Consider the following 114,821-nt stretch of genomic DNA (forward strand, 5'->3'; position numbering starts at 1 on the left):
AGGCCCTTGACCGTGTTCAGGTGTTCCTTGGCGATGCGGTAGCGCACGGCATGGGGTGGGTGCTCGGCCTTGCCGAAGTTGTCGGCGGTGCCGCTGAGCCACGAGGTCACCACGTTCCAGCCGGCGCGACCGCCGCTGATATGGTCCAGGGACGCGAACTGGCGCGCCACCTGGTAGGGCTCGGTGTAGCTGACGGTCACGGTGGCCACCAGGCCGATATGCGTGGTCAACGCGGCCAGGGCCGAGAGGATGGTCAGCGGCTCGAAGCGGTTGAGGTAATGCGGGCTGGACTTGGCGTGAATGTGCAGGCTGTCGGCGATGAACACGAAGTCGAACTTGGCCGCTTCGGCGAGTTCGGTCTGCTGCTTGTAGAAGCCGAAATTCGTACTGGCATTCGGTTGCGCCTGGGGATGGCGCCATTCGCCCCAACCGTGGCCGACACCGTGGACCATGGCGCCCAGTTTCAAATGGCGGGGTTTCAATGGATGTGGCGTGCTCATGTTCTGCTCCTTCAGCGTGATGCTTGGTTGTTGGGGGCGCGCTTGGCGTTAAAGCTCGTGTCGAAGCCCTGGGACACGTCGATGTGCCGGGGCAGCAGGCCTTCTTGCTGGTAGGTGTCGGCGGTGGCCTGCAGGCCACTGATCACGCTGTCGTCAATCAGCACCGGGCTCAGGCGGGTTTCCTTGGCCACGGCCAGATGCACGGCCAGCGGCAGCCCGGTGATTTTGGCCTGGGCGGCGGCGTACTCGTCGGGGTGGGTATTGGCCCAGGCGTAGGCGCGGTCGACGCGGGCGACAAAGTCGTCCAGCTGCGTGCGCTTGTCGGCGATGGCCTGGCCGGTGGCGGCGAGGTACAGGTGGTTGCTCAACAGCGTGTTGCCGCTGGCCAGGATCCGCGCCTGGCTTTGTGAGGTGACCACGGTGGTGTAGGGGTCCCAGGTCGACCAGGCGTCGACGGTGCCGTTATCCAGCACCAGGCGCGACTCGCTGGGCAGCAGGAAAATGAACTGCACATCCTTAGTGGTCAGGCCGGCCGTGGCCAGGGCCTTGATCGCCAGGTAGTGGCCGATGGAGCCGCGGCCGGTGACGATTTTCTTGCCCTTGAGGTCGGCCACCGTCTTGATCGGCGAATCCTTGGCCACCAGCAGGGCGGTGGTGTTACGCCCTTCGGCGTGAATGATGCTGACCACCTTGAGCGAAGCGCCGGCGCCAAGGGCAAACACGTAGGGCGCATCGCCCAGGGCACCGATATCCACGGCACCGGCATTCAAGGCTTCGCCCAGGGGCGAGGCGGACGGGAATTCCGACCACTGGATTTCATAGGGCACGTTTTTCGTTTCGCCGGAGACTTCCAGCAGCGTCTTGATTGTCGATTTCTGATTGGCCACCCGCAGCGGTTGCAGGTCGGCGGCGTGGGCGCCGGTGGCCAGGCCAAGGGCCAGGGCGGTGCCCAGGAGCAGGCGTTTGAACGGAGTGAAAAAGACCATGGGATGCAGGCTCCAGGCAGATCGAAAAAGGGTTCGGCTACCTCCGCCTGGAGAAGGGGTCGGTGAGGAGTTCACGTTATGCCCATAAAAACCTGCTGTGAAAGTCTTTTTGGTTATATGTTAATTATGAAAAATATTAAGATAATTTGTTGTCTAATATGCGTTTTATGTATTTTTAAGGTGCGTAATTGCGGCTGGGGTGCCTGGGTTTCCAAAGGGACGGTGCCAATCGCTCTCAGCGCAGGTTTGCATAGTGCGAAGTTGTCTAGGCCACTGTCATTCTTCACAGGTGTCCAGGCGTTGCGCCGGGCAGAAAATGACAGTACGCAGCCAAGTCAGCTGTGAGTAAACGATGGGGGTATTTTTACCCTCTCAGCGAACCAGTGAGGATTCGTCATGTTCAAATTATTGGCAACCACATGCGTCATGTTCAGCCTGTTGCTCGGCGCCCAGTTCAGCGTGGCCTCGCAAATGGAGGCGGGTGTCCACGCCATGCAGTCTCAGTTGAGCGGTAGCTCGGGGACGGTTTCTTGCACCGACACAGAAGAAAGAAAGTAACGCAGTACCCCCGCCCCATCAGCCTGGGGTAGCGCCTGCTCCCGCAATGGGGGCAGGCGTGCCTGGGGTCAAATGACGTAAAACCCATGGGTCCCATCGCGGGCCAGTTGCTCCACCAGACCGAACTCCCAATCCAGATAAGCCTGCATGGCTTCCCTGGGGTTGTCGGTGCCTTCGTACGGCCGGCGGTAGCGGTCGATACGCGGCGAGGCCAAGTGGGTTTCGCCTTCTTCCAGTGGCAGTTGCGCGTTGATCCAGGCGGCGGTGCCGTCTTGCAGCAGGAACACTTGTTTGCCGGTGATCGCTTCGACTTCGGCCACCGCCAGGCGCGCCAGTTGGCTGCTGCCGCAGGTCAGCACATAACGCTGGGCGGCGGGTACCTTGGCCAGGGCCTCGGGCAGTTGCGCACGCAACGCCCACCAGGCGCCGGGGATATGGCGCTTGACGTAGTTGGCGCTGGCGGTGAAGTCCAGCACCACGGTGTCGCCATGGGCGAGCCATTCGGCGAGGGTATGCGGGCTGATCAGTTCGGCCTGGGGCGGCGCGGGCACCGGGGCGACCCAGGCGCCTTTCGCGCTGAAATGCGCTGCCTGCAGGTCATCCAGCACATGCACCTCCCAGCCCAGTTGGGCCAGCCAGGACGCGGACATATTCGCCCGCACGCCATCGTCGTCCGCCAGTACCAGGCGTGCCCCGCGCACGCTGGCGACATGGTCGGTTTCCTGTACCAGCTGGCCGCCCGGTGTGGAGCGTGCGCCGGGCAGGTGGCCGGCTTCGAATTCTTCCGGGGTGCGCACATCGAACAGGTAGGTGGTGCGCGCAGCGTCTTGCTGCCAGGCTTGCAGGTCGGCCAGGGTGGCACGACCGACCCGGGCCTTGTCGGCGACGCGGCGGGCATCGACGGCGGCGATCTGGCGATGTTCTTCCGAGGTCGGGGCAAAGCGCCGCGACTGGCCGTGGGCGAGTGTCTGCCCGGCGAGGGTCCAGCCGATGGTGCCGTTGCGCAGCGCAGACACCGGGTTGGCCACGCCGGCATTGATCAGCGACTGGGTACCGATAATGCTGCGGGTACGCCCGGCGCAGTTGACGATGATGCGGGTGGCCGGGTCGGGCGCCAGTTCGCGCGCGCGCAACACCAACTCGGCACCGGGCACGCTGATGCCGGTGGGGATGCTCATGGTTTGGTATTCGTCGAAACGGCGGGCGTCGAGCACCACCACATCGGCCTGGCTGTCGAGCAGCGCCTGCACTTCTTCAGCGGCGAGGGACGGCGTGTGGCGCTCGCTTTCCACCAGCTCGCCAAAGGCCTTGCTCGGCACGTTCACATCGATAAACAGCTCGCCACCGGCCCGGCGCCAACCGTCCAGGCCACCTTCCAGCAGGCTGACCTGGGTGTAGCCCAGCGCAACCAGGCGTTCGGCGGCACGGGCGGCCAGGCCTTCACCGTTGTCGTAGACGGTGACCTGGGTATCGCGGCGTGGAATGCGCGAATACACCTCCAGTTCCAGCTTGGACAGCGGGATATTCGCCGCGAACAGCGGGTGGGATTCGGCAAACGGCGCTTCTTCGCGCACGTCCACCAGGGCGACTTCTTCACGGTCCAACAGTGCCTGGCGAATCCGGGCAAAGCTACGGGTCGATACGGTGGTCATAGGGCAGGGCTCTTTTCTTTGGACAAATCCCAGATATTCGGGAGGAAGGCGTTGGAATAACCGGAGATAAACAGTTTCTCGCTGCCGTCGGGCTGGTACACCGCACGGCGCACCGCGCCGATATTGGCGCCGTACACATGAATGCTGATCGACACCTGGTCGCTGTGGGCATTGCTCACCTGGTGGATGTCGCCGACCTTGGGAGACACCGCTTCGACCTGGCCCGGCACCAGTTGAATCGGCTGGCCTTCGGCGACCAGGCTGCCGTCGGGTGCGCGTTGGAAGCCTTGGGAGAACTCTGCGCCGCGCAGCATGCCGATCAGCCCCCACACCCGATGGTCGTGGATCGGCGTGCTTTGCCCCGGCCCCCAGACAAAGCTGACGATGCTGAAACGCTGGCGCGAATCGGCATGCAGCAGGAACTGCTGGTAGCGCTCGGGGTCGGGTTGGGCAAATTCATCGGGGAGCCAGTCGTCATGGCTGACCAATTGCGCCAGCAGCTTGCCGCCACGGTGTAACAGGTCGCCTTCCCGTGGATTGCCGTCGATCAATTCCGCCAGGGCGCCTATGAAGGCTCTGAGTCTCTCGGGGTGTCGGGCCTGGGTCATGGCACTTCCATCGTGTGGTCGCAGGGATGGGGTTATCTAAGCATAATGTTTATAGTTAATATGCTATTTTTTAATGATTAGCTTATAGCTGAAGGTAATTTAGAACCGGTCTGAATAGCGTTAGACGTTATCGATTGCAGCACGGGCTATTCACGCCACGTTCCTGCAACTATGCTTCACACACATCTTAATGACTGTTCTCTATGTGCGGCCCAAATGAAAATTGACGATATCGATGCCTTTGTCGAAGTGATTCGTTGCCAGTCCATCAGCCATGCCGCCGAGTCGTTGCAATTGACCCAGCCGGCCATTACCCGCCGCGTGCAGAACTTCGAGCAGGCGCTGGGCGTGGAGCTGTTCGACCGCAACACCAAGCCCCTCAAGCCGACATTGATCGGCACCCGCGTCTATGAGCAGTGCCGGTTGATCCTGCGCGAGATGGATGCCCTGCGCGAGCTGGTGGCCACCGACGCACCGCCCACCGGCCTGCTGCGCCTGGGGGTGCCGCAGACCATCGGCGACGTGGTGCTGCTGGACGCGCTCAAGCACCTGCGCAGCGAATACCCCGACTTGCGTGCCCAGGTCGCCACCGGCTGGGGCAGCCAGTTGGTGGGCAAGATCGAACGCGGCGAACTGGACGCGGCGGCGGCGCTGTTCCCGGCAGGCAAGATCTTCCCGGACAACATCGTCGGCGAGTCCATCGGCAAGATGGAACTGGTGGTGGTCTGCGCCAAGGCCCAACTGCCGAAGAAACCCTGCAAGCTGGCCGATGTGTACCAGAACGGCTGGGTCCTCAACCCGGACGGCTGCGGTTTCCGCGCCGGCTTGCAGCGCACCTTGTCCGATCAGGGCCTGGCCCTGCGGGTCAACCTGGAGACCTTCGGCACCGAACTGCAACTGGGCCTGGTGGCCGACGGCCTGGGCTTGGGCCTGGTGCCACGGCCGTTGCTGGAACGCAGTGCGCACCGTGAGCAGCTGGCGGTGATGCCGCTCAAGGATTTCAAGCCGGTGATGGACCTGTGGCTGATCTACCCGCACTTCCTGGGCAACCTGCAGGGGCCGGTGGATGCGTTTGGCAAGCGGGTGGCGGCGTCGTTGCACAAAGTCCGCGACGCCGCGTAACCCTGTGGGAGGGGGCTTGCCCCCGATGACGGCCTCTGGGCCGACCATTTTTTTGGATTGGACCGGGTACATATCCGTTGCTGCGGTAACGGCGGCTTAGGGTTCCGCCCTGACGGCGGCTCACTTTGGAAAAGCCCCAAAGTAAGCAAAGGGCTCTTGCCCCACCACTCGGCACCTCGCCTAGGCTCGGTGTGCCCGGAATCCGACAGTGGTTTGGGGGGCCTGAGATCAAGATCAAGATCAAGATCAAAAGCAAGATCAAAAGCAAGATCAAGGGCGGCTCGCTTCGCATCGGTGTTAGCGTTGCGGGAGATACTCATGGCCATCGGGGGCAAGCCCCTCTTATCAAACTTAAAATAACTGAATGATTTTAGAGGGTTAGAATTTCACCCTGAAGTCTTGAGTCTTGCCTGAACAATTTCAGGCGACCGCATTCTTGTGGCAAGCCCGCTCGCCACAGTTTGCTGCGCGACAGCGCTGCGTCGAAGAGGTCGTGGGATCTACCACATTTGCCCTGAATTATTGGTAAGGGTTATATGAAAAAAAATAATAATTAGCTTAGATTAAAATGTGCTTTTTATTATTTTTGGCCATCCCCTAGGCTTGCCTGGAAGTCCTTAAGGCCATCCAGGAAGTTTTGCCATGAGCAGCGTCACCTCGATCACCAACCTCACCAGCAATGTTCGCCAGCGCGTTACCCCGCAAGAGTGGGAGGTGCGCGTCAAACTGGCCGCCGCTTATCGCCTGGCCGCTTTGTACAAGTGGACCGACCACATCTATACCCATTTCTCCGCCCGCGTACCGGGGCCGGAGGAGCATTTCCTGATCAACGCCTTCGGGTTGTTGTTTGATGAAATCAGCGCGTCCAACCTGGTCAAGGTCGACCTCGACGGCACTATCGTCGATGACCCTACCGGCCTGGGCATCAACTACGCCGGTTATGTGATCCACAGCGCGATCCACGGCGCACGCCATGACCTGCAGGCGGTGCTGCACACCCACACCCGCGACGGCATTGCGGTGTCGGCGCAGAAGGACGGCCTGCTGCCAATCTCCCAGCACTCCATTGGTTTTTCCGGGCGCGTGGCGTACCACGGGTATGAAGGCGTGGCCCTCGACCTGGACGAACGCGAGCGGCTGGTGGCGGACCTGGGCGACAAAAGCGTGATGATCCTGCGCAACCATGGCTTGTTGACCGCCGGCGTCAGTGTTGAACATGCGTTTGCGCAGCTGCAACAGTTGGAGCGCGCGTGCAATATCCAGGTGGCGGCGCAGGCGGCGGGGAATGCGGAGTTGATCTTCCCGCCGGCCGAAGTGGTGGCGAAAGTCGAACAACAGGCCAAGGTGTTTGCCAGTGGCGAAGGACCGGGGGTGGCGCGGCATTGGAATGCGCTGATTCGGCAGTTGGAGCGCAACGATACCGACTACAAGAACTGATGCCGGGCCAGATGAAGATCAAAATGTGGGAGGGGGCTTACACCCCCTCCCACATGGGTTTTGTGGTGTTCTTGCTTACGCGACCTGTTTGGCCTGCTCGCGTTCAGCAATCAACTGCCGGGTGAGGGGGATCAACCGCTTGCCATAGTCGATCGCATCATTGAGCGGATCAAACCCACGGATCAGGAAGGTGGTGATGCCGAGGTCGTAATAATCGACCAATGCCTCTGCCACCTGTTCGGCGGTCCCCACCAACGAGGTGGAATTCCCCTGCGCCCCCAGCAACCCGGCAATCCCCGTCCACAAACGCTTGTCCAGCCGCGAGCCCTGCGCCGCCGCCGCCAGCAACCGGCGCGAGCCTTCATTCGGCGGTTCACGCCGCACAAAGCCATTCTTTTCGGCCAGCTCGGTGGCCTGTTGCAGGATGCTGTCGGCACGGGCCCACGCCTGTTCTTCGGTCGCGGCGAGGATCGGCCGCAGCGACAGGCTGAAGCGAATCGTGCGCCCATGCCTGGCCGCTTCGGCGCGCACCTGGGTCACGATCTCGCGTACCTGCTCATAGGTTTCGCCCCACAGCGCGTACACATCGGCATGCTTGCCCGCCACTTCAATCGCGGCCTTGGACGATCCGCCAAAGTACAACGGGATATGCGGCTGCTGCGGCGACTTCACCGCGGAGTGGGCGCCTTCGACCTGGTAGTAGGTGCCGGCAAAGTCGAAGGGCTGATCGCTGGTCCATTCCTGGCGGACCACGCTCAGGTATTCATCGGTGCGCGCGTAGCGTTCGTCCTTGCCGATATGGCTGCCATCGGCGCGCAGTTCGCGGTCGTCGCCGCCGGTGATGATATGCACGGCGGTGCGCCCGCCATTGAACACATCGAGGGTGGCGAACTGGCGGGCGGCCAGGGTGGGTTGGGCGAAGCCCGGACGGTGGGCGATCAGGAACTGCAGTTTTTTCGTCACGCTGGCGGCATGGGCGGCGATCAGCGTGCTGTCCGGGCTGTTGGAATGGAACGCCACCAGCGCGCGGTCGAAACCGGCTTCTTCGTGGGCGCGGGCCACGGTTTCCACGTAGTCCGGTTGCAGGGTAGGGCCGCTGCGCGGGTGGATCTCGGAAGCGTGGTGACCGCCGATATAGCCGATGAATTCAATGCTCATGGTCTGTCCTTGTCGAGTAGGGAGTGAGTACCTCCGCCGGGCAGGGGGTCGGTCATGCTCGTCCACGGTAGGGGCCGCGACAGCCGCTGTAAAATGCCGTTTGGTTCTAACCTAATTATTAAAATATAGAATCATATTTAGGTGTTATGATCAGTAAATTGCATTTTTAGCGCGTTGCTGACCCTAGATAACGTTGTGTTTTTGCCGGGCCTGAGGTCTGATGAGCGCCGAAAATGGCACGTCGAAGGTTAAGCAGTGATGCGGGCAGAACTTGCGCAATATGGCGGCATTACCGTCATGATTCCGGCCGCACTGGTGATTGCTGTCTGGTTAAGGTATTCCACGCCGTGGGCATTGCGGGCCTGGATAATAACGCTGGGTATTACTTATTCGATCGTGGCGGCCAGCAAGTTGCTGTTTAAAGGTTGGGGCTTATCCTTCCAGCACTTGGATATTGCTGTAATAAGTGGCCATGCCATGAACACCTGTTTGATGGTCACGGTGGCAACGAGTTTGTTGGCCCGCCAGTTCAACCAGGCCTGGCGTTGGCCGGCGGCGCTGGCGGGGTTAGTGATAAGTATCGGGTTCAGTGCTTATTGTGTCGCGCCTTATATACATCCGCTGAATGAAGCCCTGGCCGGTGCCGCACTGGGTGCGACAGCGGCCAGTGTGTTCCTGTGGCGTATTGATGCCGCGCCCATCAAGGTATCCCCCGTGTTCATCGGCGGCGGGCTGGTGTTTTTGCTGGTCTGTGGGCTGGTGCCCAAGTACAACGCGGAGTGGCTGCTCAACCGCGTCGCAGTGACCCTCTCAGGTGCCGACCAGGCCCATCAGGAGCCTGCCTGGCGCCTGGAAACCGCGCACCGGAAGGCCGAGTAGGTCGCCAGGTCCAGCGCCAGGTTGCTTTCCACCATCAGCGCCAGCAAGGTCGTCTGCGCGTTGAAGCGCCGCGCATTGCCACGGCGCTGCGCGCGTTTCATCTGCTGGAACAGTGCATGGGTGATCTGCTGCGGGGAGCTGCCGCGCAACAGGTCCAGCCAATGGCCGATGACCCGGGTGTTGCGCTGGTACTGCGCGCCCTGCACCGGTTCGGCAAACCCCTCGAACATCCCCGTCAGCCTGCGCAACGCATAGCCGCGTCTCAAGCCCGCCCACAGGCTCATGGCCGCTCCTCGGTGCCGCAGATATTGGCCAGCAGTTCGGCCGTCTTGACCTGCATGAACTGGCTGTCGCCGCGACTTTCCACGCACAGGCACACCGACAACGGGTCACTGACCTGCAACTTGAAGCGCCAATCGGCGAACACCATGGAAAACCCGGCACCGGACGCGTCGCTGTCCAGTGAGTTATCGGCATACAACACCTGCAGGCGTTCGACGACATGGGATGAATCATGCACTTCCACTTGAATATTTCCCGAAGAAGGAAATAGGCCAATACGCTCTACCAATAACTTTGACGTGTTCATGGCCGTCCCCTGTCTGGTGCATTCAAATCGCACTTTATTATGGGACGGTACAAAAATACCGGAATGTTAGTTTTAGTCGGTTAATGCCGGGATTGTTATTTTTTGTCTTGCGCGATAGATGGTCTCGGTTTGTAGGCTGTGGTCATAATTACTCGGTCGTTAGTTGCAACTCATTAAATAAGGTCGTCCCTTTTGCCGAAGAATAAGTGTGCGGTGCGTGGGAGGTTGCCTTGTTCAAAAAGATATTGATTGTGTGCATCGGCAACATCTGCCGCAGCCCCACGGCGGAACACTTGCTGGGGGCCGCACTGACGTCCTCCGGAATCACGGTGAGTTCGGCGGGCTTGGCGGCGTTGCGTGACCATCCGCTGGAACCGACGGCCGGGCAAGTGCTGCAGGAGCATGGACATGTTCCCCGGGCACACAAGGCGCGGCAACTCAGCGTTGAAGCCGTGAGTGAGGCCGACCTGATCCTGGTGATGGAGCAACGGCACATCGACGGCGTGCTCGACCTCGCCCCCGAGGCGCGGGGCAAGGTCTTCCTGTTGGGCAAGTGGCAGCACGATCGCGAGATCACCGACCCCTATCGCCAGGGCAAGCCCGCCTTTGTGCAGGCCTATGCCTTGATCGAACAGGCCGCACAGGCCTGGGCCCAGCGCCTGGCGCGCTGACGCCCCCTCTTTAAACGATTGCAAGGACGAAGACGCGATTTATGTATTCACCCCAGAACGCTTCCCCTGAAAGCCCTCACCGTGACGAGATCGATGTGCTCGGCATGCTCGGCAACCTGATCGATCACAAATGGCTGATCGCCGGGATCACCGGCACCTGCATGCTGATCGGTGCCGCCTACGCGATTCTGGCGGCGCCGGTGTTCCAGGCGAATGCGTTGATCCAGGTGGAGCCGAAGAAGAACGACATGCTCGGTTTCTCCGACGTCAGTAGCCTGCTGGGCAAGGAATCGCCGGCGGTGACCGAGATCGAGCTGATCAAGTCGCGCACCATCATTGGCAAGACCGTCGATACCCTGGCGTTGGACATCACTGTCACGCCGCAGCATTTTCCGTTGATCGGTGGCTTCCTCGCGCGGCGTTATGCGCCTGAACACAAGGGCGATATTGCGCCGCCGCTGTTCGGTTTCAGCCGCTGGTCGGCAGGGGGCGAGGCCCTGGCGCTGAGCCGCTTGAACCTGCCGACGGCGTTGCTCGGGACCACCCTGGTACTGGTGGCCGGCGAGGCCCAGGCCTACACGTTATTTGATGAGGACGGCGTCGAGATCGCCGCAGGAAGCGTCGGCGTGCCGTTTGCCGCCGACGGCGTCGAGGTGCTGGTCAAGGAGCTGCGGGCCAATCCGGGCGCGCATTTCAAGATCGTGCGCAAGCCGCGCCTGGACACGGTGGCCGACTACCAGGACCTGCTCACCGTGATCGAACGCGGCAAGGAGTCGGGCATCATCAGCCTGTCCCTGGAGAGTACGCGCCCGGCCCTGGCGGTGCGGACGCTGAATGAAATCTCCAACCTGTATGTGAAGCAGAACGTCGACCGCACCTCGGCCGAGGCGGCGCAGAGCCTGTCGTTCCTCAATGACCAGTTGCCCCAGGTGCGTCGCGACCTGGAGAAGGCCGAGAACGCCTTGAACCGCTTCCAGACCCGCAGCAAATCCATCGACATCAGCCTCGAGGCCAAGGCCGTGCTCGACCAGGTGGTGGCCCTGGACACCGGCATCTCCGAACTCAAGCTGCAACAGGCCGAGATGGACCGCAAGTTCACCCCCCAGCACCCGGCTTATCGCGCCTTGATCGCCAAGCTGGCGGAACTCAATGCCAAGCAGGCGCAGATGACCAAGCGCGTCGAAGGCTTGCCCACGACCCAGCAGGAATTGCTCAGCCTGACCCGCGACGTGCAAGTGGGCACCGAGATCTACACCCAGTTGCTCAACCGCTCCCAGGAGCTCGACGTAATGCGCGCCGGCACCGTGGGCAACGTGCGTTTGATCGACAGTGCCGACGTCAACCTGGCCAAGCCTGTGGCGCCGCGCAAGGTCATCGTGGTGCTGCTGGCGATGCTGCTCGGCGGCATGCTCTCGGTGGGCATCGTGCTGGTGCGCAGCCTGCTCAACCGTGGCCTGGAAAGCCCGGATGAGATCGAGAAACTCGGCCTGCCGGTGTACGCCTCGATCCCCTTCAGCCTGTTGCAAAAGGCCGAGGAAACCAACGCCGCCAAGGGCCGCTCCGGCGCACCGTCGCTGCTGGCGGTCAATCACCCCCATGACCTGGTGATGGAAGCCATGCGCAGCCTGCGCACCAGCCTGCACTTCGCCATGCTCGAGGCCAGGAACAACCGCCTGATGATCACCGGCCCGAGCCCCGAGGTGGGCAAGACGTTTGTCTCGGCCAACCTGGCGGCGATTGTCGCGCAGTCGGGCCAGCGCGTGCTGTTGATCGATGCCGACATGCGCAAGGGCTACTTGCACAAGATGCTCGGCAAGGCGGTGGAGGCGGGGTTGTCCGACCTGCTCGCCAAGCGCTGTGATCTGCAGGAAGCGATTCACCCGACCGCCGTGGAGCGCTTCGATTTCATCGGCCGTGGGCAGATCCCGCCCAACCCATCGGAACTGCTGATGCACCCCAACTTCGCCGCGTTGCTGGCCGAAGTCAGCGAGCGCTATGACCTGGTGATCATCGACACGCCGCCCTTGCTGGCGGTGACCGATGCCGCGATTGTCGGGCGCCAGGCCGGCACCAGCCTGATGGTCACCCGTTTTGGCGTGAACTCGGCGAAGGAGATCGAGTTGACCCTGCGCCGCTTCCATCAGAACGGCATCGAGCTCAAGGGTGCGATCTTCAATGGTGTGGAAAAACGCCGGTCCGCCAGCTACGGCTATGGCGACTACGGCTACTACAGCTACGCCTATCAGTCCGACAAGGCCTGACGACCATGAGCAAAGTGCTTGAAATGCCGCGCTCGTTGTCGCGACGGTTTCGCCTCAACGTGCTGAGCTACGGCTACACCCAACTGGTGACGCTGGCGGCGCAACTGGTGCTGGTGCCGTTCTTCCTGCACGCCTGGGGCACCGGGCGCTATGCCGATTGGCTGGTGCTCACCGGTATTCCGTCGATGCTCAGCCTGCTGGACCTGGGTGTGGCCCAGGCGTCGGCCACCAGCGCCACGCTGCGTGCGAGCCAGGGCGATGTGCCGGGGGCGCGGCGCAGTGTGCAGACCGCGCTGGCCTTTACCCTGGCGGTGGTCGCGCTGGTGCTGGTATTCGCCCTGACCTTGGGCCAGTGGCTCGACTGGGTGTCACTGCTCGGGCTCAAGACCTTGACCGCCGAGCAGGCCGGCCTGGTGGTGCTGTTCATGTCCGGCTACCTGTGCACGCGCTTGCTGGGTGGGCCGATCGACGCCTGGTTTCGCACCATCGACAGAACCGTCGGCGGCGTCTTCATCATGGCCAACCGCAGGACCCTGGACATTGTGCTGTCCATCGTCGTGCTGCTGCTGGGTGGCTCCGAACTGCAATTGGCCCAGGGCATGTTTTTCAGCCAGGTGCTGTTCCTGGTGCTGGTGACCCTGTTTGTGCGGCGGATTTCACCCTGGCCGCTGCTGGGGCTGGGGTCGGCGTCCTGGGCCGAGTTCCGTGGTATCTGGAAACCGGCGCTGGGCAGCGCGGCGATCCCGCTGGCGCAGGCGATCACCCTGCAAGGCGGCCTGCAAGTGCTCAACCAGATCGCCGGCCCGGCGGTGGTGGTGGGTTACACCATGGCGCGCACCCTGATGCGCCTGATCATCCAGTTGGGCATCACCTGCAGCAACGCCCTGACCCCGGAGATCTCACGGCTGGCCGGGCGCGGCGAGTTCGAACAGGCACGACGCTTTACCCAGCGCGCCAGCTCCCTGGTACTGGGCCTGTGCCTGCTGGTGTATGCCGCGGGGATCTGGGCCGGGCCGCAGGTCATCCTGCTGTGGAGCCATGGCCTGGTGCAGGTCGATCGCCTGTCCTTGGCGCTGATCGGCTCCCATACGATTTTGAATGTGGCCTGGTTCATCCTCGCGGCGATGCTGATTTCCACCAATCGCCACACCCTCACCTCAGTGATCTATGCGCTGAGCAGCGTGGCAGCCTTGCTGCTGTGGCTGGCATGCAAGGAGCGCATCGATCCGCTGCTGGGCGCGTCGCTGTTGCTGTCGCTGCCGGAACTGGTGGTGTTGGTGTACCTGCGGGTGATTCGCGTGGGGGAGGTCGGCCCATGATGCTGTCCCAGGCGCGCCTGACCCTCTACCTGCCGCTGACGTTCTTCGCCTTGCCCCTGGCGCTGAGCAACAACCTCTCGCAACCGGTGGCGTTGCTGCTGTTGCTGCCGTTCGTGGTGTACGCGGCGCGTGGCTTTACCCGCGCGCTGCCATTGCTGGCGCTGGTGGTTGCGTCCAGTGTGTTGCAGGTATTGGTGAGCAGTGGGGCGAACATCTCGCTGTACCAGTTCCTGCGCTCCGGCATTCCGTTTTTCTATTTTGTGCTGCTGCTGGCCGGGTACCGCCATGTGCTGGCCCATGTGGAAACAATCGCCCGGGCCCATAGTGTCAACTACCGGCGCATCCTCGAACGCATCATCTACATCTTCGCCCTTGGCCAGTTGCTGCAGGTCAGCCTGTATGGCGTGGGCATCGACCTGACCAACGCCGCGTCCAAGTCCAGCGACGAAGTCGGGCGGATCATGTTGTTCCCCACCAGCTCGGCGGTGCTGCTGTTTTTCTATGCCTGTTGCCAGCGCAGGATCGGCCTGATGCTGATTCTCGCGGTCACGCTGCTGGCGGCCGGGTCCAAGACCATCCTCGCGGCGATGGCGGTGATGATCCTGTTGTCGGCGATTACCCAGCGCAAGCTCAAGTCGTTGGCGGTGCTGGTGGTGGCCATCGGCGCGCTGGGCACGCTGACGTTCTATGCCAGCCCCTTGGCGGTGTCGCGCTTTGCCACTTACCTGTTCGAGGAGAAGGGCGAGGACGTGACCCGTGCGTTCGAGATCGCCCATGCCAAGGAATCGTTTCTCGACAACCCGGCCACGGTGTTCCTGGGCAATGGCCTGGCCAAGCAATTGACCCCCGGCGTGCCCACCAATGACGAGCGCTGGTTCGAGAACTCCAAGTTCGATATCGAGAACGGCTACTGGGGCGTGACCGCCAAGCTGGGGGTGCTCGGCGTGGCGCTGTTCTGCCTGCTGTTCAGCGGTTTGCCGCGCAGCCCGGTATCCCTGGCCGTGGTGGCGATCCTGCTGATTTTCTCGTTCAAGACCAGCTACCAGTTCTTCACCACCTTCGATGGCAGCTACCTGCTGGTGTGGTCGATGTTCATCGGCCTGCTCAACAAGGCTGCGCCTGCCCGCCAGGCGGTTTACCCCAATTACTTACTGAAACAGGCTGGATCATGAACGCACCTGCTAGCCCCATCAGGGCCGGGATACTGACGTACCACTTCAGCGAAAACTTCGGCGCGGTGCTGCAAGCCTATGCCTTGCAGCGCTGGTTGCAGCAACAGGGCTTGCAGGTAAGCCTGATCAACTACCACCCGGCCTACGTGGAGGATGGCAGCGAGATCCGCCAGCTGTTCAACCCGCGCCAGCTCAAGGCCAACCTCAAGGCCCTGTACCTCAAGGCCCTGGCGTTGAAAACCCGGGTGCTGGGGCCGAATGCCCAGTCGCGCCAGTTCGAGGCGTTCAAAACGCGCTTCCTGAATATCCAGGTGCCGCGTTACGCCCACGCCCACCAGCTCCACCAGGCGGTGGCCGGCCAGCAGTTGCTGGTGGCCGGCAGCGACCAGATCTGGAACCCCTCGGGCCAGACCGGCCTCGACCCGGCGTACTTCCTGGCCTTCGACTGCGACAAGGCGATCCGGCGCATCTCCTACGCCGCGAGTTTCGGCAAGGAATACCTGGAGCCGCAGTACCATGCCGAAGCCGAGGGTCTGCTCAAGCAACTGTCGGCGATCAGTGTGCGCGAGGAGAGCGGGGTGAGCATCGTGCAGCAGGTCTCGGGGCTGGCTGCCCAGTGCGTGCCGGACCCGACGCTGCTGCACCGCGACTATTCGGCGCTGCTCGCCACGTCCACCCAGACCCGCACCGGCCACGTGTTCTGCTATGCGCTGCGCACCGGCGTGGGCGTGCGCGAAGTGGCCCAGGCGCTGTCGCGGCAGGTGGCCGGGCCGATTGTCTCGCCGTACAACGCGCACCGGCGCTGGCGGCAGATCGGCGAGACCGTACAGGTGGGCCCGCAGGATTGGCTCAAGTTGCTCAAGGAGAGCGCCTACGTGGTGACCAACTCCTTCCACGCCACGGTGTTCGCGATCATTTTCGAGAAGCCGTTTATCGCCGTGGGGTTGCCGGGCAACAAGGCCTCGCTGAACGCCCGTGTGCGCAACCTGCTGGAGAAGCTGGAGCTGTCGCAACGCTTCCTGCCGGCAGACGATGCCGACCAGGTGCACGCCTTGATCGCGGCGCCCATCGACTGGGTGGCGGTGCGGGCCCGGCGCCAGGCCCTGCAACAGGTGGGCGAGCGCTACCTGTTGGAACAACTGGCGGCGCTGCGGTCATGAGCGACTTCGCGCAACTCAAGTACGTCGACACCCTGCCGCGCAGCAACAAGGCGCGCCGGCTGTTGTGGGGCATCGTCTACCAGCTGCTGTTTCGTCCCACGCCGCGCTGGATGCTGCACAACTGGCGGCGTTGGTTGCTGCGCTGCTTTGGCGCCAAGGTCGGCGTGGGCTGCCGCATCGCGCCCACGTGCAGCATCTGGGCACCGTGGAACCTGGAGATCGGCGACTACACCGCCATCGGCGATGGGGTCGATGTGTACGCCATGGCCAAAATCACCCTGGGCTCCAAAGTCACCATCAGCCAGCGCAGCTTCCTGTGCACCGGCAGCCACGACACCCGCAGCCTGCTGCGGCCCTTGGTGACTCGCGAGATCGTGATCAAGGACCACGTGTGGGTCGCCGCCGAGGCCTTTATCCACCCCGGTTGCGTGCTGGAGGAGGGCTGCGTGGTCGGCGCGCGCTCGGTGGTCACGGCCAGCCAGCCGGCCTGGATGATTTGCGTCGGTGCGCCGTGCCGCCCCCTCAAAACGAGAGACATCGCACTATGAAACAGGTGAAACCCATGATGGATAAGGCATGGAAGTTGATGTATTTCGTCAGCGAGTTCTTTCGCGACATGCTCACGTTTATTCGCCACAACGGTTATTCGCCGTTGGAAAGCCGCAACAAGAAGCTGTTCTACAAAATCCTCATCGAAACCCACACCGTGGAAAAGGGCCTGTCCCTCAAGGAACCCAAGCCGCTGTTCGGCAAGGACAAGATCAACGGCATCATCCATATGCTCAACGAATACGACCGCACGTATTCGGCGCTGCCGGTGGAGATGGCCCTCGGCGCGTTCCAGGGTTACCTCGAGCTGCACCGCACCCTCGGCATCAGCGATGACTTCGTGTTTTACCTGGATGCCTATGTGGAGCACCTCAAGCGCGACGGCACCGCCGGCAGCGGCGGTATCAAGCGTGCAGCGCCGTGGCTGGGCAATGGCGGGCTGGATGCCAAGGCGTTCCTGCAATCGCGCTCCAGTTGCCGCATGTTCCAGGCCGGCAAGATCGACAGTGGCCTGCTGACGTCCCTGGTGGAATTGGCGCAGTCGTCACCCTCGCAATGCAACCGGCAGTCGTCGCGGGTGCATGTGTATCAGGACCGTGCGGTGATCGCGCAGCTGCTGGAGCTGCAAGGCGGCTCGCGCGGGTTTGCGCAGTCGGTGGACAACCTGTTTGTGGTCACGTCCGAAGTCACCGCCTGGGGCGGCGCGGGGCAGCGCAACCAGCTTTACATCGACGGTGCGTTGTTTTCCATGGGCCTGCTGCTGGCCTGCCACGCCAATGGCCTGGGTGCGTGCCCGCTGAACCTGGCGATCCTCAATTCGGTGGAAAAGAAGATCCGTGGCATCGGCGCCATCCCGGCCAGCGAGCGGTTGATCATGATGATCGCCGTGGGGCTGCCCCTGGAAAGCCACTTCCGGGCCGCGCGTTCACCGCGCCGGCTCACCACCGAAGTCCTGCAGATGCACGGTGGCTGATATGAAGCGCGAAACCGTCAGTGTGATCATCCTCACCTACAACGAAAGCCTGCATATCGCCCGGGCCATCGAGTCGGTACGGGCCTTCAGCGACGAAGTGCTGGTGGTCGATTCGTTTTCCACCGACGACACCTGCGACATCGCCCGGCGCCATGGCGCGCTGGTGGTGCAGCACGCCTTCGTCAACCAGGCCAAGCAGTTCCAGTGGGCGCTGGATCACCTGCCGATTACCGGCAACTGGACGATGCGCCTGGACGCCGACGAAGTCATCGAGGCCGACCTTGCCGCCGCGATCAATACCCGGCTGCCGACCCTGGCCCGGGACATCACCGGCATCAACTTCAAGCGCAAACATATCTTCATGGGGCGCTGGGTGCGCCATGGCGGCCGCTACCCGTTGAAGATGCTGCGGCTGTGGCGCACCGGCCAGGGGCGCATGGAGGACCGTTGGATGGACGAGCACATCTCGGTCGCCGAGGGCCGCACCATCACCCTCGACGGCGGGTTTGCCGACCATAACCTGCATGACTTGACCTTCTTCACCCACAAGCACAACCAGTACGCCACCCGCGAAGCGATTGAAGTGCTTAACGCGCGGCTGGGGCTGTTTGCGATACGCGATGAACTGCATGCCGGGCAGAGTTCGTTCCAGGCCAAGGCCAAGCGCCTGGTCAAGAACCGCGTGTACAACCGCGTGCCGTTCACCCTCAGTTCCACCGCGTATTTCCTGTGGCGCTACATCATCCAGCTGGGGTTTCTCGATGGCCGCAGCGGCCTGGTCTATCACCTGCTCCAGGGCTATTGGTACCGCTTTCTGGTGGGCGCCAAAGTGCTCGAACTGGAAACCGCGATTGCGCACTTAAACGATAAGGAAGCCATTGTCCGGGAACTCTCAAAGTTGACCGGCCATAACTTGAACCTGCCCACACCGAAGTAACTGAGCGTTTTTAACAAACACCCAAGTCTGGGTGTCGGCCTTCGCTCGCCTATCAATTGGGAGACAGACATGAATAAAGTCGCGCTTATTACCGGGATCACCGGTCAGGATGGCTCGTACCTGGCCGAGCTGCTGCTGGAAAAAGGCTATACCGTGCACGGCCTCAAGCGCCGTTCTTCGTCGTTCAATACCCAGCGCATCGATCATATTTACCAGGACCCCCAGGCCCTGCGTAAAAACCTGATCCTGCACTATGGCGACCTGGCGGATTCGTCGAACCTGACGCGTATCATCCAGCAGATCCAGCCCGATGAAATCTACAACCTCGGCGCCCAATCCCATGTGGCGGTGAGCTTCGATTCGCCGGAATACACCGCCGATGTGGATGCCCTCGGCACCTTGCGCATCCTCGAGGCGATCCGCCTGCTGGGCCTGGAAAAGAAGACCCGTTTCTACCAGGCCTCGACCTCCGAGCTGTACGGGCTGGTGCAGGAAACCCCGCAGAAGGAAACCACGCCGTTCTACCCGCGTTCGCCCTATGCGGTGGCCAAGCTGTACGCCTACTGGATCACCGTGAACTTCCGCGAAGCCTATGGGCTGTATGCGTGCAACGGCATCCTGTTCAACCACGAGTCGCCGCGTCGCGGTGAAACCTTCGTGACGCGCAAGATCACCCGCGCCCTGAGCAACATCGCCCTGGGCCTGGAACAGTGCCTGTACATGGGCAACATGGATGCACTGCGCGACTGGGGCCATGCCAAGGACTACGTGCGCATGCAGTGGATGATGCTGCAACAGGAACACCCCGAGGACTTTGTCATCGCCACCGGTGTGCAGTATTCGGTGCGCGACTTTATTCGCTGGTCGGCGGCGGAGCTGGGGCTGCATCTGCGCTTTGTCGGCGAGGGCGTGGAAGAGGTGGCGGTGGTCGAGCGGATCGACGGCGACCTGGCGCCGGGCATCCTGGTGGGCGATGTGATTGTGCGCGTCGATCCGCGTTACTTCCGCCCGGCGGAAGTCGAGACGCTGTTGGGCGACCCGTCCAAGGCCAAGCGCCTGCTCGGCTGGGTGCCGGAAATCAGCGCCCAGGAAATGTGCGCGGAGATGGTCCGCGAAGACCTCAAGGTCGCCCAGCGCCACGCCTTGTTGCGCCTGCACGGGCATGACGCACCGATTGCCGTGGAGAACTGAGCATGGCACGTGACTTTGATGCGCGGATCTTCGTGGCCGGCCATCGCGGCATGGTCGGCTCGGCCATCGTGCGGCGCCTGTGGGCCTTGGGCTACACACAGTTGCTCACGGCCGGTCGTGACGAACTGGACCTGCTCGACCCGGCCGCGGTGCAGGCGTACTTCGCCCGGCACCGTGTGGACCAGGTGTACCTGGCGGCCGCCAAGGTCGGCGGGATTCACGCCAACGCAACGTACCCGGCCGATTTCATCTACCAGAACCTGATGATCCAGGCCAACGTGATCCACGCCGCCCACAGCCATGGCGTGGAGAAGCTGTTGTTCCTGGGCTCGTCCTGCATCTACCCGGTGCATGCCCCGCAACCGATGATCGAAGCGGTGTTGCTCGACGGCGCGCTGGAACCCACCAACGAACCCTACGCGGTGGCCAAGATCGCCGGGATCAAGCTGTGCGAAAGCTACAACCGCCAGCATGGCCGCGATTACCGCAGCGTGATGCCCACCAACCTGTACGGGCCGGGCGACAACTACCACCCGCAGAACAGCCATGTGATCGCCGCCTTGCTGCGGCGCTTCCATGAGGCGACCCAGCGCGGCGATGAGGAAGTGGTTATCTGGGGCAGTGGCAAGCCACGGCGCGAGTTCCTGCATGTGGATGACATGGCGGCGGCCAGCGTGCATGTGATGGAGCTCAGCCAGGAACGCTACCGCGAGCAGACCCAGCCGATGCGTTCGCATTTGAACGTCGGTACCGGGGTGGATTGCACCATCGCCGAACTGGCCCAGGCGCTGGTGCGGGTCACCGGCTTCAAGGGGCAGTTGCGCTTTGACGCGAGCAAGCCCGACGGAGCACCGCGCAAGCTGCTGGATGTGAGCCGGATCAATGCCCTCGGCTGGGAAGCCTATGTGCCGCTGGAAGAGGGCCTGCGCGACGCCTACAACGCTTACCTCGCGGCCCTCGAACAGCCTCGGGGCCACTGATGAAGATCCTCCTGTACGGCATCAACTACAGCCCGGAGCTCACCGGCATCGGCAAGTACAGCGGTGAACAGGCGCGCTGGCTGGCAGGCCAGGGCCATGAGGTGCGAGTGGTGACGGCGCCGCCGTATTACCCGCAGTGGCAGGTGGGCGAGGGCTATTCGCCGTGGCGCTTTCGCACCGAGCAGGACGACGGCGTGACGGTGATTCGCTGCCCGCTGTATGTGCCACGCCAGCCCACGGCGTTGACGCGCCTGCTGCACCTGATGAGCTTTTCCGCCAGTTCGTTTTTGGCGGTCATGGGGCACTGGCGCTGGAAACCGGACCTGGTGATCCTGGTGGTGCCCACGCTGTTTTGTGCGCCCCAGGCACTGTTGTTGGCCAAGCTGAGTGGCGCGCGCTCGGTGCTGCATATCCAGGATTACGAAGTGGACGCGATGTTCGGCCTCGGCATCGGTGGCGGCTCCCTTGTGCGGCGCCTGGCGTTTGGGCTTGAACGCTGGCTGTTGCGGCGCTTTGACCGGGTCTCGACGATTTCCAGCGGCATGCTCGACAAGGCCCGGGGAAAAGGCGTGAACGGCAAGCGCCTGCTGTTCTTTCCCAATTGGTCGGAGACCGCCCGCTTTCGCCAGGTGCCCCGCAGCCCCGGGCTGCTGCAGCGCCTGGGTGTGGCGCCGGGCCAAAGGGTGTTGTTGTACTCCGGCAATATCGGCGAGAAGCAGGGCCTGGAACTGATCCTCGACGCTGCCCAGGCCTATGCCGATCGCCCGGAGCTGGTGTTCCTGATCGTCGGCCAGGGCACCGGCAAGGCCCGCTTGCTCGAGCGTGTACAGCGCGATGGCCTGCGCAACGTGCTGTTTGCGCCGTTGCAGCCCTACGAGGATCTGCCGGTGCTGCTGGCCTCGGCCGACGTGCACCTGGTGATCCAGAAGCGCGGGGTGGCGGACGCGGTGCTGCCTTCCAAGCTGACCAATATCCTCGCGGTGGGCGGCCACGCCATCATCACCGCCGACCCCGGCACCACCCTCGGCCGCCTGTGCGAGGAACACCCGGGCATTGCGGTGCTGGCTGAACCGGAGTCCGTCGCCGCGCTGAACACCGGGATCGAGCGGGCACTGGCATTGCCTGCGCGCAATGAGGTGGCGCTGAACTACGCCAAGGAGTTCCTCGACAAGGAACGTATTCTGCAACGCTTTATGGCACAGGTCTGATGGGTATGTGGCTTGATTTACCGACCTTCAATACGGTCGTGGCATCGACGCCGCTGGTGGCGATCGACCTGGTGGTGAGAAACGCCCGTGGCGAGGTCCTGCTGGGCCTGCGCGTCAATCGGCCGGCCTATGGTTTCTGGTTCGTGCCCGGCGGGCGTATCCAGAAAAACGAACACCTCGACAACGCCTTCCGGCGCATCACCCGCGACGAACTGGGACACCCGTTCGAGCGCGGCGAGGCGCGGCTGATGGGGGTGTACGAGCACTTCTACGACGACAGCGTGTTCGCCAACGCCGGGGCCGGGCCGGACACCCATTACGTGGTGCTCGGCTATTGCCTGGACCTGGGCGAAGGCCAGACCCTGCAACCGCCCACGGAGCAACACCAGCATTACCGCTGGTGGTCCGAGGACGAACTGCGCATCAGCCCGCGGGTGCATGAACACACTCGCGCCTATTTCTGACTCTCTCTCCCGAGGACGCTCTCATGTTGTTACCGGTGATCATGGCAGGCGGTTCGGGGTCGCGCCTGTGGCCGCTTTCGCGGCAGCTGAACCCCAAGCAGTTCCTGCGCCTGACCGACGCGCACCTGTCGATGCTGCAGCAGACCATCACGCGGCTGGAAGGCGCCAACGTCGCGCTGCCGCAGTTGATCTGCAATGAGCAGCATCGCTTCCTGGTGGCCGAGCAATTGCGCCAGTTGGGCATGGAACAGGCCAGCATCCTGTTGGAACCGGTGGGGCGCAACACGGCGCCGGCCATCGCGCTGGCGGCGTGCAAGGCGCTGGCCGAGCACCAGGACCCGATCCTGCTGGTGCTGGCGGCGGACCATTTGATCGAAGACATCCCGGCGTTTCATGCCAGCCTGGAAGTGGCGCTGCCGCTGGCCCGCGACGGCAAGCTGGTGACCTTCGGGATCACGCCCACCTGCGCCCATACCGGCTACGGCTATATCGAACAAGGCGCGGCGGCGGGCGAGGGCGGTTATCGGGTCAAGCGCTTTGTGGAGAAGCCGGACGCCGCCACCGCTGCGGCGTACCTGGCCAGCGGCGGGTATTACTGGAACAGCGGCATGTTCATGTTCCGCGCCAGCCGGTACCTGGAGGAGCTGGAGCGCTTCCAGCCGGCGATCCTCGAGGCCTGTCGCGTGGCGCTGGAGGGCGGCAGCCAGGATCAACCCTTCACCCGCGTGCATGCCGCGACCTTTGCCGCGTGCCCGGACGATTCCATCGATTACGCGGTGATGGAAAACACCCATGACGCGGTGATGGTGCCGTTGCAGGCCGGCTGGAGTGATATCGGCTCGTGGTCGGCGTTGTGGGAGGCCAGCGAAAAAGATGCCAGCGGCAATGTGATACGCGGCGACGGGCTGAGCCTGGACACCCGTGACACCTACGTCCACGCCGACAGTCGGCTGGTGGCCACGGTGGGGGTGCAGGACCTGATCATTGTCGAGACCAAGGACGCGGTGCTGGTGGCCCACAAGGACCAGGTGCAGCAGGTCAAGGGCATCGTCGACCTGCTCAAGCAGGCCGGGCGCCATGAGCATCTCAACCACCGCGAGGTGTATCGGCCATGGGGCATGTACGACTCGGTGGACAACGGCCAGCGCTATCAGGTCAAGCGCATCACGGTGAAGCCGGGGGCCAAGTTGTCGGTGCAGATGCACCACCATCGCGCCGAGCACTGGATCGTGGTCAGCGGTACGGCGCGGGTGACCAATGGCGAACAGACTTACCTGGTGTCGGAAAACCAGTCGACCTATATCCCCATCGGCCAGGTGCACGCCCTGGAAAACCCGGGGGTGATCCCGCTGGAGTTGATCGAAGTGCAGTCGGGCTCTTATCTGGGCGAAGACGATATTGTGCGCTTCGAAGACAAGTACGGCAGGGCCTGAGGTTTTCCGACAATTAATAACGTTTTTAATAACTTTACCGGGCGCAATGCATTGAAGGCCGGGGCTTGCCGGGAAAACGTTATTTTCAACTAAGTCGGCTGAATATTATCTGTCTGGTGTGCTGTTTAGTTGAATGGCACTATCGGTTTGCCTGCTCACTGATGATAAGGAGTCTGAAATGAGAAAATCACTGGCTATTCTGGTACTCAGTGTCTTGAGTACCTCGGCGATGGCCGACGAGTTGCCGTTGGGGCTTGATACCACAGTGGCCGGAACCGTTACGGTGGGGCAAACGTTGTTGGTCGGCACTGCCCTGGTTGCCGGTGTTGCCGCTGTTTCCAACAGCGGCGGCAGCTCCAATGGCGGCACCACCACGGGTACTACCGGCACCACCGGCACTACGGGTACCAGCAACTAGTCGTACACCTTCCGCTTTTAAGACCGCTTGGAATCCCCGCCCAAGTGGTCTTTTTTTCTTGTCGTCTATCGCGAGTGTCCTAGCACTATGATGCGTATTTTTTCTATTGCAGCCGTGGCCGCTGCATTATTGCAAGGCTGCATGTTTGCCCCGGGTCAATCTATGGATACGGCCGCCCTGACCGAAGAGGGCGGGCCTGAAAACAGTCGCGTGGATTTAATTCCGATCACCCCAAAGTTATTGGCCATGGACGCGGCAAGTCATGTGCCTTATTCCATTCCAGCAGAACTCTTGAGTTATAAACCCGGGCCGTATTTGATCGGCGCCAATGACGCGCTGTATATCACGGTGTGGGATCACCCTGAACTTACCGCGCCGTCCGGCCCGCAGCAGCAGATCGATGCCAACGGTCGCCTGGTCAGCCCCGAGGGCAACCTGTTTTATCCCTACGTCGGCGAGGTGGTTGCCAAGGGTCGCAGCATTGAAGCGCTGCGCAGCGAGATCACCGACAAGCTGCGCCAGTACATCGACAGCCCCCAGGTGGATGTCAGCGTGTTGCGCTTTGCCAGCCAGAAAGTGGTGATCAGCGGCGCGGTGCTCAAGGCCGGGCCGGTGCCCCTCACCACCATTGCCATGAACGTCAGCGAGGCCCTCGGCGCCGCCGGTATCGACCCGATCAACGCCGACCTGTCGAACCTCACCCTCACCCGTGGCGGCAAGCGCTACACCCTGGACCTCGACACGCTCAACCTTGAGCAGTCGCGCCTGAATGACATCTACCTCAAGGACGGCGACCAGCTGTACCTGGCCTACAACGACCGCAAGCGCATCTACGTGATGGGCGAGGTGATGCAACCCCGCGCGCTGAGTTTCAAGACCCGCAGCATGAACCTCTCCGACGTGCTGGGTTCAGTGGGCGGGGTCAACCAGAACACCTCCAACGCCGATGCCATCTACGTGATTCGCGGCGCGCAGAACATCGATGTGGAACCGGCCAAGGTGTTCCAGCTGGAAGCCGGCTCTCCATCGGCCATGGCCCTGGCCACGCGTTTTGATGTGCAGCCCCAGGACGTGGTGTTTGTCGGCCCGGCGAATATCACGCGCTGGAACCGCTTTATCAGCCAACTGGTGCCGTCCGCGTCGATCATCGGCATTGGTGCATCCACCCAGAACAACCTGAGCGAAGCCAGCAGCCGATAGGGTGGTACCTGCGTGAACAGTCTGAAAATCGGTACGTACGCAGGGTTGGCGTGGCTGTTGGCTGGCTGCAATCCGCTGATGCAGGCCTCGCTGGATACCTTCAGGGCTGCCGTCGGCGGGCCGCCGCCGCTGGTGTTGAGCCAGGCCCAGGTGGATGCGGTGCCGTTCCCCCAGATCAAGGTCACCACGGTGTCCGGCGCAGGGGTAATGGCGCTGATCCGCCAGCGTGACGACCTGCAGTTCTGGGTGGCATCCGGCAAACAGGTGCTGCTGCTGCGCGACGGTCTGGTGGTGCGCACGGTGGGCCTGGGCACTGACCTGGATGGCACGCGCTGGCAAGGCCGGTCACCGTTCCAGCAAGGGTTGCATCGTGTCCCGGACGGCTATCGCAGCACGCGCCAGATTGACGTGGTCGACGGCTATCGCCTGGGCGTTACGGTCAACAGCCGCATGACGCGCCAGGGGCTGGAGAGCGTCGAGATTCTCGACAAATCCTATGCCTTGCTGCGGGTGGATGAAGACATCGAGGCCGCCGGCTTTCACGCGCGTAACCGTTACTGGGTCGACCCCGGCGACGGTTTTATCGTGCAGAGCGAGCAGCACCTGACGCCCGACCTGACGCTCACCATTACCCAACTGCAACCGACCCGCAAGGATGCCCCATGATGCTGCGAAAATTGGCCGCGCTGGTGCTGTTGTGCAGTGGCGCCAGTGTGTCCCTGGCGGCGATGACCGTCAGTGGCGAGGTGCGCAATCCGGGGCCTATCCCCTTGGCGCCCGAGGCGCGCTTGCTGGATGTGATCACCGCGTCGCAACCGGATGCCCAGGGCTATTGGCTCGGTGCGGCCTGGCTGCGCCAACCCTTGCTGGCACAGCAGGCACGGCTCAAGGCCGGTGTGCTGTTTGACCTGCAAACCCTGCAGCGTGCGGCGTTGGCGGCCGGTCGCGAAGGTCGCGCGCATGCGGCGGCTCGGCTCTATCAACAGGTGCAGGCCTTGCCGGTGACCGGCCGCCAACGGGCGATGCTGGATCCGGTGGCGGTGGAAGTCGGCTTTGCGCCGAACCCGCTGGTCAGTGAGGGCGACCGCCTGGTCTATCCGCCGAGGCCGCACAGCGTGCGCGTGGTGGGGGCCGTCGCCGCAGCCTGCACGTTGGCATTCCAGCCGATGCAGCGGCCCCTCGATTACCTCCACGCCTGTCCGGCCCTGGCGGAAGCGGACCGCGATTACCTGTGGCTGATCCAGCCCGACGGCCATGTCACGCGCCTGGGTATCGCGGCATGGAATCGCGAGGAGGGCACGCCTCCCGCGCCGGGCAGCACGTTGCTGGTACCGATCCGCAGCGACGACCTGGACCCGCTCACCCCCGAGCTCAATCAGCAACTGGCCGAGTTTCTTGCCACCCAACCCCTGGCCGAGGTCACGCCTTGAAATTATGTATTGCAGCCGTGCTGCTGGTGCCCTGTGGCGTCGCCCATGGCGATCCCCGTTACACCCAAAGCGATTTCGGCGGCGTCGGGCTGCTGCAAACCCCCACCGCCCGCATGGCGCCCGCCGGCGAACTCAGCGTGAATGCCAACCGCACCGAACCCTACAGCCGCTACAGTTTTTCGGCGCAACCCCTGGACTGGCTGGAGGGCACCTTTCGCTACACCGCGATCACCAACCGCCCCTATGGCGCCGAGTCCTTCAGCGGCGGCCAGAGCTATAAGGACAAGGCCGTCGACGCCAAAGTGCGCCTGTATCAGGAAAACCACTGGCTGCCCGAGGTGGCGCTGGGGTTCATGGACCTGGGTGGCACCGGGTTGTTTTCCAGCGAGTACCTGGTGGCCAACAAGCGCTACGGTGACGTGGATTTCAGTGCCGGCATCGCCTGGGGGTACCTGGGCAGTCGCGGTGATTTCGGCAACCCGTTGGGCGCCTTGGATGATCGTTTCAACCAGCGGCCCACCGCCGAAGGGTCCGGCAGTTTTTCCAACGGCTACTTTCGCGGCCGGCCCGCGTTGTTCGGCGGGATTGCCTATCAGACGCCCTGGGCACCGCTGAGCCTCAAGCTGGAGTACGAGGGTAACGACTATCAGAACGAACCCCGCGACAACAACCAGCGCCAGGACTCGCCCATCAACCTTGGCCTGGTCTACAAGCTGGCCGACTCCATCGATGTGAGTGCCGCCTGGGAACGTGGCAACACCGCCATGTTCGGCATCACCCTGCACACCAATTTCGTCAGCCGCAAAGCCCCGGTAAAAACCTACGACCCACCGGCCCCCAAGCTGCCTGCCAGGGCCCCGACCACACCGATGGACCAGGTGGATTGGGCCGCCGTATCCCGGCGCCTGCACGATAATGCCGGCTACAACGTGCAGCGCATTACCCAGCGCGGGCCGGAATTGTTGGTGTACGGCGAACAGCAGCGCTACTTCTACAGCGCCAAGGCGGTGGGCCGCGCCAGTCGGATTCTCGATAACAGCGTGAATGACCAGATCGATTGGTTCACCCTGGTGAGCGAGCGCTACGCCATGCCGATCGAAGAAACCAGCGTGCCGCGCGAGACCTTTCGCGAGGTGGTCAACCACCGCGAGGACCTGCAGAACCTGCATCGCCAGGTCGAGGTCAATCGCGCCAGCAACCGCAGCCAGACAGTGCTGTACACCCAGCCACCCAAACCCTTCACCTATGGTGTGGGGCTGGGCTACAAGCAGAACGTCGGCGGGCCGGATGGCTTGCTCTACCAGGTGTCCGCCGACCTCGACGGCGAGTATCGTTTCACCCGCAATACCTGGTGGAGCGGCCTGCTCAGCGTCAACCTGCTGAACAACTACGACGGGTTTACCTACGATGCGCCCAGTGGCTTGCCCCGGGTGCGGACCGACCTGCGCCGGTACATGACCACCTCCGATGTGACCCTGCCGACCTTCCAGCTCAACCATGCGCAGCAGTTGGACCAGGACCTCTACGGCATGGTCTACGGTGGTTTGCTGGAGTCGATGTACGCCGGTGTCGGCAGTGAAGTGCTGTACCGCCCCATGGGCCAGCGCTGGGCGTTGGGAGCCGACCTGAACTACGTGCGCCAGCGCGGTTTCGAGCAGGATTTCAGCTTGCGCGATTACCGCACCGTCACCGGGCATATCACCGGCTATACCGATCTGCCCTTCAACATTCAGGGCGCCTTGAGTGTGGGGCGCTACCTGGCCAGGGACTGGGGCGCGACCCTGGACCTATCGCGGGAATTCAACAATGGTGTGCGGATTGGCGCGTGGATCACCCGCACCACTGCATCCAGCGCAGAGTACGGCGAAGGCAGCTTCGACAAAGGCCTGTACCTGTCCATTCCGTTCGATGAGTTGATGAGCCTGTCGACGATGCGGCGCGCCAACCTGGTATGGGCACCGCTGACCCGCGATGGCGGCGCTCGCTTGAACCGCGCCTACTCACTGCATTCGATGACCGATGGGCGCGACAGTGAGCTGTTCTACAAGAACATCGACAAGATCACTGAATAGATCCCGCTACCTCTTCGACGTAGCGCTGTCGCGCAGCAAACTGGGACCTTTGTGGTGAGCGGGCTTGGCGAAGCGTCGCACCGCCCGCGTTGGGGTGCGAAGCGCCCCTGATGAAGACGAATGCGGTGTATCAGGCACTCCTCTGGGCCTGGTTTTGGGGCTGCCGCGCAGCCCCTCCCACATTTGAACTGTATTGATTGCCGGCTATCAGTAGATGTCCTTGGACAGCAGCGTAAACGGCGTCTTCAGCAGAATCTTGATGTCCAGCCACAGCGACCAGGTGTTGATGTAGCGCAGGTCGATGTCGACGCGCTGTTGCATCTTTTCCAGGGTCTCGGTCTCGCCCCGGCAGCCATTGACCTGGGCCAGGCCGGTGATGCCGGGTTTGATCCGATGGCGGGCCATGTAGGCGCGGATTTTCCCCGAGTAGTAGTCGTTGTGTGCAATCGCATGGGGGCGTGGGCCGACCAGTGCCATGTGGCCTTGCAGCACGTTGAACAGCTGCGGCAATTCGTCGATGGAGGTGCGCCGGATAAACCGGCCGACCGGCGTAATGCGCGAATCGTTGCGACTGGCCTGGCGTACCTCATGGTCGTCATGCACACGCATGGAGCGGAATTTCCACACCTTGATCACCTCGCCATTCCAGCCGTGGCGGTCCTGCTTGAAGATCACCGGGCCGGGGGACGTCAGCTTGATCAGCAGGGCGACCAGCAGCAGCAGCGGGCTCAGCACGATGATTGCCAGAGCCGCCAGGCTCTTGTCCAGCAGCGACTTGCTCAGCGCCGCGGTGGGGCGGCTGGTCAGCGGGCTTTCGTTGAGGTAGATCGCCGGCAGTCCATCCACTTCGGCCACGCAATGGTTGAGCAGCAGCATGTTATTGAGGTCGGGCACCCAGATCACATCCACGCTGATCTCCAGCAGGTTGAGGTACAACGCCTCAATGTGGGTGGCGTCCTGCAATGAATGGGTGATGTAGAGCCGACGGATGCCGTGTTGCCGGATCAATTGGGGCAGTTGCGGCAGCTCGCCGAGGATCTGCGCTTGCGCATCCTCGATCGCCTCGGCACGGCTGCCGACCAGACCCACCAGGGGCGAGCGTTTTTGCCGTGAGAGGGTCCTGGCCAGGTCCACCGCAAGCTTGCCAGTGCCCACGATCAATGATTTTTGGCGTTCGTGAAGTTGGCGGTGGTAATACCGGGACAGGCTGTGCAGCGGTATGTAACACAATGCCAATAACGGGTAACTGACCGCCGCCCAGAGTAATAAGGTTTCCACAGGGAACAGTGCGCTGGCATTACAGGCTACGCCCACGGCAAACAATATACCCATGGTTAACAGCCAGCCCATGAACAAGCGTCCAAGGCCCACGGCATAATCATCTTTCTTGCTGTAGACATCGCACAAGGTATACGCCGGGAGAGAGGCCAATATCGTAAAGGCGGCCAGGACGCGGTAGTAATACTCCAGTTGGCCAGTCTTCAAGATAACCAGCGTAAATAACAGTGCAACAACTAAGCTCGATGCGAGTGTCCATTGCCCCCAGAACGTCAAACCCCTGGGGGTCAGGTTGCGATGCATTCTAGTGTTATTAAGCATAGTTCTGCTCCCGGTGATGACCGCGCACGTGGTGGCAGGCGTTAAGGGTTAACGGTTAACTTTTATAAACGACAGGCACGCGCAGGCGCGTGCCCATTGATAGTAATGAACGGCAGGGGGCAGTGGCTGACGACTTATAACAAGGTCAGGAGGGTCTGGCGAAGTGGATGTTATAAAAGGGCAGGTAGAAGAGTTTTTAATAGGCAGGGTGAATTAAAAAGTCTGGGTTGTTTTTATTTTTGTTAACGGCGTGGCTGACTAAGCTCGAGCGGCTTTTTGATTTTTTGCGTCAGGCAATAACCACGGTTTCTTACCGCACGAAACAGGCGTTCACCGTCGTTGACCCGCTTGAACTTTTCCTGCAAACGACTCAGGCACATTTCCAATCCGCGATATAAATCGGGTTCACGACCTATATTACGGATCAACTCTTCTTTGCTGACCACGCGTTCTTCATGGTGCAGCATCTTTTTAATCAGCGCCGATTCAATAGTGGTCAATGAAATGCGCAGGCCGCCCTTGACCAGTGCGCGATCATGTTGGGTGAGCAGCCAGAAATCCTGTGGATACAGTGGCGTTCGTTCGGCGCTGATCTCTTGAGTACGCGTATGGTTATTCGGCGCGCTGTCAGGGGCCTTGGCGGTTGGCATTCTGGATTCTTGCCGCTTGGGGTTAAACGATTGTGAGGGCAAGTTAAGGGTGTGGGTAATAATGTAGGTATTAAAATGCGGGGTGATCTGTGGTTGGGAAAACGCCGGATTTGTATCGGCGGGGTCCGTGGTTGCCGGGGCGTTTACATCGTAATAGAAGAACTCTGCGTTGGGCGTGAAGTCCTGCAGTGCGATAGACGCAAGTGTTGGAGCGAAGGCGTGTTTCTTGAAAGAACTCATAGGGTCCACCCATATCAGGAAGATGCAGTTGTTAAAGGCAGTCAGCGGGGGAGTAATAGCCGCCCTGAAAGTATTCGAACGGCAAGTTTTTAGCCAGCATGGCGCTGTCGGCAAACTCGACCTGATCGGCGATGAAGCAGACCCTGCAGGCACTGATCAGTTCCAGCATGTGATCGTAAAGCCGGTCGTACAGGTCCGAACGCGTGTTGAGGCTGAGCCTGAGGGCAGAATCCGGAAAGGGCATTTTTATATAGTCGTAGAGCTCGAGGTCGACCAGCAGGTCTGCCGGCTTTGTATCGAGTCTGTAGTTGTTGTAGGCCAACGTGATACCGCTATGGTCTTTCAACTTATACAACTGACGCACCATCGCCCGGCGTTCTACCGGACCGGGCAGGGCGTCCAGTGGGTTGTCGAGACTGAGGGTGAAGGGTTGTTTGTGGTCTTCCAATGCCCGCGCGGCTTGAATGATCGCCTTGAGGATGTCGTCGTTCATCAGGGCCGATTGACCCATGCGCAGAAGCGTATGACTCGTCGCCGGGCTGACTGCCTTAAGCGTTTTGCGCGGTGGGTGGATATGGCGCAAGGCCTCAGTGCAGGCACTTTCAAGTTGTTCGGGATCAACGCCATCCGCTACGCTGATTTCGCTGCCCCACCAGGCATGACCGCGATCAACGATGGCTTGCCTGATGATCTTGAAGTGCGGGGTATGTACAGGGGGCGTTTTTTCACTATTCACGGCTCGGCCCCTCCTTAGTGGGTTGGAAATGGCTGGCGCAAATAAGACCCCGGCTGAGTTTATAACCATAACCGCGAATATTTTGGATGATGTTTTCACCGTAGTGCGCCTTGATTTTACTGCGCAAACGGCTGATGGATTTTTCCAGTGCGCGGGAGTCGTAGTACTTGGTATTAAGTCCCATGACACGGGCGATCTCATTATGACTGAGCAGTCGGTTCTGAATAAGCGCTTCCAATACTTTCATTTCGACGAAGGATATTTCTAACTTTTTTCCGTCGCCATACAGGCACATGCGGTCCTGGTCGAGAATCAGGTCGCACTGATTGAGTCGAGCGCTTTCACTGAGAAAGGCATCAAACAGGTTCAACTTTTTTTCGGGTGAAGTTTCGATTACCTTGATGCAGTAATCGGCGCCAGCCAGGTAGTATTTTGTTTTGCTCAGGGTCGACGCAAAGGTGATCACGACGAATATCGTGCAGTCGGGGTTTTCAGTTCGCGCTTTTTTTATTATGTCCAGGCTCATATTGCTGGCGGAGGGTGTATCAATTTCTATAATGATGGCACGGTAATGTACGTGGCTTTCCTGGGTGTCAATTAGTTGTCCGTAGCAACGTGTATCGACTTTTAAATTATTCGCTACAGTGCGAACTAAAAGCGCCCGAAAGTCCTCTGATTTCGATTGAGTCCGTGCAATAGCGAGGACGTTGGAAAAATGCATCACCTACTCCCTTTTCCGGCATGCAAGGCCGTCAGTTCAATCGCTGCTAGCGTTTAGATACTAATCGAATTGATTCCGCTAAAACGTGACAAATTTTAACATTCACCACTTGGTTTTTACGAGCGCAGGGGGGATTAGGGGAATATTTCACGGCAGGTTGTACCGACTTACACATATGCTAGTGCAAACTCTTAATGCTCGATAAGTATTTTAGTTCCAACGATTTTTTTTGACGGGTGCAGGTTTAAGCGTTGACCTTCTCAGGCAAAAAAACGCCTGCAGAGCGCCCCGAAGGTTGGCGGCCGTCCCCTCGGATGGGCTCAACGGCGCAACTGCACTTCGGCCTCGATGCACGCCACCAGAAACTCCATGACCACCTTCACGGACGGCGAGCGGCGCATGTCGGGGTACACCGTGAGCCAGATATCACGCAAAGGGCCTTCGACCGCAGTGGGCAGCCTGACCAGCAACGGGTCGTGATCGCCCACCAGGGTCGGCAGCACCACCGCGCCGACCTGGGCCCTGGCCGCCATTTGCTGGGTGGCCAGGTCGCTTGCGGCAAACGCGATCTCACGGCCGGCGCGCAGTTGGTGCATCCAGGCTTGCTGGGGCAGGTGGTCACGGCTGCTGTCGTAGGCGATGAAAGTCCACTGCGCAGCCGGCAATTGCTGGAACGTCGGCGGGCCATACAGCCCGAAGCGCACCACCCCGACTTTCCTGCGTACCAGGGCTTCCTCATCGGGACGCACCGTGCGCAGGGCAATATCCGCTTCACCTTTGTCCAGCGCGGCCAGTTGGGTCGACGGCATCAGTACCAGGTTCAACTGCGGGTATTGGGCGCGCAGCCGCGCTATATGGGGCGCAATGCAATAGTGGGCGATAGACGGCGGGCAACTGACCCGCACCGTGCCGGCCATTTCGATCGACGCGACCCGCGACAGGCGCATCACCTGGGTCGCCATGTCGTCCATGCCCGCCGCCAACTCCGCCAATGCCAGGCCTTGCGCGGTCAGCGGGCGGCTGCGCGGCAGGCGGTCCACCAGTTTGACGCCGAGGGCTTTTTCCAGCGCATCGACGCGGCGCCCGACGGTGGCGTGCTCCACCTGCAACTCGCGGGCGGCCGCCGACAACGACTGGCTACGTGCCAGTACCGTGAAGTAATACAGGTCCTGCCAATCGAACATCGGGTTGTTTCCGCACGGAGGTTGGGAAGCTTTGGGGAATTTTCCTACTGAGAGCGTCCTTTTACCATGGCCGCTTCCCAGTGCACACGGAGTTGTCCCCGATGAAAGCCATTACCTTGCAAACCTACGGCGGCCCTGAAGTCGCCCAATTGCGCCATGACGTCCCCAAACCCCAGGTGTTGGCCGGGCATGTGCTGGTCAAGGTGGCGTGCGCCGGGATCAACTTCATGGATATCCATACCCGGCAGGGCAAATATGCGCAGTCGTCGACCTATCCGGTGCGCCTGCCCTGCACCTTGGGTATGGAGGGCGCCGGCGTGGTGGTGGAAGTCGGCGCAGGCGTCAGCCATTTGGCCGTCGGCGACCGGGTGGCGTGGTGCATCGCCTGGGGCGCCTTCGCCGAGTACGCCCTGGTGCCCGCGGCCAGGGTGGCGCAGATTCCCGGTGCCATCGCCTTCGATCAAGCGGCTGCGGCGATGTTTCAAGGCTGTACCGCCCACTACTTGATCGAGGATGTCGCCAGGTTGCAGGCCGGCAGTACCTGCCTGGTCCACGCTGCGTGCGGCAGCATCGGCCAGTTGCTGGTGCAGATGGCCAGGCGCTCAGGGGCTACGGTGTTCGCCACCGGCAGCACCGCTGAACGCTGTGCCATTGCCCACGAGCGCGGGGCCCACCAGGCCTGGGTCTATGACGGCGGCCGATTTGCCGAGCGGGTGTTGGAGGCCACGGGCGGGCAGGGAGTGGATGTGGTCTTCGATTCGCTCGGCAAAAGCACCCTGCGTGACAGCTTCCGCGCCTGCCGCACGCGCGGCCTGATCGTGAACTATGGCAATGTCTCGGGTTCGTTGACCGACCTCGACCCGATGGAACTGGGGGAGGCGGGCTCGCTGTTTTTGACGCGCCCCCGGCTGGCCGACCATATGGCTGACGGCGCGAGCGTACAACGGCGCGCCAACGCGGTATTTGCGGCGATGCTCGAAGGTACGTTGACGGTGGCTATCGAAGGGCATTACACGCTGGAAACGCTGCATCAGGTACATGAGCGCATCGAAGCGCGGCAACAGATCGGCAAGGCTGTGGTGTGGGTGGATCGCGACCTGCATTAATCGAAGGCGAAAAAAAACCGGCTGATCAGGCCGGTTTGGGGTGCCCCGCGAACAGTGCGGGATTAAGCGTGGTTGTCCAGCAGGCGATCGGCACCGCCTTCAACAATACCGCGTTGCTGCAAACGATCGGCACCGCCTTCGGCCAGGCCACGTTCCTGCAAGCGATCAGCGCCACCTTCGGCAACGCGGTTGCCTTGCAGGCGATCGGCACCATCTTCGGCGACGCGGTTGCCTTGCAGGCGGTCGGCGCCATCTTCGGCGACGCGGTTGCCTTGCAGGCGATCAGCGCCACCTTCAACAATACCGCGTTGCTGCAAGCGATCAGCACCACCTTCGGCAACACGACGTTCCAGCAAGCGATCCGAGCCACCTTCGGCAACACGACGTTCCAGCAGGCGATCCGAGCCACCTTCGGCAACACGACGTTCCAGCAGGCGATCCGAGCCACCTTCAGCAACACGGCTTTCGATCAGGCGAGCCGCGCCGCCTTCAGCAACAACAGGGTGGGCAAATGCGTTTGCAGCGAGTACCGAGAAAGCGAGGCTAAGCAAGATTTGGCGTTTCATGAGGGTGTGCTCCGAGTGTTTTAGTTGGGTGTTGCCTGGTATGGGTTTGATGTTACGCGTTGCATTTTTTAAGAGAACTTCATTGGGATGATGGTGACTATCGATGCCAGCGATGGCCCGTTTCAAAGGGCCAACGCCGAGCCGGTCACGGCATCTGTGGCCGTTCCTGGGGGCGCAGGTCGAACACCAGCACCTCGGCATCCTGGCCCTGGCTCAGGCGGATTTGCCGCTCATCGCGCACTCGGGCACCGTCGCCTTCCTGCAAGCGCTGGCCGTTGATGTCCACGCTGCCCCGAGCCACATGGATGTACACGTGACGATCCGGCGGCAGGTCGAGGGTCGCGGCTTCGTCGCCGTTGAACAGTCCGGCGTACACCCGGGCGTCCTGGCGCACGGTCAGGGAGCCGTCGCTGCCGTCCGGCGAGATGATCAGTTGCAGGCGCCCTTGTTTCTGCGCTGCGCTGAAGTGCTCCTGTTGATAGCGCGGCTCGGCGCCGGCCACGGCGGGTACGATCCAGATTTGCAGGAAGTGCACGCCACGGGTCTGGCTGTGGTTGAACTCGCTGTGGGCCACGCCGCTGCCGGCGCTCATCAGTTGCACATCGCCGGGGCGAATCACCGAGCCGGTGCCCAGGGTGTCCTTGTGTTCCAGGGCGCCTTCAAGCACATAGGAGAAAATCTCCATGTCGCGGTGCGGGTGTTGGCCGAAGCCTTTGCCGGCCGCGACGCGGTCGTCGTTGATCACCAGCAGGTCGGAAAAACCCTGTTCATCGGGGTTCCAATAGTTGGCGAACGAGAAGGTGTGGAACGACTTCAACCAACCGTGATTGGCGGCGCCGCGTTCGGAAGCTTTGCGAAGGGTCAGCATGGTCTTGTCCTCAAGTGAGCGCGGGCTGCGAGATGCAGGGCGCTTGCGTTGAGAAGAAGGTTACTGGCAACCTGAAAATTCATTAAGAAGCTGAAATTTGAATAACTGTCTCCTTGAGATTGACAGTAAAAGCCATGCCATAATGCCTTTCGCTTTCTTCCCCTCGATGGATGCTTCCCGTATGAAAACCGTGGCCATGGCGCTGTTCCCGGACTTCCTCCTGCTTGACATGGCCGGGCCGCTCGAAGTGTTTTCCATTGCCAACCGCTACCTGCCGGCGGCCGAGCATTACCAGATCCTCACCCTGGGTACCGAGCCCGGTCCGTTGCGCGCCTCCAATGGGGTGCTGGTCCAGTCCGACCTGCTGCTGGACCAGGCCCAGGCGGCTTATGACCTGCTGCTGGTGCCCGGCGGCCCGGGTGCCTATAACGAATGCCATCCGGCGCTGCTGCCCTGGCTCAAGGCGGCGGCGCCACGGGCGCGGCGCTTCGGCTCGATCTGCACCGGCGCCTTTGTGCTGGGCCACGCCGGGCTGCTCGACGAACGCCGCGTGACCACCCACTGGCACTACACCGAGCGCCTGATCAAGGCCTTCCCCAAGGCCATCGTCGAGACGGATCGCATCTACCTGCAGGACGGGCGGTTGATTACCTCGGGCGGGGTCACCGCCGGTATCGACCTGGCGCTGTCGATCGTCGCCCAGGACCATGGCAAGCAAGTGGCGGTGGATGTGGCCAAGGTGCTGCTGGTGGTGATGAAGCGCCAGGGCGGCCAGGCCCAGTTCAGCCCGATGACCGCGTCCGTGGCGCCCCAGGAAACCGCGATCACCCGGGTGCAGAACCATGTGCTCGCCCATCTGGACCAGCCCTTCACCATCGAGTCCATGGCCGAACTGGCCGGCATGAGCCCGCGCCACTTTGCCCGGCTGTTCGCCAAGGACGTGCAGATGACGCCCATGGCCTTCCTGCAGGGCGCGCGCATCGACCGCGCCCGGCAACTGCTGGAAACCACCGACCTGCCGCTCAAGACCGTGGCGTTCCACGCAGGCTTCGGCAGCGTGCGGCACATGCGCTTTCTATTCAGTGAAAAACTCGGCCTCAACCCGACCCAATATCGCCAGCAGTTCAGTTAACGACAGGATGTCCGTCTCGCGCACCCGATTGTCCGTATCGCTCCCTGTGCCAGCATTGCCCTGTTACAGGTAGCTGGCAAGATAAGGTCGAGCCCATGGAAAAGGATGCGCGGAAGCCCAAGATCGGGCGTTTCAGCGCGATTGCAGACATGAATATGCCTCAGGCGATTGACGCGGATAGCACGGTGCGCTTCGGTGACTATGCCTTTCATCGGCAGCAGCGGCTGGTGAGCAAGGCGGGTTGGCCGGTGCCGTTGGGCGGGCGGGCTTTGGATATTCTGGCGGTGCTGCTGGAGTCGCCAGGGCAATTTATCAGCAAGGCCACCCTGATCGAGCGGGTCTGGCCGTGCAGCGTGGTGGAAGAGAACAACCTGCGGGTGCACATCGCCGCACTGCGCCGTGCCCTTGACGGGCAACGCTTGATTATCAACGACCCCCAGCGCGGTTACTGCTTCGCCGCCCCCGTGCGGGTCGCGGCTGCCGCGCTGCTGCCCCGGCATAACCTTGCCCCCCGGCTCAGCCCGCTGATCGGTCGCGATGAACTGCTGGGCGTGCTGGTGCGGCGGGTGTCCGGGCAGCGCCTGATGACCCTCACCGGGTGCGCCGGCGTGGGCAAGAGCACCTTGGCCCTGGCCCTGGCCGAGCGCGTGTTGCCGCGCTACCGCGACGGTGTGTGGTGGGTCGACCTGGCCACGGTGGAGGCGCCGCTGATGATGCTGCGCCACCTGGCCACGATCCTGCACCTGGAACCCGGCGGCAGTGTCACGCAGTTGTGCCGCCAACTGGTCTCCCGGCAATTGCTGCTGGTACTCGACGGCGCCGACCTGCTGCTCGGTGCCTGTCGACATCTTTTACGGGCGCTGCGCGAAAATGCGCCCCAGGTCAGCGTGCTGGTCAGCAGTCGCGAAGCGTTGCAGGCCCCAGGCGAATGGGTGCTGCGCGTGCCCCCGCTGGGCGTGCCGGCGCCGTCTGCGCTGGGCAGTGTTGAACAGGCGATGGCGTTCCCCGCCGTGCAACTGTTCGTCGCCCGGGCGTGTGCCGGCCAACAGGGCTTTGTGTTGCGCCGACAGGACCTGGCGCCGTTGCGGGACATCTGCCGGCGCCTCGACGGTATTCCCCTGGCCCTTGAACTGGCGGCGGCCCAAGTGGATGCGCTGGGCGTGCGCGGTCTACAGGCGCAGTTGCACAGTGGATTGCAGGTACTGACCCGGGGCCGCCGCACAGCGGTGGAGCGCCACCAATCCCTGACCGCCGCCCTGGACTGGACCTACGAGCGCCTGAGCCTGCCGGAGCGCTGGCTGTTCCTGCAACTGAGCCTGTTCAAGATGGCCGTGACCTTGCCCACCCTGGGTAAGCTGGTGGCCGGCACCGAGCTGGAACACGCCGATTTGTCGTACCTGCTCGGGCGGCTGGTCGGCACCTCGCTGCTGAGCCTCGAACCCGGTCCGGGTTATCCGCGCTATCGTCTGCTCAACAGCACGCGCAGCTATGGCCTGGCACTCCTGCGCAACCCGCAGCAGGTGGCGCGTTTGCAGCAGGGCTATGGGCATTACCTGGGAGCGTTCTCAGGCCGGCCGTTTGTCCTGCAACTCGTCGAGCAGGCGGCGTACGCGGACTAGGTCCTGGGTGGCGAAACCTTCGCTGAATCGCGCGTAGACCGAACCCAGCAGGTCGCGGGCGGCCTGCACACGACCCTGCTGTTGCCACAGCCGCGCCAAGGAGTCCGCACAGCGCAGCTCCCAGGCCAGCGCGCCTTGCTGGTGTGCCAACTCCAGGGCTTCGAGCAGCAGCGCCTCAGCCCCTTGGGGATCGGGCATGGCCTCGGCGCGCACGCGCAGGATTTCCGGGCTGCACCAGCCGGCGGCACCGCTCCGGGCGCGTTCGAACAAGGCCTCATCCACTGCACGGGCGTTGAAGGTCACCAGGATGTCTGCGACCAGCCCCAATCCCTGCATATCGGCGATCTGCGCCGTGCCTTCGTAGCATTGCGCCCAGGTGTGGAACAACTGCACCGAATGCTTTTGCGCCTGTTGCAGGAGGAGGTCCAAGCGGTCGCGGGCCGCGAGGGTGTCGCCGTTGCAGTGGGCGATGACCACCCCGGCCAGGGCCAGGGTGTAGCAAATCGACGTGCCGTGGTTGATCTGCAACGCCAGCTCCAGCGCCTGGCTGGCGGTGCGCCACGCACGTTCGGGAAAACCGCGCAGCCACAGGATGCGCGCGAGGATGGTCAACGAGGCCACGCTCTGGTCGTACTGCACGCCAAAGCCGTGGGTAAACCGGTTGAGATGGCCGCTCTGGGCCATGCGCTGGATCACCTGTTCGGCATTCTGCTGCGCCAGTACCTGATTGCCGGCGAAGTGCTGCGCCAGCACCCTCAGGCGTTGGGCGCTGAGGGCCAGCAACGGTTCGGCCTGCGGCCCCAACCGGTCGAAATGCAGGCTTTGTTCCAGGGCCTCGCGGTAGTTGCCGCCACACAGGCTGACCGCCATTTGCCCCGACACCGCGCGCAGTTGGCCAACCAGGTTGCTGTCGGCTTCGGCCAGGCGCCGTGCATGGGCAAAGGCTTCGATGGTCTGCGGCGTACCGCCCTGGGTGTGGTAGGAAAAACTGCCGAAGGCCAACTGCAAGGCCATGTTCAAGTGCGGGCTCGGCGTGCTCGATTGCCCCAGCCGCGCCAGGGCCTTGCCCACGTACAGTCCGTGTTCGCGCAGCAGCGACAGCTCCTGCCACAACGGCATGGCGCTGACGGTGAGACGAATACCCAGCAGGTGCACGCCCTGGTCGCCCAGGCCCCAGTCGAGGGCGGCACGAATGTCTTCGCGCAGCGGCGCATAGCGGTCGATCCAGGTTTGGGTGGCGGTCTGTTCCCAATCGTCCTGCGCCTGGTTCATCAGCACCAGGCAGCGCTTGGCGTGGTGTTCACGGGTGGCGTCGAGTTCATTGGCGACGCTGAGTTTTTCCAGGGCATAGGTGCGGGTGATGTCCAGCAGGCGGTAGACCACCTCGTCATCCCCGGCTTCCACCGTGAGCAGGGATTTCGCCACCAGCTGGGTGATCGAACCCAGCACCTCGGCCGGTGCAACCTGTTGCCCGGCGATCACCGCCGCCGCACTGGCCAGGCTGAAACCACCTCGGAACACCGCCAGGCGACGCAGGCAGATTTGCTCGCAGCCGGTGAGCAATTCGAAGCTCCAGTCCAGGGTGGCACGCAGGGTTTGATGGCGGGGCAGGGCGCTGCGTCGGCCACGGGTGAGCAGGCGGAAGTTGTCTTCCATCTGCACCAGCAGGCCGGGCAAGCCGAAGCGCTCGATCTGCGCGGCCACCAACTCGATTGCCAGGGGGATGCCGTCCAGGCGTTGGCAGATATCAATGGCCAGGGGCAGTTCGGCTTCGCTCAGTTCGAAGCTGTCCTGATGGGACATGGCCCGCTCGATCAGCAGTTGCAGGGCCGGATAACCCAGGGCCTGGGCGCGGTTACCGGTGGCGGGCGGGCAGGCCAGGGGTTCCAGGCGCTGCACCGACTCGCCCTCGGCGCGCAAGGCCTCGCGGCTGGTGGCGAGGATGTGCAATTGGGGCGCGTGGCGCAGCAGGGCCTCGCTGATCAGCGCGATGTCGTCCAGCAGGTGTTCGCAGTTGTCGATCACCAGCAGCAACTGGTGCTCCTGCAGGCGGCGCGCAAACACGGGCAACGGTTCATGCTCGGTGTGGGTGAGGTCGAGGAGCGCGGCGAGATTGGGCAGGATCATCGACGGCGCGCTGAGGGGCGCCAGGTCCAGCAGGCGAATACCGTCGCGGTAATGTCCGATCAACAATTCCGCCACGCGCAAGGCAACGGTGGTCTTGCCGATGCCGCCGGCGCCGGTCAGGGTGATAAAGCGTTTCTCGGGCAGCTGCTGTACCAGGCTGTCGATCAGGGCCTGGCGGCCAAGCATGCGCGTGCGTCGCAGCGGCAGGTTGTGGCTCGGGCGTTGGGGGGCGCCTTCGGTCGGTAGGCTCATCGGCTCGATGCTCAGTGGCGCCACAAAACTGTAGCCGCGCTGGGCCACCGTAACGATATAGCGCTGCCCGGCCTGGCCATCGCCCAGGGCCTTGCGCAGCGCCGCCATGTGCACCCGCAGGTTGCCGTCTTCCACCACGCTCTTGGGCCAGACCCGGGCGATCAGTTCCTGCTTGCTCACCACTGTGCCGGCCTGCTCCAGCAGGATCAGCAGGATGTCCACGGCCCGCCGTCCCAAGCGCAATGGGCGACCAGCCTCCAGCACCAGGCGCTGGCGCGGGTGGACACGGTAAGGACCGAAATGCACGGCCTGGTCGCGTGGGTCACTCATGGGTGGCCATGCTCTGGGAAAAGTAAGCGGCCAGCATATTCCAGGTGCGTGCCGACCACTAGGCAGCGATCTCCCGAGGCTTGTGACGCAGTTGGTGATTTCGCCAGGTCATCGGGTTGACGCCCTCGCTGCGCGTGAACATATGGCAGAAATGCGCCTGGTCGCAAAAGCCGCACTCCAGGCTGATTTGCGTGAGGCTCAAGGAGGAACCGGTGATCAACTCCTTGGCCCGCTGGATGCGTTGCTGGCGTATCCATTCCTGGGGCGACAGCCCGGTGGTGCACTTGAACGCGCGGGAAAAATGGCTGCGCGACAGGGCGCAGGCCTGGGCCAGGTCGGCAATCGCCAGGCTTTCACCGAGGTTGGCGAGGATCAATTGCTTGGCGATTCGTTCGCGCCGGGGGCACAGGCCGCCGGTGGCGGATAAGCGAGGAGCACAATACGCAGGTCGGGCCATGACGGATATCCGCAGTCGATGGGAGCGTTCCCGGTGAATGGATGCAGTGTAGACCGGCTCATTTTTGGCGCCCCGCCGGCTGGCTGGCGAGTTAATCGTTGTTAATTTCGCCAGGTTCGGTCGCGGAAAAGACAGCACAGGCATGCAATCCAGGCAGTGTCCTGTCTGCTTAGCTGGGAGCCTGCTAACCGTTTGGATACCGCCATGAACCGCAATGACCTGCGCCGCGTCGACATGAACCTGTTGGTGATTTTCGAAGCGCTGATGTTCGAGAAGAACCTGACCCGGGTCGCCGAAAAGCTCTTCATGGGCCAACCGGCGGTGAGTGCGGCATTGGGCCGGCTGCGAGATTTGTTCGACGACCCGTTGTTGCTGCGCAACGGCCGGGGCATGGAGCCCACGCCACGCGCCGTGGCGATACTCAAGGAGCTGCAACCGGCCATGGACACCATTTCAGGCGCAGTCAGCCGCGCCAAGGATTTCGACCCTTCCACCAGCTGTGCGGTGTTCCGCATCGGCCTGTCCGACGACGCCGAGTTCGGCCTGTTCCCGCCGCTGCTCAGCCAACTGCGCGAAGAAGCCCCGGGCATTATCGTGGTGGTACGCCGCGCCAATTACCTGCTGATGTCCGCGTTACTGGCCAGTGGCGAGATCTCGGTGGGCGTGAGCTACACCACTGAACTGCCGGCGAATGCCAAGCGCAGGAAACTGCGGGACATTCCCTGCAAGGTGCTGCGCGGGGATGACGGCGTCGAACCGCTGACCCTCGACGACTATTGCGCACGGCCCCATGCGATGGTGTCGTTCTCGGGGGACTTGAGCGGCAACATCGACCTGGACCTGGCCCGTATCGGCCGTGCCCGGCGGGTGGTGCTGGCGGTACCGCAGTTCAGTGGCTTGCGGGCGCTGCTGGCCGGTACGCAGATTATTGCCACGGTGCCCGACTATGCGGCGTGTGCGTTGACCGAGGGCACGGCGCTGCGGGCAGAGGATCCGCCGTTTGCGATCGACGCGGCGGAGTTGTCGATGGTGTGGAGTGGGGTGCATGACAATGACCCGGCGGAGCGGTGGTTGAGGGGCAGGATTGCGCAGCATATGGCGGGAGGGGGATGAGCTTGGCGGCTTCTGGGCCTCCCCCGGTTTGATCTGCATACCCCCCAACCCCGACTACCGGCTCTTGTAAGAAATTTCCCAGAGGAGTACAAATGTACTCCATGACGACCCTGACCCCCCGCCGCACCGCCATCCTGACCTTCATCCGCGACCGTATCGCGCAGCAAGGCCAACCCCCCAGCCTCGCCGAGATCGCCGAGGCGTTCGGCTTTGCCTCCCGCAGCGTCGCACGCAAGCACGTCGTGGCCCTGGCCGAAGCCGGTTTCATCGAGGTCAACCCCAACCAGGCGCGCGGCATTCGTTTGCTCAACCAGCCCCCGCGCCCGGAGTGGCTGGATGTCCCTGTGCTCGGCCGAGTGGCGGCCGGCCGGCCCATCGGCGCGGATGCCGACGTGCACAGCCGCCTGCAACTCGACCCCGCCACTTTCGCGAAAACCCCGGATTATCTGTTGCGGGTGCAAGGCGACTCGATGATCGAGGACGGCATCCTCGACGGCGATCTGGTGGGCGTGCGCCGCAGTGCCGAAGCGGTGAACGGGCAGATTGTGGTGGCGCGCCTGGACGGTGAAGTCACCATCAAGCGTTTCGAGCGCAGTGGCGAGCGTGTGCGTCTGCTGCCGCGTAACCCCGCATACGAACCTATCGTGGTCGGCCCCGACCAGGACCTGGCCATCGAAGGGGTGTTCTGCGGCCTGGTGAGGCAAGGCTGATGGGCGCCGTGGTTGCACTGGATACGCTGTTCAATGGCGGCCGCGTCTGGAAAGGCCGGCCTGTCGCGCCTCCGGCCAGCGTGCAGCCTACGGGGCTGGCGGCGCTGGATGCGGTGCTGCCCACGGGCGGCTGGCCGGAGTCGGCCTTGAGCGAAATCCTGATGGCCAGGGACGGTATCGGCGAACTGCAACTGGTGCTGCCGACCCTGGCGCGATTATCGGCGGCGGGGGAGCGCATTGTGCTGGTGGCGCCGCCCTACACCCCGTACCCCCACGCGTGGCAGAACGCCGGGGTGGATTTGCGCCAGCTGTCGGTGGTCCAGGCCGAGGCGCGCGATGTGCTGTGGGCGGTGGAACAATGCCTGCGCTCCGGCAGTTGCGGCGCGGTGCTGTGCTGGCCGCACAAGGCGGATGACCGCGCCTTGCGTCGCTTGCAGGTGGCTGCGGAAACCGGGCAGACCCTGGCGTTTGCCTGGCGCGCCTTGAGTGAAGCGATCAACCCTTCGCCCGCCGCCCTGCGCCTGGCCGTCGAGGCCAAACCTGCCCGGGTGCGGGTGCTCAAGTGCCGGGGTGGCTTGGCTCATCCGGCGCCGATTGCACTGGCGGGGCACTGAGGTTGCCATGCGCTGGGTGTGTATTGTCTTCCCGCAATTGGCGCTGGACGGGGTGCAGCGCCTGCACCCCGAGCCCGACCAACCCCTGGCGCTGCTGGCCGGCACGCCGCAGCGGCGCGTGCTGCAAACCGTCAATGACGCCGCCCGCGCATTGGGCCTGCGCCCGGGGCAATCGCTGACGGCCGCCCATGCCCTTTCCAAGACCTTTGCCTGTGCCGAATACGACCCCGTGGAGATCGAGCGCTGGCAGCAGTTCCTCGCCGCCTGGGCCTACCGCTTCAGCTCCCAGGTCAGTGTGTATTACCCGCGTGCCTTGCTGTTCGAGATCGAATCGAGCCTGGGCCTGTTCGGGCCCTGGCCTCGGTTCGAGGCACGCCTGCGCCAGGAACTGAGCGAGCTGGGCTTTCGTCACCGTATCGTCGCCGCCCCCAACCCGGCGGCGGCGCGGGTGCTGGCCAATCTCTACGATGGCCTGGCCGTGGCCGATGAGGATGCGTTGCTCCAGGCCCTGGCGCCACTGCCCATCGACCGCGCCGGCCTCGACCCGCAAGCGGCCACCGCGTTGTCGCGCATGGGCCTGCGTACCCTGGCCCAGGTGCAGGCGTTGCCCCGGCACACCCTGGCGCGGCGCTTTGACGCCAGCCTGCTCAAGCACCTCGATGCCTTGACCGGACAACGGCCGTTGGCCCTGGCGTTCTATCAGCCGCCGGACCAGTTCGATGTGCGCATCGAGCTGAATTTCGATGTGCAATCCCACCAGGCCTTGTTATTCCCCCTGCGCCGTCTGACCGGCGACCTCTCGGCGTTCCTCTGCGGCCGGGACAGTGGCGTGCAGCGTTTCGACCTGCACCTGGAACATGCCGATGCACCGGACAGTGTGATCAAGGTCGGCCTGCTGAGCGCCGAGCGTGAGCCGGCGATGCTGTTCGAACTGGCCCGTGGGCGCCTGGAGCACGTGCAAGTCACCTCGCCGGTGCGTGGTTTTCGCCTGGTGGCCCAGGACCTGCCGGTGTTCGTGCCGCAACGCCAGGACCTGTTCGACGATCGCCCGCAACAGACCCTGCCGTGGGAACAATTGCGCGAACGCCTGCGTGCACGCCTGGGGGATGAGGCGGTGCAAGGCCTGCGCTTCCATGCCGACCATCGCCCCGAATGCGCCTGGCAAATGGCGGCGGATAAAAGCCCGTGCGCCACCTTGGGCAAGGTGCGGCGTCCCGGCTGGTTGCTTGACGAACCGACCTTGCTGGCCGAGCAGGGCGTGCAGATCCTCATGGGCCCGGAGCGCATCGAATCCGGCTGGTGGGACGGTGCTGATATTCGCCGCGACTACTACCTGATCCAGACCCGCGCCGGCCAGCAAGGCTGGGCCTATCGCTGCGTGGGGCAAAGCGATGGGCTGTGGCTGCAGGGCTGGTTCGCATGAGTTATGCCGAGCTGCACTGCCTGTCCAACTTCAGCTTCCAACGCGGTGCCTCCAGCGCCCTGGAGTTGTTCGAGCGGGCCAAGCGCCAGGGCTACAGCGCCCTGGCGATCACCGATGAATGCACCTTATCGGGCATCGTGCGGGCCTGGCAGGCGGCGAAGGCGGTGGGCTTGCCGCTGATTATCGGCAGCGAAGTGCGCATCGAAAACGGCCCGAAACTGGTGCTGCTGGTACAGGACCTCAGCGGCTACCAGCACCTGTGCCGCTTGATCACCGTGGCCCGACGCCGGGCTGAAAAAGGTCGCTACCGCCTGCTGCTGGAAGACTTCGAGCAGCCGTTGCCCGGCCTGCTGGCGCTGTGGGTCGCCGAAGACAGCGACACCCAGGCCTCGACCCACTGGCTGCGCCATACCTTCGCCGAACGCCTGTGGCTGGCGGTGCACCTGCACTGCGGCCAGGACGATGCGCGGCATCTGGAGCAACGCCTGCACCTGGCCGCCAGCCTGCAGATTCCGGCGGTGGCCTGCGGCGATGTGCATATGCATGCCCGTGGCCGCCGCGCCCTGCAAGACACCATGACCGCGATCCGTCATCACGTGCCGGTGGCCGACGCCGGCACGCGCCTGCACCCCAATGGCGAGCGGCATCTGCGCAGCCTCGACGCCCTGGCCACGCTGTACCCGCAGGCGCTGCTCGACGAAACCCTGGCCATCGCCCAGCGCTGCCACTTCGATCTTGGCCAGTTGCGCTATCACTACCCGCGCGAGCTGGTGCCCGAGGGCCATGATGCCGAATCCTGGTTGCGCGCCGTCACCGATGAAGGCATCGCCCGGCGCTGGCCCCACGGGGTCGACGCCAAGACGTTGCAGCAGATCCATCACGAGCTGACACTGATCAGCAAACTGGGTTACGAAAGCTACTTCCTCACGGTGCACGACATCGTGCGCTTCGCCCGCAGCCGGTCGATCCTGTGCCAGGGCCGGGGTTCGGCAGCCAACTCGGCGGTGTGTTTTGCCCTGGGCATCACCGAGATCGACCCGAGCCTGACGAGTACGTTGTTCGAGCGCTTCCTGTCAGAGGAGCGCAACGAGCCGCCGGACATCGACGTCGACTTCGAGCACGAACGTCGCGAAGAAGTGCTGCAGTACGTGTTCCAGCGCTATGGCCGTACCCGCGCGGCGCTGACGGCGGTGGTCAGCAGTTACCACGCCGCCGGCGCAGTGCGCGATGTGGCCAAGGCCCTCGGCTTGCCGCCGGACCAGATCAACGCGCTGGCCGAATGCTGCGGGCGCTGGAGTGACGATGCGCCGCCCCTGGAACGCCTGCGCGAAGGCGGCTTCGACCCGGACAGCCCGATCCTGCGCCGTGTGCTGACGCTCACCCAACAGTTGATCGGTTTTCCCCGGCACCTGTCCCAGCACCCCGGGGGCTTCGTGATTTCCGAATACCCGCTGGATACCCTGGTGCCGGTGGAAAACGCCGCCATGGCCGAGCGCACCATCATCCAGTGGGACAAGGATGACCTCGATGCGGTCGGCCTGCTCAAGGTGGATATTCTCGCCCTGGGCATGCTCAGCGCGATCCGTCGCTGTTTCGATCTGCTGCGCCGCCATCGTGGCCGTGACCTGTCGCTAGCGACGATCCCCCAGGAAGACCAGGCCACCTACGCGATGATCAGCAAGGCCGACACCATTGGCGTGTTCCAGATCGAGTCGCGGGCGCAGATGTCGATGTTGCCCAGGTTGCGGCCGCAAACATTCTACGACCTGGTGATCGAGGTGGCCATTGTGCGCCCCGGGCCGATCCAGGGTGGCATGGTGCATCCGTACCTGCGCCGACGGAACAAGGAAGAACCCACGACTTACCCGTCGCCGGAGTTGGAAACCGTGTTGGCGCGCACCCTGGGCATCCCGCTGTTCCAGGAACAGGTGATGCAGATCGCCATGGTCGCCGCCGACTACAGCCCCGGCGAGGCCGACCAGTTGCGCCGTTCCATGGCCGCCTGGAAACGCCACGGTGGCCTGGAGCCGCATCAAGCACGCCTGCGCACCGGCATGTTGAAAAACGGCTACACCGAGGCTTTTGCCGCGCAGATCTTCGAACAGATCAAGGGCTTCGGCAGCTATGGTTTCCCCGAGTCCCACGCCGCCAGTTTTGCCTTGCTGACCTACGCCAGTTGCTGGCTCAAGTGCCATGAACCGGCGGCCTTCGCCTGTGCGTTGATCAACAGCTGGCCCATGGGGTTCTACAGCCCGGACCAGATCCTGCAGGATGCGCGGCGCCATCGCTTGCAGATCCGCCCGGTGGATGTGCAGGCCAGCGACTGGGACTGCAGCCTGGAGCCCATCGATGGCCAGCAGCCGGCGATTCGCATGGGGTTGCGCATGATCTCGGGGTTTCGCGAAGAGGATGGGCGGCGTATCGAAGCCGCACGTCAGCGCCGGGCGTTCAGGGATATTGCCGATCTGGACGCCCGCGCCGGGCTGGATGCGCGCACCCAGGCATTGTTGGCGGATGCCGGGGCCTTGCGTGCCCTGGCCGGCAACCGGCATACGGCGCGCTGGGCCGTGGCAGGGGTGCATAAGCAGCTTGGCTTGTTCGCCGGCCTGCCCAGCCCCGATGAGGCGCGAGTGGAACTGCCGAAACCGACGGTGGGTGAGGATCTGCACGCCGACTACGCCCTGCTTGGCACCACCCTTGGCCCGCACCCATTGGCGCTGCTGCGCGCCGAGCTGCGTAAACGGCGTTGCCGCAGCTCGAATGAACTGCAGGCGGTGGAGCATGGGCGCACTGTCAGCGTCGCCGGGCTGGTCACCGGTCGCCAGCGCCCCGGCACGGCCAGTGGCGTGACCTTTGTCACCCTCGAAGATGAATTCGGCAACCTCAACGTGGTGGTCTGGCGCGACCTGGCCGAACACCAGCGCCAGGCCCTGGTGGGGGCGCGGTTGCTCAAGGTGGACGGGCGTTGGGAGGCGGTGGGCGAGGTGCGGCACCTGATCGCCGGGCGCCTGACCGACCTGACGCCGCTGCTGGACGGCATCACGGTGCGCAGCCGGGATTTTCACTGAGGCGGGTAGCGCTGGCGGTGATTAGCCCCTAATTTATAGAAAATGAAACCATCGCCCCTTGATACGCTCCAAATTTTGCGACCGTCCTTTCTCTGCGCAGAGCCGAACGATGCAATTCTTATCCGACCCCCACGGCTGTGAAGGTTGGGCCGGCGAAATGGCCCAGCGCATTCGCGCATTTGACTGGTCAACCACCGACCTGGGACCCCTTGATCGCTGGTCCACCAGCCTCGCCTGTACCGTGCAGATGATGCTGGCATCCCCCGTGCCCATGGTGATGCTCTGGGGGCCGGCGGGGTACATGATCTACAACGACAGCTATTCGGTGTTTGCCGGTGGCCGCCATCCTTATTTGCTCGGCACGCCGGTGGAGCTGGGCTGGCCGGAAGTCGCCGACTTCAACCGCCATGTGGTGGACACCTGCCTGGCCGGCGGCACCTTGTCGTTCAACAACAAAGACCTGGTACTGCTGCGCAACGGCCAGCCGGAAACGGTGTGGCTGGATCTCTATTACAGCCCCGTCGCCGGGGATAACCAGCAACCGGCCGGCGTGCTGGCGATTGTGGTGGAGACCACCGCCCATGTGCATTCCGAACGCGTGCGCCAGGAACTGACCCATAACCTGGAGCAACGGGTGGCCGCCGAAGTCCAGGCGCGTTCCGCCGCCGAAGACCAACTGCGCCAGTCGCAAAAGCTCGAAGCCATTGGTGGCCTGACCGGTGGCGTGGCCCATGACTTCAATAACCTGTTGCAAGTGATCGCCGGCAACCTGCACCTGCTGGCTCGCCATGAACCGGAGAATGCCCAGGTGCAGCGGCGGGTCACGGCGGCCATTGCCGCGGTGGAGCGGGGCGCCAAACTGTCCTCGCAGCTGCTGGCCTTTGCCCGGCGCCAACCGTTGTCACCGGCCGTGTACAACCCGCAGCGCATCTATGCCGGGCTGGGCGAACTGCTGCAACGTGCCTTGGGTGAAACCATTCATATCGACGTGCAGCTGCCCCAGGATTCCTGGTGCATCAACGTCGATCGCAACCAGTTGGAAAATGCGCTGCTCAACCTGGCGATCAACGCCCGCGACGCCATGAAAGGCGAAGGCGTGATTCGCATCACCGGCGAAAACATCATCCTCAACCCCAAGGATTGCCGCGGCAAAAGCATCAAGCCAGGCGAGTATGTGCGCCTGGCCGTCACCGACATTGGCGTGGGCATGCCGGCGGCGATCCTGTCGCGGGTGTTCGAGCCGTTTTTCACCACCAAGCGCGATGGCCACGGTACCGGCCTTGGCTTGAGCATGGTGTTTGGTTTTGTCCGCCAAAGCGGTGGGCATGTGGACGTGTGGAGCGAGGAGGGCAAGGGCACCGTGGTGCAAATGTACTTTCCGCGCAGCCTGGGCGAAGAAGTCCAGGAGACTCACCCAGAACCCGTGTCCCACGACATGGGCCAGGAGACCATCCTGGTGGTGGAGGACAACGAGGATGTGCGGGTGACCGTGGTGGACCTGCTCGAACAGGCAGGCTACACGGTGTTGACCGCCGAAGACGGCGACCGCGCGATGCAAGCCTTGCAGGACGGCGTGCGGCCCGACCTGATCTTCACCGATGTGGTGATGCCCGGCCGTATCAAAAGCACCGACCTGGCCGAGTGGGCCCGCGTCCAGACGCCGCCGGTGGCGGTGCTGTTCACCTCGGGGCACACCCGCGACATCCTCTCCAGCAATCACCTGCTCAGCGCTGATATTCATTTGCTGAGCAAACCCTACAGCCCCGAGGCCCTGACGCAACGGCTGCGCAGCGTGCTCACCGCCAGACAAGGTTGTTCATGACGTCACAGCGCAACATGCCTCCGATCACTGCCCAGCACCTTGGATTCGTAAAGGTGCGCGGCGCCCGCGAACACAACCTGAAGAACGTCGACGTGGACATTCCCCGGGATGCCCTGGTGGTGTTTACCGGCGTCTCCGGCTCGGGCAAATCGTCCCTGGCGTTTTCCACGGTGTATGCCGAGGCCCAGCGCCGCTATTTCGAATCGGTGGCGCCCTATGCACGGCGCCTGATCGATCAGGTCGGCGTGCCGGATGTCGACAGCATCGAAGGTCTGCCGCCCGCCGTGGCGTTGCAGCAGCAGCGCGGCACGCCGAGTGCGCGTTCCTCAGTGGGCAGTGTGACCACCCTCTCGAGCCTGATCCGCATGCTGTATTCGCGTGCCGGCAGCTACCCGCCGGGACAGGCGATGCTGTATGCCGAGGACTTTTCGCCGAACCTGCCCCAGGGCGCGTGCCCGCAATGCCATGGCCTGGGCCGTGTGTATGAAGTGACCGAGGCGCTGATGGTGCCCGATCCGTCCCTGACCATCCGCCAGCGCGCGGTGGCGTCCTGGCCCCTGGCGTGGCAGGGCCAGAACCTGCGCGACATTCTCGTGACCCTGGGCTATGACGTGGATGTTCCCTGGCGCGACCTGCCGAAAAAGCAGCGCGACTGGATCCTGTTCACCGAAGAAACCCCCACCGTACCGGTGTATGCCGGTTTCACCCCGGCGCAAACCCGCGATGCACTGAAACGCAAGCTGGAGCCAAGCTACCAGGGCACGTTCAGCGGCGCGCGGCGCTACATTTTGCACACCTTCACCCACACCCAAAGCGCGCTGATGAAGAAGCGCGTGTCGCAGTTCATGCAGGGCAGCGCCTGCCCGTTGTGCGAGGGCAAGCGGCTGACCCGGGCGGCGCTGTCGGTGAAGTTTGCCGGGGTGGACATTGGCGAGTTGTCGCAACTGTCATTGACGCAATTGGCCGCGTTGTTGCGGCCGGTGGCGGCGGGGCAGGACAAGATGAAGCTGTCGGTGGAAAAACGCCTGGCGGCCCAGCGTATTGCCGAGGATCTGCTGGAGCGGGTCAGTACCTTGATCGAATTGGGGTTGGGCTATCTGTCCCTGGAGCGCAGCACGCCGACCCTGTCGTCCGGGGAGTTGCAGCGCCTGCGCTTGGCCACGCAATTGGGTTCGCAATTGTTCGGGGTGATCTATGTGCTGGATGAACCTTCGGCAGGCCTGCACCCGGCGGATGGCGAAGCGTTGTTCTCCGCGCTCGAACGTTTGAAAGCGGCGGGCAATTCGTTGTTTGTGGTGGAACATGACCTGGAAACCATGCGCCGCGCCGACTGGTTGATCGATGTGGGCCCGGCCGCCGGCGAGCATGGCGGGCACGTGCTGTACAGCGGGCCACCGGCCGGTCTGGCGGACGTTGAGGCGTCGCAGACCCGGGCCTATCTGTTCGCCGACAAGCGCCCTGGGAACCCGGCGCGCCGTGAACCCAGCGGCTGGCTGAGCCTGGAAGGCGTGACGCGCAATAACCTCAAGGACCTGAGCGTGGATGTCCCGTTGGGCTGCTTTACGGCGGTCACCGGTATTTCCGGCTCGGGCAAGTCCAGCCTGGTCAGCCAGGCGCTGCTGGAACTGGTGGGCAGCGGCCTCGGCAGCCGGGTGGAAAACGACGAAGAGCCGAGCCTGGAAGACGACGCCCCGCAAATCAGCGGCGGGCGCATCAGTGCCGGCCTGGAGCACATCCGCCGCCTGGTGCAGGTGGACCAGAAACCCATCGGCCGCACCCCGCGTTCCAACCTGGCGACCTACACCGGTTTGTTCGACAACGTGCGCAAGTTGTTCGCCGCCACGCCAGCGGCGAAGAAGCGCGATTACGACGCCGGGCAGTTCTCCTTCAACGTCGCCAAGGGCCGTTGCCCGAACTGCGAAGGCGAGGGCTTTGTCAGCGTCGAATTGCTGTTCATGCCCAGCGTCTACGCACCGTGCCCGACCTGCCACGGCGCGCGCTACAACCCTGAAACCCTGGCCGTCAAATGGCAAGGCCTGAGCATCGCCCAGGTGCTGGGGCTGACCGTGGAACAAGCGGTGGAGGTGTTCGCCGAACAACCTGGGATACTGCGTTCACTGCACGTGCTGCGGGATATCGGCCTGGGTTACCTGCGCCTTGGGCAGCCGGCGACGGAACTGTCCGGCGGCGAAGCGCAACGCATCAAACTGGCCACCGAGCTGCAACGCAATGCCCGTGGCGCGACGTTGTATGTGCTGGACGAACCCACCACCGGGCTGCATCCACGGGATGTCGACCGCCTGCTCAGTCAGCTCAATCAACTGGTGGATGGGGGGCATACGGTGGTCGTGGTGGAACATGAAATGCGCGTGGTGGCCCAGAGTGACTGGGTGATCGACATCGGACCGGGAGCCGGGGACCTGGGCGGCAAGGTGGTTGCCAGTGGGACGCCGCAGAAGGTGGCCAAAAACAAAACCAGCCGCACCGCGCCATTCCTGGCCCGAGAGCTGCTCTGACTAGCGATGTTGTCCAAATGTGGGAGGGGGCTTGCTCCCGATGAGGGAGTGTCAGTCGCTAATAATTTGACTGAGCCACCGCCATCGGGGGCAAGCCCCCTCCCACATTTTGCTCAGCTTTAGGTCAGGTTGATCTGTGCCCTGGCCTGCTTCACCACATTCTCAACCGTAAACCCGAACTGCTCCTGCAACTTCGCCAACGGCGCCGACGCGCCGAAGCTGTTCATCACCACCTTGGCGCCGGTCTGGCCGACATAGCGGTCCCAGCCCAGTGGCCCGGCCTGTTCCACCACTACCCGGGCCTTCACTGCCGGCGGCAACACGCTGTCGCGGTAGGCCTGGTCCTGGTCTTCGAACAGTTCCCAGCTGGGCATTGAAACCACCTGCGCGGCAATCCCTGCGCTTTTCAACTGCTCATACGCAGCCACCGCCAGGCTGACTTCACTGCCGCTCGCCAGCAGAATCACCTGAGGATCATCCGCCCTCGCCAGTACATAGGCGCCCTTGGCCGCCCCCGATGCCGCCGCGTATTTCGTACGATCCAGCGTCGGCAGTGGCTGGCGGGACAGTATCACGCAACTTGGCCGGTGGGTCTGCGCCAGCGCGACCTTCCACACTTCCAGGGTTTCATTCGCGTCGCCGGGGCGCAGGGTCAGCAACCCCGGCGTGGCGCGCAGTTGGGTCAGGTGTTCGATGGGCTGGTGGGTCGGCCCATCTTCGCCCACGCCAATCGAGTCATGGGTAAACACGAACACCACCGGCAGCTCCATGATCGCGGCCAGGCGGATCGGCGGCTTCATGTAGTCGCTGAACACCAGGAATGTCGAGGTGTACGGCCGCAGGTAGGACAACGCCATGCCGTTGGCAATCGCGCCCATGGCGTGTTCGCGGATGCCGAAGTGCAGGTTGCGCCCGCTGTAGTCGTCGGCGCTGAAACGCCCGGCACCGTCGAAGGTGAGGTTGGTCTTGGTCGAGGGCGACAGGTCCGCCGAGCCGCCGAGCAGCCACGGGATCTGCCGGGCAAAGGCATTCAGTACTTCGCCACCGGCGGCACGGCTGGCCACGCCCTTGGCGTCGGGGTCGAAACCGGGCAGGTCATCCTGCCAATGCTCCGGCATTTCGCCGGCACGCATGCGGCGCAGCTCTTCGGCCAGTTGCGGCTCGTGCTGCTGCAGCTGCGCCAGGCTCTGCTGCCAGGCGTCATATAACGGCTGGCTGCGCTCCAGCAGGGCGTCACGCAACACCGTGCGGGCCTCGTCGGGGACCAGGAAGCTGGAATCCTGCGGCCAGCCATACGCAGCCTTGGTCAGGCGGATCTCTTCATCGCCCAAGGGCTCGCCATGGGCGGCGGCGGTGTTGTGTTTGTGTGGCGAACCGTAGCCGATCACGCTGTCGACCACGATCAGGGTCGGCGCGCCGGTGTTGCCCTTGAAGGTGTTCAGCGCCTCGCTCAAGGCCTGCAAGTCATTCGCATCGGTGACGTGCACGGTGTGCCAGCCATAGGCCTGGAAGCGCTTGATCACGTCTTCGCTGAAGGCCAGCTCGGTGTGGCCTTCAATGCTGATGGTGTTGTTGTCGTAGATCCAGCACAGGTTATCCAGCTTCAGGTGCCCGGCCATGGACGCGGCTTCGCTGCTGATGCCCTCCATCATGTCGCCGTCGCCGCACAGGGTGTAGACGTTGTAGTCGAACAGCACCTGGCCGTCGCGGTTGAAACGCTTGCCCAGCCAGCGCTGGGCCATGGCCATGCCGACGCTGTTGGCGCAGCCCTGGCCCAGCGGCCCGGTGGTGGTTTCCACACCGGTGGTCATGCGGTACTCGGGGTGGCCGGGGGTCTTGGAGCTCATCTGGCGGAACTGCTTGATATCGTCCAGGCTGATCGCCGGTTGCCCCGAACGTTTGCCGTGGGCATCGATCTCGACCACACCGGCCAGGTGCAGCAGCGAATACAGCAGCATCGACGCATGCCCCACCGACAACACAAAGCGGTCACGGTTGGGCCAGTCGGGATGCTCGGGGTGGTAACGCAGGAAGCGGCTCCACAGCGTATACCCCACCGGTGCCAGGCCCATGGGCGTGCCGGGGTGGCCGGAGTTGGCCTTCTGCACGGCGTCCATGGCCAGGGTGCGCAGGGTGTTGATGCATTGGGTGTCGACAGCGGTGGCAGCATGAGTCATGAAACCGTTCTCCCTCGGGTGGCGATTTACAGTGGAGGGCGGGGTGTGGCAAAGGTTTGATCCCATTGCCCGCGCCGCGACGAACGGGGATGGATTGACCCTGAACATGACAAGACCGGCTGGAATGGGCTAGCTTCAAGGGGGTAAGCCATTGATCAACTTGCGGAGGTACGCCATGCCAGTGAAACACGACCTGTATCAGGATTTGGGGTTGAGCAAGGAAGCCGTTCACGAACGCAGGGCGAACGACAAACGCCTGGACTCGCTGTTCACTCAATACGATGCGGCCGATGGGGAGGTGCTGAAGGCGGAATCGGCCAAGGCCAGCGATGAGGAGGTGGAGAAGCTGAAGAAGAAACGCCTGTTGGTCAAAGACGAGATTGTGGGGCGATTGGGTTAAGCGCAACACTGCGCCTGCCATAGCGGGCGCAGATTTTTTCAGAATTGCCTGAAAGACATCTCTGCGCCGCCTGCCTATGATCCCGCTCGCCCTCCCGGCTCTGGGGACTGTTGCGGCGCAAGGATTGCGCCGGTGAGCCGGGTGGGCACTTTCCGTTTCTACACCAGCAGTGCCCGAGTGCATTCATCTATGGAGCGCTGCTGCGTCTCGCCATACACCTTCAATTCATCGACAGTCGTGCGCCCCAGGGCCTTCTCGAATTCGGCCTGGTTCGAATTGGCCGCGTAGTGACTCTGCGCCCCATCCCCCAGGTTCGACTGGAAAATCCCCGCCGCACTCACCGGCAGGAAATCCTCATACACCAAGGGTTCGACAGCCACATGGCCGGCGGCGACCAGTGCCTCCAGTGTGCGCGGTTGATCGGCCTGGCCGCGTGCCGCCAGGCCTTTCTCCGTGGCGAAGTAGCGGAAGTAGGCCAGATCCTGCTCACGCATCTGCCCGTGGTTATCCGGGAAGGCCTGGAAGTGCTGCTCCATCAACTGCATGTAGCGCGCGGCGTTGCCCTCGTTGGGGAAGGCACCCAGTTCGTCGCGCGCGGCATTCAGCAGTTGGTCGTACAGCGCGCGGCCCTTGGGCGTCAGCGCCACGCCACGCTGTTCGATTTCGCCGAAACGCGCGCTGTGGCTGCCCTGGGCATCGGTGAAGGCGATGGGTTCGTCGAGGGCCTTGAAGCTGGTCTGGCGCAGCAGGATCGGGCACTGGCGGCGGGGCGGGCCTTCGATCACGGCCTTGGGGGTGATGCCCTTGCCGGGCATGGCGGCCTGGACCTGGTCGATGTCCAGGGTGCGCGGGGTCAGGTGGTTGATGTGCGGGCCCTTGAAGGCCACCACGTCGGCGATCAGGCGGTGCTGGTCGCTGAGTTGCTGGTACTGCGCGGCGGTCACGGTCGCGGTGTGGTGCCAGCGGAAGGTTTCCAGGGCCTGGCGCACAAACTCATCGGCATCCGCAGGGTTGAGGCCACCGTCCTTCTCCGCTTGCTCGATCAGCGCCAGGGCGCGGGGAGTGAAGATCGAGCGCTTGGCCAGGGCGGTTTCGGCAAACCTGCGCAGCTCGGGGTTTTCGATCAGCTCCAGGCGTAGCAGCGAGGTAAACACGCGAAACGGGCTGGTCTGCAGCGCGCTTTCGTGCACGGCGCGGAACGCCGTGGAATGCACCGGCACGCCGGCGGGGGTCAGGTCGTAGTAACCCACCGGCTGCATGCCCATCACCGCGAACAGGCGGCCGATGGTCGCCAGTTCCGCCGCGGTGCCGAGACGGATGGCGCCATGGCGTTCCATGTCCAGGCGCTGGATCTCACCGGTGCGTTGCAGCTGTTGCGCCAGGTCCGGTTCGCTGGCGAGTACGCGGGCGTTGGTGGCGGCGACCAGCTCCATCAGTGCGCCATACAGCGGAACTTCATCTCGGTACATGTCGGACATGGCCTTGGAAAAGCCCTTGCGGATCTCGTCGGGGCTGACATGTGCGGTGCTGTGCATAGAAAAATTCCTGATCACGATGCTGATGGGAGCGGCCGATACCTGGATTTTGTTGGGCTGTGGGCGGGCGTGCAAACGAAGAATCCTCTGGACTTCATTCTGCAAATGAATGAAATGACGTGAATATGACAAAAAACGGCGGCAGGGAAATTTCATTTTCCAGGCCCTTTTCTAAAGAAAGCTTCACGAGGTTCGCCCTGGCCGGCATGAAAGAATCGTCACGTTTGCAGAGCCGACAGTGGGTTTGCACGCCAAACACGATAAAAAAACATTCAGGGGCCGCAGTTAATGAAAATTTCTACACTGGCGCTGTCGATCACCGCCGCCGTTCTTGCACAACAGGCTTACGCTGATGACTTCGGGCTCGGCGCGCTGGGCACGGGCAATGGCCACAGCGGCTTTCTCGAAGACAGCCATGCGTCCGTCAGTTCGCGGACCATGTACTACAGCGCAGATAACCGCTCGGGGACCAATAACGACTTGCGCGAAGCTGCTACCGCACTGCGTTTCGACTACAAATCCGGCTTCACCCAAGGCACCGTTGGCCTGGGTTTCGACGTGATGGCCTTCGGCGCCCTGCGCCTGGACGGTGGCGATGGTCACACTGCGGGCCCGGGCCTGGCGGGTAATGGCAACAGCTTCTTCCCAACCAAAAACAACGGCACCGAGCCGGCCGACTCCTTCGGTCGCGCGGCCGGCAACGTGAAGTTCCGCATTTCCCAGACCGAGTTGCATGTCGGTGGTGGCCTGGCGCCGGTGTTGCCGATCCTGGTCTCCAACGACAGCCGCGTGGCGCCGCAAACCTTTGACGGCGGCATCCTCACCTCCAACGATATTCCCAACGTCACCTTCACCGGCGGCGAGCTGAACCGCGCCGAAGGCCGTGCCTCCAGCAACTCCACGGGCTTGAGCGTGGCCGGCGGTACGCGCGACAGCGACAGCTTCAAGTTCGGTGGGGTGGACTACAAGCCGTTTGGTTCGTCCGACAACGCCATCGCAAAAAACCTGACGTTGCAGTACTACTACGCCCAGTTGCAGGACTTCTACAAACAGAACTACGTCGGCCTGGTCCACGTGCTGCCCCTGGGCAACGACCAGTCGTTCAAGACCGACCTGCGTTACTTCGACAGCAGCAGCGACGGCAAGAATGGCGAGAGTGGCTACCAGTTCAACAACAACGGCGGCTACGCCAAGCACGCCAACGAAGTGGACAACAAAACCTACAGTGCCGCGTTCACCTACCAACTGGGCGGCAGCAGCCTGATGCTCGGCCACATTGGCGTGGGTGACGATGGTGGTTTTGTCTGGGTCAACCAGGGCAGCCTTGCCGATCCCCACGCCCAAGGCGCCGGCGGCAGCGACTTCTACCTGTTCACCGACGCAGTGGTGGGCCAGTTCTCCCGGGCGGGCGAGCAGGTCAACTTCGGGCAGTACGCGTATGATTTCAAGGCCTACGTGCCGGGCCTGAAAGCGTCCGTGGCCTACCTGGACGGTACGGATATCAAGTCGAAGGTCGCCGGTGGCCCTGACCAGAAAGAAAACGAAACCGACTTCCGCCTGGACTACGTGGTGCAGGCCGGTCCTCTGAAAGGCTTCGGTACCACCTTGCGTACCGGCACCTATCACGGCAAAAACACCGGCACCGCCGACCAGGACCAGACCCGCCTGATCTTCAACTACACCTACGCCATCTTCTAAGTCTTCATGTGCACCCGGGCGTCATTGGGCTCTACACTGCTCCTCACCTGGTAGGCGATGGAGGACCCGATGACGGCCACACCCGACACCCGAATACTGGACACGATCGAAGGCCAACGCCTGGCGACGCCGGAGGCCGAGCGTTGGCGCGAGTGGGGCCCCTACCTGAGCGAACGCCAATGGGGCACGGTGCGCGAAGACTACAGCGCCGACGGCGATGCCTGGGCTTACTTCCCCCATGAACATGCACGCAGCCGCGCCTACCGCTGGGGCGAGGATGGCCTGGCCGGGTTCAGCGACAAGGCGCAACACTGGTGCCTGGGCCTGGCCCTGTGGAACGAGCGCGACGCGATCCTCAAGGAGCGCCTGTTCGGCCTGAATAACGCCGAGGGCAACCACGGTGAAGACGTCAAGGAGTTGTACTTTTTCGTCGACGGTGTGCCCAGCCATGCCTATATGCGCATGCTCTACAAATACCCCCATGCCGCCTTTCCCTACGCCGACCTGATTGCCGAGAACGCCCGGCGTGGTCTGGCCGATGCCGAGTACGAGATCCTCGATACCGGTGTGTTCGAAGACAACCGCTACTGCGACGTCAGCGTCGAATACGCCAAGCACCAGCCTGACGATATTTTCATGCGCGTCACCGTGCACAACCGCTCGCAACAGCCGACGCGCCTGCAGGTGCTGCCGCAGCTGTGGGCGCGCAATGACTGGAGCTGGACCTCGGATGCGCCCAAGCCACAGTTGAGGCTGGACGGCGAACACGTGCTGGCCCGTCATCATGCACTGCCCGATCTGCGTCTCAGCGCCTGGGGGCAGGCGGGCGTGGAATGGCTGTTCTGTGAAAACGAGAGCAACTTCCCGCGACTGGGCGGGCAACCGGCGCCGGGGCCGTTCAAGGACGGGATCAACGATTATGTGGTTGAAGGGCTGGACGCTGCGATTCGCCGCGACACCGGTACCAAGGTGGCCGCACGCTTTATCCTTGAGCTGGCGGGCCTGCAAAGCAAAAGCCTTTACCTGCGCCTTGCACCCGTGGACGCGCCCGAGGTCAACGCGCGCAAACTGTTTGAACAGCGGCGCCAGGAAGCCGATGACTTCTACGCCGCCTTGCAGCAAGGCCTCGTCGATGACGACGCGCGCAACGTGCAGCGCCAGGCCCTGGCTGGCTTGCTGTGGTCCAAGCAGCTCTACTATTTCGATGTGAACCAGTGGCTCGACGGCGACCCGGCCCAGCCCGCGCCACCGCCCGAGCGCCTGCATATCCGCAATACCCATTGGCGGCACCTGTCCAACTTCGACATCCTGTCCATGCCCGACACCTGGGAATACCCGTGGTACGCCTCCTGGGACCAGGGCTTCCAGGCGGTGGCGTTTGCCCTGATCGATCCGGGGTATGCCAAGCAACAGCTGTTGTTGCTGGTGAAGGACCGCTTCATGCACCCCAACGGCCAACTGCCCGCCTATGAATGGCGCTTCGACGACGCCAACCCACCGGTGCATGCCTGGGCCAGCTGGCGCGTGTACCAGCAGGACAAGGCGCTGACCGGTGTGGGCGACCTGGATTTCCTCGAGCGGATCTTCCACAAGCTGCTGCTGAATTTTTCCTGGTGGGTCAACCGCAAGGACGCCGAGGGTCGCAACCTGTTCCAGGGCGGCTTCCTGGGGCTGGACAATATCGCCTTGTTCGACCGCTCGGCCGCGTTGCCGCCGGGGTATCAGCTCGATCAGGCCGACGGCACCGCCTGGGTGGCGGCGTATGCGCTGGACTTGATGCGTATCGGCCTGGAGTTGGCCAAGCGCAATGTCGTGTATGTCGATATCGCGGTGAAGTTTTTCGAGCACTTCCTGTACATCGCCGGCGCCATCAACCGCGTCGATGACAGCGCCGAAGGCCTGTGGGACGAGCAGGACCTGTTCTTCTACGACGTACTGCACCGTCCCGACGGCCAGAACGAGCCGGTGCGCCTGCGCTCCATTGTCGGCCTGATGCCGTTGTTTGCCGTGCTGGTGCTGGAGCAGCGCGAACACGAGGGGCTGGAAGGGTTGCGTGAACGGCTGTTGGGGTTCATGCACCACCGGCCGGACCTGGCCAAACTGGTGTCGCGCTGGAACGAACCGGGTCAGGGCAATCGCCTGTTGCTGGCGCTGTTGCGTGGCGAGCGCACCAAGGATTTGCTGCGGCGCATGCTCGATGACGACGAATTCCTCTCGGCCTTTGGCGTGCGTTCCCTGTCCAAGGCGTTTGCCGAGCAGCCACTGGCGCTGAAGATGAATGGCGACACCCTGTGCGCCCGTTACCAGCCGGGTGAATCCGACTCGCGCCTGTACGGCGGCAATTCCAACTGGCGCGGGCCCTTGTGGATGCCGGTGAACTACATGCTGATCGAATCGCTGCGGGAATTTCACCGCTACTACGCGGACAACTTCTCGGTGAAATACCCCACGGGCAGCGGGTATCTGGCATCCCTGGAGGACGTGGCCGACAGCCTCAGCCAGCGCTTGACCCGCCTGTTTCTGCGGGATGAAAACGGTTCACGACCGTCGATGGCGGGGTATGCGCAGTTGGAGGCGGACCCGGCCAGTCGTGACCTGGTGTTGTTCCATGAATATTTCCATGGCGAGACGGGGCGGGGGTTGGGGGCTTCGCACCAGACCGGATGGAGTGCGCTGGTGGCGTTGCTGCTACAGCCCAAATGTGGGAGGGGGCTCGCCCCCGATAGCGGTGGATCAGTCAACTGATGACGCGACTGACAAACCGCCATCGGGAGCAAGCCCCCTCCCACAGAGATTCAGGGTTGCCCGTGAATCAGGAAGGGAACAGTTCGCTCAGCTTCATGGCCAGCATCATGTCGCCTTCGGTGCGCAGCTTGCCTCCCATGAAGGCCTGCATGCCGTCGGTCTCGCCGCTGACGATGCCTTTCATAGTGTCGCCGTCCATGACCAGGGTCACTTGGGCGTCAGGGTTTTCGCCTTCCAGCAGTTCGCAGGTGTTGTTCTTGACCACCAGCGAGAAGTTCTGGGTGTCGTCGATACGGAAACCGAACACCAGGTCCAGGCCGTCGGCGGCGGCTGGGTTGAATTTGGCTTTCATTGCTTCTACGGCTTTAGCTACGTCAGTCATGGTTTCGATCCTTTTATGGTGAGTCCAGTGACCTTGGGGTCACGGTTGGCCGCACTTCATCGGAAGGTGATGAGTTGCGGCGCCTTCAACAGTTGCAAGTGGGTGTGACTGTTGAAGGAAGCCAGTGCCACCTCGCGACCGCGGAATTTCAGCTGGTTGAGCGAGGTGTTAACAATTTGCCAGTTCAGTTCGAAGGCCTGGGCGGCAGGCATCCGGGTAATCAGGTGGAGCAGGGCGGTGATGGTGCCGCCGGAGGTGAACACCGCGATCTTCTGCGTGTTGTCCGCCGCTTCCAGAATGCGTTGCAGGCCACCCTGGACGCGCTCCACGAAGCCCAGCCAGCTTTCCAGTCCCGGCGGGTCATAGGTGCCGGCCAGCCAGCGCTCGATGATCAGGGCGAAGATGCGCTGGAACTCGCTGCGGTTTTGCGCGGCGTTGCGCAGGATGTCCAGGGCGTCGGGTTCGCTGCCGAGCAGGTCGGGGAGCAGGGCGCGGATGATTGCGTCGGCGTCGAATTCGTTGAAGGCGCTGTCGGTTTCCAATGCTGGCACGGGCAGGCCGAGGGTGCTGTATTGATCGAAGGCGGCAGCGGCCGTGTGCTGCTGGCGGCGCAGGTCGCCGGCGATGCAGCGGTCGAACACCAGGCCCATATCCGCCAGGTGGCGGCCGAGCACTTGCGCTTGTTCCACGCCGACGGGCGACAGCACGTCATAGTCGTCTGCACCGAAGGAGGCCTGGCCATGTCGAATCAAATAGATGCTGCCCACGTCCGTTTTCCCGGTACGTTGAAAGTCTGGCGAGGTTATGAGGATGCCAGGGTGCTGTCAATGAAAAAACATACGCTTGTTTTAAAAGCTCGTTGGAGCGCGTTCCTGCTGGCGGTTTGAGCACTGGCCGCCCGGCGATCCCGTCGGTATGCTTGGGCAATCCGCGCCTGGCGCCGTGCATTGTTAAGGAGACACATGGATTTTTTGGCTGAATACGCGAGCTTTCTGGCGAAGACCGTCACCCTGGTGGTCGCTATTCTGGTGGTCTTGATCAGCTTCGCGGCACTGCGCAGCAAAGGGCGTCGCAAAGCCGCCGGCCAACTGCAGGTCAGCAAGCTCAATGACTTCTATAAGGGCCTGCGTGAGCGCCTGGAGTCGAGCCTGCTCGACAAGGAGCAGCTCAAGGCCCTGCGCAAGTCCGAAAGCAAAGCCGAAAAGAAGAACGGCAAGAAGAAGCCCGAGGCCAAGCCACGGGTGTTCGTGCTGGATTTCGACGGTGACATCAAGGCCTCGGCCACCGAGAGCCTGCGCCATGAAATCACCGCGCTGCTGAGCCTGGCCACGCCCAAGGACGAAGTGGTGCTGCGCCTGGAAAGCGGCGGCGGCATGGTGCACAGCTACGGCCTGGCGTCATCGCAACTGGCGCGTATCCGCCAGGCGGGCGTGCCGTTGACCGTGTGCATCGACAAGGTCGCGGCCAGCGGCGGCTACATGATGGCGTGTATCGGTGAGAAGATCATCAGCGCACCGTTTGCCATCCTCGGCTCCATTGGCGTGGTGGCGCAGTTACCCAACGTCAACCGCCTGCTGAAAAAGCACGACATCGACTTTGAAGTACTGACCGCCGGCGAGTACAAGCGCACCCTCACGGTGTTTGGCGAAAACACCGAGAAAGGCCGCGAGAAGTTCCAGGAAGACCTGGACATCACCCATCAGTTGTTCAAGAACTTCGTCTCGCGTTATCGCCCCCAGCTGGCGATTGATGACGTAGCGACCGGAGAGGTGTGGCTGGGTGTGGCCGCGCTGGATAAGCAACTGGTCGACGAACTGCAAACCAGCGACGAATACCTGGCCACCAAGGCCAAGACCGCCGAAGTGTTCCACCTGCACTATGCCGAGCGTAAAAGCCTGCAGGAACGGGTGGGCCTGGCGGCCAGCGGCTCGGTAGACCGGGTGCTGCTGACCTGGTGGAGCCGCCTGACCCAGCAACGCTTCTGGTAAGCCCCTTTGGGGTATAGGTAATACCTGTGGGAGGGACGGTGCGACGATTCGACTTGCCCCCGATGGCGGCCTGACAGCCGACCAGGATGTTGGATCAGACCGAGTACATATCCGTTGCTGCGGTAACGGCTGCTGTTGGTTCCGCCCTTACGGCGGCTCACTTTTGAAAAGCGCAAAAGTAAGCAAAACGCTTCGCCCCACCACTCGGCACCTCGCCTAGGCTCGGTGTGCCCGTAATCCGACAGTGATGTGGGGGCTAAACCGGCATCCCTGCCGGTTTACCCCCCAAATCACTATCGAATTCCGGCCAGCGTGGTTTAACGGGGCGCCTGAGATCAAGATCAAGAGCGGCTCGCTTCGCATCGTGGTTAGCGTTGGCTGCTACAAATTTTTGTAGATACCTATGCTCATCGGGGGCAAGTCGAATCGTCGCACCGTCCCTCCCACATTTAGTTCGGTGTGGGTATCGGCTTGCGCATCAGCCTCCCCACCACCAGTGCTCCGAGCAATCCCAATAACCCTGCCACCCACAACACCCCGCTGAACCCATCCACAAACGCCTGCCGCGCCAGCGGTTGCACCATCGCCCGTGCCGGCTCCGGCAACAAGCCCATTGCCGCCGGCATATCCCCGGCCACCACCCGTGAAGCAATCCCCGCCGCCTGCGCCTGCCATTGCGTGTCGATACGTGCGCGCAACACGTGCTCGCTGTGGCTGCTCAGCAGTGCGCCATACACGCCAATCGCCAACATGATCGCGCTGAACCGCATGGTGGTGCTCATGCCCGAGGCCATCCCCGCACGGTCCCGTGGCACGCAGGCCATGATGTTTTTTTGCGTATCACCATTGAGCAAACCGGCACCGGCACCGGTGACGGCAATCGCCAGGGCGAAGGGCAGGTAGCCGCCGATATTCACCGCCCAGGCACTCAGCAGGTTGCCGCAGCCCACCAGGGTCAACCCGGCCGCCATCATCGTTGCCGGTGCGAAGCGCCCCGCCAGCCGCGCGCCGATCCGGGGGCAGACCAGCATGGTCAGGGCGAACGGCAGCATGCCCAGGCCCGAGGCAATCGCGGAGAAGTCCAGGCCGTTCTGCAGATAGAACGGCAGCAGCGTCATCATCACTTGGGCGCAGCCGGCGTAGGCAAACATCCCGAGCAAGGCGCCGATAAAACGCGGGTGGTGAAACAGTTGCAGGTCCACCATGGGCCGCTGCTGCACACGTTCGACCCCTACAAATACACCCAGCAACACCGCACCGCCGATCAGGCGTGCATAGGTCAGCGGGTTATCCCAGCCGATACGGTTGGCCTCGATCAGGCCCCAGATCAGGCACAACAGGCTCGCGCTGAAGGCCAGGCTGCCCCACGGGTCGAGGCGGGCGGATTGGCTATCGCGGGATTCCGGAATCGCGTGCAGCACCAGGCTCATCAGCGCCAGGCCCACGGGCAGGTTGAGGTAGAAAATCCAGCGCCAGCCGAGGTATTCGGTGATCACGCCGCCCAGGGTCGGCGCGGCCGTCATCGCCACGCCCATGCAGGCGCCCCAGAACGCCCAGGCCTTGGCCCGCTCGACTTCATCGTGGAAGGTGTGGCCAATGGAGGCCAGGGCTGACGTGAGCAATAACGCTGCACCGACGCCCTTGACCGCGCGGGCGATATCCAGCCACAACGCACTCGGCGCCGCCCCGCAGCCAAGGGAGGCGAGGATAAAAATACTCAGGCCCCAGACCAGGGATTTCTTGCGCCCGAACCGATCGGCAAGGCTGCCGGCCGGCAGGAGCAAGGCGGCAAACGCCAGCATGTAGGCGCTGACCACCCATTCGATATCGGCAAAGTTCGCCCCCAGGTCGCGAGCGATGCTCGGCAGGGTCACGGCGACGATATTGGTGTCGAGCACGATCAGCGAGCAGACACCGGACGCGGTGAGCAACGTCAGGCGCGGGCTGACCCGACTCATGGCTTGATTACCTTACAGGCAATAGGGCAAATGTAGTTGGTGGGCATCGTAAGGGCGCTCCAATGTTGAGGTGCTTCGAGCTTATCCCTGGCCACTGCTGGTATTGTTAGCCGCTGTGGAGCACTTCATTACCTTTGAGCTAATCCTGTTATGGATATCCGCCATTTTCGCTACTTCCTCGCCGTGGCCCGGCAGCGCAACTTCACCCGTGCCGCCGAGCAATTGGGCATTGCGCCACCGACCCTGAGCCGGCAGATCCAGGACATGGAAACCAGCCTGGGCACGCGCTTGTTTATCCGCCGGCAACGCGAAGTCAGCCTCACCGAAGCCGGCGCCGCCTTGCTGGTCGAGGCCGAAGCCACCGTGCGCCAGTTTGAATTCGCCCAGCACCATGCCCAGCGTGCCGGGCGTGGCGAGATCGGCCATATCGAATTGGGTTACGTGGCTTCGGCGCTGTACGCCGGGCTGTTGCAGCGGCAGATGCGTGCGTTCGGCCAGGCATTTCCCGACGTCAGCGTGACGGTGCGCGAATGCGCCATGGCCACGCTGCCGAGTGCGGTGGCGGACGGGCGCTATGACATCGGCTACATCCGCTCGCCGATGACCTTGCCCGAGGGAGTAGAGGCGGTGCGTCTGGACGGCGAAGGTTTTGTCCTGGCGCTGCCCCAGGATTCCTGGCTGCTGGGGCTCGCGGCCATTGGCTGCGAACACCTGCAAAACGAGACATTTATCCTGCCGGAGCAAATCAGCGGCACCCTGCATGTCGCCGCGCAAGGCGGTTATGCCCCGCGCCTGGGGCCACAGCCGGGCGGGTTGGTCGCGGTGGTGGCGCTGGTGTCGATGGGGCAGGGCGTGGCGGTGGTGCCCGCGTCAATGGTCGGGCATGTGCAGTTGCCGGGCGTGGTGTATCGCAGCATTCAGGGCTGCGACGCGTCCTCGTGGCTGTCGCTGATTCACCGGCGCTTCGAGAAAGCGCCGGCGGTGGCGCGGTATATCCAGCAGGTCAAGCACTCAGGCGCGGCTGCACCGAATCCGCCAGGCGCGTAAGGATCAGGCAGCACGACACCGCCCCTGCATCCAGCACGCCCAGTGAGCGCTCGCCCAGGCGACTGGCGCGGCCGATCTTCGCCACCAGGTCCTTGGTGGAGTCGCGTCCCTGGGAGGCGGCGGTTTTCATTGCCTCCAGTGCATCACTGAAGGACGCCCCCGAGGCGTGCGCGCGCTCGAAGGCTTCCACCGCCGGGATCAATGTGTCCATCAGACACTTGTCGCCCACGCCCGCTTCGGTGATGTCCTGCAACGAGGTCAGGCCGCCGCGCAACAGGTGGGCGAAGGTGGCTGCGTCGATGTCGTCACGGCCGCGCACTTCGTCGGCCATGCCGATAAACAGGCTGCCATACAACGGCCCCATGGAGCCGCCGATGCCTTCCATCAGGCTCAGGGTCAGCTCATCCAGGGCTTCGGCGAGGGTCAGTTGGCGACCTTCGATCGTGCGCCCGCAATGGGCGAAGCCCTTGGCCATGTTGATGCCATGGTCGCCGTCGCCAATCGCGCCGTCGACTTCGCTGAGGTATTCACGGTTGGCCACGATCACACTGACCAGGTCGGTGACGATGGCGCTGCCGTGGTGGCTGGAAAAATGCTGGCTCATGGTTCAGTCCGCCTGGGTCATGCCGATGGAGCGGCAGGGTTGGTCGATCAGGGTTTTCAGCTCCGCGTCGAGGCCGAGCAGGGTCAGGGTCACGCCCATCATTTCCAGGGAGGTGAAGTAGTTGCCGACGTAGCAGCGGTGAATCTTCAGGCCCTTGGCGTTGAGTTGGCGTTCCACCTCGGCATAGAAAATATACAGCTCCATCACCGGCGTGGCGCCAAGACCGGAGACCAGCACCACCACGCTGTCATCCTGGCTGAAGTCGCGGTCGGCGAGGATCGGCGCGAGCATGCGCTCGGCCATGGCGGCGGCGGACTCAATGGGGATGACCTCAATGCCCGGTTCGCCGTGATGGCCGATGCCCAGTTCCATCTGGCCGTCGGGGATCTGGAAGTTGGGCTTGCCCACGGCGGCAATGGTGCAGGGCGTGAGGCCGATGCCAATCGAGCGGCAGTGGTCGACGGTTTTCTGCGCGACGCGAATCACGCCGTCGAGGTCGTAGTGCTGGGCGGCGGCGGCACCGCCGATCTTCCACATGAAGATTTCCCCGGCCACGCCGCGACGCTTGGCGATCTCGGTCTTGGGCGCGGAGGCCACGTCGTCGTTGGCGACCACGGTGCGGATGCGCATGTCTTTGCTGGCGGCCATTTTCATCGCCAGCTTCACGTTCATATTGTCACCGGCATAGTTGCCGTACAGGCAGGCCACGCCGGCGCCATGGTCGGCGGCGCGGAAGGCGTCGAAAAAGCTCTTGGCGGTGGGCGAGGAGAAAATCTCACCGACGGCCACCGCGTCGACCAGGCCGGGGCCGACATAGCCGAGAAAGGCCGGCTCATGGCCGGAGCCGCCCCCCGTGACAATGCCGACACGCCCTGGCCCGGAAGGCCTGGCCTTGACGATCACCCGTGGGTTGCTTTCGTACTGGCGCAGTTCGGGGTGCGCGACCAGGATGCCGCGCAGCATGTCCTCGACCACGTGGTCCGGATCGTTGATGACTCGATTCATAACGCGGGTTCCTGTTTTTATGGGTTCACCGCTATCCAACTGTGGGGGGAGGGCTTGCCGCCTCCCACATTTGGACCTGTCGGGTGCTTAGGGCTCTAGTACAACCTTGAGCGACTTGTCGCCACGTTCCATCACCGCAAACGCTTCCTTGAAGTCCGCCAGGGCGAACTTGTGGGTCACCACATCGCGCATATCGATCTTGCGGTTGCCGATAAAGTCGATGGCCCGCGGGTACATGTACGGCCCCAGGTGCGAGCCGAGGATGTCCAGCTCCTTGCGGTCGCCGATGATCGACCAGTCCACCGTGGCTTCGTCGTTGAACACGCTGAACTCCACGAAGCGCCCCAGCTTGCGCAGCATCGCCAGGCCCTGGTTCACCGCCTTGTGGTGCCCGGTGGCCTCGATATAGATGTCGCAGCCATAGCCGTCGGTGATCGCGCGGATGTTGGCCAGTACGTCCACTTCGGCCGGGTTCCACACTTCGTCGGCGCCCATGCGCAGGGCGAGGGCGGCGCGTTCGGATTTCATGTCGAGCACGATGAGTTTTTTCGGGTTGCGCAGGCGCACGGCGCCGATGATGCCCAGGCCCAGGGTGCCGGCGCCGGCCACCACCACGACGTCGTCATGGTCGACGTTGGCGCGTTCCGCCGCATGCAGTGAGCAGGCCAGGGGTTCGATCAGGATCGCTTCGTCGGGGGCGATGGATTCCGGCACTTTGTGAATGATGCCTTCCTTGGTGAAGATCATGTACTGGGCCATGGCACCCTGCACATTGTTCTGGAAGCCATAGAGGTCGTGTTTCTGGCACATCCAGTACTGGCCGTGGTTGCAGAAGCGGCAGCCCCAGCATGGCACGATCTGCTCCGAGATCACCCGGTCACCGACCTTCACGCCGCGCTTTTCCGCGCCTGGGCCCAGGGCCACCACGCGACACACGAATTCATGGCCGGGGATCATCGGCGGCTTGACGTAGCGCGGTTGCTCGGCATCGCCCCAGAACGACGGCGCGCCGCGATAGGTCTTGATGTCGCCCATGCAAATGCCGCACAACTCGACCTTGGTGAGGATTTCATCGGGGCCGGGCGTGGGCACGTCGACGGTTTCCAGGCGATAGTCTTCCGGGCCATGGCAAACCACGGCCTGCATGGTTTTCGGGATGACCGGCGAGAGTTGTTCGGGTGTGCGTTCGGTGACAGTGGACATGACAAAACCTCACGACAGATAAATGAATTACTGAATGCTGTAGCCGCCGTCGATCACCAGGTTGGCGCCGGTGATCATCTGCGCGGCATCGCTGAGCAGGTACAACGCCAGCCCGGCGATTTCCTCCGGCTGGGCAAAGCGGCCCGCCGGGATCTGCAATTTGGCCCGTTCGCCGACTTCACCGGCCCAGGCCTTCTTGCCCAGCGCGGTCTCGACGATGGTGGGGGAGATGGCGTTGACGTTGATGTGCGGCGCCCATTCCATGGCCAGCACCTTGGTCATGCCGACGATGGCCGCCTTGCTGGCGCAGTAGGCGACGTGGCGGTCGAGGCCGATCACCGCGGCCTGGGACGCGAGGTTGACGATGCGTCCGCTGCCCTGGGCGAGCATGTGCCGCGCGCAGGCCTGGGCCACGAAAAAGCTGGCCTTGAGGTTGATGTCCAGGGTGGTGTCCCAGGCGCTTTCGCTGACATCGACGGCCTTGTCCAGCAGGGCCACGCCGGCGCTGTTGATCAGGTAGTCCAGGCGTTGGAAGTGTGCGAAGACCTGGTCGATGGTGTGTTGCACCTGGTTGATCCGGCTGAGGTCGACGGCAATGCCCAGATGCCCGGCACCCAGGCTTGCTGCCACTTCAACCACCGCCGGGTCGCGGTCGAGCAACGCTACGCGGGCGCCGCGCTCCACCAGCAGGCTGGCGCAGGCCAGGCCGATACCGGCGGCGCCGCCGGTGATCACCGCGCAACGGCCGTTGAGGTCGAAGGCTTGGTTCCAGAATCCAGACATTTACATGACTCCATTTTCGAAAACAGTGAAGATCTCATGTGGGAGGGGGCTTGCCCCCGATGACGGTGGGTCAGATCACCTGATCTATCACTGGTACACCGCCACCGGGAGCAAGCCCCCTCCCACACTTGCCTGTATTTCAAGCCAATAACTACTTACCGCCACTGACCTGTTTGTACAGTGCATCGGCGTTGGCGTTAGTCACGGGCACCCACGGCAGGATGTAGGTCTTGGCCGTGCCATCGCCCCATTTCACGTCCTTGGCATAGCGCTCCCAGATCACCGACTGCGGTTTGTAGTCCTTGCCGGCGAGTGCGCGCAACGCTACGTCCAGTGCGCCCTGGGACTGGGCCTGGGCGTCCTGGAGGAAGGTGGTGACTTCGTCTTTCTTCGCCGCCTGGATCGCGTCCGGCATGCCGTCGATGGACGTGACGGGCACATCCTTGGAGGTCAGGCCGTGGGATTTGAGGGCCTGCACGGCACCGAGGGCCATGTCGTCGTTCTGCGCGATCACGCCGTTGATGCCTTTGGGGTGGGCGTTCAGCCAGTCTTCGGTCAGCGCCAGGGCCTGGGCGCGGTCCCAGTTGGCGGTCTTCTTCTCGATGATCTTGATGCCAGGGTGCTTGCCCAGCACTTCCAGCTCGCCTTTCTCGCGGTCGATCTGCGCCGACTGGCCAATCGGGCCCTGGATGATCACCACGTTGCCCTTGCCGTTGAGCTTGTCGACCATGGCCTGGGCCTGCAGGCGGCCACCTTCCACATCATCGTTGCCGACGTAGGGCACCGAGGCGTCGGCGACCTTGGTGTTGGAGGCGATAACCACCACGTCGTTGCTCATGGCTTGCTTGACCGTGCCGACGCCGGCCTTGGTGTCGATCGGCACGAACAGGATTGCGTCGTAGCGCTGGGTCACCATGTTTTCGATCTGATTGTTCTGGGTCAGGGCGTCGTAGTTGCCGTCGAACACGGTCAACTGCACGGTGCCGTCCTTGACCGCCGGGTGCTCCTTGAGCTCGCGGACCCAGTTCTGCATGAACTGGCCCTTGAGGCCGTAGACGGCCGCGCCGACCTTGTAGGTCTTGCCATCGGCGGCCATTGCGATACTGCCGGCGAGCAGGGAGAGAGCCGCCGCGGCGGCCAGGGTGGTACCAAGTTTCATGGGGGGAACTCCGGTTATTGTTGTAGTGGTCGTTCTCTAGCGTTTTTTCTTGCGCCACACGTCGATCAGTACTGCAAACACGATGATCAGGCCCTTGGCGACCTGCTGGTAATAGGAGGACACGCCGAGCAGGTTCAGGCCGTTGTTGATCACGCCGATCAACAACGCGCCGAACAGCGTGCCGACAATGCTGCCGGTGCCGCCCGACAGGCTGGTGCCGCCGATCACCACGGCGGCTATCGCGTCCAGCTCATAGGAAACCCCGGCCTGGGGCAGGGCGGAGGTGGTACGTGCCGACAACACCACGCCGGCCAACCCGGCGAGCAGGCCGGACACCACGTACACCGAAAACATCACCTTGCGCACGCCGATCCCGGAGGTGCGCGCGCTTTTTTCATTGCCGCCCACCGCGTACACGTAGCGGCCGTAGGTGGTGTAGCGCAGCACCATCCAGAAGATCAGCGCGACCACCGCAAAGATGATGATCGGCACGCCAATCGGGCCGATCTTGCCGATGCCCAGGGCCAGGTAGGCGTCGGGCAGGTCGGTGATCGGGCTGCCGTCGTTGAGGATGAAGGTCATGCCACGGGCAATGCTGAGCATGCCGAGGGTGGCCACGAACGGTGGGATCGACAGGTTGGCGACCATAAAGCCGTTGACCACGCCGAGCATCGCCCCGGCAAACATCCCCGCGCTCACCGCCGCCAGCAGCCCGTAGCCCTGGGTCGCGACCATGGCGCTGCACAATCCGGCAAAGGCCAGGATCGAGCCGACGGAGAGGTCGATGCCCTTGGTCAGGATCACGTAGGTCATGCCCACCGCGAGGATGCCGTTGATGGAGGTCTGGCGCAGGATGTCCATCCAGTTGCGCCAGGTCATGAAGTACTCGCTGGAAAACGCCATCACCACGCACAGCAGGATAAACACCAGCGGCAGGCCGAAGCGGTCGAGGGACAGGCGCAGGCGGTTGCGCGGTGCGGTGGTGATAGGGGCGGCAATGGTTTTGGCATTCATGAGGCAAGACTCAACAGGGCTTCCTGGGAAAGGGCGGTGTCGGTGCTGATGGTCACCAGGCGACCGCCCTTGAAGACGGCGATGCGGTCACTCAGGTGCAACAGTTCCGGGGCTTCCGACGACACCACGATGGCGGCGCCACCGGCGCGCACGAATTGATCCAGCAGGTGGTAGATCTCCTGCTTGGCGCCCTCATCGATACCCCGGGTCGGCTCATCGCACAGCAGGCACACCGGTTCGGTCGACAGGCATTTGGCAAGCACCACTTTCTGTTGGTTGCCGCCGCTCATGGACGCCACCGGCAGTTCCAGTGAGGTGGTTTTGATCTGCAGGCGCTTGACCATGTCCTGGGCCAGTTGGGTTTCCTTGCGTGCGTTGATCAGCGACCAGCTCGACAGGCGCTTGTAGGCCGACAGCGCAATGTTGGAAAGAATGCTGCCGGTCAGCACCAGGCCGCTGTCCTTGCGGTCTTCGGTGACCAGCGACATGCCGGCATTGATGGTCGCCTTGGGCAGGCCGACGGGCATGGGCTTGCCTTGCAGAGTGACGCTGCCGGAGTCGGCCACGGTCAGGCCATAGATGCAGTTGAGGAATTCACTGCGCCCCGAGCCCATCAGGCCGTAGATGCCGAGGATTTCACCCTGGCGCAGTTGCAGGCTGATGTCGTGGAACTCGCCGGCGCGGCTGAGGTTGTCGATTTGCAGGCAGGTGTCGGCGGCGCATTCGCGGCCGACCTTGTGGTCGATGCGGGTCAGTTCCTGGCCAACGATGCCGCGCACCAGGTGGTCGCGGTCGATATCGGCCATGCGTCCGCTTTCCACAAAGGCGCCGTCGCGGAAGATGCTGTAGTCATCAGCGATCTGCGCCAGTTCGCTCAAGCGGTGCGATACATAGACGATGCCGGCGCCCCGCGCGGTGAGGCGGCGAATCGCCTTGAACAGGGTTTCGGCTTCGCGCTCGCCAATGGCCGACGTTGGCTCGTCCATGATCATCACCTGGCAGTCATGGCTGAACGCCTTGGCGATTTCCACCAGCTGGATCTGCGCCACGCTCAGTCGGTGCATGGGGCTGCTGGCGTCCACCTCGAATTCCAGGCTTTCCAGCAGCTCGCGGGTGCGGCGGTTCAAGGCCTTGTTGTCGACGATGCAGCCGGCGCGGCGCGGTTCGCGGCCCAGCCAGATGTTTTCGGCGACGGTCATGTAGGGGATCGGTTCCAGTTCCTGGGTGATCATCGCGATCCCCGCCGCGAGGGCTTCGCTGGGGCGATTGAACTGTACGGCGGTGCCGTTGAGCAGAATGCTGCCGGCATCGCGCGGGGTGATGCCCATCAGGATGCTCAGGAAAGTCGACTTGCCTGCGCCATTGCCGCCGCACAGGGCGTGGACGCTGCCGGCCCGCAGAGAGAGGCGCCCGTCACGCAGGGCAGGGATCCCGGCGTAAGCCTTGGCGACGTGTTCAGCCTGGAGCAGTAATGGCGTGGCCATCGGCGTGTCCTCGTGCTGTGAATTCTTATTAGGTCGCACAGTCATGTTTCGCTGTGATCATATGTGTATCAAATGAAATTCTGATCAGTCAATCTCTTTCATGTAAATGCTGCGATTCTGATCTTTTTCGCCAATTACCCTTTTTTAGAGCGCTTTGACTGGCAGGTCAGTTAAATCCCGCTTGACAGAAGAGGGGTAACGTCTGCGAAATGAATGATAGAAATTTCATTGAGTGATCAATTGATCAGTCGTAAGCACCCTCACGGCAGCGGAGCCAGACACCATGAACACACCTTTCCCGGTGGCTATCGGATGCGATGAAGCGGGTTTTGAGCTCAAGGAGCTGTTAAAGCGCCATATCGAGGCGCTGGGCTATCCGGTGACCGACTTCGGCACCCATTCCACCGCGCCGGTGTTGTACCCGGACATCGCCCTGGCCGTGGCCACCGCCATCAACGCCGGGCAGCAGCGCCTGGGCGTGCTGGTGTGCGGCACGGGGATCGGCATGGCGATCTCGGCCAACAAGGTGCTCGGGATTCGTGCGGCCCAGGCCCATGACACGTACTCGGCAGAGCGGGCGCGCAAGAGCAACGATGCGCAGATCCTGTCGATCGGCGCGCGGGTGATCGGCGCCGAACTGGCGAAAAGCATCGTCAAGTCGTTCCTGGAGTCGGAGTTCGAGGCGGCCCGTTCCGGGGCCAAGGTCGAGCGCATCAATGCGATTGAGCGCGATGGGCATCAATAGTGGACGTAGCAGGGCAAGAGTCGGGAGAATGCGCCTTTGACGCCGAAACGGAAGCCCGTCCCCATGAGTGACAGTACCCAGCGCATGGCCAGCGATATTGATCAGATGACCGAAGTGGCGATGCTCTATTACCTCGAGAACGTCACTCAGGAAGCCATCGCCAAGCGCTTCGACCTGTCCCGGGCAAAAGTCAGCCGATTGCTCAAGCGCGCGCGGGATGAGGGCATTGTCGAGGTGCGCGTCTTGCAGCATCCGGCGATGAACAACGAGCTGGAACAGGCCTTGGTGGCGCGCTTCAAGCTGGATCGCGCGTTGATCGCGGTGGACCACAGCGACCCCGATACCCAACGCTCGGCCGTCGCCAGCCTGGTGGCCAACTACCTGAACAAGACCTTGAGCGACGGCATGATCGTCGCCGTGGGCATGGGTCGCAACGTCGGCGCCGTGGCCGATAACGTGTTCCTGCCGGTGACGCGCAACTGCACATTTGTCTGCGCCATTGGCGGTTCGCTCAAGGCCGGCGAATACATGAACCCCGATCACATCTGCCGGCGCCTGGCCCTGCGCTTTGGCGGCGAGAGTGAAAGCCTGTACGCCCCGGCCCTGGTGGCCAACCCGGAGTTGCGCGGGGTGTTGATCAACAATGACACGGTGCGCTCCACCCTCGACCGTGCGCGGCGGGCTGACATGGCGCTGATCGGCATCGGCGACATGAGCGAGAACAGCAATATGGTCCGTATGGGCTGGTTCTCGCCCCAGGAAATCGCCCAGGCACGCTTGTCCGGCACCGTGGGCGACATGATGGGCTATGACTTCATCGACATCCACGGCCAGCCGGCAGTCAACGCGATCCAGGGGCGAGTGATCGGGTTGACGGTGCAGGAGTTGTTCCGCATCCCGGACGTGGTGGCGATTGCCAGTGAGAACACCAAGGCGGCGGCAACGTTGGGGGCGTTGCGGTCGGGGGTGATCAATACCCTCGCAACCACCGTCACTAATGCCCACACCATCCTGGCGCTGGACGACGCAACCCGTAAAACCTGACACGCCCTCATCGGGGCGTGGGTATCTACACAACGTTGGCTCAACGCCGGACGCCCGGCAGACAGGGCTGTTGTGGTGAGCGGGCTTGTCGAATCGTCGCACCGCCCGCGCTGGGCTGCGAAGCAGCCCCAGTAAAGAAGAACGCGGTGTATCAGGCACTCTGTAGAGGCTGGTTTTGGGGCTGCTTCGCAGCCCAGCGCGGGGCAAGCCCGCTCACCACAGAGATTTGGCAAGATCTTAAAAGTTGTGTAGATACTCATGCTCATCGGGGGCAAGCCCCTTCCCACATGATTTTGTGTGGGGCTCGAAGACAGGTTTTGTAATAGTTTTGCGTTGCAGGAAATTTGTATTTCGCCTGTAGGATTCAAGTCCTTTTGTTATTTCAGGACCTGCATGAACATCCTCTCGGAGCCTCCCAGTCGTCTTTCCCCAAGACATCCGCCGCCGCTGTTCCCGCTGAAACACCCCGTATCCCGACTGCCAGCCGTGTCCCGGTCCACCGACCGCGCCTTGCCGTGCCCGGCATTCTGAAACCTGTAGAGAGACTGATATAAATGGAATGGTTAGCGGATCCAACGGCCTGGCTCGGCCTGTTGACCTTGATTGTGCTGGAACTGGTGCTGGGCATCGACAACCTGGTGTTTATTGCGATCCTGGCGGACAAGCTGCCGCCGGAGCAGCGCGACCGTGCGCGCTTGATCGGTTTGTCCCTGGCGTTGCTGATGCGCCTGGGCCTGCTGGCGAGTATTTCCTGGTTGGTGACCCTGACCCAGCCGCTGTTCGAGGTGTTCGACAAGAGCTTCTCCGGCCGTGACCTGATCATGCTGTTCGGCGGTGTGTTCCTGTTGTTCAAGGCCACCATGGAATTGCATGAGCGCCTGGAAGGCCATGTGGCCCAGCGCACCGGCAACGTGGCATACGCCATGTTCTGGCCGATTGTGGCGCAGATCGTGGTGCTCGACGCGGTGTTCTCCCTGGATGCGGTGATCACGGCCGTGGGCATGGTGGATGAGTTGGCGGTGATGATGATCGCCGTGATCATTTCCATCGGCCTGATGATCGTCGCGAGCAAGCCGCTCACACGCTTCGTCAACGCCCACCCGACGGTGATCATGCTGTGCCTGGGCTTCCTGATGATGATCGGTTTCGCCCTGACCGCCGAAGGCCTGGGTTTCCATATTCCCAAGGGCTACCTGTACGCGGCGATTGGTTTCTCGATCCTGATCGAGGTGTTCAACCAGATTGCCCGCGCGCGTCGCAAGAAGTCGGCCCAAGGCGTGTTGCCGGTGCGTGAGCGCACGGCCCATGCGGTGATGCGCTTGCTCGGCGGTCGCAGCCTGGCGGTGGAGGAGGTGGGGGAAGAGGTGGCTGACCTGTTGGGCGAGACGGATGCCGCCCAGGGGCCGCTGTTCGACCGACGCGAGCGGGTAATGATCAGCGGTGTGCTGCAACTGGCCGAGCGGCCGATTCGCAGCTTGATGACGCCGCGGGCCAACGTCGACTTTATCGACCTGGCGGACGACCCCGACACGATTCGCCTGAAGCTGATGCACTCGTCCTATTCGCGCCTGCCGTTGATCCGCAATGGCGCGGTGGATGAGCCGCTGGGCTTTGTGCACAAGAAGGAATTGCTCAAGGAATACCTGGCCGGCAATGAGCCGAACCTGGAGCACCTCGCACGCCGGGCGATCAACCTGCTGGAGAGCTTTTCGATCCTCAACGCCCTGGAGCAGATGCGCCAGGAATCCACCCATATCGCCTTCGTGATCAACGAGTTCGGTGACTTCATGGGCGTATTGAGCATGACCGACATTCTTGAATCCATTGCCGGTGAGTTGCCGGATGCCAGTGAGATCGAAGGGCCGGATATTGTCGAGGAGGGCGCGGGCTTCCGTGCCAATGGCGCCCTGAATCTCACCCAGATTCGTCAGCGTACCGGCTTCAAGGCCGTCGCGACCGAGGATTACCAGACCCTGGCCGGCCTGGTGATGAGCCTGCTCGACCGCCTGCCGGTGGTGGGTGATAGCCTGGAGCATGAGGGCTGGCGCCTGACGGTGGCGGCGGTAGAGGAGCGGCGGGTGACGCAGGTGTTATTGCAGCCTTGCGGCGTGCATAACGCTTGAAGGTGTCCTCCACAAACTGCGCTTGCTGCTCCTCGGGTCCGAAACCCTTGAATGTTTCCATCAAGGTGCCGTTCTGGAAGATCAGCAGCGTCGGGGTGCCTGTAACCTGCGGGTGCCTCGGCGTTTTCGCGCAATCGAGCACCAGGCTCACTACTGATCGGTACTGGGCGGCAATCTGCTCAAACAGCGGCCCGGCTACCCCGCAGGCCGGGCAGTGAGCTGAGATGAACAGCATGAATACCGGGCGCGAACTGCTCAGCACGCGCCGGTAGTCGTCGGTAGTGGCAATGGTCGCAGTGGCAATCCCCATGATGATCTCCCTTTGGGCCTTGCAGGGTTTTTGCCAACGCTAAGCCCGGGGACCGTTACCGTCTACTGTCAACCTTCACAGGTCTGCCTCACGCTCCACACGTTCCCGGGCCTTGCGCGCCTGGTTTGCGCACTTGCGGTATTCCTCATTGTCCCGGGAGGCCTTGGCCCGGCGATAGTCGTGGTGGTTCTGGCTGGTGTAGTTGGTGTCGAAGGCTTCCTTGAGCCTGCGCAGTTCTTCCTTGCAGTCGCGGCGGTCGTTGCTGGCCGACGCGTTGCCGGCTGCCAGCAAGGTGAGCACCACCAGGGTAAGACATGACTTCATCAGGGCAGGGTCCTTGTCGGCAGGGATGTGCCAAGGCTAGTCCAGCGTGGGGATTTTTCCACGCTGCACGCGCACTGCAACGGTGCGCGGTAACGCTGTTGCAGTGCGTCCGCCGGGACCTGTCACCGCCATATGGGGCCCTGAGTAGCAAAGAGATTGCAGATGCTGGCGTAGCGCCTTGTCTCCCCAAAATATTTATCTATCTGATTTAACAAGCCTTTATTGCAGGCATGTTTTTCTTTGAGGGCGTGTGGCACACTTTCTGCTGTCTATTCCGTTGTTACATACTAAGTTCCGGTATAGCGGAATACACAACTCCTGGAGTGCTTGTCATGCATCACCGACCTTCCGTGTTCAAAGCGTGTGTTTTTCTCTTCGCCGCATCGGCTTCCCTCGCAGGCATCGTGCAGGCGGCGGACAGCAAGCTCGATGATGTGCTCAAGCGTGGGCACCTGATCGTGGGTACAGGCAGTACCAATGCGCCGTGGCACTTCCAGGGAGCGGATGGCAAGTTGCAGGGGTTTGATATCGACATCGGCCGCATTGTGGCCAAGGGCTTGTTCAACGACCCGAGCAAGGTCGAGTTTGTGGTGCAGTCGTCCGACGCACGCATTCCCAACCTGCTGACCGACAAGGTCGACATGAGCTGCCAGTTCATCACCGTCACCGCCAGCCGTGCCCAGCAAGTGGCGTTCACGCTGCCGTACTACCGCGAAGGCGTGGGCCTGCTGCTGCCGAACAACAGCAAGTACAAGGAAATCGAAGACCTGCAGGCGGCGGGCGATGGCGTCACCGTGGCGGTGCTGCAGAACGTGTATGCCGAAGAGCTGGTGCACCAGGCGCTGCCCAAGGCCAAGGTCGACCAGTACGACAGCGTCGACCTGATGTACCAGGCGGTGAACTCCGGTCGCGCCGATGCCGCCGCCACCGACCAGTCCTCGGTCAAGTACCTGATGGTGCAGAACCCCGGCCGCTACCGCAGCCCGGCCTACGCCTGGAGCCCGCAGACCTACGCGTGCGCGGTCAAGCGTGGCGACCAGGACTGGCTGAACTTCGTCAACACCGCGCTGCATGAGGCCATGACCGGTGTGGAATTCCCCACCTACAAGGCGTCGTTCAAGCAGTGGTTCGGTGTGGACCTGCCGGAACCTGCCATCGGCTTTCCCGTCGAGTTCAAGTGATTCGTGAAAACCGGGGCGCCGCCAACGGCGCCCCCATCAGGTACTGCTGACCATGAACTATCAGTTGAACTTTGCCGCCGTGTGGCGCGATTTCGACACCTTGCTGGCGGGGCTCGGCCTGGGCCTGCAACTGGCATTGCTGTCGATCGCCATCGGTTGCGTGATCGGCCTGTTGATGGCGTTTGCCATGCTGTCCAGACACCGTGCGTTGCGAATCCTGGCCTCGGTGTATGTGACGGTGATCCGCAATACGCCGATCCTGGTGCTGATCCTGTTGATCTACTTTGCGTTGCCCAGCCTGGGTATCCGCCTGGACAAGATCCCGTCGTTCATCATCACCCTGTCGCTGTACGCCGGTGCCTACCTGACCGAAGTGTTCCGCGCCGGGCTGTTGAATATTCCCAAGGGCTTGCGCGAAGCCGGACTGGCCATCGGCCTCGGCGAATGGCGGATTCGTGCGTATATCACCGTACCGGTGATGCTGCGCAACGTACTGCCCGCGCTGTCGAACAACTTTATCTCGCTGTTCAAGGACACCTCGCTGGCCGCCGCCATCGCAGTGCCCGAGCTGACCTATTACGCCCGCAAGATCAACGTCGAAAGCTACCGGGTGATTGAAACCTGGCTGGTCACGACCGCGCTCTACGTGGCGGCCTGTTACCTCATTGCCATGCTGCTCCGTTACCTGGAGCAGCGTCTCGCGATCCGTCGTTAAGGAGGGTGTCCATGTACGAGTCCCCCAGCTGGCTGCATGAGTTGTGGATCGCCCGGGATACGCTCTGGGCGGGGTTTCAGGCCAGTGTCGCGGTGTCGGCGCTGGCGATTATCTTTGGCACGCTGATCGGTATCGTCGCCGGGTTGATCCTGACCTACGGCAAATTCTGGATGCGCGCACCGTTTCGCCTGTATGTCGACCTGATCCGTGGCACGCCGGTGTTTGTGCTGGTGTTGGCGTGTTTCTACATGCTGCCGGCGCTTGGCTGGAAAATCACCGCGTTCCAGGCCGGCGCCGTCGGGCTCACGCTGTTCTGCGGCTCCCACGTCTCGGAAATCGTGCGCGGTGCACTGCAAGCCATTCCCCGTGGGCAGTTGGAAGCAGGCAAGGCGATTGGGCTGACATTCCGGCAGTCCCTGGCCTACGTGCTGCTGCCCCAGGCGCTGCGGCAGATCCTGCCGACCTGGGTCAATTCCTCGACGGAAATCGTCAAGGCCTCGACCTTGCTCTCGGTGATCGGCGTGGCCGAATTGCTGCTGAGTACCCAGCAAGTGATCGCGCGTACCTTCATGACCCTGGAGTTCTACCTGTTCGCCGGGTTTCTGTTCTTTGTCATCAACTACGCCATCGAGTTATTCGGGCGCTACATTGAAAAGCGGGTGGCCTTGCCATGAACCAACCTCAAACAACCGAGCCGCTGCTGGACATCCGCGGCCTGCGTAAACAATACGGCGAGGTCGAAGTGCTCAAGGGCGTCGACCTGTCCATGGCGCGCGGCAACGTGGTGACGTTGATCGGCTCCAGCGGCTCGGGCAAGACCACCTTGCTGCGTTGCGTCAACCTGCTGGAAGAATTCCAGGGCGGGCAGATCACCCTGGATGGCGAGTCCATCGGCTACAGCGACATCGGCGGCAAGCGCGTGCGTCACCCCGAACGCGTGATCGCCCAGCACCGGGCGATGACCGGCATGGCGTTCCAGCAGTTCAACCTGTTTCCCCATCTGAGCGCATTGCAGAACGTCACCCTCGGCCTGTTGAAAGTTAAGAAAATGCCTAAGGACGAGGCGGTGGCACTCGCGGAAAAATGGTTGGACCGTGTAGGACTTTTGCAGCGCCGCGATCACTTCCCCGGCCAGCTGTCCGGCGGCCAGCAACAGCGTGTGGCTATAGCCCGTGCCATTGCCATGAACCCGAGCCTGATGCTCTTCGACGAAGTCACGTCGGCCCTCGACCCGGAACTGGTGGGCGAGGTGCTCAGTGTGATCAAGGGCCTGGCGGAAGAGGGCATGACCATGTTGCTGGTCACCCACGAAATGCGCTTTGCCTATGAAGTCTCGGACAAGATCGTCTTCATGAACCAGGGCCGGATTGAAGAGCAGGGCTCGTCGAAGGACATCTTCGAGCGGCCGCAATCGCCGCGCCTGGCGGAATTTCTCAAGAACATTCGTTTTTAATCAGGAGCATCGTTTTATGAGCATCACTCGTTACGGAGCCGGCAGTACGGCCGGCGGTGGCCAGCCGCGTCCCTTCGCCCGCGCGGTGGAAGCGGACGGTTGGCTGTACGTCTCGGGCCAAGTGCCTGCGGTGGACGGCGAAATCATCACCGGCGGGATCATCGAGCAAACCCGGCAGACCCTGCGCAATGTGGTGGCGATCCTCGAAGAAGCCGGCTACGAGTTGAAAGACGTGGTGCGGGTCGGCGTGTGGCTGGAAGACCCGCGGGACTTCTGGAGTTTCAACAAGGTCTTCGGCGAATACTTCACCCCGGAACACGCGCCGGCGCGCGCCTGTGTGCAGGCCAACATGATGGTGGACTGCAAGGTCGAGATTGATTGCGTGGCCTACAAGAAAAAGGGCTAAATTGCCCCACTCTTAAGCCCACTGCAAATCCAATGTGGGAGGGGGCTTGCCCCCGATGGCGGTGAGTCAGTCACAAATGCATGTGCTGACACTCCCTCATCGGGGGCAAGCCCCCTCCCACAGGAGAATTGTGTCGTACCCAACAACTTCGACCGGACCGATATCGCCATGACCGAAGACACCATCAAACGCCGCGCCAAAGGCCTGGACCGTGCATTCGATATCCTCGATTTTCTCAAGGAAATCGGCCAGCCCCTGCGCCCGAATGATATTGCCAGTGGCATCGGCAGCCCCAAATCCACGGTCTACGAATTGGTCGCCTCCTTGTTGGAGCGGCGCATCCTCGAAACCGTGGGCAAGGACGGTCACGTCTACCTCGGCCGTCAGTTGTATTTCCTCGGCCAGGCCCACTTGCGTCATTTCGACCTGACCCGCGAGGCCGACCACGCGTTGCAGGAGATCGTCAGCCAAACCCACGAAACCGCGCAGATGTGCCTGCTCAACGGGCGCAAATACACGGTGGCGCTGATGCGCGAAGGCGAGCGGCATTTCCGTATTTCCTCGGACATCGGTGAAGACGCGCCGATCCCATGGACCGCCTCCGGACGCCTGTTGCTGGGGCACTTGAGCGACCAGCAGATCATCGACCTGATCGACCACGACGACTTTATCCTGCCGGACGGCCAGCGCCTGCCGCTGGAGACCTTCCTCGCGCAAATCCGCCAGGCCACCCTCGATGGGTTCTTTTCCTTCGACAGTGTGGCCGACACCTTTACCCACTGCTTTGCCGCCCCGGTCCGGGACGCGCAGGGCGTCAGCATTGCGACGCTGTGCATCGTCGCCCCTCGGGCCGATGCGAGCAAAAACTACAACGACTATCGCCGGGTGTTGATCGACAGCGCCAACAACCTGGCCCGTCGCATCAACGAATAGGAGTTTTCCATGTCAGCCATCAATGCCGTTGAAAAGGGCGCCGCCGCCGTCGGTGCCCACCTGGTCCGTGACGTCAGCCTGCCCGCCCTGGTGCTGCACCGCGACGCCCTGGAACACAACATTCGCTGGATGCAGGATTTCGTCAGCAACAGCGGCGCGGAACTGGCGCCCCACGGCAAGACCAGCATGATGCCGGCATTGTTCCAGCGCCAGCTTGCCGCGGGCGCCTGGGGCATTACCCTGGCCAACGCGGTGCAGACCCGCGCCGCCTATGCCGGTGGCGTGCGCCGGGTGCTGATGGCCAACCAGTTGGTGGGCGCACCGAACATGGCGTTGATCGCCGACCTGCTGGCCGACAAGGATTTTGACTTCCACTGCATGGTCGACCACCCGGACAACGTCGCCGACCTGGGCCTGTTCTTCGCCGCCCGTGGCCTGCGCCTGAACGTGATGATCGAATACGGCGTGGTCGGCGGCCGTTGCGGTTGCCGCAGCGAGCAGGAAGTGCGCGACCTGGCCAAGGCGATCAAGGCCCAGCCGGCCCTGGCCCTCACCGGTATCGAAGGCTACGAAGGGGTGATCCACGGCGAGCACGCCATCAATGGCATCCGCGACTTCGCCGCGAGCCTGGTGCGCCTGGCCGTGGACCTGCAAAACAATGGGGCCTTCGACCTGCCCAAGCCCATTATCACGGCGTCTGGGTCGGCCTGGTACGACCTGATCGCCGAGTCCTTCGAAACCCAAAACGCCGCCGGCCGTTTCCTCAGCGTATTGCGCCCCGGCAGCTACGTGGCCCACGACCATGGCATCTACAAAGAGGCGCAATGCTGCGTGCTCGACCGTCGCAGCGACCTCCAGGAAGGCCTGCGCCCGGCCCTGGAAGTCTGGGCCCATGTGCAATCGTTGCCTGAGCCGGGCTTTGCGGTGATCGCCCTGGGCAAGCGCGACGTGGCCTACGACGCCGGTTTACCGGTGCCGCTTAAACGCTATCGCGCCGGGATCCTGCCGGCGGAAGGCGATGATGTGAGCGCCTGCACCGTCACCGCCGTGATGGACCAGCACGCCTTCATGACCGTTGCGGCAGGTGTCGAGCTGCGCATCGGCGACATCATTTCCTTCGGCACCTCGCACCCTTGCCTGACCTTCGACAAGTGGCAGGTCGGCTGCCTGGTGGATGAGCAGTTGCGGGTGATCGAGTCCCTGGAAACCCGTTTCTGAGTGTAAAGCCATGACCACCACCCACCCCCGCATCGCCCTGATCGGCGAATGCATGATCGAATTGCAACACCGCGCCGACGGCAGCCTGCAACAGAGCTTCGGCGGCGACACCCTGAACGCGGCGGTGTACCTGCGCCGTGAGCTGGGGGATATCGGCACGGTGGACTATGTCACCGCCTTGGGCGATGACAGCTTCAGCGACGCCATGTGTGCGCACTGGGCCGAAGAAGGCTTGGGCCTGGAGCGGGTCCAGCGCCTGCCCGGGCGTTTGCCCGGCTTGTACTGCATCCAGACCGATGCCAACGGCGAGCGCAAATTCCTCTACTGGCGCAACGAAGCGGCCGTGCGCGACTGCTTTACCACGCCGGCGGCTGCGCCGATCCTGGCGGCATTGCCGGACTACAACGTGGTGTATTTCAGCGGCATTACCCTGGCGGTGCTGGGTGAAGTCGGGCGCCAGCGCCTGCTCGAAGTGCTGATCGAAACCCGCCGACGTGGCGGCGCAGTGGTGTTTGACAACAACTACCGGCCACGGCTCTGGGCCACGGTGGACGTTGCCCGCGAGGCTTATCGCAGCGTACTGGCCGAGGTGGATATCGCCTTGCTGACCGAGGATGACGAACGCGCGTTGTTTGGTTATGCCGACAGCGAACAGGTATTCGCGGCGTACCCGGCGATTGCGGAAGTGGTGCTCAAGCGCGGTGCGGATGCGTGTTTGATCCGTTGCGACGGTGAGCGCCTTGCCGTGCCGGCGCTGAAGGTGGAGAAGGTGGTGGACACTACGGCGGCGGGGGATTCGTTCAGTGCGGCGTACCTGGCCAGTCGGCTCAAGGGCGGTTCGCCCCAGGAGGCTGCTTTGGCCGGGCATCGATTGGCGAGCCGGGTTATCCAGGTGCCGGGGGCGCTGATCCCCAGGGAGTAGATGAATGGCCGCCTGCGGCGGATCGGGAGCAAACCCCTGTGGGAGGGGGCTTGCCCCCGATAGCGGTCTTAAGCCAAAGCCTCAATCCCGGTAAAACACCTGCACCAGGTGATACCCGAACTTGCTCTTGATCGGCCCGTGCACCACCTTCACCGGTTTCTTGAAGATCACCGCATCGATCACCCCGACCATCTGCCCCGGCCGCACTTCACCCAAGTCGCCGCCGCGCTTGCCGGACGGGCACGTGGAGTACTTCTTGGCCAGCACATCAAAGGCTTCGCCCTTGGCAATGCGCTGCTTGAGCTGTTCGGCTTCTTCGCTGGTTTTCACCAGGATATGGCGGGCTTGGGCTTTCATCGGTCTCTACCAGGTGTGCGACGGCGCGCGATTATGCCTGAACTGAATCATCGACGCTGATCATGCTGCGGATTTTGGTCGCCAGCAGGTCGATGGAAAACGGCTTGGCGACCATGTCCATGCCGTCCTCCAGGAAGCCCTGGCGTTCGGCGGCTTTCTCCGCGTAGCCGGTCATGAACAGCACCTTGAGCCCCGGCCGATGCTGGCGGGCGATCTCCGCCAGTTGGCGGCCGTTCATGCCGGGCAGGCCGACGTCTGTCACCAGCAGGTCCACGCGCAAGTCCGACTCCAGCAACGGCAGCGCCGCACGGGCATCCGCCGCCTGGTGCGCGGTATAACCCAGCTCGTCGAGCACATTGACCACCAGCATGCGCACCGCCGGGTCATCCTCGACCACCACCACCGCTTCGCCGGCAAGGGCCAGCGGGACTTCGCCCGGATGGGCGGGCTGGCTGCTTTCCAGGGAGGTGCCGTGCAGGCGCGGCAGATACAGGCGCACGCAGGTGCCCTGGCCCGGTTCGCTCTGGATGGTCACGTGGCCACCGGACTGCTGGGCAAACCCATAGATCATCGACAGCCCCAGGCCGGTGCCCTGGCCGATGGGCTTGGTGGTGAAGAACGGGTCGAACGCCTTGGCGAGAATCTTCGGTGCCATGCCGCTGCCGTTGTCACACACGCCGAGCATCACGTAGTCGCCGGCCCTGACTGGTTCGAGGGTGGTGATATCGGTGCCGTCCAGGTAGCTGTTGGCGGTTTCGATCAGCAGTTCGCCGCCATCGGGCATGGCGTCGCGTGCGTTGATTACCAGGTTGAGCAGGGCGTTTTCCAGTTGGCTGGCGTCGGTGTTGACCGGCCAGATGTCGCGGCCCAGTTGCACCTTGAGCGTGATATGCGCGCCCTTGGTGCGCTGGAACAGCTCCTCCAGGGACGCTACCAACTGGTTCGGATCCAGCGGGCGAAGGTCCAGCGACTGGCGCCGTGAAAACGCCAGCAGACGGTGGGTGAGGGCGGCCGCGCGATGGGCCGAGGACACGGCGGCGTCGGTAAAGCGGCCGATCTCGTCGCTGCGCCCGGCGGCGATGTAGCGCTGCATCAGGTCCAGGCTGCCGATGATGCCGGTGAGCATATTATTGAAGTCGTGGGCGATACCGCCGGTGAGCTGGCCCACCGCTTCCATCTTCTGCGCATGGCGCAGGGCATCTTCGGCGCGCTCGCGCTCGAACATCTCGTTTTGCAGGCGTTCGTTGGCTTCGGCCAGCGCCTGGGTGCGCTGGGCCACGCGCTCCTCGAGGTTCTCGTTGAGGTGGCGCAGGGCTTCTTCGGTGAGTTTGCGTTCGGTTTCATCGATGACAAAGATGTAGAAACCGTTCACCGAGCCGTCATTGCTGAAGCGTGGCAGGTATTTCATCAACGCATGGCGCGGGCGGCCATCGCGATGGGGGGTGACGGTCATGAAACTGCAGGCCTTGCCCCTGAGCGCAGCGGCGATCTTGTCCTTGCGCCCGGCGTACACGTCGTCGCCGAGCACTTCGCGGATGGTCTTGCCGTACAGCTCCTGGGGCGTCAGGCCGTACCAGTCGAGGTAGGCACTGTTGTTCAGGCGAAAACGCTGCTCGTGGTCGACGTAGCCGATCAGCACCGGCATGGCGTTGATGATCAACTGCAGTTCGGTCTGGCTCTGGCGCAGGGCCTGCTCGGTATTTTTGCGCTCGGTGAGGTCCAGTGCCGCGCCGAGGAAGCGCGCGGGGCGGCCTTGATGATCCTTGTAGCAACGCCCCCGGGCGAACACCCAGCGCACCTGGCCGTCGGCTTGTTGCAGGCGATATTCCTCGGCGTATTCAGTGCCGTAGGTGATGCAATGCTTGATGCTGCGCGCCACCATGCCGCGATCTTCGGGATGTACACCTTGCAGGTAGTCGCTGATCGGCAACCGGCTGGCGTCGCTTGGATCAACCCCGTGCAGGTAGGCGAAGTGCGCGTCGGCGATAAAGCGGTCTTCGCCAATGTCCCAGTCCCAGGTGCCCACCGCATCGGTGGCGGCCAGGGCCAGTTGCAGGCGTTGTTCGGTGTTGTGCTGGGCCTTGCGCCGTTCGTTGGTTTCGATGGCCGTGACCAGGATGCCGGCCACATTGGCGCTTTCATCGCGGATCGGGCTGTAGGTCAGGTCCAGCCAGATTTCGGTGTCGCGATTGTTGCGTTGCAGGACAAAACGCTGCTCGCTGAAGGTGCGCACCTGGCCGGTCAGCACGGCGTCGTAGATCGGCGCAGTGAAGCTTTCGAGTTCCGGCCAGGTCTGGTGCGCCGGCTGGCCCATGGCGTCCGGGTGTTTATTGCCCGCCAGCAGGGCGAAGCCGTCGTTGTAGAGTTGGGTGAGTTCGCTGCCCCACAGCAGGAGCATCGGCATCGGAGAGTGGATGACGATGTCCACGGCTGTGCGCAGGCTTTGCGGCCAATCATTGGCCTCACCGAGGGGGCTGTGCGCCCAGTCCAGCCGCGCAATCAATGCAGCGGCTTCGCTGCCGGTGGTTGTTCCCTTCATAAAAAGCCCTGAGCGTAACGCTTTGAAAAATGACAACACCCATTATCCCGTGGGACACCGATGGGTGACTACCCTCGAAAAATAGCATGCATTGAGGGTTTGTCTTCAAATGAGTGCGGCAGGGCTGAAACCTTTCATCTTTCCGCCAGTTCGGGGCGGTCGCGAAATTGCTCCAGGGCCTGCGGGTTGGCCAGTGCGTCGGTATTCTTCACCGGCTCGCCGTGCACCACGTTGCGCACCGCCAGTTCGACGATCTTGCCGCTGATGGTGCGGGGGATATCGCTGACGGCGAGGATCTTCGCCGGCACATGGCGCGGCGTAGTGTTGGCGCGGATCACCTGGCGGATCTGCTGCGCCAGGGCCTCATTCAGTTCGATGCCGTCATCCAGGCGCACAAACAGCACCACCCGCACATCGTCCTGCCAGCGTTGGCCGATGGCCAGGCTTTCCAGCACCTGCGGGACTTTTTCCACCTGGCGATAAATCTCCGCGGTGCCGATGCGCACGCCGCCGGGGTTGAGCACTGCGTCGGAGCGGCCGTGAATCAGCAGGCTGCCGTTGGGGCGTTGCTCGGCGTAGTCGCCCTGGGCCCACACGCCGGGAAACTGGCTGAAATACGAGGCGCGCAGCTTCTTCTGGTGCGGGTCGTTCCACAAGCCGATGGGCATCGCCGGGAAGTGCCGGGTGCACACCAGCTCGCCTTTTTCCCCGACCAACGGTTGGCCCTGGTCGTCCCACACCTCGATGGCCATCGCCAGGCTCTTGCATTGCATTTCCCCGCGCCGCACCGGCAGCACCGGATTGCCGATCACAAAGCAGGAGACGATATCGGTGCCACCGGACATCGATGACAGGCACAACTCGGCCTTGATCTCGCGGTACACGTAGTCGTAGCTCTGGGGCGACAAGGGCGAGCCGGTCGAAATCAGGCCCTTGAGGCTGCCCAGGTCGTGGCTCAGGCGCGGTTGCAGCCCGGCCTTTTCCAGGGTGGCGAGGAACTTGGGGCTGGTGCCGAACACGCTGATCTTTTCCGCGTCGATCAGGTCGATCAAGCGTTCCGGGCCGGGGTGAAACGGCGAGCCGTCATACAGCACCGCCGTGGCCCCGATCGCCAGCACCGAGACCAGCCAGTTCCACATCATCCAGCCGCAGGTGGTGTAGTAGAACAGGCAATCCTCGCGGGAGATATCCGCGTGCAGGCCGTGTTCCTTGAGGTGGGTGAGCAGCACGCCGCCGGTGCCGTGGATGATGCATTTGGGCACGCCGGTGGTGCCGCTGGAATAGAGGATATACAGCGGATGGTCGAACGGCACCGCGACGAATTCAGGCGCGCCGCCGGGTTGGTAGAAGTCGTTCCACAGGGCGACGCGGGCCTGGGTCTGATAGTCCTCGACGCAGGCCTGGGGCCGTGCATACGGGACGATGATCAATTGTTCCAGGGACGGCAGGCGTTCGAGGATTTCATTGAGCTTGACGCTTTGGTCGATGGTTTTACCGGCGTAGCGGTAGCCGGCGCAGGTGATCAGCACCTTGGGCTCGATCTGGCCGAAGCGGTCGATGACGCCTTGGGTGCCGAAGTCTGGCGAGGAGCATGACCAGATCGCGCCGAGGCTGGTGGTGGCCAGCATGCCGACCAGGGTTTGCCAGGTGTTGGGCATGCAGGCGGCGACCCGGTCACCGCGGCCGACACCGGCCGCCCGCAGGCTGTCCTGCAGGCCGGCGACGTGGGCGGCCAGTTCGGCGTAGGTCAGTTGTTCGCGCTGGCCGTCTTCGCTGATCGCGACCACCGCCGGGTGATCGTCGCGGCGGCGCAACAGGTGTTCGGCAAAATTCAGGGTCGCGCCGGGAAACCACTGGGCGCTGGGCATCTCGACGTCTTCGATCAGCACTGCACTGGGCGGGCTGCGAAACTGCACATCGAAGAACGTGACGATCGCCTGCCAGAAGTCCGGGCGCTGGTCGATGCTCCACTGGTGCAGGGCCGGATAGTCGCTGAGCTGCACGCCGTGGCGATCATTGATAAAGCGCCGGAACTGGTCCATTCGCGTGGTGCGGATGCGTTCGGGGGAAGGTTGCCAGAGGATTTCGGACATCAGCACGGTCTCTTGTTCTTATGCAGGTTTTCCAAACTATAGCGTTCTAATGTGTCTGGCCTTATTGGGCCAGCCAGCCGCCATCAATGTTCCACGCCGCCCCCCGCACCTGGGCACCAGCCTCGCTGCACAAGAACAGCACCAGCTCTCCCAGCTGCGACGGCGTCACGAACTCCAGGGACGGCTGTTTCTCCGCCAGCAGATCATGTTGCGCCTGCTGCGGATCGACGCCGTTGGCCACGCGATCATCAATCTGCTTCTGCACCAGCGGCGTCAGCACCCAGCCGGGGCAGATCGCGTTGCAGGTCACGTTGCTGGTGGCGGTCTCCAGGCCCACCACCTTGGTCAAGCCGATCACGCCGTGCTTGGCTGCCACATAAGCGGCCTTGCCCACCGAGCCGACCTGGCCGTGCACCGAGGCGATGTTGACGATACGCCCCCAGCCCTTGGCCTTCATGCCCGGCAGGCTCAAGCGCGTGCTGTGGAACACCGAGGACAGGTTGATCGCGATGATCGCGTCCCAGCGTTCCACCGGGAAGTCCTCCACCGCCGCCACATGCTGGATGCCGGCGTTGTTCACCAGGATGTCGACACCGCCGAACTCACGCTCGGCGTAGGTCAGCATGTCGGCAATCTGCGCCGGGTCGCTGACGTCCGCCGGGTGATGGCCGACCTTGCCGCCAAACGCCTGCACCTGGGCGACCACCGCGCTGGCGTCGCCGAAGCCGTTGAGGATCAGGTTGGCACCGGCCTTGGCCAGGCTCAGGGCGATACCCAGGCCGATGCCGCTGGTGGAACCGGTGACCAGGGCGGTCTTGCCGTTCAATCTCGTCATGAAAACCTCACACAATGCCGGTGGCGTAGAAAGTACCGATCACCACGAACACCGCGAGGGTCTTGATGATCGTGATGCCGAAAATGTCCTTGTAGGCTTCGCGGTGGGTCAGGCCGGTCACCGCCAGCAGGGTGATCACCGCGCCGTTGTGGGGCAGGGTGTCCATGCCGCCGCTGGCCATGGCCGCGACCCGGTGCAGCACTTCAAGGGGAATATTGGCCGCATGGGCCGCCGCAATAAAGCTCTCGGACATGGCCGCCAGGGCGATGCTCATGCCACCGGACGCGGATCCGGTGATACCGGCCAGCAGGGTCACGGTAATCGCTTCGTTGACCAGCGGGTTGGGGATGCCCTTGAGCCAGTCCGCCAGCACCAGGAAGCCCGGCAGCGAAGCGATCACCGCGCCGAAACCATATTCGGAAGCGGTGTTCATCGCCGCCAGCAATGCGCCGCTGACCGCGCTCTTGCTGCCGTCGGCGAGCTTACTTTTGATCGCCGACCAGCCGAATACCAGCACCATGATGATGCCCACCAGCAACGCCGCCTGCACCGCCCAGATCGCCGTGAGCTTGGCGATTTCGGTGGTCACCGGTGCGCTCATGCCCGGCAGGCTGAGGCTGTGGGTCTTGCCATACCATTGTGGGATCCAATGGGTGAACAGCAGGTTCATCACGCCCACCAGGATCAGCGGCGACAGTGCGATCCACGGGTTGGGCAGCGTGAGGTTCTCGGCGGTTTCCGGCTCGTTGCGCAGCTCGGTGCCGTAGCCTTCACCGGCGCGCTGGGCCTTGTTGCGCTGGCGCGCCAGGTAGAGCATGCCGGCGCAGAACACGAAAATCGTGCCGATCAGCCCCAGCCACGGCGCCGCCCAGGCGGTGGTGTTGAAGAAGGTGCTGGGGATGATGTTCTGGATCTGCGGCGTGCCGGGCAGGGCGTCCATGGTGAACGAGAACGCACCGAGGGCGATGGTCGCCGGGATCAGGCGCTTGGGGATATTGCTCTGGCGGAACATCTCCGCCGCAAACGGGTACACCGCAAACACCACCACAAACAGCGACACGCCGCCGTAGGTGAGCAGGGCGCAGACCAGCACGATCACCAGCATCGCCTGGCGCGTGCCGAGCAAACGGATCGCCGCCGCCACGATAGAACGCGAGAAACCCGACAGCTCGATCAGCTTGCCGAACACCGCACCGAGCAGGAATACGGGGAAATACAGTTTGATAAAGCCGACCATTTTCTCCATGAACACCCCGGTAAAGGCAGGGGCGACAGCGGACGGGTCGGTGAGCAGCACGGCGCCGAGGGCGGCGATGGGGGCAAACAGGATAACGCTATAGCCACGGTAGGCAGCCAGCATCAGCAACGCGAGCGCTGCCAGGGCAATGATCACACTCATGGTGTGTCTCCATCGGATTGTTATTGTTGTGGGTGAAGCAGTGGGGAGGGCTATAGCGAGATGTGTGCCATATTTTCAAGTTATTGAAATATATGGATATTTTTTAATTTCTTTCGAGTGTTTTTGAATGCTGTCTCTATTTGGAGACAAATGAAGATCAAATGTGGGAGGGGGCTTGCCCCCGATAGCGGTGCATCAGCCAGCATATGTGTTGACTGACCTAATGCTATCGGGGGCAAGCCCCCTCCCACAGGGAATGTCTTTGTATGGAGAATTTGGTCTCTATTTTGAGACTAGGCGATACCCAGTGCCACCATCTTCTTGTACAACGTCGATCGCCCCAGCCCCAATCGCTTGGCCGCCTCCACCACATTCCCGTCACACGCCTCGAGCGCCGCCGCAATCACCTGCCGATCAAACCGCTCCCGCGCCGCCGCAAACGTCTCGCCCTCAACCGTGTCCACCGCACCGCGTTCCACCGGGCTGAACGTGCCAATCGCCGCACGAATGTCCCCAGCGTTCAACACCAGGTCATCGCTCAGCAACGCCGCGCGCTCCAGCACGTTGCGCAGTTCGCGGATGTTCCCCGGCCACGCATGCTGTGCCAACAGCGCCAGGGCCTCGCGGTCCAGTTCATGCTGGCTGCGCAGTTCCTCGAGGATCGCTTCGCTCAGCGCCGGAATGTCCTCCAGCCGCTCACGCAGCGGCGGCACCTGGATCGGCAATACGTTCAGGCGGTAATACAGGTCCGCACGGAACTCACCGCGCTTGATCGCCGCTTCCAGGTCCATGGAGGTGGCCGCGATCACCCGCACATCGCTGTGCAGCATTTCGTTGGAACCCACCGGTTCGAATTCCTTTTCCTGCAACACCCGCAGCAGCTTGCTTTGCAGCGGCAGCGGCATATCGCCGATTTCATCGAGGAACAGCGTGCCGCCCTGGGCAATCTGGAATTTACCCGGGCGGCCCTTGCGATCGGCACCGGTAAAGGCGCCCGGCGCGGTGCCGAAGAACTCGGCTTCCAGCAGGTCATGGGGAATCGCCGCGCTGTTGATGCTGACAAACGCCTTGTGCGCCCGCGGTGAGGCGCCGTGGATCGCCTGGGCGAGCAATTCCTTGCCGGTGCCGGTCTCGCCCAGCAGCAGCACCGGTGACTCGGCGCTTGCGCTGCGCCGGGCACGGCGTTTGACTTCCAGGCTGGCGGCGCTGGTGCCGATAAAGTGCGCGAAGTTGTATTTGCTCTGGCGTGAGCGCAGCAACGAGCGGGTGGAGGCCAGTTCCTGCTGCATGCTCAGGTAGCGTTCGATCAGTGGCGACAGGTTGCGCAGCTCATCGAACAAGGCAAAGCCAATCGCACCGATCACTGCACCGGCGTCGTTGTGGATCGGCAGGCGCATCACCACCAACGGGCCTTTGGGGGTGTCCTGGATGTCCAGCAGAATCGGCCGGTCGGTGCGCACCACCTGGCGCAACAGGCTGTTGGAAATCACCTGCTCGCACGGCTGGCCGATGGCTTCATCGGCACTCTTGAGGCCGAAGCGCTTGGCGTAGCGCTCGTTCATCCAGACGATATTGGCGTCGCGGTCGACAATCACCGTGCCTTCGCTGGACTGCTCGATGATCTCGAACAGCGACTGGATCGCCAGGCCGCGAACCTGTTGGTAGTCCGTCAGGCTGGTACTCATGACGACAGCCCGCCGGCCGCCGCCAGGAGTTCTTTGGTATACGGGTGCTGCGGTGCTTCGAAAACGTCATGGCTCGGCCCGCGCTCGACCACCTTGCCGTCCTTGATCACGATCATGTCATGGGCCATGGCGCGCACCACGGCGAGGTCATGGCTGATAAACAGGTAGGTCAGGCCGTACTTTTCCTGCAATTCACGCAGCAACGCTACGACCTGCTTCTGCACCGTACGGTCCAGTGCCGAGGTCGGTTCATCCAGCAGCATCAGCGCCGGCTTGAGCACCAGCGCGCGGGCGATGGCGATGCGTTGGCGCTGGCCGCCGGAAAACTCATGGGGGAAGCGATGGCGGCTGGCGGGGTCGAGGCCCACGTCCTTGAGCACCTGGATCACTTGCGCATCGCGGTCGGCCAGGCTGCACGGCGCATGCACCTCCAGGCCTTCGCTGATGATCTGCTGCACCGACATGCGTGGGCTGAGGCTGCCGTAGGGGTCTTGGAAGACCACTTGCATCTGCTTGCGCCACGGGCGCATCTGCTTGTGGTTGAGCGGGTCGAGGGCCTCGCCCTGGAAGCGGATGCTGCCGGTGGAATCCAGCAGGCGCAGGATCGCCTGGCCGAGGGTGGACTTGCCCGAACCGGACTCGCCGACAATCCCCAGGGTCTTGCCGCGCTGCACGCTGAGGCTGATGCCATCCACCGCGCGCAGGTAGGTCTTGCGCCGGAACAGGCCGCCGCCCAGTGGGAATTGCACGCTCAGGTCGTGCACGTCCAGCACGGTCTCCCGTGGCTCGCTGCACAGCACATCGCCGGACGGCTCGGCGTCCAGCAGCAGGCGGCTGTAGGGGTGTTGGGGGGCCGTGAACAAGGTCTCGCAGTCAGCCTGCTCGACAATTTCGCCGGCACGCATCACGCACACCCGCTGGGCAATGCTGCGCACCAGGTTGAGGTCATGGCTGATCAGCAGCAGCGACATGCCCAGGCGGTGTTGCAGGGACTTGAGCAGCAGCAGGATCTTGCGCTGCACGGTCACGTCGAGGGCGGTGGTGGGCTCGTCGGCGATCAACAGCTCCGGCTCACAGGCCAGGGCCATGGCGATCATCACCCGTTGGCGCTGGCCCCCGGAGAGTTGGTGCGGATAGGCCTTGAGGCGTTCCTGGGGTTTCTGGATGCCCACCAACTGCAGCAACTCGAGGATGCGCGCCTGCGCCGCCTTGCCGCCCAGGCCCTTGTGCAGCAGCAAGGTTTCGCCGATCTGTTTTTCGATGCTGTGCAGCGGGTTGAGGGAGGTCATCGGCTCCTGGAAGATCATCGCAATGCGGTTGCCGCGCAGTTTCTGCAAGGTCGATGCCGAGGCGCCGACCAGTTCCTGGCCGCGATATTTCACGGAGCCACGGGTGTCGGTGCCGGCTTCGGGCAACAGTTGCAAGATTGAGTGCGCCGTCACCGACTTGCCGGAGCCGGACTCACCCACCAGCGCCAGGCACTCGCCGGGACGGACGTCCAGGCTCAGGTTGCGTACCACGGTCTGGCCGCTGAAGGCGACGCTGAGGTCGCGGATTTCGATCAGGTTCATACGCAGTCACTCATGAACGTGGGTCGAAGGCATCACGTAGTGCCTCGCCGATAAAGACCAGCAGCGACAGGATCAGCGCCAAGGTGAAAAACGCCGTCAGGCCCAGCCACGGCGCTTGCAGGTTCTGCTTGCCCTGGGCAATCAGCTCGCCCAGTGACGCACTGCCCGCAGGCATGCCGAAACCGAGGAAGTCCAAGGCGCTCAGGGTGGAAATCGCCCCGGTGAGGATGAACGGCAGGTAGCTCAAGGTGGCGGTCATGGCGTTGGGCAGGATGTGCCGGCGAATGATCTTGCCGTCGCCCAGGCCCAGGGCCCGTGCGGCCTTGACGTACTCCAGGTTGCGCCCGCGCAGGAACTCGGCGCGCACCACATCCACCAGGGCCAGCCAGGAAAACAGCGCCATGATCCCCAGCAACCACCAGAAGTTCGGCTCGACAAACCCCGACAGGATGATCAGCAGGTACAGCACCGGCAGCCCGGACCACACTTCAAGGATGCGTTGGCCGAGCAGATCCACCCAGCCGCCGTAATAGCCCTGCAAGGCCCCGGCGGCGATGCCGATGGTGGCGCTGATCGCGGTGAGTGCCAGGGCAAACAGAATCGACACCCGCGCGCCGAAGATCACCCGCGCCAATACATCCCGCGACTGGTCATCGGTACCCAGCCAGTTCACCGTCGAGGGCGGGCTGGGGGCCGGGCGGGTCAGTTCGTAGTTGGGCGTGTCGTCGCTGAACGGGACCGGCGGGAACAGCATCCAGCCGCCGTCCTGCTTGATCAGCTTTTGCACGTAGTCACTGCGGTAATCGGCCTGGAACGGCAGTTGTCCGCCGAACTGCTGCTCGGTGTAGCGCTTGAATGCCGGGAAATACAGCTCGTGCTTGTAGCTGAGCACCAAGGGCTTGTCGTTGGCGATCAACTCGCCGCCCAGGGTCAGGATAAACAGCCCGATAAACAGCCACAGCGACCACCAGCCACGACGGTTTTTCTTGAAGCGTTCGAAACGTCGACGGGCCACGGGAGACAGGTTAAGCATCAGGCGTTCCTCGCGGCGAAGTCGATACGCGGGTCCACCAGGGTGTAGCAGAGGTCGCCGATCAGTTTTATCAGCAGGCCGAACAAGGTGAAGATAAACAGCGAGCCAAACACCACCGGGTAGTCCCGGGACACGGCCGCTTCGTAGCTCATGCGGCCGAGGCCATCGAGGGAGAAAATCACCTCGATCAACAGCGAACCGGCAAAGAACACGCTGATGAACGCCTGGGGAATCCCCGAGATCACCAGCAGCATGGCGTTGCGAAACACATGGCCGTACAGCACCCGCCGTTCGCTCAGGCCCTTGGCGCGGGCGGTCACTACGTACTGGCGCGTGATTTCATTGAGGAACGAGTTTTTGGTCAGGATGGTCAGGGTGGCGAACCCGCCGATCACCAGTGCGCTGACGGGCAACACCAGGTGCCAGAAGTAGTCGGCGATCTTGCCCACGGTGCTCAGCTCGGCGAAGTTTTCCGAGACCAGCCCGCGCACCGGGAACCAGTTCAATGACGTGCCTCCGGCGAACACCACGATCAGGAACATCGCGAACAGGAACGCCGGCATCGCGTAGCCAATCACGATGGCGGTGCTGCTCCACACATCAAAGCTGCTGCCATGGCGCACCGCCTTGCGAATGCCCAGGGGGATCGACACCAGGTAGGTGATCAGCGTGGCCCACAGGCCGAGGGAAATGGTCACCGGCATTTTTTCCAGGATCAGGTCGATCACGGTGGCGCCGCGAAAGAAGCTGTTGCCGAAATCCAGCTGGGCGTAGCTCTTGAGCATCAGCCACAGGCGTTCCGGCGCGGGCTTGTCGAAGCCGTATTGTTTTTCGATGTCCTTGATCAGTTTCGGGTCCAGCCCGCGGCTGGCACGGGAGCCGCTGCTGACACCGTCGCCGGATGAGCCGCCGACCGCGCCGCCGCCGATGCCCTGCAAGTGGGCGATGGCTTGTTCCACCGGTCCGCCGGGGGCGGCCTGGACGATCACGAAGTTGACCAGCAGGATGATCACCAGCGTCGGGATGATCAGCAGCAGGCGCCGCACGATATAGGCAAACATCAGCGAGCTCCCGCGCGTTTTTTCAACTCGGTATTCATTTGTTCATTGGTCAGCGGGGTAGGGCTGATTTCCCACCAGGTTTCCAGGGCTTCATCATTCCTGGCCTCGATGGCCGGGCGGCCGAAGCGGTTCCACCACGCGGCGGAGGTGCCGGGCGGGTAGTAATTGGGGATCCACAGGTAATTCCATTGCAGCACCCGGTCCAAGGCATGGGCATAGGTAAGCATCTGCGCCTGGGTGTCGGCCTTGACCAGGCCCTTGATCAGGCTGTCGACGGCCGGGTCCTTGAGCACCATGTAGTTGTTGGCGCCCGGATCGAATGCGGCGGTCGAGCCGAAGTAGTTGTACAGCTCCATGCCGGGCGAGGTGGTGACCGGGAAGCCGGTGACGATCATGTCGTAGTCGCGGGCCATCAGGCGGTTGACGTATTGCGAAGAATCGATGCGGCGGATGTTCAAGGTAATGCCGATCTGTGCGAGGTTGCGTTTGTACGGCAACAGCAGGCGTTCCAGCCCGTTCTGGGCATTGAGGAAGGTGAACTCCAGCGGCTCGCCCTCGGCGTTGACCAGTTTGTCGCCGTCTGGCTTCCAGCCGGCTTCTTCCAGCAGCGCCAGGGCTTGCAGCTGTTTGTCGCGGATCATGCCGCTGCCATCGGTGACCGGGGCCTTGAACACCTGGGTGAATACCTCGTCGGGAATCTGCCCGCGCAAGGGTTCCAGAATCGCCAGTTCTTCCGGGGTGGGCAGCTGGGTAGCGGCCAACGGGCTGTTGGAGAAGTAGCTTTGCTGGCGGATGTACAGGTTGCGCATCATCTGCCGGTTGGCCCATTCGAAGTCCCACAGCATCGCCAGGGCCTGGCGCACGCGACGGTCCTTGAACATCGGTTTTTGCACGTTGAACACATAACCCTGGGCCGGTTGCGGCATGTCCTTGGCCAGGTGCGCACGTTGCAGGCGGCCATCGTCCAGGGCCGGGCCGTTGTAGCCGATGGAATAGCCGGTGGCGGAAAACTCACGGTTGAAGTCGTAGGCGCCACCGCGCAGTACCTGGCGGGCCACTTCGGTGTCACCGAAGTACTCCAGGCTCAGGTGATCGAAGTTGTACAGGCCGCGGCTGACGGGCAGGTCCTTGCCCCACCAGTCGGGGTCGCGGGTAAAGGTGATGGTGCTGCCCGAGTCGATCTTGCCGACCTTGTACGGGCCGCTGCCCAGTGGGGCTTCGTAGCCACCGCCGTTGGCGAAGTCGCGGGTTTTCCACCAGTGCTCGGGAAACACCGGCAGGGTGGCGACATCCAGGGGCAGGGTGCGGTTTTCATTGCTGGAGAAATCAAAACGGACCTGGCGCGGGCCTTCGACTTCGACGTGCTTGACGTCGGCGAACAGCGTGCGAAAGCGCAGGCTGCCTTGGGTCATCAGCAGGTTGAAGCTGTAGCGCACGTCTTCGGCGGTGATCGGCTTGCCGTCGGCAAAGCGCGCCTTGGGGTTGAGGAAGAAGCGCAGGGACAGGCCGTCCTCCGCGCGTTCCATCTTCTCGGCCACCAGGCCATACACCGTATAGGGCTCATCCAGGGAACGCAGGGCCAGGGGCGCATACAGCCAGCCGTCGACCTGGGAGACGCCGATGCCTTTGTCGATATACGGCAGCACATGGTCGAAACGCCCGATCTCCAGCGCCGAGCGCCGCAGGCTGCCGCCCTTGGGGGCGTTGGGGTTGGCGTAGTCGAAATGGCTGAAACCGGCGGGATACTTGGCCGGTTCGCCGTACACGGTCATGGACGGTTGGGGCGCCGCGATCACGGCGCTGCTGGCCAGCAGCAGGGCCAGGGAGGTACTGAACAGTCTGGAAAAAGCCAATCGCATTGTCAGCCTTGAACGCCGGGTGAAGAAGAATAAGGATTTGTACGCTAACGGCATCAGCGTCGCCAGTCGTCACATGCACAACGGCCCACCAAGAGGCGGGCCGTTGTTTCAAGCAGCAGCGCGGATGGGATCAGTCCTGGCGGCTGGTGACTTCCAGCAGGTGGTAGCCGAACTGGGTTTTTACCGGGCCTTGCACGGTGTTGACCGGGGCGCTGAAGACGACGGTGTCGAATTCCTTGACCATCTGGCCTGGACCGAACGAACCCAAGTCACCGCCCTGGCGGCTGGATGGGCAGCTGGAGTTGGCTTTGGCGACTTCTGCGAAATCGGCGCCGCCTTCGATTTGGGCCTTGAGTTCGTTGCACTTGTCTTCAGTGGCAACGAGGATGTGACGGGCGGTGGCTTTGGCCATGGGGATTAACTCCTTGAGTAAAAACGGTGAGCGTACCGGATTCAGGCGGTTATTTCCTGGCAAAGTTCCGCTGGGGTTCAGGTTGGGGCGTTGGGCTTGGGTATTGGCGTGATGGAGTGAGACCCAAAGCAGGCTGGTATCTACCTGATGCATATAGATCACATGTGGGAGGGTCGGTGCGACGATTCGACTTGCCCCCGATGGCGGCCTGACAGCCGACCAGGATGTTGGATCAGACCGAGTACATATCCGTTGCTGCGGTAGCGGCTGCCTATGGTTCCGCTCTTACAGCGGCTCACTTTTGGAGGGACCCAAAAGTAAGCAAAAGGTCCACGCCCCAACACTCGGCACCTCGCCTAGGCTCGGTGTGCCCGAACGCAGGCTTGAATCCGTGGGCCGCCGTCATGGGCCACGGATTCAAGCCTGCGTTCGGCCAGCGTGTTTGACGGGGCGCCTGAGATCAAGAGCAAAAGCCACAGCAACAGCAGTGTTACGTCTGACGTTGCCGGAGTTATCTGATGTCAGGTCGAATAAGCCTCCATCAATTCAAGACGATATAGTCGTTCTGCTGAATGATCGGCCGATGGGCGCCTTGCACCAGGTGCAGGTAGCGGCCGTCCACCAGGTCGATGGGCAGGCAGTCGTCGATATCCATCACGCCGTCGGTGTGGGCCTGGGACCAGTGGCGCAGCATTTGTTGCTTGCCCTTGCTGGCCGCCTCCCGTTTGTTGCGGGCGACCACCAGCAGGTAGTGGTGGGCCTCGCCAAAGCTATTGGTTTCATAACCGCCAAGGTTGATGAAGTACAGGTGATGGGCGTCGGCAGCGGGGGCCAGGTGGCTGAGTTCGACTTTCCAGCCGTCGACGCCATCCACCGCCATCCACGAATCGATATGCACGCCCTTTGGGCTGCCAAACCAGCCCTCGCGCAGTTGCGGGTAGGTGCCTTCCAGGGTGTCTGCTACGGCGAACACTACATCGTGCACTTCAATCCTTGCCCGTGGGTGCTTGCCCCCGAGCATCACGACAAACAGCATTGCAGGTCCTTCCTGGCGACTTGGCAAAGGGCAACCATACTTCGATTGAACCCTTTTGTCCGGTCAATGCCACACTGTTAATTCGCGAACTCATCAGGAGGTTGTCATGCGCACCATTGATCTGGCGGGTGTTCCCGTCCCTGTCATCGGCCAGGGAACCTGGCGCATGGGCGAAGACCCGGACCGGCGCCGCGCTGAAGTCGCGGCATTGCAACTGGGGATCGACGAGGGCATGACCCTCATCGACACCGCCGAGATGTATGGCGAGGGTGGCGCCGAGGAAGTCGTCGGCGAAGCCATCAGCGGCAGGCGTGACCAAGTGTTCCTGGTGAGCAAGGTCTACCCGCACAACGCCAGCCAAAAAGGCGTGCCCCGTGCCTGTGAAGCCAGCCTCCGGCGCCTGGGCACGGACTACATTGATCTGTATCTGCTGCATTGGCGTGGCCAGTACCCCCTTGAGGAAACTGTCGAAGCGTTCGAGCGCCTGCGTGAGGCCGGCAAGATCGGCCGCTGGGGCGTCTCGAATTTCGATGTGGCCGACCTGCAGGAGCTCGCATCCCCGGCCTGCGCGACCAACCAGGTGCTGTACAACATCGAAGAGCGCGGGATCGAATTCGACCTGTTGCCCTGGTGGCAACAACACCATTTGCCGCTGATGGCGTACTGCCCGATTGCCCAGGGTGGGGCGTTGCTGTCCAGCCAGACCCTCAAGCAGATCGCCCGCCGCCACGAGGTCACGCCTGCCCAGGTTGCCTTGGCCTGGGTGCTGCGCCAGGACGGTGTGATCGCCATTCCCAAGGCGGTCACCCCGGAGCATGTACGGCTCAATGCGGCCGCCGCCAAGGTGGTGCTCGATGAGCACGACCTGGATGCCATCGACCGGGTGTTCGGCGCACCCAAGCGCAAGCATCCCTTGGCGATGGTGTAGTTGCCTGGCAGAAACGGTGCCGTCCCTGGCTCCCGTTCCTGCTCAGGTCCGACTTAGCCCGCTACCGGGCTGCGCCAGTCATCCGATCCGGATGTGCCCGACACTTCGTGGGTCCATACGATCTTGCGATAGGTGAAGTACACATCCTCCAGGTGAGTGAAGTGGGCATTGTCCGGGTCCTGGCAATTGGGCATGCGGGACTGGATGTCCACGAGCGTCGCGCCCTCCAGTTCTATCGTGAAGTAGTGCTCCTGGGTGCCGGCCGATGATGTACGGAACCACTCCAGTCGGCATTTGACCTCTTCACCGCTGGTCAATGCGCTGAACAGCAAGGGCGATGACTTATCGAAGACCTTGCTGATCATCAGCGGCTTATGGACCCTCTGGCCCGTCGGCTGACCCGACTGCGGATCGCGGGGGATGATTACTTGATGAGCAAAGGCCTGGACCAGAATCTGGTCTTCATGACCTTCTTGATAAATGTTGCCTACCGAGTCTTGGGTAAATGTGCCTGCCGTAATCAAACCTTGTTTGACACCGGTGATGGAAAGATACGCGGGTGTTGGCATGACGGGTTTCCTTGTCTGATTGATGAAGTAGTTCCAACGGTTAATCGTGCCGGTTGGGAATGTGGTTATTACAAGAAGCGTGCCGGAAAGTGCGGGAACCAATACGGACTTGGCATGCTGTGGATATAGGCGTTGGGTTTAAACGGGTATTATGGTTTTTTTTGGCTGTTTTACGGAAAGTGTTTGCGCATAAGTGCGCATTTAGTTGCTCATATTGCTACGTCTCTTAGTAGTTGGTTTTCCGCTGGGGTTAGGTGAACTACATCTCTGTAGCTGCGCAAAAGTCTGCATATGCCTTGGTTTACGGGGTGTGTAGGAAATGTCTTAAGTGTGAACCTGTTGCTTGCTGGATGTTATTGTCGTGGCTAAGGTTTACGAGCTTCGCGGCGAATCAAGCGAAGGGTTCATGGCAATCTGGTGTGAAAGTTAAATGCACTTAGTTTGTCTCTCGTGCCTTGGATAGTCGAGTGCGCTCCTAAATGGTCCATTCAGAAAAACTCTGCGCTTATTACCTCGAGCTTGCCCGGCAGCCCTGTTTGCCAGCGAACTTTGCCGGCAGTGATATGCGCTATTCAAATGAATATGAAACCCTGGAGTCCGAACTGGCAAAGATGCAGTCCATGCATGGCGCCGGCCAGCCGGACTGGCAAAAGCTCCTGGAAATCAGCGAATGCCTGTTGCGTGAGCAGTCCAAGGATCTGCGCGTGGCCGTCTGGCTGACCTGGGCGCTGTACCACCGCGAGTCCTTTGCCGGACTGCTGGCTGGCCTCGGGTTGCTGCGCTATCTGTGTGAGCACCATTGGTCGGCGGTATACCCTGGAAAGCTGCGCACCCGCGGCGCGGCGTTCGGCTGGCTGGTCCTGCGCCTTGAGACACTGCTTGTCCAAGACCTGTCGGTTCAGGACCAGCAACCCCTATTCCAGTCCATGCTTGAACACCTCACGCGCCTTGATGAACTCTGGACTGCACATTTGGGAGGCGACGCGCCGCTGTTGCTGCCGATTCGCAAACAATTGGAGCAGTGGTTGGCGCTTGCTGTGCAAGGCCATCCCCCTGTCGCCGGGTTGAACGCCGCCGTTGCGCAAGTGCAACCCGCTGCTACGCCATCCTCAACGGCCAAACCGACGGTAAACAACGAAAAAGACGCGCATGAATTGCTGTATGCCTTGCAGGAACAAGCTCGTCCGTTGTGTGCCTGGTGGTTACGCCAGGACGCCGCCGACCTACGGGCCTTGCACCTGAGTCGAACGCTGGCCTGGCTGTCCATCGTCCGCTATCCGGATGCCAACGGTGAGCGAGTCACCGCGTTGTGCGGACCTGCCCCCGACAGACTCAAGTACTACCAGCAACGTTTTGCCCAAGGCCATCACGCCGAGCTGCTGCCTGAACTTGAGGCCGGCCTCTCAGGTGCGATGTTCTGGTTCGATGGGCTGTACATGCTCTGGCAATGCCTGGAAGCCCAGCAGGCGGAACTGGCCATGAGCGAGTTGGAAGTGAGTTTCGCCCTGCTGTTGCAACGATTGCCGGACTTGCCGGCGTTTCGCTTTCAAGGGGGCGCTCCTTTTGCCGACGACGCCACTCGCGACTGGATCGCACTGCATGTCTCCCATTACCTGCAAACCCCTGAGGCGCCCCGCGTGGGGGGCGATGCCGAGCCCTGGGAGATCGCCTTGCAGGATGTGCTACCGCGGCTGCGCAAGGATGGGCTCAAAGCCGCGGTACATGAGCTCAATCAAGGCCTGCATGCCGCTCGCAGCGATCGCGCCCGCTTTTATTGGCGGTTGGCCCTGGCGCGCTTGTGTGCACACGCTGGCAAACATGAACTGGCGAAGATCCAGCTCGAACAACTGGACTTCGAGCTGCAGCGCTCGGGCCTGGAGCGCTGGGAGCCGGAGCTGGCGTTTCAAGTGACACGCCTCTTGCACCGCTGCTGCGACCTGCTGCCACAAAACCATGCCGTGCGCGAGCGCAAGGAAGACACCCACCGCAGGCTGTGCCTCTTCGATCTGGAAGCGGTACTTGAATAGGCTTACGAGCCGCTTGAAAAGGAGATTTACCATGGCCAAAGAAGGTTCGGTAGCACCCAAGGAACGCATCAATATCACCTTCAAACCCGCCGTCGGCGGTGTGCGGGAAGAAGTCGAGCTTCCGTTGAAACTCCTCGTGCTGGGGGACTTCACCCAGCGTGAGGACCTGCGCAAGCTTGAAGATCGCAAGCCCATCGCCCTCAACCAGAACACCCTCGATGAGGTGTTGGCCAAACAGGCGCTGAGCCTGACGCTGAATGTCCCCAATCGGCTCCAGGACGGCGCCGAGGTCGAAGACCTGGCCATCCAGTTACGAATCAATTCGATGAGGGATTTCAACCCGGCGAACCTGGTGGAGCAGATCCCCGAGTTGCACAAGCTGATGGCCCTGCGTGAGGCGCTCATGGCGCTCAAGGGACCACTGGGCAACACGCCGAGCTTTCGCAAAGCCATCGAACAGGCCCTGGCCGACGACGAATCCCGTGCCCGAGTATTGGCGGAGCTGGGCCTGAGCGGCCGGACCGCCTGACATTCTTCAGTAAAAGGACACTGGCGCCATGACGACTCAACACACCTCGATACCCGTACTCATCACTGACGAGCACAGCATTCTCGACAACATCATCGCCCAGACTCTGTTGAGTGCGGATGATGAGGCCTACGGCATAGCCAGGCGTGGCGTCTCGGCATTTATCGAAGAGCTGATCAAGCCGCAGAACAGCGGGGAACCGGTCAAGAAACACCTGGTTGACCGGATGATTGCGGAGATTGACGAGAAGCTCGGTCGGCAAATGGATGAGATTCTGCACCACCCGCGCTTCCAGGCCCTGGAATCCTCATGGAAAGGCCTGCAGTTGTTGGTCGAGCGCACCAACTTTAGAGAAAACATCAAGATCGAACTGCTGAATGTCTCTCGGCAAGACCTGCTGGATGACTTCGAAGACTCACCCGAGGTGACCCAGTCCGGGCTCTATAAGCACGTCTACAGTGCGGAGTACGGTCAGTTCGGCGGTCAACCTGTGGGCGCAATCATCGCTGACTTCTTTCTTTCCCCCAGCGCCCCCGATGTGAAGCTGATGCAATACGCTTCCAAGGTCGCCTGCATGGCCCATGCACCGTTTATCGCGGCCGCCGGGCCGACTTTTTTCGGCTTGGAAAGCTTCACCGATCTACCTGACTTGAAGGATCTCAGGGATCATTTCGAAGGTCCGCAGTTCGCCAAATGGCATAGCTTTCGCCAGAGCGAAGATGCCCGTTATATCGGGCTGACGGTGCCGCGATTCCTGCTGCGCACGCCTTACGATCCCCTTGAATGTCCGGTCAAGACCTTCGCCTACCGGGAAACCGTGGTGAACAGCCACGAGCACTACCTTTGGGGTAATACCGCCTACGCCTTTGCCACACGATTGACCGACAGTTTTGCGCGGTTTCGTTGGTGCCCGAACATTATCGGTCCGCAAAGCGGCGGCGCAGTGGAGGACTTACCCCTGCATCACTTCCACAGCATGGGCGAAATCGAAACCAAGATTCCCACTGAAGTGCTGGTATCCGACCGTCGCGAATACGAACTGGCGCAAGAGGGTTTCATTGCCTTGACGATGCGCAAGGGCAGTGACAATGCCGCGTTTTTCTCCGCCAGCTCGGTGCAACAGCCAAAGCGTTTCGGCATCAGTGCCGAGGGCAAGGAGGCCGAGCTGAATTACCGCCTGGGCACCCAGTTGCCCTACATGATGGTGGTCAACCGCCTGGCCCATTACCTCAAGGTCCTGCAACGGGAGCAACTGGGCTCGTGGAAGGAGCGTACCGACCTGGAGCTGGAGCTCAACAAGTGGATTCGCCAGTACGTGGCCGACCAGGAAAACCCCAGTGCCGAAGTGCGTGGGCGGCGGCCATTGCGGGCGGCACGTATCGTTGTCAGTGATGTCGAGGGCGAGCCTGGCTGGTACCGCGTCAACCTGAGTGTGCGACCGCACTTCAAATACATGGGGGCGGATTTCACCCTGTCCCTGGTTGGCAAGCTCGACAAAGAATGAGCAGGGGCCAAGGGATGACGCGTAACCAAAACCTCTTCGAGCGACTTGAAAGTCCGGCCGCAAAATCATCATGTGCCGTGACGTCCGTCGCAGCTCATCTGGGAAAGATGCTCAGCATCCGCGCTGGCAGCGTGCAGACACTGGAGGATTACGGTATGCCGGATCTCAATGACATGAGCCAGAGTCTGCATGAGTCATTGAGCCAGTCGCGCTTGTTGATCGAGCGGTTTATCCGGGCCTATGAGCCCCGCTTGAAGGATACGCACGTGAGGGCGTTGCCTTGTGGTGACGATCCTCTGGCGCTGGCGTTTGCCATTGACGCCACGCTCTGCGTCGACGGGGTGACGCAGCCCGTGGTGTTCACCGCGCGCCTGCAGGATGCTGGACAGGTTGAGGTCTTGCCTGATGTCCTTTAACCACTATTACCAGAGCGAACTCAGTGCGTTGCGACAGCTCGGGCGGCGCTTTTCCGAGCGCAATCCTGCTCTCGCGCCCTTTTTAGGGGAGGCCGGTCAGGATCCGGATGTGGAGCGGCTGCTGGAAGGCTTTGCTTTCCTCACCGGTCGCCTGCGCCAGAAGCTGGATGACGAGTTGCCTGAGCTGACTCATTCCTTGATGCACCTGCTGTGGCCCAACTACATGCGGCCCCTACCTGCGTTCAGTATCCTGCAGTTCGAGCCGTTGAAACATGCGGGGCCCGGTGTGATGGTCGCACGGGATACACCGGTCGAAAGCGCTGCGGTCGATGGTGACCGCTGTCGTTTTCGAACCTGCTACGCCACCTGCATCTTGCCGCTGCAACTGAGCACGCTGGAGTACTGCGTCCAGGGAGAGCAGGCGTTGCTGAGCCTGCGCCTGGACATGGGCGGCGAAGGCAATTTCAGCGAATGTGCGTTCGATCAATTGCGCCTGCATTTGTCGGGAGACCGCTACATCAGTCAAGCGTTGTACCTGAGCCTGTTGCGCGAGGTTGAGGGTATCGAGTTGCTGCCATTGGGCGGTGATGGGCTTGTGGTCAGCGGGGCTGATGGCCAGCCCCTGCTGTTGCGATTGGGTGGCGATCAGGTCAGTCCGGTGGGGTTCGCGGAGGAGCATGCGCTGATGCCTTATCCGCAGAATACCTTTCGTGGATACCGCCATCTGCAGGAGTATTTCGCCTTTCCTGAAAAGTACCTGTTCGTCGATGTGCTTGGCCTGGATGCGTTGCAGCGGTTGCCCCAGGACGTACTCAAGCAAATCTGCAGCGTCAGGCTGTGCTTCAAGTTACGCACCCGTTGCCAGGCAACCGGATACCCCACGCTGGACAACGTGAGGCTGTACTGCACGCCCATCGTCAACCTGTTCAAACATGATGCGGTGCCGATTCGCCTGGACGGCAAGCAGGACGAATACCTGTTGATTCCTGGGGAATATGCGCGCGCAAACGCCTGTGTATTTTCCGTCGACAAGGTCACGGGCTGGCGCCCCGGCGGGCTGGGGTATCAGGCGTACGTACCGTTTGAATCCTTTGAGCACGACGGCGTTATCGATGCATCGGCAGCGCCCACCAGCTACAGCATTCGTCAGCGTGCTTCGGCGCATCATGCCGGGCTCGATACCTGGCTGGGGTTCGGAAGCGGGCGGGGGCATACCCAGGAAACGCTGTCGATCGAGCTGACATGCACCAATCACAACCTGCCTCGGCAATTGCAGGCAGGGGAGATCAATCAGCCCTGTGAGCAGACACCGGAGGGCTTGTCATTTCGCAATATCTGCGCACCGACTGCGAGTTTCGCACCGCCCCTGGACCAGGACTTTCTCTGGCGACTTATCAGCAACATGTCGCTCAACTATTTGTCACTGAGCGACATCAATGTCTTGAAGGTGGTCCTCGAAACCTATGACGTGCCGCGTTACCACGATCTGCAAGCGAAAAAGGTCAGCCAGAGAAGGCTGGGGGCCTTGCGATCCATCAGCCATACGGCCGTCGACCGCTTGCACCGGGGCATGCCGCTTCGAGGGGTGCGGGTCGACCTGAGCATTGATTCCCAAGGTTTCCTGGGGGCGGGCGAAGCGTTTTTGTTCGCCTCGGTGCTCAACGAGTTCTTCGCGCTTTATGCCAGCCTTAATGCCTACCACGAGCTGCGTGTCATCAGCACACAAGGAGATGTGTACCTATGGCCACCTCAGATGGGGCAGCAGCCCCTGCTTTGAAGCAACTGTGCCGTGCCATCCGTGAATATTCGCTGTTCCAGGCGATTTCGCAGGTGATCAAGCGCCTGCGCGATGCCCATCCGCTACTGGATGACAACGCACTCTATGAGCGGCTGGAGTTTCAGGCCAACCCGGGTCTTGGTTTTCCCGGTCACGATATTGACCGGTTGGAGTTTTTTGTTGAACACGATCAATTGCGTGCGCGTCTTCGCCTCAATGTCCTGGGCCTCTGCGGCGCAGGTTCACCCTTGCCGGCCTTTTACGGTGAGCAGGCGAGTGCCGATGGAGCGGGCGGCCACGCGACTCGAGACTTCCTGGACCTGTTTCACCATCGTCTGCAACGGCTGATGCTGCCGATCTGGCGCAAATACCGCTACCAGGCGTGTTTCCAGGCGCAGGCGCGTGATGCTTTTTCCGAGCAGATGTTTGCGTTGATCGGGTTGAGGGGCCAGCGCATCCGTACCGCCGCGCAGTTGGACTGCAAGCGACTGTTGCCCTACCTGGGGTTGCTTGGCCTGCGGGCGCACTCGGCGGCGGTGATCGAAACAGTGCTGCGTTACTACTTCGGGCATGAGCGCATGTTTATAGAGCAATGGGTGGAACGCACGGTTGCCATTGCTCCCCCGCAGTTGAACCAGCTTGGCTGTGCCAACAGCCTGTTGGGCTTCGACCAGGTACTGGGAAGCCGGATCACCGACTGCAACGGTAAGTTCCGGGTGCATATACAGGATCTGGATTGGCAGCGCTTCCATGGTTTCTTGCCGACGGGGTCGGAGTATCCACTGCTGTGTTCGTTGGTGCGACTGGCTGCACGAGACCCGCTGGAGCATGACCTGCGGCTGGTGCTGGCCAAGGAGGCGCTCAGGCCGTTGCACGTGGGTGAACACAATGTCTGCAGGCTGGGGTGGACCACTTGGCTGGCACACGAGTGCGCCGATGGTGCGGTCATCGTGGCCAGCAATGCTCACTAGGGACTAATGACCATGATGAATGTAGACCTGCAACAGCTGATCCTGACATTGACGCCCGCAGTCCGTCAGGACCTGGAGCGCTCGGCCGAACGTTGCGTGACGCGAGGTGGCAGGGAGGTCCTGGTGGAAGACCTGCTACTGACCCAGCTGGAACGTCCCAGGGGGCTTTTGATACGAGCCTTGGCCGACGCCGGGATCGAGGCGCAGACGCTGCAAGCAACGCTGCAGCCCAAGGGGCAGGCAAGTGCCACGCGTAATCCGGTGTTCGCCCCGGCCCTCGTGCAGTGGTTACAACAGGCGTTGATGGTTGCCCATCTGGAGTTGCGCCAGAGCTTCGTGGACCACGGTGCACTGTTACTGGCTTTGTTGCGTCACCCGCTGCAGCACGCGGGCACCGGCTATCACGCGTTGCTGAGCCGTTTGGATGCACAGCGTATACACGGGTTTGTGCTGGACCAGGGGCCTGACGTCTGCCCGGCAGCAGGCGGCGAGTCACTGCTGGCGCGCTTTACCCATGATCTGACACACCAGGCCCATGAAGGGCGTATCGACCCGGTGCTGTGTCGCGAGGGTGAGATCCGCCAACTGATCGACATCCTTATGCGGCGGCGCAAGAACAATCCGATCCTTGTCGGCGAGGCCGGGGTGGGCAAGACCGCAGTTGTCGAAGGCCTTGCCCTGCGCATCGCCAGCTCGCAGGTGCCGGAGCCACTCAAGGGTGTGCGTGTGCTGACCCTGGACATGGCACTGCTGCAAGCCGGTGCCAGCATCAAGGGCGAGTTCGAGCGGCGTCTCAAAGGCGTGATCGACGAAGTGAATGCCGCGCCGACACCGGTGATTCTGTTTATCGACGAGGCGCATACCCTGGTGGGGGCGGGTGCCCAGGCGGGTGCCGGCGATGCCGCCAACCTGCTCAAGCCGGCCCTGGCCCGTGGTGAGTTGCGTTCCCTCGCTGCCACCACGTGGTCCGAATACAAGAAATACTTTGAAAAAGACCCTGCCTTGGCGCGGCGTTTCCAGCCTGTGCTGGTTGGCGAGCCCAGCGTTGAACAGGCGACTTCGATCCTGCGCGGGCTGGTCCCGGCCTACGAATCCAGCCATGGCGTGCATATACGTGACGATGCCGTCGTCGCGGCGGCGCAGATGAGCGCCCGCTACCTGGCAGGGCGTCAGTTGCCCGATAAGGCCGTGGATGTGCTGGACACCGCCTGCGCACGTGCGCGAATCAACCAGATAATGGTGCCCGAGGCATTGGAGCGCCTGTGTACCGAGCACGCTGAAGGCTCGCGGCAGCGCGACTCGCTGAATCGAGACAGGGACGCCGGATTGCCAATGGATGAGCCGGCTGCACAAGCATTGGGCCTGCGATTGGCGGCTGTCGAGAGTGAGCGTCAACTTCAGGAGCAGCGCTGGCTGGAACAGCGCGCGTTGGCGGAGCCGTTGCGTGTATGCCCGCGACTGGTGGCACAGGTCATCAGCGCCTGGACCGGCATTCCGGTTGAACAACTGTCCCTTGAGCACAGTGCATCGGTGCTGGGGGTTGCCGATGCGCTGCGGTCGCGCATTCTCGGCCAGGAACCTGCCATACAGGCGCTCGACCGCAACCTGCGCGCGGTGGCTGCCGGACTGAACAAGGCCGATGCGCCGGTCGGTGTGTTTCTGTTGGTAGGCCCAAGTGGTGTGGGCAAGACCGAAACGGCCTTGGCCCTGGGTGATTTGCTGTATGGCGGCGAGCGTTTTGTCACCACCCTCAACATGTCGGAGTTTCAGGAAAAACACGCCCTGTCTCGGCTGATTGGCGCACCTCCCGGTTATGTCGGCTATGGAGAGGGCGGAGTGCTGACGGAAGCCGTGCGCCGGCGCCCCTATTCGGTGGTGCTGCTCGACGAAGTCGAAAAGGCCGACCCGGAGGTGTTGAACCTGTTCTATCAGATCTTCGACAAGGGGCTGGTCAACGATGGCGAAGGCCGGGAAATCGATTTTCGCAATACGCTGATCCTGATGACTTCCAACCTGGGCAGCGATTGCATTATCGACTTATGTGCAGGCGGCCGACGACCTGGCACACAGGTGCTGCAGGACGCAATTCACCCTCTGCTGCGCGACTATTTCAAACCGGCACTGCTCGCCCGGATGCGAGTCGTACCCTATTACCCGTTGATGGGCGCTGTGTTGCATGACCTGGCAAGACTCAAGCTCGACCGTCTTGGGCGAAGGTTGCAGTCACGCAAGCTGGCCTTGAGCTATACGGCCGAACTGGTCACGCATATGGCTGAGCGGTGCGTCCATAGCGACAGCGGAGCGCGGTACATCGACCAATGGATCGAGATCCACCTGTTGCCGCAGATGGTCGATCGACTGCTTGGGGCGGTGGCGATGGGTGAGCCGCTGTCGCGGGCCCACGCCTGCCTGGATGGTGACGGGCTGCCGATCTGTGAGTTCAGCCAATGATGAACGATGTGCTGGCCCCTTTACCCCAACCCCTGGCCTACGCCGAGACGTTGTTGGCCTGGTTCACCCGAATGGGCATCGAGGGTGACGAGACAACGCTGCCAGGCCTGTGTGTTGCAGCGGCTGCGCAACTGAGTGAATGCGAACTCGGCCAGTTATATTGGCGGGACGAGGACACGGGTCGGCTGGACTTGATTGCCCAGTATTTTCCTGGCGCATTGCCCCTCGGCGAGGGTGCTTGCGGCGCAGACTTTCAGCATCAGCAACTGTTGCGTCACGTGCTCGGCCATCCCAGTATCCTGAGCGTGGATAACCTGGACGACAGTGTGTACGAAAGCGGTTTTCTACCCGCGACAGCTACGCCCTGGCACTCGTTGATATGCCTGCCGCTGTTCGCTCGCCACAAGGCCGTTGCCGGTCTATTGCTGTGCGCCAGCCAGCGGCCGAAACTGCTCCAGGACTACGGACCCTCGTTAAGCCAACTGGCAAGCTTCGCCTTGAGTCAGCTGGCGCTGTTGCGACGTGTGCGTCCGCCGCACAACGGCTCCCAGGCCAGGCCTTGTCTACCCTCGGCGCGTATGACGTATGGGCTGATCGGTAACAGCGCAGCCATGGAAGAAACCTACCGGCTGATCGGCAAGGTGCTGAATGCGCCCTGCACGGTGCTGCTGCGCGGGGAGACCGGAACCGGCAAGGAGGTGGTGGCACGGGCCATCCATGCTGCCGGGCCGCGCAGTAGCAAAGCCTTTGTGGTGCAGAACTGTGCGGCCTTTCCCGAGGGGCTGCTGGAGAGCGAGCTATTCGGTTATCGCAGGGGCGCCTTTACAGGCGCCGAACGTAACCATGCGGGGCTATTTGACGCCGCCGATGGCGGCACGTTGCTCCTCGACGAAATCGGCGATATGCCGCTGTCACTCCAGGCCAAGCTGCTGCGGGTGTTGCAGGAAGGCGAGGTTCGCCCGTTGGGAGCCGATGCGGCCCATAAGGTCGATGTGCGAATTATCGCAGCGACCCATCGTGATCTGGCTGCAATGGTGGCGGAGGGCAGTTTTCGCGAGGACCTGTACTACCGACTGGCGCAGTTCCCGATCGAATTGCCGGCCTTGCGCGAGCGCGACGCAGATGTGCTGCTGTTGGCGCGACAGTTCGCACAATCGGCCTGCGCGGCAATGGGGCTCTCGCCGGTGGAATGGTCTGCTGCGGCCTTGGATCAACTCTCGTGCCACCCTTTTCCCGGGAATGTCCGTGAACTCAAATGCCTGGTCGAGCGCGCGGTACTGCTGTGTGACGACGCAGTGGTGCTGCCTGAACACCTGGGCCTGTCGTCCGGGCCGACCACTATTGCCGTCGGCGCGACGTTGCGCCAGCGCCTGGAACGGGTTGAACGGGTATTCCTGATCGACTGCCTGCACAAGAACCGTGGCAACCGGACC

The 114,821-nt window shown here is 62.5% G+C and carries 99 protein-coding genes and 1 pseudogene (2 of these 100 running past the window's edge); 57 read left to right on the plus strand and 43 right to left on the minus strand.

Annotated elements, in window-relative coordinates; genetic code table 11:
- Together C8K58_RS01680 and C8K58_RS01685 are read right to left on the minus strand one after the other, a co-directional pair.
- Positions 1-500 carry the start of an LLM class flavin-dependent oxidoreductase gene (locus tag C8K58_RS01680; protein ID WP_027608698.1) on the minus strand. The gene continues 865 nt to the left of window position 1, outside the view, so the window shows 500 of its 1,365 coding nt (coding positions 1-500); the start codon lies at positions 498-500; its stop codon lies beyond the left edge, outside the window.
- 11 nt (positions 501-511) lie between these two features.
- Positions 512-1,486 carry an ABC transporter substrate-binding protein gene (locus tag C8K58_RS01685; protein ID WP_027608697.1) on the minus strand — a complete coding sequence of 325 codons (975 nt, stop codon included), beginning with the start codon at positions 1,484-1,486 and terminating at the stop codon, positions 512-514.
- Between the two features lie 396 nt (positions 1,487-1,882).
- On the opposite strand from C8K58_RS01685, the gene C8K58_RS32385 reads away from it, so the two are divergent.
- The gene (locus C8K58_RS32385; RefSeq protein ID WP_155954390.1) at positions 1,883-2,044 is read left to right on the plus strand and encodes a hypothetical protein; all 162 of its coding nucleotides are present in this window, start codon (positions 1,883-1,885) and stop codon (positions 2,042-2,044) included.
- Positions 2,045-2,112: 68 nt separating this feature from the next.
- Here C8K58_RS32385 and C8K58_RS01690 read toward each other — a convergent pair whose 3' ends face one another.
- Complete coding sequence (locus tag C8K58_RS01690; protein ID WP_027608696.1) at positions 2,113-3,696, minus strand: rhodanese-related sulfurtransferase; 1,584 nt, start codon at positions 3,694-3,696, stop codon at positions 2,113-2,115.
- Positions 3,693-4,304: a cysteine dioxygenase gene (locus C8K58_RS01695; protein WP_027608695.1), complete on the minus strand. Its 612-nt coding sequence runs from the start codon at positions 4,302-4,304 to the stop codon at positions 3,693-3,695. Before C8K58_RS01695 ends, C8K58_RS01690 begins: the two co-directional genes overlap by 4 nt.
- 216 nt (positions 4,305-4,520) lie before the next feature.
- Here C8K58_RS01695 and C8K58_RS01700 point away from each other — a divergent pair, with 216 nt between their 5' ends.
- Both C8K58_RS01700 and C8K58_RS01710 read left to right on the plus strand, forming a co-directional pair.
- A complete protein-coding gene (locus tag C8K58_RS01700; RefSeq protein ID WP_027608694.1) occupies positions 4,521-5,426 on the plus strand; it encodes a LysR family transcriptional regulator in 906 nt (301 codons plus the stop codon).
- A gap of 642 nt (positions 5,427-6,068) precedes the next feature.
- Positions 6,069-6,863, plus strand: coding sequence for a class II aldolase/adducin family protein (locus tag C8K58_RS01710; RefSeq protein WP_108572797.1), 795 nt, complete (start codon positions 6,069-6,071; stop codon positions 6,861-6,863).
- A 75-nt stretch (positions 6,864-6,938) separates the two neighbouring features.
- On the opposite strand, the gene C8K58_RS01715 is transcribed toward C8K58_RS01710, so the two are convergent.
- The gene (locus tag C8K58_RS01715; RefSeq protein WP_098479260.1) at positions 6,939-8,021 is read right to left on the minus strand and encodes an LLM class flavin-dependent oxidoreductase; all 1,083 of its coding nucleotides are present in this window, start codon (positions 8,019-8,021) and stop codon (positions 6,939-6,941) included.
- A gap of 255 nt (positions 8,022-8,276) precedes the next feature.
- Between C8K58_RS01715 and C8K58_RS01720 the strand changes: the two genes are divergently transcribed.
- The gene (locus C8K58_RS01720) at positions 8,277-8,900 is read left to right on the plus strand and encodes a phosphatase PAP2 family protein (protein WP_027608691.1); all 624 of its coding nucleotides are present in this window, start codon (positions 8,277-8,279) and stop codon (positions 8,898-8,900) included.
- Here C8K58_RS01720 and C8K58_RS01725 read toward each other — a convergent pair.
- Positions 8,852-9,184 carry a hypothetical protein gene (locus C8K58_RS01725; RefSeq protein WP_027608690.1) on the minus strand — a complete coding sequence of 111 codons (333 nt, stop codon included), beginning with the start codon at positions 9,182-9,184 and terminating at the stop codon, positions 8,852-8,854. The two genes, C8K58_RS01720 and C8K58_RS01725, sit on opposite strands and share 49 nt — an antisense overlap.
- Entirely contained in the window at positions 9,181-9,489 is a 309-nt protein-coding gene (locus C8K58_RS32600) for a phosphomannomutase (RefSeq protein ID WP_223841602.1), read from the minus strand. Before C8K58_RS32600 ends, C8K58_RS01725 begins: the two co-directional genes overlap by 4 nt.
- A gap of 230 nt (positions 9,490-9,719) precedes the next feature.
- Here C8K58_RS32600 and C8K58_RS01735 point away from each other — a divergent pair, with 230 nt between their 5' ends.
- The 18 genes from C8K58_RS01735 (at position 9,720) to C8K58_RS01820 (ending at position 28,927) form a co-directional block, all read left to right on the plus strand.
- Positions 9,720-10,160, plus strand: coding sequence for a low molecular weight protein-tyrosine-phosphatase (locus C8K58_RS01735; RefSeq protein WP_027608688.1), 441 nt, complete (start codon positions 9,720-9,722; stop codon positions 10,158-10,160).
- A 41-nt stretch (positions 10,161-10,201) separates the two neighbouring features.
- Complete coding sequence (locus tag C8K58_RS01740; RefSeq protein WP_108572799.1) at positions 10,202-12,421, plus strand: polysaccharide biosynthesis tyrosine autokinase; 2,220 nt, start codon at positions 10,202-10,204, stop codon at positions 12,419-12,421.
- Positions 12,422-12,426: 5 nt separating this feature from the next.
- Entirely contained in the window at positions 12,427-13,740 is a 1,314-nt protein-coding gene (locus C8K58_RS01745; RefSeq protein ID WP_027608687.1) for a lipopolysaccharide biosynthesis protein, read from the plus strand.
- Complete coding sequence (locus C8K58_RS01750; RefSeq protein WP_092356699.1) at positions 13,737-14,912, plus strand: O-antigen ligase family protein; 1,176 nt, start codon at positions 13,737-13,739, stop codon at positions 14,910-14,912. The genes C8K58_RS01745 and C8K58_RS01750 overlap by 4 nt, the downstream gene beginning before the upstream one ends.
- Positions 14,909-16,072, plus strand: coding sequence for a polysaccharide pyruvyl transferase family protein (locus tag C8K58_RS01755; protein WP_108572801.1), 1,164 nt, complete (start codon positions 14,909-14,911; stop codon positions 16,070-16,072). Before C8K58_RS01750 ends, C8K58_RS01755 begins: the two co-directional genes overlap by 4 nt.
- Positions 16,069-16,620 (plus strand): acetyltransferase, encoded by a 552-nt coding sequence (locus C8K58_RS01760; RefSeq protein ID WP_027608684.1) that lies wholly within the window; start codon positions 16,069-16,071, stop codon positions 16,618-16,620. The genes C8K58_RS01755 and C8K58_RS01760 overlap by 4 nt, the downstream gene beginning before the upstream one ends.
- Before the next feature lie 14 nt (positions 16,621-16,634).
- Entirely contained in the window at positions 16,635-17,594 is a 960-nt protein-coding gene (locus tag C8K58_RS01765) for a nitroreductase family protein (protein WP_158277066.1), read from the plus strand.
- Position 17,595: 1 nt separating this feature from the next.
- Entirely contained in the window at positions 17,596-18,531 is a 936-nt protein-coding gene (locus C8K58_RS01770; RefSeq protein WP_108572805.1) for a glycosyltransferase family 2 protein, read from the plus strand.
- Between the two features lie 69 nt (positions 18,532-18,600).
- On the plus strand, positions 18,601-19,722 hold the full coding sequence (gmd, locus tag C8K58_RS01775; protein WP_027608681.1) for a GDP-mannose 4,6-dehydratase: 1,122 nt from the start codon (positions 18,601-18,603) through the stop codon (positions 19,720-19,722).
- A 2-nt stretch (positions 19,723-19,724) separates the two neighbouring features.
- Positions 19,725-20,702, plus strand: a complete 978-nt coding sequence (locus C8K58_RS01780) for a GDP-L-fucose synthase (protein WP_065925164.1) — start codon at positions 19,725-19,727, stop codon at positions 20,700-20,702.
- Entirely contained in the window at positions 20,702-21,910 is a 1,209-nt protein-coding gene (locus C8K58_RS01785) for a glycosyltransferase WbuB (RefSeq protein WP_027608679.1), read from the plus strand. Before C8K58_RS01780 ends, C8K58_RS01785 begins: the two co-directional genes overlap by 1 nt.
- 5 nt (positions 21,911-21,915) lie before the next feature.
- Positions 21,916-22,374, plus strand: coding sequence for a GDP-mannose mannosyl hydrolase (locus C8K58_RS01790; protein WP_108573309.1), 459 nt, complete (start codon positions 21,916-21,918; stop codon positions 22,372-22,374).
- A gap of 23 nt (positions 22,375-22,397) precedes the next feature.
- Entirely contained in the window at positions 22,398-23,807 is a 1,410-nt protein-coding gene (locus C8K58_RS01795; RefSeq protein ID WP_098479266.1) for a mannose-1-phosphate guanylyltransferase/mannose-6-phosphate isomerase, read from the plus strand.
- Between the two features lie 178 nt (positions 23,808-23,985).
- Positions 23,986-24,225, plus strand: coding sequence for a hypothetical protein (locus C8K58_RS01800; RefSeq protein WP_027608676.1), 240 nt, complete (start codon positions 23,986-23,988; stop codon positions 24,223-24,225).
- Positions 24,226-24,312: 87 nt separating this feature from the next.
- Entirely contained in the window at positions 24,313-25,425 is a 1,113-nt protein-coding gene (locus C8K58_RS01805) for a polysaccharide biosynthesis/export family protein (protein ID WP_108572807.1), read from the plus strand.
- 12 nt (positions 25,426-25,437) lie between these two features.
- A complete protein-coding gene (locus C8K58_RS01810; RefSeq protein ID WP_223841601.1) occupies positions 25,438-26,091 on the plus strand; it encodes a YjbF family lipoprotein in 654 nt (217 codons plus the stop codon).
- Entirely contained in the window at positions 26,088-26,855 is a 768-nt protein-coding gene (locus C8K58_RS01815; RefSeq protein WP_108572809.1) for a capsule biosynthesis GfcC family protein, read from the plus strand. Before C8K58_RS01810 ends, C8K58_RS01815 begins: the two co-directional genes overlap by 4 nt.
- Positions 26,852-28,927 (plus strand): YjbH domain-containing protein, encoded by a 2,076-nt coding sequence (locus C8K58_RS01820; protein ID WP_098479268.1) that lies wholly within the window; start codon positions 26,852-26,854, stop codon positions 28,925-28,927. The genes C8K58_RS01815 and C8K58_RS01820 overlap by 4 nt, the downstream gene beginning before the upstream one ends.
- A gap of 207 nt (positions 28,928-29,134) precedes the next feature.
- On the opposite strand, the gene C8K58_RS01825 is transcribed toward C8K58_RS01820, so the two are convergent.
- The 5 genes from C8K58_RS01825 to C8K58_RS01845 all read right to left on the minus strand — a co-directional run bounded on the left by C8K58_RS01825 (position 29,135) and on the right by C8K58_RS01845 (position 34,057).
- Positions 29,135-30,526: an undecaprenyl-phosphate glucose phosphotransferase gene (locus C8K58_RS01825; RefSeq protein WP_108572811.1), complete on the minus strand. Its 1,392-nt coding sequence runs from the start codon at positions 30,524-30,526 to the stop codon at positions 29,135-29,137.
- Positions 30,527-30,768: 242 nt separating this feature from the next.
- A complete protein-coding gene (locus C8K58_RS01830) occupies positions 30,769-31,416 on the minus strand; it encodes a helix-turn-helix domain-containing protein (RefSeq protein WP_065925171.1) in 648 nt (215 codons plus the stop codon).
- 31 nt (positions 31,417-31,447) lie between these two features.
- Positions 31,448-32,152, minus strand: coding sequence for a hypothetical protein (locus tag C8K58_RS01835; protein WP_108572814.1), 705 nt, complete (start codon positions 32,150-32,152; stop codon positions 31,448-31,450).
- A complete protein-coding gene (locus C8K58_RS01840) occupies positions 32,145-32,873 on the minus strand; it encodes a winged helix-turn-helix domain-containing protein (RefSeq protein WP_027608668.1) in 729 nt (242 codons plus the stop codon). Before C8K58_RS01840 ends, C8K58_RS01835 begins: the two co-directional genes overlap by 8 nt.
- Before the next feature lie 320 nt (positions 32,874-33,193).
- Positions 33,194-34,057 carry a LysR family transcriptional regulator gene (locus C8K58_RS01845; RefSeq protein WP_027608667.1) on the minus strand — a complete coding sequence of 288 codons (864 nt, stop codon included), beginning with the start codon at positions 34,055-34,057 and terminating at the stop codon, positions 33,194-33,196.
- A gap of 101 nt (positions 34,058-34,158) precedes the next feature.
- Here C8K58_RS01845 and C8K58_RS01850 point away from each other — a divergent pair, with 101 nt between their 5' ends.
- Positions 34,159-35,163: a quinone oxidoreductase gene (locus C8K58_RS01850; RefSeq protein WP_108572816.1), complete on the plus strand. Its 1,005-nt coding sequence runs from the start codon at positions 34,159-34,161 to the stop codon at positions 35,161-35,163.
- Positions 35,164-35,225: 62 nt separating this feature from the next.
- Here C8K58_RS01850 and C8K58_RS01855 read toward each other — a convergent pair whose 3' ends face one another.
- Entirely contained in the window at positions 35,226-35,729 is a 504-nt protein-coding gene (locus C8K58_RS01855) for a phage infection protein (RefSeq protein WP_108572818.1), read from the minus strand.
- 145 nt (positions 35,730-35,874) lie between these two features.
- Positions 35,875-36,597 carry a pirin family protein gene (locus C8K58_RS01860; protein WP_027608665.1) on the minus strand — a complete coding sequence of 241 codons (723 nt, stop codon included), beginning with the start codon at positions 36,595-36,597 and terminating at the stop codon, positions 35,875-35,877.
- A gap of 181 nt (positions 36,598-36,778) precedes the next feature.
- On the opposite strand from C8K58_RS01860, the gene C8K58_RS01865 reads away from it, so the two are divergent.
- Complete coding sequence (locus C8K58_RS01865; RefSeq protein ID WP_027608664.1) at positions 36,779-37,729, plus strand: GlxA family transcriptional regulator; 951 nt, start codon at positions 36,779-36,781, stop codon at positions 37,727-37,729.
- Between the two features lie 95 nt (positions 37,730-37,824).
- Positions 37,825-39,348 (plus strand): winged helix-turn-helix domain-containing protein, encoded by a 1,524-nt coding sequence (locus C8K58_RS01870; RefSeq protein ID WP_108572820.1) that lies wholly within the window; start codon positions 37,825-37,827, stop codon positions 39,346-39,348.
- On the opposite strand, the gene C8K58_RS01875 is transcribed toward C8K58_RS01870, so the two are convergent.
- Positions 39,295-42,057, minus strand: a complete 2,763-nt coding sequence (locus C8K58_RS01875) for a winged helix-turn-helix domain-containing protein (protein ID WP_108572822.1) — start codon at positions 42,055-42,057, stop codon at positions 39,295-39,297. The two genes, C8K58_RS01870 and C8K58_RS01875, sit on opposite strands and share 54 nt — an antisense overlap.
- A 58-nt stretch (positions 42,058-42,115) precedes the next feature.
- Positions 42,116-42,514, minus strand: a complete 399-nt coding sequence (locus C8K58_RS01880) for a helix-turn-helix domain-containing protein (protein ID WP_027608661.1) — start codon at positions 42,512-42,514, stop codon at positions 42,116-42,118.
- Between the two features lie 204 nt (positions 42,515-42,718).
- On the opposite strand from C8K58_RS01880, the gene C8K58_RS01885 reads away from it, so the two are divergent.
- The 7 genes from C8K58_RS01885 to uvrA all read left to right on the plus strand — a co-directional run bounded on the left by C8K58_RS01885 (position 42,719) and on the right by uvrA (position 53,780).
- On the plus strand, positions 42,719-43,627 hold the full coding sequence (locus C8K58_RS01885; RefSeq protein WP_027608660.1) for a LysR family transcriptional regulator: 909 nt from the start codon (positions 42,719-42,721) through the stop codon (positions 43,625-43,627).
- A gap of 92 nt (positions 43,628-43,719) precedes the next feature.
- A complete protein-coding gene (gene lexA / locus C8K58_RS01890) occupies positions 43,720-44,337 on the plus strand; it encodes a transcriptional repressor LexA (RefSeq protein WP_027608659.1) in 618 nt (205 codons plus the stop codon).
- Positions 44,337-44,951 (plus strand): translesion DNA synthesis-associated protein ImuA, encoded by a 615-nt coding sequence (gene imuA, locus C8K58_RS01895; RefSeq protein ID WP_027608658.1) that lies wholly within the window; start codon positions 44,337-44,339, stop codon positions 44,949-44,951. Before lexA ends, imuA begins: the two co-directional genes overlap by 1 nt.
- A gap of 7 nt (positions 44,952-44,958) precedes the next feature.
- Positions 44,959-46,374, plus strand: a complete 1,416-nt coding sequence (locus tag C8K58_RS01900; RefSeq protein WP_108572824.1) for a DNA polymerase Y family protein — start codon at positions 44,959-44,961, stop codon at positions 46,372-46,374.
- Entirely contained in the window at positions 46,350-49,442 is a 3,093-nt protein-coding gene (locus C8K58_RS01905; RefSeq protein ID WP_218279001.1) for an error-prone DNA polymerase, read from the plus strand. The genes C8K58_RS01900 and C8K58_RS01905 overlap by 25 nt, the downstream gene beginning before the upstream one ends.
- Positions 49,443-49,551: 109 nt before the next feature.
- On the plus strand, positions 49,552-51,264 hold the full coding sequence (locus tag C8K58_RS01910; RefSeq protein ID WP_027608655.1) for an ATP-binding protein: 1,713 nt from the start codon (positions 49,552-49,554) through the stop codon (positions 51,262-51,264).
- Positions 51,261-53,780, plus strand: coding sequence for an excinuclease ABC subunit UvrA (gene uvrA / locus C8K58_RS01915; protein ID WP_108572828.1), 2,520 nt, complete (start codon positions 51,261-51,263; stop codon positions 53,778-53,780). The genes C8K58_RS01910 and uvrA overlap by 4 nt, the downstream gene beginning before the upstream one ends.
- 119 nt (positions 53,781-53,899) lie before the next feature.
- Here uvrA and tkt read toward each other — a convergent pair whose 3' ends face one another.
- Positions 53,900-55,957, minus strand: a complete 2,058-nt coding sequence (tkt, locus tag C8K58_RS01920; protein WP_108572830.1) for a transketolase — start codon at positions 55,955-55,957, stop codon at positions 53,900-53,902.
- A 175-nt stretch (positions 55,958-56,132) separates the two neighbouring features.
- Between tkt and C8K58_RS01925 the strand changes: the two genes are divergently transcribed.
- On the plus strand, positions 56,133-56,357 hold the full coding sequence (locus tag C8K58_RS01925) for a DUF465 domain-containing protein (RefSeq protein WP_027608652.1): 225 nt from the start codon (positions 56,133-56,135) through the stop codon (positions 56,355-56,357).
- Positions 56,358-56,515: 158 nt separating this feature from the next.
- Here C8K58_RS01925 and C8K58_RS01930 read toward each other — a convergent pair whose 3' ends face one another.
- A complete protein-coding gene (locus C8K58_RS01930) occupies positions 56,516-57,892 on the minus strand; it encodes a VOC family protein (protein WP_108572832.1) in 1,377 nt (458 codons plus the stop codon).
- Positions 57,893-58,180: 288 nt separating this feature from the next.
- Here C8K58_RS01930 and C8K58_RS01935 point away from each other — a divergent pair, with 288 nt between their 5' ends.
- A complete protein-coding gene (locus tag C8K58_RS01935) occupies positions 58,181-59,590 on the plus strand; it encodes an OprD family outer membrane porin (protein ID WP_065941962.1) in 1,410 nt (469 codons plus the stop codon).
- 69 nt (positions 59,591-59,659) lie between these two features.
- A complete protein-coding gene (locus C8K58_RS01940; protein WP_108572834.1) occupies positions 59,660-62,335 on the plus strand; it encodes a glucosidase in 2,676 nt (891 codons plus the stop codon).
- Positions 62,336-62,402: 67 nt separating this feature from the next.
- Here C8K58_RS01940 and C8K58_RS01945 read toward each other — a convergent pair whose 3' ends face one another.
- Entirely contained in the window at positions 62,403-62,717 is a 315-nt protein-coding gene (locus C8K58_RS01945) for an SCP2 sterol-binding domain-containing protein (RefSeq protein ID WP_027608648.1), read from the minus strand.
- Positions 62,718-62,773: 56 nt separating this feature from the next.
- Positions 62,774-63,484 carry a histidine phosphatase family protein gene (locus C8K58_RS01950; protein ID WP_027608647.1) on the minus strand — a complete coding sequence of 237 codons (711 nt, stop codon included), beginning with the start codon at positions 63,482-63,484 and terminating at the stop codon, positions 62,774-62,776.
- Positions 63,485-63,679: 195 nt separating this feature from the next.
- Here C8K58_RS01950 and sohB point away from each other — a divergent pair, with 195 nt between their 5' ends.
- A complete protein-coding gene (sohB, locus tag C8K58_RS01955) occupies positions 63,680-64,705 on the plus strand; it encodes a protease SohB (RefSeq protein WP_027608646.1) in 1,026 nt (341 codons plus the stop codon).
- A gap of 449 nt (positions 64,706-65,154) precedes the next feature.
- Here sohB and C8K58_RS01960 read toward each other — a convergent pair whose 3' ends face one another.
- Positions 65,155-66,663, minus strand: coding sequence for an MFS transporter (locus tag C8K58_RS01960; protein ID WP_108572836.1), 1,509 nt, complete (start codon positions 66,661-66,663; stop codon positions 65,155-65,157).
- 150 nt (positions 66,664-66,813) lie between these two features.
- Between C8K58_RS01960 and C8K58_RS01965 the strand changes: the two genes are divergently transcribed.
- Positions 66,814-67,710, plus strand: a complete 897-nt coding sequence (locus tag C8K58_RS01965; protein WP_027608644.1) for a LysR substrate-binding domain-containing protein — start codon at positions 66,814-66,816, stop codon at positions 67,708-67,710.
- On the opposite strand, the gene dhaL is transcribed toward C8K58_RS01965, so the two are convergent.
- From dhaL to C8K58_RS02005, 7 genes are all read right to left on the minus strand, one after another.
- Complete coding sequence (gene dhaL, locus C8K58_RS01970; RefSeq protein WP_065927173.1) at positions 67,667-68,314, minus strand: dihydroxyacetone kinase subunit DhaL; 648 nt, start codon at positions 68,312-68,314, stop codon at positions 67,667-67,669. The two genes, C8K58_RS01965 and dhaL, sit on opposite strands and share 44 nt — an antisense overlap.
- A 3-nt stretch (positions 68,315-68,317) precedes the next feature.
- On the minus strand, positions 68,318-69,319 hold the full coding sequence (locus tag C8K58_RS01975) for a dihydroxyacetone kinase subunit DhaK (RefSeq protein ID WP_027608642.1): 1,002 nt from the start codon (positions 69,317-69,319) through the stop codon (positions 68,318-68,320).
- Between the two features lie 87 nt (positions 69,320-69,406).
- Positions 69,407-70,522 carry an alcohol dehydrogenase catalytic domain-containing protein gene (locus C8K58_RS01980; RefSeq protein ID WP_108572838.1) on the minus strand — a complete coding sequence of 372 codons (1,116 nt, stop codon included), beginning with the start codon at positions 70,520-70,522 and terminating at the stop codon, positions 69,407-69,409.
- A gap of 27 nt (positions 70,523-70,549) precedes the next feature.
- Positions 70,550-71,305 carry an SDR family oxidoreductase gene (locus C8K58_RS01985; RefSeq protein ID WP_027608640.1) on the minus strand — a complete coding sequence of 252 codons (756 nt, stop codon included), beginning with the start codon at positions 71,303-71,305 and terminating at the stop codon, positions 70,550-70,552.
- Positions 71,306-71,456: 151 nt separating this feature from the next.
- A complete protein-coding gene (locus tag C8K58_RS01995) occupies positions 71,457-72,464 on the minus strand; it encodes a substrate-binding domain-containing protein (RefSeq protein WP_027608639.1) in 1,008 nt (335 codons plus the stop codon).
- 36 nt (positions 72,465-72,500) lie between these two features.
- Complete coding sequence (locus tag C8K58_RS02000; protein WP_027608638.1) at positions 72,501-73,478, minus strand: ABC transporter permease; 978 nt, start codon at positions 73,476-73,478, stop codon at positions 72,501-72,503.
- On the minus strand, positions 73,475-74,962 hold the full coding sequence (locus C8K58_RS02005; protein ID WP_092356741.1) for a sugar ABC transporter ATP-binding protein: 1,488 nt from the start codon (positions 74,960-74,962) through the stop codon (positions 73,475-73,477). The genes C8K58_RS02000 and C8K58_RS02005 overlap by 4 nt, the downstream gene beginning before the upstream one ends.
- Before the next feature lie 283 nt (positions 74,963-75,245).
- Between C8K58_RS02005 and rpiB the strand changes: the two genes are divergently transcribed.
- The 3 genes from rpiB to C8K58_RS02020 all read left to right on the plus strand — a co-directional run bounded on the left by rpiB (position 75,246) and on the right by C8K58_RS02020 (position 78,874).
- Entirely contained in the window at positions 75,246-75,707 is a 462-nt protein-coding gene (gene rpiB, locus C8K58_RS02010; RefSeq protein ID WP_016969738.1) for a ribose 5-phosphate isomerase B, read from the plus strand.
- 63 nt (positions 75,708-75,770) lie between these two features.
- On the plus strand, positions 75,771-76,751 hold the full coding sequence (locus tag C8K58_RS02015) for a sugar-binding transcriptional regulator (protein ID WP_027608636.1): 981 nt from the start codon (positions 75,771-75,773) through the stop codon (positions 76,749-76,751).
- Between the two features lie 554 nt (positions 76,752-77,305).
- A complete protein-coding gene (locus C8K58_RS02020) occupies positions 77,306-78,874 on the plus strand; it encodes a TerC family protein (protein WP_027608635.1) in 1,569 nt (522 codons plus the stop codon).
- A 19-nt stretch (positions 78,875-78,893) separates the two neighbouring features.
- Here the strand turns inward: C8K58_RS02020 and C8K58_RS02025 are convergent.
- Both C8K58_RS02025 and C8K58_RS02030 read right to left on the minus strand, forming a co-directional pair.
- Positions 78,894-79,184 (minus strand): annotated as a pseudogene (locus C8K58_RS02025) (thioredoxin family protein); the annotation flags it as partial.
- Between the two features lie 75 nt (positions 79,185-79,259).
- Positions 79,260-79,508 carry a hypothetical protein gene (locus tag C8K58_RS02030; RefSeq protein ID WP_027608634.1) on the minus strand — a complete coding sequence of 83 codons (249 nt, stop codon included), beginning with the start codon at positions 79,506-79,508 and terminating at the stop codon, positions 79,260-79,262.
- 332 nt (positions 79,509-79,840) lie between these two features.
- Between C8K58_RS02030 and C8K58_RS02035 the strand changes: the two genes are divergently transcribed.
- The 8 genes from C8K58_RS02035 to C8K58_RS02070 all read left to right on the plus strand — a co-directional run bounded on the left by C8K58_RS02035 (position 79,841) and on the right by C8K58_RS02070 (position 86,336).
- Positions 79,841-80,689: a transporter substrate-binding domain-containing protein gene (locus tag C8K58_RS02035; RefSeq protein ID WP_027608633.1), complete on the plus strand. Its 849-nt coding sequence runs from the start codon at positions 79,841-79,843 to the stop codon at positions 80,687-80,689.
- Between the two features lie 52 nt (positions 80,690-80,741).
- Entirely contained in the window at positions 80,742-81,404 is a 663-nt protein-coding gene (locus C8K58_RS02040; protein WP_027608632.1) for an amino acid ABC transporter permease, read from the plus strand.
- An 11-nt stretch (positions 81,405-81,415) separates the two neighbouring features.
- Complete coding sequence (locus C8K58_RS02045; protein WP_065941973.1) at positions 81,416-82,078, plus strand: amino acid ABC transporter permease; 663 nt, start codon at positions 81,416-81,418, stop codon at positions 82,076-82,078.
- Complete coding sequence (locus C8K58_RS02050; protein WP_027608630.1) at positions 82,075-82,857, plus strand: amino acid ABC transporter ATP-binding protein; 783 nt, start codon at positions 82,075-82,077, stop codon at positions 82,855-82,857. The genes C8K58_RS02045 and C8K58_RS02050 overlap by 4 nt, the downstream gene beginning before the upstream one ends.
- A 16-nt stretch (positions 82,858-82,873) precedes the next feature.
- Positions 82,874-83,263, plus strand: coding sequence for a RidA family protein (locus tag C8K58_RS02055; protein WP_012723821.1), 390 nt, complete (start codon positions 82,874-82,876; stop codon positions 83,261-83,263).
- A gap of 168 nt (positions 83,264-83,431) precedes the next feature.
- Positions 83,432-84,196, plus strand: coding sequence for an IclR family transcriptional regulator (locus tag C8K58_RS02060; RefSeq protein ID WP_065942123.1), 765 nt, complete (start codon positions 83,432-83,434; stop codon positions 84,194-84,196).
- A 9-nt stretch (positions 84,197-84,205) separates the two neighbouring features.
- The gene (locus C8K58_RS02065) at positions 84,206-85,414 is read left to right on the plus strand and encodes an amino acid deaminase (protein WP_108572842.1); all 1,209 of its coding nucleotides are present in this window, start codon (positions 84,206-84,208) and stop codon (positions 85,412-85,414) included.
- A 10-nt stretch (positions 85,415-85,424) separates the two neighbouring features.
- A complete protein-coding gene (locus C8K58_RS02070; RefSeq protein WP_108572844.1) occupies positions 85,425-86,336 on the plus strand; it encodes a sugar kinase in 912 nt (303 codons plus the stop codon).
- An 81-nt stretch (positions 86,337-86,417) separates the two neighbouring features.
- Here C8K58_RS02070 and C8K58_RS02075 read toward each other — a convergent pair whose 3' ends face one another.
- The 12 genes from C8K58_RS02075 to C8K58_RS02130 all read right to left on the minus strand — a co-directional run bounded on the left by C8K58_RS02075 (position 86,418) and on the right by C8K58_RS02130 (position 102,216).
- A complete protein-coding gene (locus C8K58_RS02075; RefSeq protein ID WP_010564624.1) occupies positions 86,418-86,693 on the minus strand; it encodes a peptidylprolyl isomerase in 276 nt (91 codons plus the stop codon).
- A 31-nt stretch (positions 86,694-86,724) separates the two neighbouring features.
- Positions 86,725-89,232 (minus strand): PAS domain-containing protein, encoded by a 2,508-nt coding sequence (locus C8K58_RS02080; RefSeq protein ID WP_108572846.1) that lies wholly within the window; start codon positions 89,230-89,232, stop codon positions 86,725-86,727.
- 134 nt (positions 89,233-89,366) lie between these two features.
- On the minus strand, positions 89,367-91,325 hold the full coding sequence (locus tag C8K58_RS02085; RefSeq protein ID WP_108572848.1) for an acetoacetate--CoA ligase: 1,959 nt from the start codon (positions 91,323-91,325) through the stop codon (positions 89,367-89,369).
- Between the two features lie 61 nt (positions 91,326-91,386).
- Entirely contained in the window at positions 91,387-92,160 is a 774-nt protein-coding gene (locus tag C8K58_RS02090) for a 3-hydroxybutyrate dehydrogenase (RefSeq protein WP_027608624.1), read from the minus strand.
- Positions 92,161-92,167: 7 nt separating this feature from the next.
- Positions 92,168-93,559 (minus strand): GntP family permease, encoded by a 1,392-nt coding sequence (locus C8K58_RS02095; protein WP_027608623.1) that lies wholly within the window; start codon positions 93,557-93,559, stop codon positions 92,168-92,170.
- Between the two features lie 293 nt (positions 93,560-93,852).
- Positions 93,853-95,244 (minus strand): sigma-54-dependent Fis family transcriptional regulator, encoded by a 1,392-nt coding sequence (locus C8K58_RS02100; RefSeq protein WP_108572850.1) that lies wholly within the window; start codon positions 95,242-95,244, stop codon positions 93,853-93,855.
- Positions 95,241-96,815 carry an ABC transporter ATP-binding protein gene (locus C8K58_RS02105; RefSeq protein WP_027608621.1) on the minus strand — a complete coding sequence of 525 codons (1,575 nt, stop codon included), beginning with the start codon at positions 96,813-96,815 and terminating at the stop codon, positions 95,241-95,243. The genes C8K58_RS02100 and C8K58_RS02105 overlap by 4 nt, the downstream gene beginning before the upstream one ends.
- A 10-nt stretch (positions 96,816-96,825) precedes the next feature.
- Entirely contained in the window at positions 96,826-97,848 is a 1,023-nt protein-coding gene (locus C8K58_RS02110; RefSeq protein WP_027608620.1) for an ABC transporter permease, read from the minus strand.
- Positions 97,848-98,909 (minus strand): microcin C ABC transporter permease YejB, encoded by a 1,062-nt coding sequence (locus tag C8K58_RS02115; RefSeq protein WP_027608619.1) that lies wholly within the window; start codon positions 98,907-98,909, stop codon positions 97,848-97,850. Before C8K58_RS02115 ends, C8K58_RS02110 begins: the two co-directional genes overlap by 1 nt.
- Complete coding sequence (locus C8K58_RS02120) at positions 98,909-100,768, minus strand: extracellular solute-binding protein (protein ID WP_027608618.1); 1,860 nt, start codon at positions 100,766-100,768, stop codon at positions 98,909-98,911. Before C8K58_RS02120 ends, C8K58_RS02115 begins: the two co-directional genes overlap by 1 nt.
- Positions 100,769-100,898: 130 nt before the next feature.
- A complete protein-coding gene (locus C8K58_RS02125) occupies positions 100,899-101,180 on the minus strand; it encodes a peptidylprolyl isomerase (protein WP_003208024.1) in 282 nt (93 codons plus the stop codon).
- A 541-nt stretch (positions 101,181-101,721) separates the two neighbouring features.
- Positions 101,722-102,216 carry a DUF1543 domain-containing protein gene (locus C8K58_RS02130; RefSeq protein WP_098479295.1) on the minus strand — a complete coding sequence of 165 codons (495 nt, stop codon included), beginning with the start codon at positions 102,214-102,216 and terminating at the stop codon, positions 101,722-101,724.
- 106 nt (positions 102,217-102,322) lie between these two features.
- Here C8K58_RS02130 and C8K58_RS02135 point away from each other — a divergent pair, with 106 nt between their 5' ends.
- Complete coding sequence (locus tag C8K58_RS02135; protein WP_027608616.1) at positions 102,323-103,144, plus strand: aldo/keto reductase; 822 nt, start codon at positions 102,323-102,325, stop codon at positions 103,142-103,144.
- Between the two features lie 53 nt (positions 103,145-103,197).
- On the opposite strand, the gene C8K58_RS02140 is transcribed toward C8K58_RS02135, so the two are convergent.
- Positions 103,198-103,713 carry an Hcp family type VI secretion system effector gene (locus tag C8K58_RS02140; RefSeq protein ID WP_048729440.1) on the minus strand — a complete coding sequence of 172 codons (516 nt, stop codon included), beginning with the start codon at positions 103,711-103,713 and terminating at the stop codon, positions 103,198-103,200.
- Positions 103,714-104,192: 479 nt separating this feature from the next.
- Here C8K58_RS02140 and tssA point away from each other — a divergent pair, with 479 nt between their 5' ends.
- The 8 genes in view from tssA to C8K58_RS02180 are tightly spaced (at most 31 nt apart) and all read left to right on the plus strand, a layout consistent with a single transcriptional unit that may run on beyond the window.
- Positions 104,193-105,740 carry a type VI secretion system protein TssA gene (gene tssA, locus C8K58_RS02145; protein WP_108572854.1) on the plus strand — a complete coding sequence of 516 codons (1,548 nt, stop codon included), beginning with the start codon at positions 104,193-104,195 and terminating at the stop codon, positions 105,738-105,740.
- A 31-nt stretch (positions 105,741-105,771) separates the two neighbouring features.
- A complete protein-coding gene (tssB, locus tag C8K58_RS02150; RefSeq protein WP_027608613.1) occupies positions 105,772-106,269 on the plus strand; it encodes a type VI secretion system contractile sheath small subunit in 498 nt (165 codons plus the stop codon).
- Positions 106,270-106,297: 28 nt separating this feature from the next.
- Positions 106,298-107,773, plus strand: coding sequence for a type VI secretion system contractile sheath large subunit (tssC, locus tag C8K58_RS02155; RefSeq protein WP_051429442.1), 1,476 nt, complete (start codon positions 106,298-106,300; stop codon positions 107,771-107,773).
- 14 nt (positions 107,774-107,787) lie between these two features.
- On the plus strand, positions 107,788-108,189 hold the full coding sequence (tssE, locus tag C8K58_RS02160; protein WP_027608611.1) for a type VI secretion system baseplate subunit TssE: 402 nt from the start codon (positions 107,788-107,790) through the stop codon (positions 108,187-108,189).
- The gene (gene tssF / locus C8K58_RS02165; protein ID WP_108572856.1) at positions 108,179-109,966 is read left to right on the plus strand and encodes a type VI secretion system baseplate subunit TssF; all 1,788 of its coding nucleotides are present in this window, start codon (positions 108,179-108,181) and stop codon (positions 109,964-109,966) included. Before tssE ends, tssF begins: the two co-directional genes overlap by 11 nt.
- On the plus strand, positions 109,930-110,937 hold the full coding sequence (gene tssG, locus C8K58_RS02170; protein ID WP_027608609.1) for a type VI secretion system baseplate subunit TssG: 1,008 nt from the start codon (positions 109,930-109,932) through the stop codon (positions 110,935-110,937). Before tssF ends, tssG begins: the two co-directional genes overlap by 37 nt.
- Before the next feature lie 12 nt (positions 110,938-110,949).
- Entirely contained in the window at positions 110,950-113,388 is a 2,439-nt protein-coding gene (locus tag C8K58_RS02175) for an AAA family ATPase (RefSeq protein ID WP_108573311.1), read from the plus strand.
- Positions 113,385-114,821, plus strand: partial view of a sigma-54-dependent Fis family transcriptional regulator gene (locus C8K58_RS02180; protein ID WP_108572858.1) — the 5' portion only. It continues 96 nt past the right edge of the window; 1,437 of the gene's 1,533 nt are visible here — the first part of the coding sequence; the start codon lies at positions 113,385-113,387; the stop codon falls past the right edge of the window. The genes C8K58_RS02175 and C8K58_RS02180 overlap by 4 nt, the downstream gene beginning before the upstream one ends.

Source organism: Pseudomonas sp. GV047 (genome assembly GCF_003058245.1).
In the GTDB taxonomy this organism is placed as follows: Bacteria; Pseudomonadota; Gammaproteobacteria; order Pseudomonadales; family Pseudomonadaceae; genus Aquipseudomonas; species Aquipseudomonas marginalis.

Coding starts and splice junctions, on each gene's coding strand:
- C8K58_RS01685 (WP_027608697.1), bottom strand. CDS start 1,486: ATGGTCTTTTTCACTCCGTTCAAACGCCTGCTCCTGGGCACCGCCCTG.
- C8K58_RS32385 (WP_155954390.1), top strand. CDS start 1,883: ATGTTCAAATTATTGGCAACCACATGCGTCATGTTCAGCCTGTTGCTC.
- C8K58_RS01690 (WP_027608696.1), bottom strand. CDS start 3,696: ATGACCACCGTATCGACCCGTAGCTTTGCCCGGATTCGCCAGGCACTG.
- C8K58_RS01695 (WP_027608695.1), bottom strand. CDS start 4,304: ATGACCCAGGCCCGACACCCCGAGAGACTCAGAGCCTTCATAGGCGCC.
- C8K58_RS01700 (WP_027608694.1), top strand. CDS start 4,521: ATGAAAATTGACGATATCGATGCCTTTGTCGAAGTGATTCGTTGCCAG.
- C8K58_RS01710 (WP_108572797.1), top strand. CDS start 6,069: ATGAGCAGCGTCACCTCGATCACCAACCTCACCAGCAATGTTCGCCAG.
- C8K58_RS01715 (WP_098479260.1), bottom strand. CDS start 8,021: ATGAGCATTGAATTCATCGGCTATATCGGCGGTCACCACGCTTCCGAG.
- C8K58_RS01725 (WP_027608690.1), bottom strand. CDS start 9,184: ATGAGCCTGTGGGCGGGCTTGAGACGCGGCTATGCGTTGCGCAGGCTG.
- C8K58_RS32600 (WP_223841602.1), bottom strand. CDS start 9,489: ATGAACACGTCAAAGTTATTGGTAGAGCGTATTGGCCTATTTCCTTCT.
- C8K58_RS01740 (WP_108572799.1), top strand. CDS start 10,202: ATGTATTCACCCCAGAACGCTTCCCCTGAAAGCCCTCACCGTGACGAG.
- C8K58_RS01745 (WP_027608687.1), top strand. CDS start 12,427: ATGAGCAAAGTGCTTGAAATGCCGCGCTCGTTGTCGCGACGGTTTCGC.
- C8K58_RS01750 (WP_092356699.1), top strand. CDS start 13,737: ATGATGCTGTCCCAGGCGCGCCTGACCCTCTACCTGCCGCTGACGTTC.
- C8K58_RS01755 (WP_108572801.1), top strand. CDS start 14,909: ATGAACGCACCTGCTAGCCCCATCAGGGCCGGGATACTGACGTACCAC.
- C8K58_RS01760 (WP_027608684.1), top strand. CDS start 16,069: ATGAGCGACTTCGCGCAACTCAAGTACGTCGACACCCTGCCGCGCAGC.
- C8K58_RS01765 (WP_158277066.1), top strand. CDS start 16,635: ATGATGGATAAGGCATGGAAGTTGATGTATTTCGTCAGCGAGTTCTTT.
- C8K58_RS01770 (WP_108572805.1), top strand. CDS start 17,596: ATGAAGCGCGAAACCGTCAGTGTGATCATCCTCACCTACAACGAAAGC.
- gmd (WP_027608681.1), top strand. CDS start 18,601: ATGAATAAAGTCGCGCTTATTACCGGGATCACCGGTCAGGATGGCTCG.
- C8K58_RS01780 (WP_065925164.1), top strand. CDS start 19,725: ATGGCACGTGACTTTGATGCGCGGATCTTCGTGGCCGGCCATCGCGGC.
- C8K58_RS01785 (WP_027608679.1), top strand. CDS start 20,702: ATGAAGATCCTCCTGTACGGCATCAACTACAGCCCGGAGCTCACCGGC.
- C8K58_RS01790 (WP_108573309.1), top strand. CDS start 21,916: ATGTGGCTTGATTTACCGACCTTCAATACGGTCGTGGCATCGACGCCG.
- C8K58_RS01795 (WP_098479266.1), top strand. CDS start 22,398: ATGTTGTTACCGGTGATCATGGCAGGCGGTTCGGGGTCGCGCCTGTGG.
- C8K58_RS01800 (WP_027608676.1), top strand. CDS start 23,986: ATGAGAAAATCACTGGCTATTCTGGTACTCAGTGTCTTGAGTACCTCG.
- C8K58_RS01805 (WP_108572807.1), top strand. CDS start 24,313: ATGATGCGTATTTTTTCTATTGCAGCCGTGGCCGCTGCATTATTGCAA.
- C8K58_RS01815 (WP_108572809.1), top strand. CDS start 26,088: ATGATGCTGCGAAAATTGGCCGCGCTGGTGCTGTTGTGCAGTGGCGCC.
- C8K58_RS01825 (WP_108572811.1), bottom strand. CDS start 30,526: ATGCTTAATAACACTAGAATGCATCGCAACCTGACCCCCAGGGGTTTG.
- C8K58_RS01830 (WP_065925171.1), bottom strand. CDS start 31,416: ATGAGTTCTTTCAAGAAACACGCCTTCGCTCCAACACTTGCGTCTATC.
- C8K58_RS01840 (WP_027608668.1), bottom strand. CDS start 32,873: ATGCATTTTTCCAACGTCCTCGCTATTGCACGGACTCAATCGAAATCA.
- C8K58_RS01845 (WP_027608667.1), bottom strand. CDS start 34,057: ATGTTCGATTGGCAGGACCTGTATTACTTCACGGTACTGGCACGTAGC.
- C8K58_RS01850 (WP_108572816.1), top strand. CDS start 34,159: ATGAAAGCCATTACCTTGCAAACCTACGGCGGCCCTGAAGTCGCCCAA.
- C8K58_RS01855 (WP_108572818.1), bottom strand. CDS start 35,729: ATGAAACGCCAAATCTTGCTTAGCCTCGCTTTCTCGGTACTCGCTGCA.
- C8K58_RS01860 (WP_027608665.1), bottom strand. CDS start 36,597: ATGCTGACCCTTCGCAAAGCTTCCGAACGCGGCGCCGCCAATCACGGT.
- C8K58_RS01865 (WP_027608664.1), top strand. CDS start 36,779: ATGAAAACCGTGGCCATGGCGCTGTTCCCGGACTTCCTCCTGCTTGAC.
- C8K58_RS01870 (WP_108572820.1), top strand. CDS start 37,825: ATGGAAAAGGATGCGCGGAAGCCCAAGATCGGGCGTTTCAGCGCGATT.
- C8K58_RS01875 (WP_108572822.1), bottom strand. CDS start 42,057: ATGAGTGACCCACGCGACCAGGCCGTGCATTTCGGTCCTTACCGTGTC.
- C8K58_RS01880 (WP_027608661.1), bottom strand. CDS start 42,514: ATGGCCCGACCTGCGTATTGTGCTCCTCGCTTATCCGCCACCGGCGGC.
- C8K58_RS01885 (WP_027608660.1), top strand. CDS start 42,719: ATGAACCGCAATGACCTGCGCCGCGTCGACATGAACCTGTTGGTGATT.
- lexA (WP_027608659.1), top strand. CDS start 43,720: ATGTACTCCATGACGACCCTGACCCCCCGCCGCACCGCCATCCTGACC.
- imuA (WP_027608658.1), top strand. CDS start 44,337: ATGGGCGCCGTGGTTGCACTGGATACGCTGTTCAATGGCGGCCGCGTC.
- C8K58_RS01900 (WP_108572824.1), top strand. CDS start 44,959: ATGCGCTGGGTGTGTATTGTCTTCCCGCAATTGGCGCTGGACGGGGTG.
- C8K58_RS01910 (WP_027608655.1), top strand. CDS start 49,552: ATGCAATTCTTATCCGACCCCCACGGCTGTGAAGGTTGGGCCGGCGAA.
- uvrA (WP_108572828.1), top strand. CDS start 51,261: ATGACGTCACAGCGCAACATGCCTCCGATCACTGCCCAGCACCTTGGA.
- tkt (WP_108572830.1), bottom strand. CDS start 55,957: ATGACTCATGCTGCCACCGCTGTCGACACCCAATGCATCAACACCCTG.
- C8K58_RS01925 (WP_027608652.1), top strand. CDS start 56,133: ATGCCAGTGAAACACGACCTGTATCAGGATTTGGGGTTGAGCAAGGAA.
- C8K58_RS01930 (WP_108572832.1), bottom strand. CDS start 57,892: ATGCACAGCACCGCACATGTCAGCCCCGACGAGATCCGCAAGGGCTTT.
- C8K58_RS01935 (WP_065941962.1), top strand. CDS start 58,181: ATGAAAATTTCTACACTGGCGCTGTCGATCACCGCCGCCGTTCTTGCA.
- C8K58_RS01940 (WP_108572834.1), top strand. CDS start 59,660: ATGACGGCCACACCCGACACCCGAATACTGGACACGATCGAAGGCCAA.
- C8K58_RS01945 (WP_027608648.1), bottom strand. CDS start 62,717: ATGACTGACGTAGCTAAAGCCGTAGAAGCAATGAAAGCCAAATTCAAC.
- sohB (WP_027608646.1), top strand. CDS start 63,680: ATGGATTTTTTGGCTGAATACGCGAGCTTTCTGGCGAAGACCGTCACC.
- C8K58_RS01960 (WP_108572836.1), bottom strand. CDS start 66,663: ATGAGTCGGGTCAGCCCGCGCCTGACGTTGCTCACCGCGTCCGGTGTC.
- C8K58_RS01965 (WP_027608644.1), top strand. CDS start 66,814: ATGGATATCCGCCATTTTCGCTACTTCCTCGCCGTGGCCCGGCAGCGC.
- dhaL (WP_065927173.1), bottom strand. CDS start 68,314: ATGAGCCAGCATTTTTCCAGCCACCACGGCAGCGCCATCGTCACCGAC.
- C8K58_RS01975 (WP_027608642.1), bottom strand. CDS start 69,319: ATGAATCGAGTCATCAACGATCCGGACCACGTGGTCGAGGACATGCTG.
- C8K58_RS01980 (WP_108572838.1), bottom strand. CDS start 70,522: ATGTCCACTGTCACCGAACGCACACCCGAACAACTCTCGCCGGTCATC.
- C8K58_RS01985 (WP_027608640.1), bottom strand. CDS start 71,305: ATGTCTGGATTCTGGAACCAAGCCTTCGACCTCAACGGCCGTTGCGCG.
- C8K58_RS01995 (WP_027608639.1), bottom strand. CDS start 72,464: ATGAAACTTGGTACCACCCTGGCCGCCGCGGCGGCTCTCTCCCTGCTC.
- C8K58_RS02000 (WP_027608638.1), bottom strand. CDS start 73,478: ATGAATGCCAAAACCATTGCCGCCCCTATCACCACCGCACCGCGCAAC.
- C8K58_RS02005 (WP_092356741.1), bottom strand. CDS start 74,962: ATGGCCACGCCATTACTGCTCCAGGCTGAACACGTCGCCAAGGCTTAC.
- rpiB (WP_016969738.1), top strand. CDS start 75,246: ATGAACACACCTTTCCCGGTGGCTATCGGATGCGATGAAGCGGGTTTT.
- C8K58_RS02015 (WP_027608636.1), top strand. CDS start 75,771: ATGAGTGACAGTACCCAGCGCATGGCCAGCGATATTGATCAGATGACC.
- C8K58_RS02020 (WP_027608635.1), top strand. CDS start 77,306: ATGGAATGGTTAGCGGATCCAACGGCCTGGCTCGGCCTGTTGACCTTG.
- C8K58_RS02030 (WP_027608634.1), bottom strand. CDS start 79,508: ATGAAGTCATGTCTTACCCTGGTGGTGCTCACCTTGCTGGCAGCCGGC.
- C8K58_RS02035 (WP_027608633.1), top strand. CDS start 79,841: ATGCATCACCGACCTTCCGTGTTCAAAGCGTGTGTTTTTCTCTTCGCC.
- C8K58_RS02040 (WP_027608632.1), top strand. CDS start 80,742: ATGAACTATCAGTTGAACTTTGCCGCCGTGTGGCGCGATTTCGACACC.
- C8K58_RS02045 (WP_065941973.1), top strand. CDS start 81,416: ATGTACGAGTCCCCCAGCTGGCTGCATGAGTTGTGGATCGCCCGGGAT.
- C8K58_RS02050 (WP_027608630.1), top strand. CDS start 82,075: ATGAACCAACCTCAAACAACCGAGCCGCTGCTGGACATCCGCGGCCTG.
- C8K58_RS02055 (WP_012723821.1), top strand. CDS start 82,874: ATGAGCATCACTCGTTACGGAGCCGGCAGTACGGCCGGCGGTGGCCAG.
- C8K58_RS02060 (WP_065942123.1), top strand. CDS start 83,432: ATGACCGAAGACACCATCAAACGCCGCGCCAAAGGCCTGGACCGTGCA.
- C8K58_RS02065 (WP_108572842.1), top strand. CDS start 84,206: ATGTCAGCCATCAATGCCGTTGAAAAGGGCGCCGCCGCCGTCGGTGCC.
- C8K58_RS02070 (WP_108572844.1), top strand. CDS start 85,425: ATGACCACCACCCACCCCCGCATCGCCCTGATCGGCGAATGCATGATC.
- C8K58_RS02075 (WP_010564624.1), bottom strand. CDS start 86,693: ATGAAAGCCCAAGCCCGCCATATCCTGGTGAAAACCAGCGAAGAAGCC.
- C8K58_RS02080 (WP_108572846.1), bottom strand. CDS start 89,232: ATGAAGGGAACAACCACCGGCAGCGAAGCCGCTGCATTGATTGCGCGG.
- C8K58_RS02085 (WP_108572848.1), bottom strand. CDS start 91,325: ATGTCCGAAATCCTCTGGCAACCTTCCCCCGAACGCATCCGCACCACG.
- C8K58_RS02090 (WP_027608624.1), bottom strand. CDS start 92,160: ATGACGAGATTGAACGGCAAGACCGCCCTGGTCACCGGTTCCACCAGC.
- C8K58_RS02095 (WP_027608623.1), bottom strand. CDS start 93,559: ATGAGTGTGATCATTGCCCTGGCAGCGCTCGCGTTGCTGATGCTGGCT.
- C8K58_RS02100 (WP_108572850.1), bottom strand. CDS start 95,244: ATGAGTACCAGCCTGACGGACTACCAACAGGTTCGCGGCCTGGCGATC.
- C8K58_RS02105 (WP_027608621.1), bottom strand. CDS start 96,815: ATGAACCTGATCGAAATCCGCGACCTCAGCGTCGCCTTCAGCGGCCAG.
- C8K58_RS02110 (WP_027608620.1), bottom strand. CDS start 97,848: ATGCTTAACCTGTCTCCCGTGGCCCGTCGACGTTTCGAACGCTTCAAG.
- C8K58_RS02115 (WP_027608619.1), bottom strand. CDS start 98,909: ATGTTTGCCTATATCGTGCGGCGCCTGCTGCTGATCATCCCGACGCTG.
- C8K58_RS02120 (WP_027608618.1), bottom strand. CDS start 100,768: ATGCGATTGGCTTTTTCCAGACTGTTCAGTACCTCCCTGGCCCTGCTG.
- C8K58_RS02125 (WP_003208024.1), bottom strand. CDS start 101,180: ATGGCCAAAGCCACCGCCCGTCACATCCTCGTTGCCACTGAAGACAAG.
- C8K58_RS02130 (WP_098479295.1), bottom strand. CDS start 102,216: ATGCTGTTTGTCGTGATGCTCGGGGGCAAGCACCCACGGGCAAGGATT.
- C8K58_RS02135 (WP_027608616.1), top strand. CDS start 102,323: ATGCGCACCATTGATCTGGCGGGTGTTCCCGTCCCTGTCATCGGCCAG.
- C8K58_RS02140 (WP_048729440.1), bottom strand. CDS start 103,713: ATGCCAACACCCGCGTATCTTTCCATCACCGGTGTCAAACAAGGTTTG.
- tssA (WP_108572854.1), top strand. CDS start 104,193: ATGGTCCATTCAGAAAAACTCTGCGCTTATTACCTCGAGCTTGCCCGG.
- tssB (WP_027608613.1), top strand. CDS start 105,772: ATGGCCAAAGAAGGTTCGGTAGCACCCAAGGAACGCATCAATATCACC.
- tssC (WP_051429442.1), top strand. CDS start 106,298: ATGACGACTCAACACACCTCGATACCCGTACTCATCACTGACGAGCAC.
- tssE (WP_027608611.1), top strand. CDS start 107,788: ATGACGCGTAACCAAAACCTCTTCGAGCGACTTGAAAGTCCGGCCGCA.
- tssF (WP_108572856.1), top strand. CDS start 108,179: ATGTCCTTTAACCACTATTACCAGAGCGAACTCAGTGCGTTGCGACAG.
- tssG (WP_027608609.1), top strand. CDS start 109,930: ATGGCCACCTCAGATGGGGCAGCAGCCCCTGCTTTGAAGCAACTGTGC.
- C8K58_RS02175 (WP_108573311.1), top strand. CDS start 110,950: ATGATGAATGTAGACCTGCAACAGCTGATCCTGACATTGACGCCCGCA.